General features: G+C 67.3%; 110 protein-coding genes, 2 tRNA genes and 4 pseudogenes (2 of these 116 running past the window's edge). 43 read left to right on the top strand and 73 right to left on the bottom strand.

Annotated features, from left to right (window positions below):
- Window positions 1–457: the end of an ABC-F family ATP-binding cassette domain-containing protein gene (locus Q9R02_RS06550; RefSeq protein WP_305995861.1), read on the top strand. 1,226 nt of this gene lie to the left of the window's left edge; the window shows 457 of its 1,683 coding nt (coding positions 1,227–1,683); its start codon lies beyond the left edge, outside the window; its stop codon occupies window positions 455–457.
- A gap of 92 nt (window positions 458–549) precedes the next feature.
- Here Q9R02_RS06550 and Q9R02_RS06555 read toward each other — a convergent pair whose 3' ends face one another.
- From Q9R02_RS06555 to Q9R02_RS06575, 5 genes are all read right to left on the bottom strand, one after another.
- Window positions 550–1,608, bottom strand: a complete 1,059-nt coding sequence (locus Q9R02_RS06555; protein WP_305995862.1) for a Gfo/Idh/MocA family oxidoreductase — start codon at window positions 1,606–1,608, stop codon at window positions 550–552.
- 166 nt (window positions 1,609–1,774) lie between these two features.
- Window positions 1,775–3,496 (bottom strand): ABC transporter family substrate-binding protein, encoded by a 1,722-nt coding sequence (locus tag Q9R02_RS06560; protein WP_305995863.1) that lies wholly within the window; start codon window positions 3,494–3,496, stop codon window positions 1,775–1,777.
- A gap of 53 nt (window positions 3,497–3,549) precedes the next feature.
- Entirely contained in the window at window positions 3,550–5,706 is a 2,157-nt protein-coding gene (locus Q9R02_RS06565; protein ID WP_305995864.1) for a dipeptide ABC transporter ATP-binding protein, read from the bottom strand.
- The gene (locus Q9R02_RS06570) at window positions 5,703–6,677 is read right to left on the bottom strand and encodes an ABC transporter permease (protein ID WP_305995865.1); all 975 of its coding nucleotides are present in this window, start codon (window positions 6,675–6,677) and stop codon (window positions 5,703–5,705) included. The genes Q9R02_RS06565 and Q9R02_RS06570 overlap by 4 nt, the downstream gene beginning before the upstream one ends.
- On the bottom strand, window positions 6,677–7,660 hold the full coding sequence (locus Q9R02_RS06575) for an ABC transporter permease (RefSeq protein ID WP_305996086.1): 984 nt from the start codon (window positions 7,658–7,660) through the stop codon (window positions 6,677–6,679). Before Q9R02_RS06575 ends, Q9R02_RS06570 begins: the two co-directional genes overlap by 1 nt.
- Before the next feature lie 387 nt (window positions 7,661–8,047).
- On the opposite strand from Q9R02_RS06575, the gene Q9R02_RS06580 reads away from it, so the two are divergent.
- Window positions 8,048–8,467 carry a universal stress protein gene (locus Q9R02_RS06580; protein WP_305995866.1) on the top strand — a complete coding sequence of 140 codons (420 nt, stop codon included), beginning with the start codon at window positions 8,048–8,050 and terminating at the stop codon, window positions 8,465–8,467.
- 242 nt (window positions 8,468–8,709) lie between these two features.
- Here the strand turns inward: Q9R02_RS06580 and Q9R02_RS06585 are convergent, their stop codons facing one another.
- The 4 genes from Q9R02_RS06585 to Q9R02_RS06600 form a co-directional block, all read right to left on the bottom strand.
- Window positions 8,710–10,224: a dihydrolipoamide acetyltransferase family protein gene (locus Q9R02_RS06585; protein WP_305995867.1), complete on the bottom strand. Its 1,515-nt coding sequence runs from the start codon at window positions 10,222–10,224 to the stop codon at window positions 8,710–8,712.
- A gap of 18 nt (window positions 10,225–10,242) precedes the next feature.
- Window positions 10,243–11,223, bottom strand: a complete 981-nt coding sequence (locus Q9R02_RS06590; protein ID WP_305995868.1) for an alpha-ketoacid dehydrogenase subunit beta — start codon at window positions 11,221–11,223, stop codon at window positions 10,243–10,245.
- A 2-nt stretch (window positions 11,224–11,225) separates the two neighbouring features.
- On the bottom strand, window positions 11,226–12,437 hold the full coding sequence (gene pdhA, locus Q9R02_RS06595; RefSeq protein ID WP_305995869.1) for a pyruvate dehydrogenase (acetyl-transferring) E1 component subunit alpha: 1,212 nt from the start codon (window positions 12,435–12,437) through the stop codon (window positions 11,226–11,228).
- A gap of 164 nt (window positions 12,438–12,601) precedes the next feature.
- Complete coding sequence (locus Q9R02_RS06600) at window positions 12,602–13,732, bottom strand: histidinol-phosphate transaminase (protein WP_305995870.1); 1,131 nt, start codon at window positions 13,730–13,732, stop codon at window positions 12,602–12,604.
- 91 nt (window positions 13,733–13,823) lie between these two features.
- On the opposite strand from Q9R02_RS06600, the gene Q9R02_RS06605 reads away from it, so the two are divergent.
- The gene (locus Q9R02_RS06605; protein WP_305995871.1) at window positions 13,824–14,258 is read left to right on the top strand and encodes a phage holin family protein; all 435 of its coding nucleotides are present in this window, start codon (window positions 13,824–13,826) and stop codon (window positions 14,256–14,258) included.
- Between the two features lies 1 nt (window position 14,259).
- Here the strand turns inward: Q9R02_RS06605 and Q9R02_RS06610 are convergent, their stop codons facing one another.
- Window positions 14,260–15,723 (bottom strand): lipase family protein, encoded by a 1,464-nt coding sequence (locus tag Q9R02_RS06610; protein ID WP_305995872.1) that lies wholly within the window; start codon window positions 15,721–15,723, stop codon window positions 14,260–14,262.
- A complete protein-coding gene (locus Q9R02_RS06615) occupies window positions 15,723–16,106 on the bottom strand; it encodes a hypothetical protein (RefSeq protein ID WP_305995873.1) in 384 nt (127 codons plus the stop codon). Before Q9R02_RS06615 ends, Q9R02_RS06610 begins: the two co-directional genes overlap by 1 nt.
- A 162-nt stretch (window positions 16,107–16,268) precedes the next feature.
- Here Q9R02_RS06615 and purB point away from each other — a divergent pair, with 162 nt between their 5' ends.
- Window positions 16,269–17,699, top strand: coding sequence for an adenylosuccinate lyase (purB, locus tag Q9R02_RS06620; RefSeq protein WP_305995874.1), 1,431 nt, complete (start codon window positions 16,269–16,271; stop codon window positions 17,697–17,699).
- A 166-nt stretch (window positions 17,700–17,865) separates the two neighbouring features.
- Window positions 17,866–18,084 carry a hypothetical protein gene (locus tag Q9R02_RS06625; protein ID WP_305995875.1) on the top strand — a complete coding sequence of 73 codons (219 nt, stop codon included), beginning with the start codon at window positions 17,866–17,868 and terminating at the stop codon, window positions 18,082–18,084.
- A gap of 10 nt (window positions 18,085–18,094) precedes the next feature.
- On the opposite strand, the gene Q9R02_RS06630 is transcribed toward Q9R02_RS06625, so the two are convergent.
- Together Q9R02_RS06630 and Q9R02_RS06635 are read right to left on the bottom strand one after the other, a co-directional pair.
- Window positions 18,095–18,388, bottom strand: a complete 294-nt coding sequence (locus Q9R02_RS06630; RefSeq protein ID WP_305995876.1) for a MoaD/ThiS family protein — start codon at window positions 18,386–18,388, stop codon at window positions 18,095–18,097.
- Window positions 18,389–19,498, bottom strand: coding sequence for a WD40/YVTN/BNR-like repeat-containing protein (locus tag Q9R02_RS06635; protein ID WP_305995877.1), 1,110 nt, complete (start codon window positions 19,496–19,498; stop codon window positions 18,389–18,391). It lies immediately after the preceding gene.
- Window positions 19,499–19,785: 287 nt separating this feature from the next.
- Between Q9R02_RS06635 and Q9R02_RS06640 the strand changes: the two genes are divergently transcribed.
- Window positions 19,786–20,109 carry a metal-sensitive transcriptional regulator gene (locus Q9R02_RS06640; protein ID WP_305995878.1) on the top strand — a complete coding sequence of 108 codons (324 nt, stop codon included), beginning with the start codon at window positions 19,786–19,788 and terminating at the stop codon, window positions 20,107–20,109.
- A 31-nt stretch (window positions 20,110–20,140) separates the two neighbouring features.
- A complete protein-coding gene (locus Q9R02_RS06645; RefSeq protein WP_305995879.1) occupies window positions 20,141–20,383 on the top strand; it encodes a heavy-metal-associated domain-containing protein in 243 nt (80 codons plus the stop codon).
- A gap of 72 nt (window positions 20,384–20,455) precedes the next feature.
- On the opposite strand, the gene Q9R02_RS06650 is transcribed toward Q9R02_RS06645, so the two are convergent.
- Window positions 20,456–21,481, bottom strand: coding sequence for an EamA family transporter (locus tag Q9R02_RS06650; RefSeq protein WP_305995880.1), 1,026 nt, complete (start codon window positions 21,479–21,481; stop codon window positions 20,456–20,458).
- A gap of 69 nt (window positions 21,482–21,550) precedes the next feature.
- Here Q9R02_RS06650 and Q9R02_RS06655 point away from each other — a divergent pair, with 69 nt between their 5' ends.
- On the top strand, window positions 21,551–22,090 hold the full coding sequence (locus Q9R02_RS06655; RefSeq protein WP_305995881.1) for a CGNR zinc finger domain-containing protein: 540 nt from the start codon (window positions 21,551–21,553) through the stop codon (window positions 22,088–22,090).
- 76 nt (window positions 22,091–22,166) lie between these two features.
- Here Q9R02_RS06655 and Q9R02_RS06660 read toward each other — a convergent pair whose 3' ends face one another.
- The 6 genes from Q9R02_RS06660 to Q9R02_RS06685 all read right to left on the bottom strand — a co-directional run bounded on the left by Q9R02_RS06660 (window position 22,167) and on the right by Q9R02_RS06685 (window position 27,835).
- Complete coding sequence (locus Q9R02_RS06660; protein WP_305995882.1) at window positions 22,167–23,141, bottom strand: cytochrome b/b6 domain-containing protein; 975 nt, start codon at window positions 23,139–23,141, stop codon at window positions 22,167–22,169.
- Window positions 23,142–23,248: 107 nt separating this feature from the next.
- Window positions 23,249–23,572, bottom strand: a complete 324-nt coding sequence (locus Q9R02_RS06665) for a hypothetical protein (protein ID WP_305995883.1) — start codon at window positions 23,570–23,572, stop codon at window positions 23,249–23,251.
- Window positions 23,573–23,675: 103 nt separating this feature from the next.
- A complete protein-coding gene (locus Q9R02_RS06670; RefSeq protein ID WP_305995884.1) occupies window positions 23,676–24,290 on the bottom strand; it encodes a hypothetical protein in 615 nt (204 codons plus the stop codon).
- Between the two features lie 71 nt (window positions 24,291–24,361).
- On the bottom strand, window positions 24,362–25,717 hold the full coding sequence (locus Q9R02_RS06675) for an MATE family efflux transporter (protein WP_305995885.1): 1,356 nt from the start codon (window positions 25,715–25,717) through the stop codon (window positions 24,362–24,364).
- Window positions 25,717–27,066 (bottom strand): replicative DNA helicase, encoded by a 1,350-nt coding sequence (gene dnaB, locus Q9R02_RS06680; protein WP_425279238.1) that lies wholly within the window; start codon window positions 27,064–27,066, stop codon window positions 25,717–25,719. Before dnaB ends, Q9R02_RS06675 begins: the two co-directional genes overlap by 1 nt.
- A gap of 529 nt (window positions 27,067–27,595) precedes the next feature.
- Complete coding sequence (locus tag Q9R02_RS06685) at window positions 27,596–27,835, bottom strand: hypothetical protein (protein ID WP_305995887.1); 240 nt, start codon at window positions 27,833–27,835, stop codon at window positions 27,596–27,598.
- A 192-nt stretch (window positions 27,836–28,027) separates the two neighbouring features.
- Between Q9R02_RS06685 and Q9R02_RS06690 the strand changes: the two genes are divergently transcribed.
- Entirely contained in the window at window positions 28,028–28,582 is a 555-nt protein-coding gene (locus Q9R02_RS06690; RefSeq protein WP_305995888.1) for a hypothetical protein, read from the top strand.
- Window positions 28,583–28,618: 36 nt separating this feature from the next.
- On the opposite strand, the gene Q9R02_RS06695 is transcribed toward Q9R02_RS06690, so the two are convergent.
- Window positions 28,619–29,248 (bottom strand): FMN reductase, encoded by a 630-nt coding sequence (locus tag Q9R02_RS06695; protein WP_305995889.1) that lies wholly within the window; start codon window positions 29,246–29,248, stop codon window positions 28,619–28,621.
- A gap of 111 nt (window positions 29,249–29,359) precedes the next feature.
- On the opposite strand from Q9R02_RS06695, the gene Q9R02_RS06700 reads away from it, so the two are divergent.
- Window positions 29,360–29,785, top strand: coding sequence for a DUF1801 domain-containing protein (locus tag Q9R02_RS06700; RefSeq protein WP_305995890.1), 426 nt, complete (start codon window positions 29,360–29,362; stop codon window positions 29,783–29,785).
- Here the strand turns inward: Q9R02_RS06700 and Q9R02_RS06705 are convergent.
- From Q9R02_RS06705 to Q9R02_RS06730, 6 genes are all read right to left on the bottom strand, one after another.
- A complete protein-coding gene (locus Q9R02_RS06705) occupies window positions 29,782–30,438 on the bottom strand; it encodes an HAD family hydrolase (protein ID WP_305995891.1) in 657 nt (218 codons plus the stop codon). The genes Q9R02_RS06700 and Q9R02_RS06705 overlap by 4 nt on opposite strands.
- A gap of 96 nt (window positions 30,439–30,534) precedes the next feature.
- A complete protein-coding gene (gene rplI, locus Q9R02_RS06710) occupies window positions 30,535–30,987 on the bottom strand; it encodes a 50S ribosomal protein L9 (RefSeq protein WP_305995892.1) in 453 nt (150 codons plus the stop codon).
- A 17-nt stretch (window positions 30,988–31,004) separates the two neighbouring features.
- The gene (gene rpsR, locus Q9R02_RS06715) at window positions 31,005–31,244 is read right to left on the bottom strand and encodes a 30S ribosomal protein S18 (RefSeq protein ID WP_026820365.1); all 240 of its coding nucleotides are present in this window, start codon (window positions 31,242–31,244) and stop codon (window positions 31,005–31,007) included.
- Window positions 31,245–31,304: 60 nt separating this feature from the next.
- Entirely contained in the window at window positions 31,305–31,907 is a 603-nt protein-coding gene (locus Q9R02_RS06720) for a single-stranded DNA-binding protein (protein ID WP_305995893.1), read from the bottom strand.
- 57 nt (window positions 31,908–31,964) lie between these two features.
- Window positions 31,965–32,270, bottom strand: a complete 306-nt coding sequence (gene rpsF / locus Q9R02_RS06725) for a 30S ribosomal protein S6 (RefSeq protein ID WP_305995894.1) — start codon at window positions 32,268–32,270, stop codon at window positions 31,965–31,967.
- A 233-nt stretch (window positions 32,271–32,503) separates the two neighbouring features.
- Window positions 32,504–35,887 (bottom strand): Ig-like domain-containing protein, encoded by a 3,384-nt coding sequence (locus Q9R02_RS06730; protein ID WP_305995895.1) that lies wholly within the window; start codon window positions 35,885–35,887, stop codon window positions 32,504–32,506.
- Between the two features lie 191 nt (window positions 35,888–36,078).
- Between Q9R02_RS06730 and Q9R02_RS06735 the strand changes: the two genes are divergently transcribed.
- Complete coding sequence (locus tag Q9R02_RS06735; RefSeq protein ID WP_305995896.1) at window positions 36,079–36,732, top strand: DUF1345 domain-containing protein; 654 nt, start codon at window positions 36,079–36,081, stop codon at window positions 36,730–36,732.
- 65 nt (window positions 36,733–36,797) lie between these two features.
- On the opposite strand, the gene Q9R02_RS06740 is transcribed toward Q9R02_RS06735, so the two are convergent.
- The 3 genes from Q9R02_RS06740 to Q9R02_RS06750 form a co-directional block, all read right to left on the bottom strand.
- Window positions 36,798–37,835, bottom strand: coding sequence for a CU044_5270 family protein (locus tag Q9R02_RS06740; RefSeq protein ID WP_305995897.1), 1,038 nt, complete (start codon window positions 37,833–37,835; stop codon window positions 36,798–36,800).
- Entirely contained in the window at window positions 37,810–38,400 is a 591-nt protein-coding gene (locus Q9R02_RS06745) for an RNA polymerase sigma factor (protein ID WP_305995898.1), read from the bottom strand. The genes Q9R02_RS06740 and Q9R02_RS06745 overlap by 26 nt, the downstream gene beginning before the upstream one ends.
- Before the next feature lie 110 nt (window positions 38,401–38,510).
- A complete protein-coding gene (locus Q9R02_RS06750; protein WP_305995899.1) occupies window positions 38,511–39,815 on the bottom strand; it encodes a M18 family aminopeptidase in 1,305 nt (434 codons plus the stop codon).
- Window positions 39,816–39,893: 78 nt separating this feature from the next.
- Between Q9R02_RS06750 and Q9R02_RS06755 the strand changes: the two genes are divergently transcribed.
- Window positions 39,894–40,460 (top strand): GNAT family N-acetyltransferase, encoded by a 567-nt coding sequence (locus Q9R02_RS06755; protein ID WP_305995900.1) that lies wholly within the window; start codon window positions 39,894–39,896, stop codon window positions 40,458–40,460.
- A gap of 10 nt (window positions 40,461–40,470) precedes the next feature.
- Here the strand turns inward: Q9R02_RS06755 and Q9R02_RS06760 are convergent, their stop codons facing one another.
- From Q9R02_RS06760 to Q9R02_RS06800, 9 genes and pseudogenes are all read right to left on the bottom strand, one after another.
- Entirely contained in the window at window positions 40,471–41,199 is a 729-nt protein-coding gene (locus Q9R02_RS06760; protein WP_305995901.1) for a response regulator, read from the bottom strand.
- Window positions 41,192–42,508, bottom strand: a complete 1,317-nt coding sequence (locus Q9R02_RS06765; RefSeq protein ID WP_305995902.1) for a sensor histidine kinase — start codon at window positions 42,506–42,508, stop codon at window positions 41,192–41,194. Before Q9R02_RS06765 ends, Q9R02_RS06760 begins: the two co-directional genes overlap by 8 nt.
- A gap of 4 nt (window positions 42,509–42,512) precedes the next feature.
- The gene (locus Q9R02_RS06770; protein ID WP_305995903.1) at window positions 42,513–43,418 is read right to left on the bottom strand and encodes an ABC transporter permease; all 906 of its coding nucleotides are present in this window, start codon (window positions 43,416–43,418) and stop codon (window positions 42,513–42,515) included.
- 13 nt (window positions 43,419–43,431) lie between these two features.
- A complete protein-coding gene (locus tag Q9R02_RS06775) occupies window positions 43,432–44,403 on the bottom strand; it encodes an ABC transporter ATP-binding protein (protein ID WP_305995904.1) in 972 nt (323 codons plus the stop codon).
- Window positions 44,404–44,546: 143 nt separating this feature from the next.
- Window positions 44,547–46,082 (bottom strand): MFS transporter, encoded by a 1,536-nt coding sequence (locus Q9R02_RS06780; RefSeq protein ID WP_367575470.1) that lies wholly within the window; start codon window positions 46,080–46,082, stop codon window positions 44,547–44,549.
- A gap of 89 nt (window positions 46,083–46,171) precedes the next feature.
- Window positions 46,172–47,224 (bottom strand): annotated as a pseudogene (locus tag Q9R02_RS06785) (glycosyltransferase 87 family protein); the annotation flags it as partial.
- A gap of 172 nt (window positions 47,225–47,396) precedes the next feature.
- Complete coding sequence (locus Q9R02_RS06790) at window positions 47,397–47,534, bottom strand: hypothetical protein (RefSeq protein ID WP_305995907.1); 138 nt, start codon at window positions 47,532–47,534, stop codon at window positions 47,397–47,399.
- Window positions 47,535–48,219: 685 nt separating this feature from the next.
- On the bottom strand, window positions 48,220–48,804 hold the full coding sequence (locus Q9R02_RS06795) for a histidine phosphatase family protein (protein WP_305995908.1): 585 nt from the start codon (window positions 48,802–48,804) through the stop codon (window positions 48,220–48,222).
- Between the two features lie 16 nt (window positions 48,805–48,820).
- Window positions 48,821–50,344 (bottom strand): CCA tRNA nucleotidyltransferase, encoded by a 1,524-nt coding sequence (locus Q9R02_RS06800; protein ID WP_305995909.1) that lies wholly within the window; start codon window positions 50,342–50,344, stop codon window positions 48,821–48,823.
- Window positions 50,345–50,473: 129 nt separating this feature from the next.
- Between Q9R02_RS06800 and Q9R02_RS06805 the strand changes: the two genes are divergently transcribed.
- The 10 genes and pseudogenes from Q9R02_RS06805 to Q9R02_RS16490 all read left to right on the top strand — a co-directional run bounded on the left by Q9R02_RS06805 (window position 50,474) and on the right by Q9R02_RS16490 (window position 59,173).
- The gene (locus Q9R02_RS06805) at window positions 50,474–51,028 is read left to right on the top strand and encodes an NUDIX hydrolase (RefSeq protein ID WP_425279230.1); all 555 of its coding nucleotides are present in this window, start codon (window positions 50,474–50,476) and stop codon (window positions 51,026–51,028) included.
- Between the two features lie 119 nt (window positions 51,029–51,147).
- Window positions 51,148–53,370, top strand: coding sequence for a murein biosynthesis integral membrane protein MurJ (gene murJ / locus Q9R02_RS06810; RefSeq protein WP_425279229.1), 2,223 nt, complete (start codon window positions 51,148–51,150; stop codon window positions 53,368–53,370).
- A 78-nt stretch (window positions 53,371–53,448) separates the two neighbouring features.
- Window positions 53,449–54,849, top strand: coding sequence for a discoidin domain-containing protein (locus Q9R02_RS06815; RefSeq protein WP_305995910.1), 1,401 nt, complete (start codon window positions 53,449–53,451; stop codon window positions 54,847–54,849).
- A gap of 149 nt (window positions 54,850–54,998) precedes the next feature.
- Window positions 54,999–55,949, top strand: coding sequence for a thioredoxin-disulfide reductase (gene trxB / locus Q9R02_RS06820; protein WP_305995911.1), 951 nt, complete (start codon window positions 54,999–55,001; stop codon window positions 55,947–55,949).
- A gap of 25 nt (window positions 55,950–55,974) precedes the next feature.
- On the top strand, window positions 55,975–56,301 hold the full coding sequence (gene trxA / locus Q9R02_RS06825) for a thioredoxin (protein ID WP_305995912.1): 327 nt from the start codon (window positions 55,975–55,977) through the stop codon (window positions 56,299–56,301).
- A 1,067-nt stretch (window positions 56,302–57,368) separates the two neighbouring features.
- Complete coding sequence (locus Q9R02_RS06830; protein WP_305995913.1) at window positions 57,369–57,668, top strand: hypothetical protein; 300 nt, start codon at window positions 57,369–57,371, stop codon at window positions 57,666–57,668.
- A gap of 343 nt (window positions 57,669–58,011) precedes the next feature.
- Window positions 58,012–58,134, top strand: a complete 123-nt coding sequence (locus tag Q9R02_RS06835; protein ID WP_305995914.1) for a hypothetical protein — start codon at window positions 58,012–58,014, stop codon at window positions 58,132–58,134.
- A 78-nt stretch (window positions 58,135–58,212) separates the two neighbouring features.
- On the top strand, window positions 58,213–58,449 hold the full coding sequence (locus tag Q9R02_RS06840) for a transposase (protein WP_425279228.1): 237 nt from the start codon (window positions 58,213–58,215) through the stop codon (window positions 58,447–58,449).
- A pseudogene (locus tag Q9R02_RS16550) lies at window positions 58,446–58,865 on the top strand (transposase). Before Q9R02_RS06840 ends, Q9R02_RS16550 begins: the two are co-directional and overlap by 4 nt.
- A gap of 164 nt (window positions 58,866–59,029) precedes the next feature.
- Window positions 59,030–59,173, top strand: coding sequence for a transposase (locus Q9R02_RS16490; RefSeq protein WP_367575468.1), 144 nt, complete (start codon window positions 59,030–59,032; stop codon window positions 59,171–59,173).
- Here the strand turns inward: Q9R02_RS16490 and Q9R02_RS06845 are convergent.
- The 9 genes and pseudogenes from Q9R02_RS06845 to rpmH all read right to left on the bottom strand — a co-directional run.
- Window positions 59,142–59,607 (bottom strand): annotated as a pseudogene (locus Q9R02_RS06845) (transposase); the annotation flags it as partial. The gene Q9R02_RS16490 and the pseudogene Q9R02_RS06845 overlap by 32 nt on opposite strands.
- A gap of 4,655 nt (window positions 59,608–64,262) precedes the next feature.
- The gene (locus tag Q9R02_RS06850) at window positions 64,263–65,462 is read right to left on the bottom strand and encodes a ParB/RepB/Spo0J family partition protein (protein WP_305995916.1); all 1,200 of its coding nucleotides are present in this window, start codon (window positions 65,460–65,462) and stop codon (window positions 64,263–64,265) included.
- A gap of 76 nt (window positions 65,463–65,538) precedes the next feature.
- Window positions 65,539–66,426 (bottom strand): ParA family protein, encoded by an 888-nt coding sequence (locus tag Q9R02_RS06855; RefSeq protein ID WP_425279237.1) that lies wholly within the window; start codon window positions 66,424–66,426, stop codon window positions 65,539–65,541.
- Window positions 66,427–66,690: 264 nt separating this feature from the next.
- Window positions 66,691–67,344, bottom strand: coding sequence for a 16S rRNA (guanine(527)-N(7))-methyltransferase RsmG (gene rsmG, locus Q9R02_RS06860; RefSeq protein WP_425279236.1), 654 nt, complete (start codon window positions 67,342–67,344; stop codon window positions 66,691–66,693).
- Between the two features lie 144 nt (window positions 67,345–67,488).
- Window positions 67,489–68,013: a Jag family protein gene (locus tag Q9R02_RS06865; protein WP_305995918.1), complete on the bottom strand. Its 525-nt coding sequence runs from the start codon at window positions 68,011–68,013 to the stop codon at window positions 67,489–67,491.
- A complete protein-coding gene (yidC, locus tag Q9R02_RS06870) occupies window positions 68,010–68,990 on the bottom strand; it encodes a membrane protein insertase YidC (RefSeq protein ID WP_305995919.1) in 981 nt (326 codons plus the stop codon). The genes Q9R02_RS06865 and yidC overlap by 4 nt, the downstream gene beginning before the upstream one ends.
- A gap of 13 nt (window positions 68,991–69,003) precedes the next feature.
- Window positions 69,004–69,387 carry a membrane protein insertion efficiency factor YidD gene (gene yidD, locus Q9R02_RS06875; RefSeq protein WP_305995920.1) on the bottom strand — a complete coding sequence of 128 codons (384 nt, stop codon included), beginning with the start codon at window positions 69,385–69,387 and terminating at the stop codon, window positions 69,004–69,006.
- A complete protein-coding gene (gene rnpA, locus Q9R02_RS06880; RefSeq protein ID WP_305995921.1) occupies window positions 69,384–69,791 on the bottom strand; it encodes a ribonuclease P protein component in 408 nt (135 codons plus the stop codon). The genes yidD and rnpA overlap by 4 nt, the downstream gene beginning before the upstream one ends.
- A 38-nt stretch (window positions 69,792–69,829) precedes the next feature.
- Entirely contained in the window at window positions 69,830–69,967 is a 138-nt protein-coding gene (gene rpmH, locus Q9R02_RS06885) for a 50S ribosomal protein L34 (protein WP_003800212.1), read from the bottom strand.
- A 469-nt stretch (window positions 69,968–70,436) separates the two neighbouring features.
- Here rpmH and dnaA point away from each other — a divergent pair, with 469 nt between their 5' ends.
- The 13 genes and pseudogenes from dnaA (at window position 70,437) to Q9R02_RS06950 (ending at window position 84,190) form a co-directional block, all read left to right on the top strand.
- Entirely contained in the window at window positions 70,437–71,861 is a 1,425-nt protein-coding gene (gene dnaA / locus Q9R02_RS06890) for a chromosomal replication initiator protein DnaA (RefSeq protein ID WP_425279226.1), read from the top strand.
- 463 nt (window positions 71,862–72,324) lie between these two features.
- Window positions 72,325–73,449: a DNA polymerase III subunit beta gene (gene dnaN, locus Q9R02_RS06895; RefSeq protein WP_305995923.1), complete on the top strand. Its 1,125-nt coding sequence runs from the start codon at window positions 72,325–72,327 to the stop codon at window positions 73,447–73,449.
- 32 nt (window positions 73,450–73,481) lie between these two features.
- A pseudogene (gnd, locus tag Q9R02_RS06900) lies at window positions 73,482–74,396 on the top strand (phosphogluconate dehydrogenase (NAD(+)-dependent, decarboxylating)); the annotation flags it as partial.
- 9 nt (window positions 74,397–74,405) lie between these two features.
- Entirely contained in the window at window positions 74,406–75,644 is a 1,239-nt protein-coding gene (gene recF / locus Q9R02_RS06905; RefSeq protein ID WP_305995924.1) for a DNA replication/repair protein RecF, read from the top strand.
- Window positions 75,634–76,188, top strand: coding sequence for a DciA family protein (locus Q9R02_RS06910; protein ID WP_305995925.1), 555 nt, complete (start codon window positions 75,634–75,636; stop codon window positions 76,186–76,188). Before recF ends, Q9R02_RS06910 begins: the two co-directional genes overlap by 11 nt.
- A 340-nt stretch (window positions 76,189–76,528) precedes the next feature.
- The gene (gene gyrB / locus Q9R02_RS06915) at window positions 76,529–78,556 is read left to right on the top strand and encodes a DNA topoisomerase (ATP-hydrolyzing) subunit B (RefSeq protein ID WP_482763966.1); all 2,028 of its coding nucleotides are present in this window, start codon (window positions 76,529–76,531) and stop codon (window positions 78,554–78,556) included.
- A gap of 78 nt (window positions 78,557–78,634) precedes the next feature.
- On the top strand, window positions 78,635–81,304 hold the full coding sequence (gene gyrA, locus Q9R02_RS06920) for a DNA gyrase subunit A (protein ID WP_305995926.1): 2,670 nt from the start codon (window positions 78,635–78,637) through the stop codon (window positions 81,302–81,304).
- A complete protein-coding gene (locus tag Q9R02_RS06925) occupies window positions 81,301–81,993 on the top strand; it encodes a DUF3566 domain-containing protein (protein ID WP_305995927.1) in 693 nt (230 codons plus the stop codon). The genes gyrA and Q9R02_RS06925 overlap by 4 nt, the downstream gene beginning before the upstream one ends.
- Before the next feature lie 128 nt (window positions 81,994–82,121).
- Window positions 82,122–82,195: transfer RNA gene (locus tag Q9R02_RS06930), tRNA-Ile, on the top strand.
- Window positions 82,196–82,228: 33 nt separating this feature from the next.
- Window positions 82,229–82,345: a DLW-39 family protein gene (locus Q9R02_RS06935; protein WP_305995928.1), complete on the top strand. Its 117-nt coding sequence runs from the start codon at window positions 82,229–82,231 to the stop codon at window positions 82,343–82,345.
- A gap of 82 nt (window positions 82,346–82,427) precedes the next feature.
- A tRNA-Ala gene (locus Q9R02_RS06940) sits at window positions 82,428–82,500 on the top strand.
- A 282-nt stretch (window positions 82,501–82,782) separates the two neighbouring features.
- Entirely contained in the window at window positions 82,783–83,502 is a 720-nt protein-coding gene (locus Q9R02_RS06945; protein ID WP_305995929.1) for a hypothetical protein, read from the top strand.
- A 250-nt stretch (window positions 83,503–83,752) separates the two neighbouring features.
- Window positions 83,753–84,190, top strand: a complete 438-nt coding sequence (locus tag Q9R02_RS06950; RefSeq protein WP_305995930.1) for a DUF1643 domain-containing protein — start codon at window positions 83,753–83,755, stop codon at window positions 84,188–84,190.
- Window positions 84,191–84,251: 61 nt separating this feature from the next.
- Here Q9R02_RS06950 and Q9R02_RS06955 read toward each other — a convergent pair whose 3' ends face one another.
- From Q9R02_RS06955 to Q9R02_RS06995, 9 genes are all read right to left on the bottom strand, one after another.
- Entirely contained in the window at window positions 84,252–85,715 is a 1,464-nt protein-coding gene (locus Q9R02_RS06955; protein WP_305995931.1) for a 5-methylcytosine restriction system specificity protein McrC, read from the bottom strand.
- Window positions 85,699–87,360: an McrB family protein gene (locus tag Q9R02_RS06960; RefSeq protein ID WP_305996091.1), complete on the bottom strand. Its 1,662-nt coding sequence runs from the start codon at window positions 87,358–87,360 to the stop codon at window positions 85,699–85,701. Before Q9R02_RS06960 ends, Q9R02_RS06955 begins: the two co-directional genes overlap by 17 nt.
- Before the next feature lie 27 nt (window positions 87,361–87,387).
- A complete protein-coding gene (locus Q9R02_RS06965) occupies window positions 87,388–89,310 on the bottom strand; it encodes an N-6 DNA methylase (RefSeq protein WP_305995932.1) in 1,923 nt (640 codons plus the stop codon).
- Window positions 89,307–91,088, bottom strand: coding sequence for a DNA methyltransferase (locus Q9R02_RS06970; RefSeq protein WP_305995933.1), 1,782 nt, complete (start codon window positions 91,086–91,088; stop codon window positions 89,307–89,309). Before Q9R02_RS06970 ends, Q9R02_RS06965 begins: the two co-directional genes overlap by 4 nt.
- A 301-nt stretch (window positions 91,089–91,389) precedes the next feature.
- On the bottom strand, window positions 91,390–92,298 hold the full coding sequence (locus Q9R02_RS06975; RefSeq protein ID WP_305995934.1) for an HIT family protein: 909 nt from the start codon (window positions 92,296–92,298) through the stop codon (window positions 91,390–91,392).
- Window positions 92,295–92,780 (bottom strand): TIR domain-containing protein, encoded by a 486-nt coding sequence (locus Q9R02_RS06980; protein ID WP_305995935.1) that lies wholly within the window; start codon window positions 92,778–92,780, stop codon window positions 92,295–92,297. Before Q9R02_RS06980 ends, Q9R02_RS06975 begins: the two co-directional genes overlap by 4 nt.
- Window positions 92,781–93,007: 227 nt before the next feature.
- Window positions 93,008–93,313 (bottom strand): helix-turn-helix domain-containing protein, encoded by a 306-nt coding sequence (locus tag Q9R02_RS06985; RefSeq protein ID WP_305995936.1) that lies wholly within the window; start codon window positions 93,311–93,313, stop codon window positions 93,008–93,010.
- Window positions 93,310–94,008, bottom strand: coding sequence for a hypothetical protein (locus Q9R02_RS06990; protein ID WP_305995937.1), 699 nt, complete (start codon window positions 94,006–94,008; stop codon window positions 93,310–93,312). Before Q9R02_RS06990 ends, Q9R02_RS06985 begins: the two co-directional genes overlap by 4 nt.
- Before the next feature lie 193 nt (window positions 94,009–94,201).
- Window positions 94,202–94,405, bottom strand: coding sequence for a hypothetical protein (locus tag Q9R02_RS06995; RefSeq protein ID WP_305995938.1), 204 nt, complete (start codon window positions 94,403–94,405; stop codon window positions 94,202–94,204).
- A 39-nt stretch (window positions 94,406–94,444) separates the two neighbouring features.
- On the opposite strand from Q9R02_RS06995, the gene Q9R02_RS07000 reads away from it, so the two are divergent.
- Window positions 94,445–94,648, top strand: a complete 204-nt coding sequence (locus Q9R02_RS07000; protein ID WP_305995939.1) for a hypothetical protein — start codon at window positions 94,445–94,447, stop codon at window positions 94,646–94,648.
- A 2-nt stretch (window positions 94,649–94,650) separates the two neighbouring features.
- Here Q9R02_RS07000 and Q9R02_RS07005 read toward each other — a convergent pair whose 3' ends face one another.
- From Q9R02_RS07005 to Q9R02_RS07015, 3 genes are all read right to left on the bottom strand, one after another.
- Complete coding sequence (locus Q9R02_RS07005) at window positions 94,651–95,223, bottom strand: recombinase family protein (protein WP_305995940.1); 573 nt, start codon at window positions 95,221–95,223, stop codon at window positions 94,651–94,653.
- Between the two features lie 107 nt (window positions 95,224–95,330).
- Window positions 95,331–95,630 (bottom strand): VRR-NUC domain-containing protein, encoded by a 300-nt coding sequence (locus Q9R02_RS07010; protein WP_305995941.1) that lies wholly within the window; start codon window positions 95,628–95,630, stop codon window positions 95,331–95,333.
- Between the two features lie 2 nt (window positions 95,631–95,632).
- Window positions 95,633–95,797, bottom strand: a complete 165-nt coding sequence (locus Q9R02_RS07015; RefSeq protein ID WP_305995942.1) for a hypothetical protein — start codon at window positions 95,795–95,797, stop codon at window positions 95,633–95,635.
- 261 nt (window positions 95,798–96,058) lie between these two features.
- Here Q9R02_RS07015 and Q9R02_RS07020 point away from each other — a divergent pair, with 261 nt between their 5' ends.
- Window positions 96,059–96,244 carry a hypothetical protein gene (locus Q9R02_RS07020; protein WP_305995943.1) on the top strand — a complete coding sequence of 62 codons (186 nt, stop codon included), beginning with the start codon at window positions 96,059–96,061 and terminating at the stop codon, window positions 96,242–96,244.
- A gap of 41 nt (window positions 96,245–96,285) precedes the next feature.
- Here Q9R02_RS07020 and Q9R02_RS07025 read toward each other — a convergent pair whose 3' ends face one another.
- The 4 genes from Q9R02_RS07025 to Q9R02_RS07040 form a co-directional block, all read right to left on the bottom strand.
- The gene (locus tag Q9R02_RS07025; RefSeq protein ID WP_305995944.1) at window positions 96,286–96,417 is read right to left on the bottom strand and encodes a hypothetical protein; all 132 of its coding nucleotides are present in this window, start codon (window positions 96,415–96,417) and stop codon (window positions 96,286–96,288) included.
- Between the two features lie 2 nt (window positions 96,418–96,419).
- Complete coding sequence (locus Q9R02_RS07030; RefSeq protein ID WP_305995945.1) at window positions 96,420–96,974, bottom strand: hypothetical protein; 555 nt, start codon at window positions 96,972–96,974, stop codon at window positions 96,420–96,422.
- Between the two features lie 115 nt (window positions 96,975–97,089).
- Window positions 97,090–97,983: a hypothetical protein gene (locus tag Q9R02_RS07035; RefSeq protein ID WP_305995946.1), complete on the bottom strand. Its 894-nt coding sequence runs from the start codon at window positions 97,981–97,983 to the stop codon at window positions 97,090–97,092.
- Complete coding sequence (locus tag Q9R02_RS07040) at window positions 97,947–98,153, bottom strand: hypothetical protein (protein WP_305995947.1); 207 nt, start codon at window positions 98,151–98,153, stop codon at window positions 97,947–97,949. Before Q9R02_RS07040 ends, Q9R02_RS07035 begins: the two co-directional genes overlap by 37 nt.
- Before the next feature lie 101 nt (window positions 98,154–98,254).
- On the opposite strand from Q9R02_RS07040, the gene Q9R02_RS07045 reads away from it, so the two are divergent.
- Window positions 98,255–98,512, top strand: a complete 258-nt coding sequence (locus Q9R02_RS07045; RefSeq protein WP_305995948.1) for a hypothetical protein — start codon at window positions 98,255–98,257, stop codon at window positions 98,510–98,512.
- Window positions 98,512–99,846, top strand: coding sequence for a type IV secretory system conjugative DNA transfer family protein (locus tag Q9R02_RS07050; RefSeq protein WP_305995949.1), 1,335 nt, complete (start codon window positions 98,512–98,514; stop codon window positions 99,844–99,846). The genes Q9R02_RS07045 and Q9R02_RS07050 overlap by 1 nt, the downstream gene beginning before the upstream one ends.
- Window positions 99,847–99,915: 69 nt before the next feature.
- On the opposite strand, the gene Q9R02_RS07055 is transcribed toward Q9R02_RS07050, so the two are convergent.
- The 8 genes from Q9R02_RS07055 to Q9R02_RS07090 all read right to left on the bottom strand — a co-directional run bounded on the left by Q9R02_RS07055 (window position 99,916) and on the right by Q9R02_RS07090 (window position 107,038).
- Window positions 99,916–100,521 (bottom strand): hypothetical protein, encoded by a 606-nt coding sequence (locus tag Q9R02_RS07055; protein WP_305995950.1) that lies wholly within the window; start codon window positions 100,519–100,521, stop codon window positions 99,916–99,918.
- 38 nt (window positions 100,522–100,559) lie between these two features.
- Window positions 100,560–100,772 (bottom strand): hypothetical protein, encoded by a 213-nt coding sequence (locus Q9R02_RS07060; RefSeq protein WP_305995951.1) that lies wholly within the window; start codon window positions 100,770–100,772, stop codon window positions 100,560–100,562.
- Between the two features lie 66 nt (window positions 100,773–100,838).
- Complete coding sequence (locus Q9R02_RS07065; protein WP_305995952.1) at window positions 100,839–102,884, bottom strand: hypothetical protein; 2,046 nt, start codon at window positions 102,882–102,884, stop codon at window positions 100,839–100,841.
- Window positions 102,869–103,348, bottom strand: coding sequence for a hypothetical protein (locus Q9R02_RS07070; protein ID WP_305995953.1), 480 nt, complete (start codon window positions 103,346–103,348; stop codon window positions 102,869–102,871). The genes Q9R02_RS07065 and Q9R02_RS07070 overlap by 16 nt, the downstream gene beginning before the upstream one ends.
- A gap of 808 nt (window positions 103,349–104,156) precedes the next feature.
- A complete protein-coding gene (locus tag Q9R02_RS07075; RefSeq protein ID WP_305995954.1) occupies window positions 104,157–104,525 on the bottom strand; it encodes a P-loop NTPase family protein in 369 nt (122 codons plus the stop codon).
- Complete coding sequence (locus Q9R02_RS07080; RefSeq protein ID WP_305995955.1) at window positions 104,522–104,794, bottom strand: hypothetical protein; 273 nt, start codon at window positions 104,792–104,794, stop codon at window positions 104,522–104,524. Before Q9R02_RS07080 ends, Q9R02_RS07075 begins: the two co-directional genes overlap by 4 nt.
- A 3-nt stretch (window positions 104,795–104,797) precedes the next feature.
- The gene (locus tag Q9R02_RS07085) at window positions 104,798–106,723 is read right to left on the bottom strand and encodes a phage/plasmid primase, P4 family (RefSeq protein WP_305995956.1); all 1,926 of its coding nucleotides are present in this window, start codon (window positions 106,721–106,723) and stop codon (window positions 104,798–104,800) included.
- A 114-nt stretch (window positions 106,724–106,837) separates the two neighbouring features.
- Window positions 106,838–107,038, bottom strand: a complete 201-nt coding sequence (locus tag Q9R02_RS07090; RefSeq protein ID WP_305995957.1) for a hypothetical protein — start codon at window positions 107,036–107,038, stop codon at window positions 106,838–106,840.
- Between the two features lie 133 nt (window positions 107,039–107,171).
- On the opposite strand from Q9R02_RS07090, the gene Q9R02_RS07095 reads away from it, so the two are divergent.
- Complete coding sequence (locus Q9R02_RS07095) at window positions 107,172–107,768, top strand: hypothetical protein (protein ID WP_305995958.1); 597 nt, start codon at window positions 107,172–107,174, stop codon at window positions 107,766–107,768.
- 728 nt (window positions 107,769–108,496) lie between these two features.
- Here the strand turns inward: Q9R02_RS07095 and Q9R02_RS07100 are convergent.
- A complete protein-coding gene (locus Q9R02_RS07100; protein ID WP_305995959.1) occupies window positions 108,497–108,760 on the bottom strand; it encodes a helix-turn-helix domain-containing protein in 264 nt (87 codons plus the stop codon).
- Between the two features lie 209 nt (window positions 108,761–108,969).
- On the opposite strand from Q9R02_RS07100, the gene Q9R02_RS07105 reads away from it, so the two are divergent.
- The 3 genes from Q9R02_RS07105 to Q9R02_RS07115 form a co-directional block, all read left to right on the top strand.
- Complete coding sequence (locus tag Q9R02_RS07105) at window positions 108,970–109,410, top strand: helix-turn-helix domain-containing protein (protein WP_305995960.1); 441 nt, start codon at window positions 108,970–108,972, stop codon at window positions 109,408–109,410.
- Window positions 109,407–110,522, top strand: coding sequence for a tyrosine-type recombinase/integrase (locus Q9R02_RS07110; protein ID WP_305995961.1), 1,116 nt, complete (start codon window positions 109,407–109,409; stop codon window positions 110,520–110,522). Before Q9R02_RS07105 ends, Q9R02_RS07110 begins: the two co-directional genes overlap by 4 nt.
- A gap of 62 nt (window positions 110,523–110,584) precedes the next feature.
- Window positions 110,585–111,776, top strand: partial view of a hypothetical protein gene (locus Q9R02_RS07115; protein WP_305995962.1) — the 5' portion only. The gene runs 83 nt beyond the window's last position; 1,192 of the gene's 1,275 nt are visible here — the first part of the coding sequence; the start codon lies at window positions 110,585–110,587; its stop codon lies beyond the right edge, outside the window.

Genomic DNA, 111,776 nt, shown 5'->3' on the forward strand with positions numbered 1-111,776 from the left:
CCGCATCCGGCCCGGCTACTTCGCCCAGACGCACTCCCGCCCAGACCTCTCCGGCCGCACGCTCCTGGACATCCTGCACCGCGGCGACGAGCACCGCTCGGGTCTGGGCCGCGAGGCCGCCTCCGGCGCGCTGGACGCCTACGGCCTGGTGGCGCAGGCGGAGAACAAGTACGACTCGCTCTCCGGTGGCCAGCAGGCGCGGTTCCAGATCCTGCTGCTGCAGCTCTCCGGCGCCACGCTCCTGCTCCTGGATGAGCCCACGGACAACCTGGACCTGCACTCCGGTGAGGCCCTGGAACGCGCCATCGACGCCTTCGAGGGCACCGTCCTGGCCGTCACGCACGACCGCTGGTTCGCCAAGTCCTTCGACCGCTTCCTGGTGTTCGGCTCGGACGGCAAGGTCTACGAGTCGGAGGAGCCGGTCTGGGACGAGAAGCGCGTGGACCGGGCCCGGTAGGTCCGGTCCCGCGCACTCCAACTGGTCGGGCCTAACTGTTGCTTTGAGGCTCTCATTCCGACAGTTAGGCCCGACCAGTTGGGTTCAGGGGCTCACCGGGCGATCCGGCGCGCCTCCTCGATAAGCCGCAGACCGGCCAATGGGCCCGTCTCCCCCGCCGGATCCACGGGGGCCGGGCCTTCGCCGCGCAGGTGCAGCTCCAGCAGGCGGTAGAACTCCTGGTACCGGCCCGGCTCACTGCGCACCACGTGATTCGAGGTGCCGTCGCTCAGGATCCCGGACGCCTCGTCCGCCTCCACACCGTAGCCGGGATCCGCCGGCGTCAGGCCCGCGGACAGCTGCGCCTCCTGCGGATCGAAGCCAAACTTCACATAACTCCCACCACTGCCCCGCACATCGAACACCGGCCCGGGCTGCGCCGCCGTCAGCGTCATCGACAGGTGGCTGAGCACCGGCCGCCCCGCGCCGTCGCGCGCGTGCTCCAGGACCAGGAACGCGTCGTCGTCGGCCGGCTCACCCGGGCGCCGCGCCGCGATCTCCGCGTGCAACACGCGCGCCGGCCCGAAGAGCTGCAGCGCGCAGTCCACCAGGTGCGTGCCGAGGTCGAACACCAGCCCGCCGCCCCTCTCCACACCGGAGGACGCCTTCCACTGCTTGGAGAAGCCCGGGGACCAGCGCTCCATGTTCGCGTTGAAGCGGTGCACCTCCCCCAGCGTCCCGTCCTCCAGCAGCCGCCGCACCGTCAGAAGCGCGTTGTCCCAGCGCCGGTTCTGGTACACGGTCAGCCGGCGGCCCAGCCGCGCCGCGAGCGCCACGAGCTCCTCGCCCTGCGTGCTGGTGACGGTGAACGGCTTGTCCACGACGACGTCGAGCCCGGCTTCCAGCGCCGCCTTCGCCTGCGGGTGGTGCAGTTCCGGCGGGGTGGCGATGACCACCACGTCCAGTTCCGCCGCCCGTGACAGGACATCATCGAAGGCGGGGACGATCGTGGCGTCCGGGTACCGTGCGGTGGCGTTCGCGGCCCGTTCCGGGTTGCCTGTGACGATCAGGTCCAGGCTGAATCCCGGGCTGTGGTGGATGAGAGGCGTGTGGAAGGCGCGGCCGGCCAGGCCGTAGCCCACCACCGCGGTGCGCAGAGGTGAGGATTCCATGCCTCCATGGTCCAACTGGTCGGGTCTATTTGTCGTTATGAACCGCCCATTCCGACAGATCGTCCCGACCAGATGGGCAAGAACGAGGAGGGCCGGTGCGTCGTGCGACGCACCGGCCCTCACCGAGGATCACCGTTCAGGAACCGTGCCGTTCAGCGGCTCGGGATCACTTGTGGGTGGAACCCTTCTCCCAGCCGAGAGTGGTCCAGTCGCCAACCAGGGTGTCGGTGGGGTTCGCGAACAGGGTGGGCCCGTAGTTGGCCAGGCCCTTGTGCACAAAGGCGATTTCCGGACCGTTGAACAGAGTGCCGAGCGTGAAGTACTGGCTCAGGTAGGACTTCTCCACAGCGTTGGCAGCCTTGTTGCGAGCCGCATCGTCCGCCACGGACTGAAGATCCGCGATCTGCTTGTCCAGATCAGCGTTGCCCAGTCCATTCAGGTCAGACGCCGTGGAGTAGTACTGGCTGACGGCCTGCGTGGCGTCGGCGCTGACGGTGTAGCCCGAGAGCGAGATGTCGAACTGGCGCTTGCCCACCACCTTGCCGAACTCGGAGGCGCCGTGCTGGGCGATGGTGACATTCATGCCACCGGCCTGAAGCTGCTTCTGGAGCGTCTGGGCAACGGCCAGGTTGGTGGGATCATCGCCGAAGTTCGCGACGGTGAAGGCGACCTCCTTGCCGTCCTTGGCCATGTAGCCCTTATCGTCCACCTTGTAGCCTGCGTCCGTCAGAACCTTCTTGGCAGCGTCTCCGCCCTGTTCCGTGACCGGCCAGTTGTCCTGGTAGTACTTGGAGAACGGCAGGAGCATCATGGACCCGGTGTTGGGCTCCTCCCAGTTCAGGCCGTTGAATTTGACCTTGCGAACCGCCTCGCGGTCCACCGCCACGAAGGCGGCCTTGCGCACCGCCACGTCCGAGAGGGCCGGGCTCTTCGCGTTGATGTTCATCCCGCCGGCGAAGAGACGCTGACCGCGGCGGACGTCGGAGTCCTTGGTGCCGTCCACCTGCTTGTACAAGCTGATCGAGTTGGCCGTGATGGCGTCGATCTCACCGTTCTTGAAGGCGGCGACCTGAGCGCTCTTCTCCATCTGACGGAAGACGATCTTGTTCAGGACCGGCTTGGCGCCCCACCACTTGTCGTTGGGGATGGCCGTGACCGTCTGCGCGGCGGAATCGTACTTCTCCACCGTGAACGGCCCCGCCATCCACTCGGGGTGCATATTGCCGCTGAAGCCCTTGTTGAACACGTCCGGTGTGTTGACCTTCGGGTGGATCAGCTGGTCGAAGATCTGGAACAGAGGGAATGTGGGGCGCTTGAGCGTGACCACGACCTCTTTGTCGGAGGCGCCCGCCTTCACGGAATCGATGTACTGGTAAGCGCCCGCATCGACGATGTCGAAGTCCTTGTTGGAGCCGTTGAGCACCTTCCAGGTGTTCTCGAAGGTCTTCCAGTCGATCGGAGTACCGTCGTTCCAGGTGGCCTTGTCGTTGATCTTGATCGTGACGGTCTGCTTCCCGTCCTTCACCTCGGACTTGAAGTCCTCGCAGAAGTTCTTGTCCAGGACATAGTCGCCCTGAGTGGTCGGCGTCCAGCAGCCGTTCGTGTAGGCCTCATTGATCGGGCCCAGGAGGGCCCGGTTATCGGAGGAGTTGCCGGAGTTGGAGGCGTTGTTGAAGTCCGGGCCGATGTTGCCCAGCGGCAGGGTGACAGTGCCTCCCTGATCCAGATCCTTCACGTCCTTGGGATCCGTCTGGACGAGCTTCGAGGTGTCGCCGCCGGCTCCCTCGGCCTTTGCGGCCTCCGGCCCCTTGCTGCCGCCACCGCACGCGGTCAACGCCAGCGTCACGGCCGCCAGGGTGGCGATGCCGAGAGTCACTTTCTTCTTCATGGTGTTCCCTTCAAAGGAGCGAGGTGGTTGAGTTCCACGGTGGACCCGGGGCCTCAGAGGCCGCCGGCGTCGGCGGTTTCGTGCTGCACCAGCATGTCCGCGTCCAGTTCCCTGTCGGGGAAGAAGCACGCGAACCGATGGTCGGTTCCGCCGCTCTCCAGAGGAGGTTCGAGGTCCAGGCACGTGGACCTCTTCTCCTCGGGAAGCGCGGCGAAGATCGGGCACCGGGAGGCGAAGTTGCATCCCTGGGGGGCATCCAGCGGTGTGGGCAGGTCCCCCGAGAGGATGATGCGTTCGCGGGTGCGCTCGGCTTCCGGATCCGGGACGGGGATCGCGGAAAGCAGGGCGCGGGTGTAGGGATGCCGCGGGGAATCGAAGACGCTGTCCACGTCCCCGATCTCCACGATCTTCCCCAGATACATCACAGCCACCCGGTTCGAGATGTGACGTACGACTGAGAGGTCATGGGCCACCATGAGGTAGCTCAGACCGAGTTCCGCCCGGAGCTTGTCCAGGAGGTTGATGACCCCGGCCTGGACGGAAACGTCCAGTGCGGAGACGGGCTCGTCCAGCACCACCAGTTTGGGGTTCACGGCGAGCGCGCGGGCGATGCCGATGCGCTGGCGCTGACCGCCGGAGAACTGGTTGGGGAAACGGTTCACGTGGTCCGGCTGCAGGCCCACCAGGCGCATGAGCTCCATGATCCGCTTGCGGATCTGCTCCTTGGGCATGCCCTGGTTCTGCAGGGGCTCCGCCAGGACTTCATAGACGGTGAAGCGCGGGTCCAGGGCTCCCGTGGGGTCCTGGAACACCATCTGGAGTTCCTTGCGCATGGCCTGCTTCTGGGAGCCGGACACGGCGGACTTGCTGTTCAGCCCGCCGATCTCCACCTCTCCGGGCTGGTCCTTGTTGAACTCCATGATCTCCAGGAGCGTGGTGGTCTTGCCACAGCCGGACTCACCCACGATCGAGAAGCACTCGCCCTCGCGGACGTCGAAGCTGATCCCGTCCACGGCCTTGACCGTGCCGATGCGCTTCTTGAACAGGGAGCCCTTCATGAGCGGGAAGTGCTTCTTGACGTCGTTGAGCCGCAGGACGGTGCCGCGCTCCTCGCGCGGCACCCCGGCGAAGCGGGACACCGGAACCGGGGGCGCCTTGAACACCTCGTGGACGTCGACGTCGGCGAGCTGCGCCAGCTTGACGCAGGCGGCGCGGTGGCCTGCGCCGCCGTCGTCGGCCACCGTCAGCAGCGCCGGTTCGCCATCCAGGCACTCCGGGCCCGCCAGCGGGCAGCGTGGGGCGAAGGAGCAGCCGGTGGGGGCCGTGAGAAGGTTCGGCGGCATGCCCTCGATGGGCACCAGCGAGGTCTGCGCGGACTTGTCCACCCGCGGCACGGCGCCGAGCAGGCCCATGGTGTACGGCATGCGAGGGCTGTAGTAGAGCTGGTCCACGGTGCCGGTCTCCACCGGCTTGCCCGCGTACATCACCATGATGTCGTCCGCCATACCGGCCACCACGCCCAGGTCGTGAGTGATCATGATGAGCGCGGCGCCGGTCTCCTCCTGCGCCTTGTGCATGACCTCCAGCACCTGCGCCTGGATGGTGACGTCCAAGGCCGTGGTGGGCTCGTCGGCGATCAGCACGCGCGGGTCGTTGGCGATCGCGATGGCGATCATGACGCGCTGGCGCATACCGCCGGAGAACTCGTGTGGGAAGGACTTCAGCCGTGCCTCCGGGCTGGGGATGCCCACCAGGCGGAGGAGTTCGACGGCGCGGGCCGCCTTGGCCTTGGAGCTCATCTTCGGATTGTGGACGGTGAGTGCCTCCACGATCTGGTCCCCGATAGTGAACACCGGGGTCAGGGAGGAGAGCGGGTCCTGGAAGATCATGGCCAGCTCACTGCCGCGGTACTTGCACATCTGGGAGTCGGAGAGGCCCAGCAGTTCCTGGCCCTTGAGCATCACGGAACCGTCGATCTCCGCCGCATCCGGGAGCAGGCCCATGATGGCCATCGAGGTCACGGATTTGCCGGAGCCGGATTCGCCCACGATGCCGAGGGTCTTGCCGGGCATCAAGTCGAAGTCAACACCCCGGACGGCGTGCACCACGCCGTTCTCCGAGTTGAAGCGGACGTTGAGGTCCCGCACGGAGAGGACGGCATCCCCGGGAGCCCGGGTGCCGGGCACGTGGAGGCGTTCTACGGTGGTCATGCGGTCTTCTCCTGTGCGGTGCGGGCCTTGCGCTTGCGAGTCCGGCCCACGGAGGCGGAGCTCGGGTCGAAGGCGTCACGCAGGCCGTCGTTCATCATGGCCATGGACCCGGTGAGGGCGAACATGGCAAGCAGCGGGAACCAGAACATCCAAGGGAAGCTGCTGACCTGCTGGCTGGCCTGGCCGATCAGGATGCCCAGGCTCATGTCCGGCGGTTTGATGCCGACGCCGATGAAGGAATAGGACACCTCCAGCAGGATGGCGAGGGTCACGCCGCGGGTGATCTCCAGGACCAGGAGGGAGCCGATATTGGGGATCAGGTGCTTACGGACGATGTCCCGGGTGGGGACTCCCATGTAGCGGGCGGCCTTCACAAAGTCCCGTTCAATGAGGGACATGGAAATGGAGCGGATGAGACGGGCCGGGCCCATCCAGTTGAACACCAGCAGCACGATGGTGAGCGTAAGCCAGCTCGGGAGACTGGCCTTGCCCACCGAGCCACCGCTGGTCACCACCGCCACCACCAGCAGGGACGGCATCATGATCAGCGCTTCGAGGATGAAGAGCATCACCTTGTCCACCTTGCCGCCGTACAGGGCCATGACACAGCCGTAGACGGCCGCGAAGAGCATGGAACCCAGGCCCACCACCAGTCCGATGACGATGGAGGTGCGCAGACCTTCCACCATCAGGATGTAGAGGTCCACACCGGCCTGCGTGGTACCGAAGAAGTGTTCGGCGGACGGCGCGTCGCCGATGTAGGCGGGGTCGATGTCGTTCTTGGTCCAGGGAGTGAGGAACTGGCCCAGCACGGAGAAGACCACCAGGAACAGGAACAGGGTCAGGCCTGCCACCGCGGTCTTGTTGCGCAGGAAGCGGCGGAAGATGATCCGCCCTTTGGAGATGACCACACCGTCATGCTCCAGGCGTTCAGCCTGCATCTCGGCAGTGACTTCGTTGACGACGGACATCAGGAGACCTTCACTCTCGGGTCGACGAGTGCAGTGGCGAGGTCGGCCAGGACGGCACCGACAGCGAAGATGACGGAACCATACGCCAGGGTGGCGGTGGCCGCATTGACGTCCTGCTTGCCGATGGCGTCAATGCTCCAGAATCCGATGCCCGGCCACGCGAAGATCGATTCGGCGAAGAAGCCGCCCACGAAGATGGCCGGCACTGCGAATGCGATCGTCTGCGCCACCGGGATGAAGGAGACGCGCAGGGCGTGCTTGCGGATCGCCTGGTTCCGGGTGAGGCCCTTGGCCCGGGCGGTGCGGACGAAGTCGGCATTGACGTTGTCCAGCAGGTACTGACGCTGCGCGATCTGATAGGCACCCCAGCCCACCAGGGTGATGGCGAAGGTGGGGACCACGTAGTGGGCCACCAAGTCCACGAAGGTGGGCCAGCCTGGATCCATCCCGGGAGTCGAGATGCCCGTGACGTAGAAGATCGTCTGGCCGCTGGCGTCATTGATGTTGATGGCCGCCAGCTGCACCAGGAAGTAGGCGATGGGTGCGGGGACGATATAGGTCAGGTAGGAGTAACTGGTGATCACCCGGTCCGAGGCCTTGTACTGGCGGGCCGCGGTGAAGACACCGAGTGCAACTCCGATCACGAGGGTCAGGATGATCGCGGCCAGGAACAAGCGGGTGGAGACCCACACACGGTCACCGAACGCGGAGTTCACGGACCCGCCGTCAGGGCCGAGCCCCCAGTCCCAGCGGGTGACCACACCGGTGAGCCACTGCACGTAGCGGTCCCAGGGGTTCATCGCCGGATCCAGGTTCTTCGAGGCCAGAGAGCGGGCGACCTGTTCCGGCGTAGGCCGCGGAATCTTCTCCTGCTCGATGAGGGACGGGCTCATGGTGGAAACGGCCAGGAAGTACCCGGCCGAGGTGGTCAGGAAGATCATGACCACGTACGTCGCGGCTCGCTTGAGCAGATACTTGATCACTGGCGTCCGCCCGTCCTGCACGCCGACGGCGCGCGGGAAGGCGTCCGGCATCCGCGGGTGGCGGTGGCCGTGGGGGGTTGAAGCACGGGGTTTCCTTCCAGACTGCCGACCAGGCTCGTGACCAGATGTGCGGCGCGTCACATTTCAACGGAAAACTACCATGGATCACAGGGTGTGAAAGAGCTCTTTCACTCCTTGGCAATCAGATTGTTATCTGAGCTACCCATCGGTAACACGGGGAGTGGACTCCCCGCGAACCGGACGGTAAAGTGACCGTTTTCTCTCAGTCCGCCATGATGGGCATCGGGCAGGGATCCGCGCTTCTCTCCGCTCCGCCCACATATTACGCTTAGGTAACACAGCTATAGCATCCACAAAGGAGCGGATATGTCCGGAATTGTCATTGTCGGCGTCGACGGCAGCGAGACTGCAGCCCGCGCGGCGAAGGCCGCCTACACCCTGGCGCAGGGTCTGGAGGCCCGCCTTCACGTGATCACCGCGTTCGACAAGGACAACGTCGAGGTCTTCGGCAGCGGCAGCGACACCTTCATCATGTCCGACGCCGATGACGCCCAGCGCGTCGCCAAGCAGGTCGCGGAAAGCCTCGGCACCGACGTCGAATACCTCTCCTCCCGCGGCCGCCCGGCGGACGCCCTCCTGTCTGAGGCCGAGCGCCTGAACGCCGACGTCATCGTGGTCGGAAACCGCCGCATGAGCGGCATCGGCCGCGTCCTCGGCTCCGTGGCCAACACCGTGGCGCACAACGCCCCGTGCGACGTCTACATCGTCAACACCACCGAAGGCTGAGGACCCACCCCTCCCACGGGAAATCCTTAAACAACGGCGGCCCGCTCATGTCGATGAGCGGGCCGCCGTCGTCGTAGGCGAGGCACAATCAAGCTGGTGAAGCAGGACATGCGGCAGCGTGCGTAAAGGGGCCCCGCGTCGTACGTCAGCCGCAGACAGCCATAGCCGGACGCGGGGATAGCACGCAGAGCATGTGGTGCTTCACCAGCGAACCCAGCCCGAACGCCACGACCCCGCCCCGCTCAGTCGAGCAGGAGCGCCGGCTCCTCCATGATCGCGGCGACGTCGGCCATGAAGCGGGCCGACAGGTCGCCATCGACCACGCGGTGGTCGAAGGAACCGCCCAGGGTGGTGATCCAGCGGGGGATGACCTCGCCGGAAACCACCCACGGCTTCTGCTTGATGGTGCCGAAGGCGACGATCGCCACCTCTCCCGGGTTGATGATCGGGGTACCGGTGTCGATGCCGAGGGCGCCGACGTTGGTAACGGTCAGCGTGCCGCCCTGCATGTCGGCGGGCTTCGTCTTGCCGGAGCGCGCCGTGGTGGCGAGCTCGTTCAGGGCGATGGCCAGCTCCTTGAGGGAGAGGTCCTGGGCGTCCTTGATGTTCGGCACCAGGAGGCCACGCGGGGTGGCGGCGGCGATGCCGAGGTTCATGTAGTGCTTGACGTGGATCTCATCGCCCTCGGGCGTGGAGACCCATTCGGAGTTCACGCTGGGGTTGCGCGCGGCCGCCCAGATGACGGCCTTGGCCAGGATGAGCAGCGGGGAGACCTTGATGCCTTCGAAGTCGCGGGACTTCTTCAGGCGCTGCACGAACTCCATGGTCCGGCTGGCGTCGATGTCCACGAAGATCGAGACGTGCGGGGCCTGGAACGCGGAATCGACCATGGCCTTGGCCGTGGCCTTGCGGACGCCCTTGACGGGGATCCGTTCGATCCGGCGTTCCTGGCTCTTGGCCGATGCGCCCCAGAAGGACCCGGACTGGGCCACCTCGGCCTCACGCTGCGCCTGGTAGCTGACCAGGTCCTCGCGGGTCACCTCGCCACGCGCGCCCGTGGGGGTCACGAGCGCCAGGTCGATGCCGAGGTCGCGGGCGATCTTGCGGACCGGCGGCTTGGCCAGCACCCGGTTGACCAGGCCGCTGAGAGCACCGCCGAGGCCGTGGCGCTCGTCGTCGGAGGACGCGGCGGACGGCACGACGACGGCGGCCGGGGCCTGAGACGGCGCGGCCTGCGAGCGGGCGGCCGGGGCGGGCGTGCTCGCCGCGGGAACGGCGGGCGCCACTCCCGCGGGGGCCTTGCGCGCGCGGCGCTTCACGGCGTCGGCCTTGGGCCCGGAGCCGACCAGTGGCCCGGCGCCCTGCTCGGTGTCGGCCAGTGGCCCGGCGCCCTGCTCGGTGTCGGCCACCAGCGTGCCGTGCACCGGCTTGAAGTCATCCTGCGCCGCGGCAGCGGGCTGAGCCGCCTCCTGCGGCGCTGCGGCGGGGGCGGCAGGCGCGAGCGCGGCGTCGTCGGCTCCCGAACCGACCGAGATGATCGGGGTGCCGACCTCCACCGTCTGGCCTTCGGGCACCAGCAGCGCGGTCACGGTGCCCGCGTACGGCGACGGAAGCTCCACGAGGGACTTGGCGGTCTCGATCTCGCAGAGGACGTCGTTGATGGCGACCGTGTCCCCCACCTTGACCTTCCAGGAGACGATCTCGGCCTCGGTCAGGCCTTCACCGACGTCGGGCAGGGTGAATGTCTGCGTGCTCATGCGTGTGGCCTTCCTGGCCTAGTAGGAGAAGGTCTTGTCGAGGGCGTCGAGGATGCGGTCGATGTCCGGGAGGTAGTGCTCCTCCACCTTGGCCACGGGGTACGGCATGTGGAAGCCGCCCACGCGGATGACCGGGGCCTCGAGGCTGAGGAACGCGCGCTCGGAGATGCGGCTGGCGATCTCGCCGCCGATGCCGCCGAACGTCGGCGCCTCATGTGCGACGACGAGGCGGCCGGTCTTGCGGACGGAGGCCTCGATCGCGTCGAAGTCGATGGGGGAGATGCTGCGCAGGTCCAGCACCTCCACGCTGCGCCCCTCCTCGGCGGCGGCGTTCGCCGCGGCCAGGGCCACCGGCACGAGCGGGCCGTAGGCCACGATGGTGGCGTCGGTGCCCTCACGGACCACATGAGCGCTGAACGGGTCGGCGCTGGCGCCGGGATCCTGCGTGTCCACCTCACCCTTGAGCCAGTAGCGCTTCTTCGGTTCGAAGACGATCACCGGGTCCGGGCACTCGATGGCCTGGCGGGTCATCCAGTAGGCGTCGTGGGCGTTGGACGGGGTGATGATCCGCAGGCCCGCGGTGTGGGCGAAGAGCGCCTCCGGGGACTCGGAGTGGTGCTCCACGGAGCCGATGCCGCCGCCGTACGGGATGCGGATGGTCACTGGCAGCGTGACGTTGCCGGAGGTGCGGGCGTGGTACTTGGCCAGCTGGGTGGTGATCTGGTTGAAGCCGGGGAAGACGAAGCCGTCGAACTGGATCTCGCAGACCGGGCGGTAGCCGCGCATGGCCAGGCCGATGGAGGTGCCGATGATGCCGGATTCCGCCAGCGGGGAGTCCACCACGCGGTCCTCGCCGAACTCCTGCTGGAGCCCGTCGGTGACGCGGTAGACGCCGCCCAGGGCGCCGATGTCCTCGCCCATGAGCAGGGTGGTCTCGTCCGCACCGAGGCTGGCCCGCAGGCCTTCATTGATCGCCTTGGCGATGGTCATGGTGGTCATGCTCAGCCCTCTGCGCTCTGCTGCTCGGTCACGAATCCCGCCTCATACTCCTGGTACCAGCGCAGTTCCTCCTGCACCAGCGGGTGGGCCTGGGCGTACACATGCTGGAAGGCCTCCTCCAGCGTGGGGGCCTGCAGCGCCAGAACGGTCTCGCGGACATGGTCCGCCAGTTCCTGACCCTGGCGGGCGACGTCGTCGAAGAACGCCTCGTCCGCCAGGCCCTCGGCCTTCAAATAGGCCTCCAGGCGGGTCAGCGGGTCTTTGGCACGCCACTGCTCCTCTTCAGAGCCCGGGCGGTACTTGGTGGGGTCGTCCGCGGTGGTGTGGGCGCCCAGGCGGTAGGTGAACGCCTCGATCAGCACGGGGCCCTCACCGCGGCGCGCACGGTCCAGGGCCCACTGGGTCACGGCGTGGACCGCCAGGACGTCGTTGCCGTCCACGCGGATGCCGGGGAAGCCGTAGCCCTGGGCGCGGTGCGCCAACGGGACCTTCGTCTGGGTGACCGTGGGGACGGAGATGGCCCAGTGGTTGTTCTGGCAGAAGAACACCACGGGGGCCTGGTAGCTGGCAGCGAAGACCATGGACTCATGCACATCGCCCTCGCTGCTGGCACCGTCGCCGTAGTAGGCGACGACGGCGGCGTCCTCGGGCTGCTCGCCCCTCGCCAGGGCGGCCTTACGGTCGCGCTGGATGCCCATCGCGTAGCCGACGGCGTGCAGCACCTGGGCGGCGAGCACCAGCGTGTAGACGTTGAAGTTCTTCTCCCGGGGGTCCCAGCCACCGTGCGAGACGCCGCGGAACAGGCTCAGGAGCTGTGCCAGGTCCATGCCGCGGGTGAGGGCCACGCCGTGTTCGCGGTAGGTGGGGAAGATGAAGTCCTCGGGGAGGGTGGCGTGACCGGAACCGATCTGGGCCGCCTCCTGACCGGTCAACGGGACCCAGAGGGCCAGCTGGCCCTGACGCTGCAGCGCGGTGGCCTCCTGATCGAAGCGGCGCACTACGGCCATGTCACGGTAGAAGCCCCGGAGCTTCTCCGCGTCCAGCGCCTCGGCATAGGCACCGAAGACGGGGTGGTCATGCCGGCGCCCCTCGGCGTCCAGGAGCTGGATCATGTCCTCGCCGCCGGGCCGGGGCACGGGGCCCAGGTGGCTTTCGGGATACTCGTCCAGTTCCTCGTCGTTGAACTCGGTGGTCGGCAGCTGACCAACGCCCATGCCGTCTCCTTGCCTCGGTCCGTGGATATGGGAATGAACCGATATATTCCAGTGGTGGTATGTATTCCGTTCTCGGAATATACGGTGTCCGGGGACAACTGTAGCCGGACAACCCGGCGTTCGTCAGATTTAAGACGTGCACGCCGGGGCATACTCTGCCCTGCTCAGGAGGCGATGAAGCTCTCGCAGAGGCCGATGAAACGGGTGTTCGCCTCCGGTTCACCGATGCTCACACGGACGCCCTCCGGATGGAAGGCGCGCACGGAGAGGCCGTGGGTCCCGGCGAGCTCGGCGAATTCCGCGGAGCGGTCCCCCAGGGGCAGCCAGACGAAGTTGCCCTGGGCCTGCGGCAGCTCCCAGCCTTGCGTCGCAAGCGCGGAGACCACCCGCTCGCGCTCCTGGACCACCGACTCGACGCGTTCCATCACCTGGGGAAGGTGGTCAAGAGAGGCGATGGCGGCGTGCTCGGCCACCTGGGACACGGCGAACGGGGTGGCGGAGAGGCGCAGGTACTGGGTGATCTCCGGGTGGGAGACCGAGTAGCCCACGCGCAGGCCGGCCAGGCCGTGCGCCTTGGAGAAGGTCCGCAGAACCACCACGTTGGGGTAGCGCTCCAGGAACTCGAGGCCCTTCACCGCATCCGGGTCGCGGACGAACTCGACGTAGGCCTCGTCGATGACCACCAGGACGTTCTCCGGGATGCGGGCCAGGAAGTCGTGCGTCTCCTGGGTGCGGAGCACCGGGCCCGTGGGGTTGTTCGGGGTGCACAGGAGGATGATGCGGGTGTTCTCCGTGACCGCGGCGGCCATGGCGGCCAGGTCGTGGCGGCCGTCCGCCAGCAGGGGGATCTGGACACTCCGCGCACCGGCCAGGCCCACACAGATGGGGTAGGCCTCGAAGGACCGCCAGGCGTAGAGGACCTCGTCCTGGCTGCCGTCCTCGTTTTGGCCCGCGAAGGCGGAGATGATCTGGATCAGCGCGCCAAGGCTGCCCGCGCCGGTGACGACGTCGTCGGCCGGGACGCCGAACTCCTGGGAGATGCGGGCCCTGAGCCCGCTCACCAGGGGATCCGGGTAGCGGTTGAACGCGTCGAAGCCGGCCACGGCCTCGCGGACCTCGGGAAGGGGCGCCAGCGCCACTTCGTTGGAGGAGAGCTTGTAGCTGGTCAGCCCGTCCAGAACGCGGGGAGGCTTGCCGGCGGAGTATTTGGGGAGCCGTCCGACGGCGGGACGGGGGAAGACTTCCTGGGCGGGGTGCGCGGACGCACCCGTGACGGGCGACTCATGCGGGCTCATGGCTTAAAGCGTAGTGCCCTCGGCCTGGGTGGGCCCTGAAGTCCGGCCTCGTTCGGGAACGCTTCTCAGGGCGGTGTGTCAGCATGGAGCCATGGGAAGGTTCCTGATCCGCGTCGTCGTCAACGGCTTCGCCCTCTGGGTGGGCACCTGGCTCCTGCCCGGGCTCACCCTGTCCACGGGCGCCACGAAAGGCCTCATTCCCGGGGCGGTGCCGCCCGCACCGGCGGATGCGCTGGGCACCGTGCTGGCGTACTTGTTCATCGGCCTGATCTTCGCGGCGGTGAACGCGTGGGTGCGCCCGGTGGTGAAGGTCCTGTCCATTCCGGTCACCATCCTGACGCTCGGTCTCTTCACCCTGGTGATCAATGGCGGAATGCTCTACCTGACCTCCTGGATTTCCGGATTCACGCCCGTGCACCTGGGCATCGACAGCTTCTTCTGGACGGCGATCCTGGCCGCCCTCATCGTCAGCATCGTGTCCATGCTGGCCGAGCCTCTGGTGCGGCAGGACCGCGACGAGCGCTGAGTCACCTCACCGGGGCGACTCTGGGCTTCCCCCGAGAGAAGGACTCGGCACTGTTCTGGATCACGTCCGGTGAGGCCACCGGTGGAGCGACCTTGCAGGGGTCCTCCATCACCGTGCCGGTGTAGACCGCACGGGAGGTGATGATCCTGCCCTCAGGATCCCGCGCCAGCTGGTCTTCTCCGAAGACGTCCTCCAAGGTGCTGAGGTGCCGTTCGATGGCCGGATCGCCGCTCGCGTCCAGCGCCTCCCCGGTCGGAATGTAGCTCGCGATCTGGTGCGGACCCAGCGGTCCGCCCGAGGACGCGACCTCCATCGTCGCCGTCGTCACGTGGTCTCTGCCAGGATTCACGGCGTGATCAAGAGCCGGCACCGGATCTTGATCGTTCTCCATGGCGAGAACACTCGTATCCGCGGGGATCCGGCCCACCGAATTCCCAACGGGGCTGCCCGCGGTCGTCACGGCGCGGACCGTGTATTTCTCCCTGAAGTCCTTGTCCGTGGCAAGGGCGACAGCGTTCATGCCGCCCAGGCTGTGGCCGGTGATGACCATCTGGTCCTTCTTGCCGATCTTCTCCGCCTCCAACGCCTTCATGACCGTCACCTGAGACTGTGTCAGGTACTTTCCCGGGTTGTTCTCCTGATTGGCGGTCATGACAGCCGCGTACAGATCGTTGGTGGTCCGGGCTGACTTCTGGCCCGTGTTCTGCACCCCCGGGACACTGACCAATACGGCCCAGCTCCCATCCTTGCGGAGCGCCTTGTCCACGATCACGGACGATTCCGGAATCTGATTCTGTTTCCCCTGGAACGGTGTTCCGTCTCTGAGCGGCTCCGCAGTCCCATAGGAGGTCTGGACGGTGCGGAGGGTGCCACCGAGGAGGTCACCCTTGCCGGGTACGCCCGGCGCGACCGTGGAGTGCCGGGCCACCACGGACATCCTTCCCTCCAGCTCCCTGGCGACCTTTTCTCCCCCGAACTGCTCCGCGAGCACCTGGGTCAGCGCCTTGACCGGGTCCTTCTGCCCTGTCAGTTTCATCCGCATCTCGAGCCCGGCCTGCAGCGCTGGACCGCCTATCAGGAGAAAGCTCAGAGGGCTCGAGAGGGCTGGCAGGACGGTGTTCAGACCTGCTCCCAGACCATCGAAGGCCCCTTGGGCCTTTCCTTCACGATCAGCGTAGGAGGCCACCGTCGTCGCAACGTGTTCGGAAAGGGCCTGCAAGCCGCTCACCGCCTGCAGGAGGGCATCGCACCCGGCGTACAGCTGGTGAAGGCGTGTGCCGCCGGCCCCCCAGTCCATCGGGGCGGAATCCCGCGCCGATGCCGCGTGATTGATGATCCCCATGCGGATCCCACTCAGCCGGTCCGCGATCGACCCGAGCCTCAGTCCGGCACTCCTCAGCTCGTCCAGGTCGACATTGATGAGAGTGTAGGAATCGTTGATCCACGCGCCCTCGTGGTCCGCCATCACAGACCCGCGTACTGGGACAGATCGGCCCGCTCCATGTCGGCGGGGTGTTCCATCCGCCACTTCTGCCAGGCGACCTCTTGGGCTGCCTTGCGTTGGGCGTCCTCGTCGAACTTCCGCGCGTAGAGGCTTGCCGCAACCACGGCCTCATCCATCAGATCGAAAGCCCTCAGGATCTCCTGCCGCCGCTCACCCACCACACGGCGGAACTCGGTTCCCGCCTGTGATCGCCACGAGGGAGCCTCAGAGACGCGCAGTACTGCCAGGACGTCAGCAAGCTCCTGCCGTTGAGCCACGAGGTACCCCGCCAGGACCCGGTATCCGTCGCCGGCGGGCGCCGCGTCGTCCAGGGGCAACGGTGCGAATGGGCCGGTGATCGCCATGGTGGGCTCCTTGTTCTCGAGCGGGTGTTCAGGCTTCCAGGCTAAGAACCGGCACCACCGGGGCGAGGCCCCGGATCGCCCATGTGGACGGGCGCTGTCACGCTCCGTCCACATGGCTTCGCCGGGATGAGAGCGTCACCGCGCCCGTGAAAGAATGGGGCCATGGCTGAAACCACTGCGCGCATCCCGTCCGGACGTCTCTCCCTGGCTGCAGGCGAGGGCCAGATCGCCCTAGGTCCCCTGGACGGCCGATACCGCGCCGCTGTGGCGTCCCTGGTGGATTACCTCTCCGAGGCCGCGCTCAACCGTGACCGCGTCGCCGTCGAGGTGGAGTGGCTCATCCACCTCACCTCCAACTCCGTCCTCCCCGGCTCCGCCCCGCTGAGCACGGAACAGCAGGAGCAGCTGCGCGCCGTCGTCACCGAGTTCAACGCCGCCTCCGTCGCCGAGCTGGCCGAGATCGAGGCCGTGACGGTCCACGATGTGAAGGCCGTGGAGTACTACATCGGCCGCCGCCTGCCGGCCATCGGCATCGAGGCGTTGACCCCCATGGTGCACTTCGCCTGCACTTCCGAGGACATCAACAACCTCTCCTATGCCCTGGGCATCAAGGGCGCCGTGGAGGACGTCTGGCTTCCGGCCGCACGTGCACTGGTGGAGAAGATCTCCGCCATGGCCACGGAGAACCGCGACGTCCCCATGCTCTCCCGCACCCACGGCCAGCCGGCCACGCCCACCACGCTCGGCAAGGAGCTCGCCGTCGTGGCCCACCGCCTGACCCGCCAGCTGGACCGCGTGGCCCGCACCGAGTACCTCGGCAAGATCAACGGCGCCACCGGCACCTTCGCCGCTCACGTCTCCGCCGTCCCCGCCGCCGACTGGACCGAGGTCTCCAAGTCCTTCGTCGAAGGACTCGGCCTGAGCTGGAACCCGCTCACCACCCAGATCGAGAGCCACGACTGGCAGGCCGAGCTGTACGCCGACGTCGCCCGCTTCAACCGCATCCTGCACAACTTCTGCACCGACGTGTGGAGCTACATCTCCATCGGCTACTTCGCCCAGATCCCCGTGGCCGGTGCCACCGGTTCCTCCACCATGCCGCACAAGGTCAACCCGATCCGCTTCGAGAACGCCGAGGCCAACCTGGAGATCTCCTCCGGCCTGCTGGACGTCCTGGGCTCCACCCTGGTCACCTCCCGCTGGCAGCGCGACCTCACGGACTCCTCCTCGCAGCGCAACATCGGCATCGCCTTCGGCCACTCCCTGCTGGCCATCTCCAATGTGGTCAAGGGGCTGGGCCAGCTGAAGGTCTCCGAGAACGTCCTCGCCGCAGACCTCGACCAGAACTGGGAGGTCCTGGGTGAGGCCATCCAGACCGTCATGCGCGCCGAGGCCATCGCCGGCGTCCCGGGCATGGAGAACCCCTACGAGCGTCTGAAGGACCTCACTCGCGGCCACCGCGTGGACGCCGAGCGCATGAAGGAATTCGTCTCCGGCCTCGGCCTCTCCGCCGACGCACAGGCCCGACTGCTGGCGCTGACCCCGGGCAGCTACACGGGCGTGGCCGCCTCGCTGGTCGACTACCTGAAGTAAACGGCCGCCCGACGCAGCCTGACCCGACGCCCCGGGAACGCCGTGAGACGGCCGTTCCCGGGGCGTCGTCGTCTTCTCATCCAGGTCTTACACCGCGGAAACGCCCCGGCAACACCTCAGCGCTTGACTGGAATCACCGAGAATCGATTCCCTGGAGGCGAGAGACATGACCACACGAACCCTGATCAGTTCACTCCACCAGCTGCGCCGGGGCGATGAGGTGGAAGCTGAACGCTTCCACCTCCAGCCCCGCACCACCTTCGTCCGCCGCGGACGAGTGCAGGACATCGCGCCGGGACTGGGCGTCGTGTGGATCCGGGACGCTGAGACAGGCCAGCGTCGCGTTCTGGACTCCCAGGACTACCAGCTGTGGCGTCTCGCCTGAACGGGACGGCTCAGCCGCCCGCCACCGACTGGATGATGAGCAGTTCGGCGCCGTCCGGGACAGGCGTGTCCAGCCCCTGAAGACGCCGGACCTCATCGGGGCCCAGGTAGACGTTCACGTGCCGGCGGAGCGCACCGGTCTCGTCCCGCAGACGCCGCCCCAGCAGGGGATGGCTGCCCGCGAGCGAACCCAGCACCTGCCCCACGGTGACCGTCCCCTGCCCCGGCAGCTCCACCCGCACGGAGCCGGCGTCCTGGACCAGAGGTCTCAGCACGCTCGGGACGACGACGGAGACGACGGGCATTCAGCCCTCCGTGCCGGCGGTCGGCTGGATCGCGGCCGCGCGGACACACAGCACGTCCGGCAGGTGTGAGGCGATCTCCTGGAACGTCGCACCCTCGTCCGCACTGGCGTACACACTTCCTCCGCGGGTCCCGAAGTAGACCCCCACCGGCTCGGCGGTGTCCAGGCCGGCCGCGTCGCGCAGGATCGAGTTGTAGTCGTGCTCCGGGAGGCCCGAATCGAACATCTCCCAGTGGTCCCCGCCGTCCCGTGTCCGCCCGACGGCCAGATGACCGTCCACCGGGATGCGCTCCACATCGGCCCGCAAGGGGATCACCCATGCCGTTCCGGAGGTCCGCGGGTGGCTGAGCATCACGAAGCCGAAGTTGGCCGGCAGGCCGTTCTCGATGGCCCGCCAGCTGTCGCCGTTGTCGTCCGTGCGGAACACTCCGCCGTGGTTCTGAGCGTAGAGCCGGCCCGGCACGTCGGCGTCGCCGGCGATCTTGTGCACGCACTGCCCGAACTCCGGGAGCGGATCCGGCATGAAGGACGCCGTGATGCCCTTGCTGCGGGCCTCCCAGCTCGCCCCGCCGTCGAGGGTCCGGTACACGCCGCCGGTGCTCATGGCCACGTGCACGGTTCCGTCCTCGCGCCCGGGGACGATCGAGTGAACGGCGCCGCCGCCGGCCCCTTCGCCCCACTCCGGCTTGTGCGGGTGCTCCCAGAGCGCGCGGTTGAGCGTGAAGTGCTCCCCGCCGTCGTCGGAGCGCCAGAGGGAGATGGGTTCCACGCCCGCCCAGACGACGCCGGGCCGGCCGGCGCGGTCGGGCTGGAGCTGCCAGATGCGCTCCACGGCGGCGCCGTCGTCCTCGCCGAAGGCGATGCCGCCGCCTTCCGGTTCGGTCCAGCTCGCACCCAGGTCGTCCGAGTGGGCCACCGTGGGCCCCCAGTGCTCCGAGCGGATGCCCACCATGATGCGGGTGCCGTTCCTGGAGTCGATCCCGATACTGGGGATCTCCGTCATCAGGAAGTGCGGCCCGTCGAGAGTCCATTCACGTCTGTCCTGGCTTCTGGCCAGCCACAGACCCTTCTTCGTACCGATCGCCACCAGGTACTGCGTCTCCATTGACATGGTTCCATGCAAGCACCGGGTCACCAGCCTCGCAATGGTGCGGAAAAATCGAGCAAAATTCACCGCATCTGCGCACTTCGCGGTCACGATTTCGGTGTCACGAAAATCATCACCATTTATTTTTTCCATAACTGGCAAAAACAGGTCGCGAGCTTATAAACTCGATCAAGCGACGAAGAAGTCGCCCCCATAGCTGCCCCGGAGCGCGTATCCCCCAATGACGCGCTCCGGGGCTTTCCAATTCCCGACCCCTTGCCACATACCCCTAGGGGGTATAGTCTCAAGGCATGAGCGAGACCCCGGTCCACGACCACGCCCAGCATGGCTACTCGGCCAACAAGGAGGCGTACCAGCGCCGCCTGAAGCGCATCGAGGGCCAGGTCCGCGGCATCGCCCGCATGGTCGACGAGGACAAGTACTGCATCGACATCCTCACCCAGATCGCCGCCGTCAACAAAGCCTTGCACGCCGTCAGCCTCGGCCTGGTGGAGGAGCATCTGGGGCACTGCGTGGTCGGCGCCGCGGAAGAGGTGGACGGCGAGGGCCGTCGGGACCACATCGACGCCAAGGTCAAGGAAGCCACGGACGCCATCGGCCGCCTGCTGCGCTGAGCCGGACACCACCCCAACCGAAGGAGCAGCCATGAACACCCCCACACCCCTGATCACCACCCAGGTCCCCGTCTCCGGCATGACGTGCGGCCACTGCATCTCCTCCGTCACCGAGGAACTGGAGTCCGTGGCCGGCGTCGAGAAGGTGGAGGTGGACCTCAACGCCGGAGGGATCTCCACCGTCACCATCTCCTCCCGCCATGAGTTGTCGCCGGAGGACATCGGCGAGGCCATCGCCGAGGCGGGCTACGTGGTGGTCGCCGAGCGCGCCTGAGCCGCCTTTTCTGAACGACGACGGCGGTCGGCCTCCCCGCAGGGAAGCCGGCCGCCGTCGTCGTCCAGTCCGTCAGACGCCCGCGCGCTGATCCGCCGCCGCACACGCGGAGGAATGCTCCACCGGCACGGCCTCGGCCACCATGGCGGATTCGTCCGCGAAGTCCGGATCCTTCAGCTCGTCCACGCGGACCAGCAGGACGCCCACCACGATGAGTGCGCCGCCGGCGATCTGAATCGGCGCGGGCAGCTCTCCGAGCATCAGCCAGGCCCACAGCACGGCGAACAGCACCTCGGTCAGGGAGACGAAGGACGCCACCTTGGAACCGAGCGCGCGGGCCGCGTAGATGCCGGTGACGTAGGAGATGACGGTGGACAGAACCACCAGGCCGGCCAGGGAGACCCACCACGGCACCGCCACGCCGCCCAGGTGCGCCTCGGTGAAAACGAATCGCGGAGGCATGACGCCACTGAAGACCACGGCCCAGAGGGCGGCCGTGCCCACGAGCATGCCGCCGGAGGCGAGGACCAGGGGCGGCAGCTGGTCGTTCTGCCGTGCCGTGATGAAGAAGTACGCCACCAGGCACACCGCCGCGGCGACACCCCAGAGGACGCCCACGGGATCGACGCGCGCCCCGCCCAGATCCAGCACCAGAAGAAGTCCTGCGACGGCCACACCGGTGCCGGTGATGGTCAGCCGGCGCGGGGCGTGGCGCTTGACCAGCCAGAGCCAGAGCACGATCATCACGGGCGCCAGGTACTCGAGCAGGAGCGCCACGCCGACGGAGAGGGTCTGGACGGCGTTGAAGTAGAAGAGCTGGCACGCGGCCACCCCGAAGAGGCCGAACAGCACGATGGTCAGCCAGTTGTCCCGGACCTGGTGCCACTTGCCGCGCAGCGTCACGAGGGCGGGCACCAGGAGGATCAGGGCCGCACCGCTCAGGCGCATGGCCACCACTGAGCCGGGGGACCAGCCGATCTCCAGGAGCGACTTGCCGAAGGCCCCCGACGTCCCGAACACGGCCGAAGAGAGCAGTGCCACAGGGACCCCGACGAATGCCGAAGGCGCCTTCCGGGGCACAGAGGTGGTGCGGGACATCAGAGTTCCTGTCAGGAGTGAAACGTGCTTTACTCATGACAGTAGCGGGAGGCGATGTAAGGAGTCAACGTGATCTTCACCCCTGACACCGAGTCGGCGCTGCGCACGGCCGTCAATCTCATCAACTCGGGTGCGAACGGCGCGGAGCTGCTGGACGACGACGCGGAACTGACTCAGTTCCTGGCCCGGGAGGGGTTCTACGGTTCACGGACCCATGAGGGCGCCGAGCTGGAGTCGATCCACCGGCTGCGCGGCACCTTGCGCACGCTGTGGACATCCGAGGCGGACGAGGCCGCGGAGCTGGTGAACGGCATCCTCCGGGACGTCCATGCCCTGCCGCAGCTCATGAAGCATGACGGCCTGGACTGGCACCTGCACGGCACCACCCACGCGGCTCCCCTGGCCGACCGTATGGGCGCGGAGGCCGCCATGGCCATCCTCGACGTGATCCGCTCACAGGAGCTCTCGCGGTTGCTGGTCTGCGCCGCGGACGACTGCGACGCCGTCGTGCTGGATCTGAGCCGGAACCGCTCCAAGCGCTTCTGCGACACGGGCAATTGCGCCAACCGCACGCACGTGGCCGCCTACCGGGCGCGGCAACGGGGCTGAACGCGGACCAACTGGTCGGGACCATGTGTCGCTTCCAGGCACTCTGAACGACAGTTGCTCCCGACCAGTTGGGAAATCAGCGTCCGACCTTGCCCATCAGGGAGGCGATGGGGCGCAGGAAGACCGGGCGGGCGAGCAGCCAGGCACCCGCCATGACCACCAGCGAGACCACGAAGAGCCAGAAGCCCAGCCAGTCGCCGCCGTCGTGGTTGCCGTACATGTGGTTGAGGTTCCGCAACGCACCGGTGGCCAGCACCAGGAACACGTGCACCGCCACGAAGGCCACGAAGTAGATCATGACGGGGAAGTGGATCCTCCGGGCCAGCTCCAGCGGGTAGACCTTGTTGACGGCCGCCTTCTTGGGCCAGGCGCCGGACATCCGGAGGCCGGTCAGGAACGCCAGTGGGGCGGCGATGAAGACGGTCACGAAGTACGTCAGCATCTGCAGCGCGTTGTAGTTGGCCCAGCCGTTCTCCGTGGGCCAGTTCAGCGAGGCGTACTGGATGCCCGCGGACACGGCGTTGGGGATCGCGTCCCAGCTGGTCGGCACGATCCGGACCCAGTGCCCGGTGGCGAACAGCAGGACCGCGAACACCACGCCGTTGAGCACCCAGAGGGCGTCCAGGCACAGGTGGAACCAGAGGTCCAGGGAGATCTTGGTGGGCGGGTTCTTCGTCTTGATGAAGCCCTTGTTGTTGCGCGTGAAGTATGCGGCGGGCCGCTGTACGGTGCGCACCTGGATGCCGGAGCGCACGATCAGCAACAGGAAGAAGGCATTGAGGAAGTGCTGCCAGTTCAGCCAGAGAGGCAGGCCGTCAGCCGTGCCGGCGGGCAGTTCAGCGCGGCCGGGATAAGTGCGGATGAAGTCCTGGCCGGCGGTCGTGGACCGGAACCAGATGGCCAGCAGGACGAGTACGACGGCGCCGGCGATCACTGCGCCCGCGGTCACCAGGGTCTTCCGGGAGGGAAGGCCGAGGCCGCCTGATCGCTTACTCCCTCGCGAACCGCCGGGTGTGCGGGACGCCTTGGGGGCCTGGGGGGCTCGGGACATGGCCGGGACACCTCGTCTGTTCTCGGCGCCCGGATGTGGCACCGTCCAGGGCTGCGTACTTGCCAGCAGCGCGGTGCAGCCAGTGTAACGAGTCCAGGGTCTTCTCCCTAGTGAGAGGAGGGTTCCTCGTCTTCTGGCTTCTCAGAAGCGTCCGGCTTGCCGGCGGACCGGTTCACGCCGGAACCCTCGCCCAGATGAGGTGCGTTGTCCTTGTGGGTCAGGGACAGCATGGCAGCCATGACGAGCGTGACGATGAAGGCGATCCCCGCGCCGGTGAAGGCCAGGTCGAAACGCGGGGTCTTGGCGCTGCCACCGGAGGCGAAGATCAGGACGGCGAAGAACGCGAGCACGGTCCAGAACGCGGAGAACATCAGGGGACCCTTGATGGACGACCGCACCGATCGCTGTTCCTCCGGGTGTTTCTGGGCCACGCGTCCGCTCCTGAGCTCGTGTCGTGCTGATCCTGGCAGCCTCTGGGCTGCCCCGGCGCCGCACCGGCGGCGTGGTTCTACCGGTCGTAGAACCGTATTAAGTCTACGCTTCCGCCGCGGCGGCCTGTACCCGGACGTCGTGCCGCAGGGAGAGGGCCCCCAGAGCCCACAGCACGCCGGTCAGGACGGCGCCGCCGCCGGCCACACCGAGCAGCGCGTGAGCCCCCAGGGAGATGAAGAACGGCAGGAGCAGGGCCGTGCCCAGCGCGATCACGCCGGCGATCAGCCGGTCCCGGCCCAGGACTCGGGCCTCCTCGGAGCCGCGCCTCTTGAGCGAAAGGCCCACCTCCACGGCGCCGGCGAGGGCGAGCCCCGCGGACAGTGCCATGGTGACGCCGGAATCCGTCACCGGATTCACCAGCAGAACGACGACGGCGGCCAGCAGCTGCGCACCCGCCGCGACACGGAGGGGGAGCCGGGAGTCCGGCGTCGCCAGCTGCGCGGCCCAGGCGAAGACGGCCGCGAGCAGGACCAGGTAGGCGAGAACGGCGCCCTGGTACACGGCCAGGCTGGGCTGACCCCAGAAGATGGTGAGCGCACCGAAGCCGAGGCAGACGAGCGCCCGGACCATCAGCGGAAGCCAGAGGCGCCCGGTCTCAGCGGGGATCCGGGGGGCGGCGTCCTGCGCGGGCTGGGGGTTTTCCTGGTCCTTGGTCACGCTGCCCAGTTTAAAGCCGCGGACCCCACGGACCCAATCGGGCGCCTGTGCGCGGGGTCAGGCCGGCAGGGTCAGGTCCCGGCCACCATCCAACGGTCGCCTCGAGCCCGCACCCCGAGCGTCAATGCCCTTGCGGACATATACCCCAAACCGAATGCGGCCCAGAGCCAGAACAGCCCACCCGGCCCACCCGTATGAGTCAGGAACACCGCCAGCAGGAGGGGAGCGTAGATCGCCACGTTCACCACACCGGCCAAGGCCAGGTACCGGGCGTCGCCGGCGCCGATCAGCACGCCGTCCAGCACGAAGACGAAGCCTGCCACGGGCTGCCCGAGCGCCAGGACCCAGAGCGCGGCGGTGAGGGCCTGGTGGACCTGCGTGTCCGGCGTGAACAGCCAGCCCACCCAGGGGGCGGCAAGGGCGAGCAGCACACCGGTCACCACGCCGAAGCCGAGGCCCCAGCGCATCATGGTCCGGGTGAGTTCACGGACTCTTGTGAGGCGCTGCGCGCCGAGCTCCTTGCCGATGAGCGCCTGGGCGGCGATGGCCAGGGCGTCCAGGGCGAAGGCGAGGAAACTGAACATGGTCATGGTCAGCTGATGTGCGGCGAGATTGACGGGGCCCTGGGCGCTGGCCACGAACACCGTGGCCAGAATGGCGCCACGCATCGACGCGGTGCGGAGCATGAGCCAGGACCCCACCTGGGCCAGCGCCCGGACACCCGGAAGATGCGGGAGCATGGATACGCCCAGGCGGGAGGCCCTCCGGGCGACCATCACGATGTAGACCAGGGCCATGAGCCACTGGGCGATACTGGTGCCGAGAGCCGATCCGGCCACGGACATCCCCGCACCGTAGACCAGGACCCAGTTCAGGATGATGTTCAGCCCGAATCCGGCGCCCGCCACCACAAGAGGCGTGCGGGTGTCCTGGAAGCCCCGCAGCACACCGGTGCCGGCGAACACCAGCAGCATCGCCACCAGCCCCGGGAGAGACCAAAGCAGGTACTCGACCGCGAAGCCCAGCACGGCGTCGTCGCCCGCTCCCATGACGGTGAGCAGAGGACGGGCCGCCCAGGCGCCCGCCAGAGCCAGCACCACGCCCAAGGCTCCGGCCAGCCAGAGGCCGTCGCGGCCGGCCGCGAGGGCCCGCGCGGGGTCTCCCGCACCCACCAGACGCGCGACGGCGGGAGTGGTCGAGTAGGCCAGGAACACCATGAGGCCGACGGCCGTCTGCAGCACAGTCGTCGCAAGGCCCGCGCCGGCCAGTTCGGAGACCCCGAGGTGGCCCAGGATGGCCGAATCGGCAAGCAGGAAGAGCGGCTCGGCGATGAGGGCGCCGAACGCCGGGATGGCCAGGCGAAGGATCTCGCGGCCGATGTGCCGCTCAGCGGTGGCGGCCTGCCCTGTGCCGACGTCCCGGGACATCAGAAGCCCTCTTGCTCTGCGGCCATGTCCTTGAAGCGCGAGTACCGGCCCTGGAAGGCCACCACGAGGTCCTTGGTGGGACCGTTACGGTGCTTGGCGATGAGGATGTCCGCCTCGCCTGCGCGCGGGGTCTCCTTGTCATAGACCTCTTCACGGTGCAGCAGGATGACCATGTCCGCGTCCTGCTCGATCGAGCCGGATTCACGGAGGTCGGAGACCATGGGCCGCTTGTCCGTGCGCTGTTCCGAACCACGGTTCAGCTGGGACAGGGCGATCACGGGGACCTGGAGCTCCTTGGCGAGCAGCTTGAGGGCACGGGAGAACTCGGAGACCTCTTGCTGACGCGACTCGACCTTCTTGCCGCTGGTCATCAGCTGGAGGTAGTCGAGAATGACCATTTTCAGACCGTGCTGCTGCTTGAGGCGCCGGCATTTGGCGCGGATCTCCATGAGGGTCATGTTGGGGCTGTCGTCGATGAAGAGGGGGGCCTCGTTCATGCTGGCCATGCTGCTGGCGATCTTGTCCCACTGGTCCTGCTTCACGGTGCCTCGGCGGAGGTCCTGCAGATTGATCTCCGCCTCGGCGGAGATCAGACGCATGGCGATCTCATTCCGGCCCATTTCCAGGGAGAAGAAGACGGTGGGGAGGTGATTGGCGATCGCGGCGGACCGCGCGAAGTCCAGGGCGAAGGTCGACTTGCCGACGGCGGGACGGGCGGCGATGACGATCATCTGGCCGGGGTGCAGGCCGTGGGTGAGTTCGTCGAACTCGCGGAAGCCGCTGGGGATCCCGGAAATGCCACCGGTCTGGGTGCCGGCGGCCTCGATCTCATCCAGCGTGGGCTCCATGACGTCTTTCAGCGCCACGTAGTCCTCGGTGGTGGTCCGCTCGGCCACGGCGTACACCTCGGCCTGGGCCTGGTTGACCAGGTCCTCCACTTCGCCGTCCTGGCCGTAGCCGAGCTGGACGATCTTGGTGCCGGCCGTGATGAGGCGGCGCAGCACGGCACGTTCGGCCACGATGTCCGCGTAGTAGTTGGCGTTGGCCGCCGTGGGCACGGTCTGGAGCAGTTCGTGCAGGTAGGCGGGGCCGCCGATGCGGTTGATCTCGCCGCGCTTGGTGAGTTCGTCAGAGACGGTGACCGCGTCCACGGGTTCGCCGCGGGAGTCGAGGTCCAGGATCGCGTCGAAGACGGCCTCGTGCGCCGGGCGGTAGAAGTCCGCACCCCGCATGACCTCGCTGACGCTGGAGATCGCGTCCTTGGAGAGCATCATGGCGCCGAGCACCGACTGCTCCGCCGCGATGTCCTGCGGGGGAGTTCTTACGTCATCATGACGCGGGCCGTCCATGGCTTCGATGGGGGCTGCCGACACGATTGCCTTCTTTCACCGTACTGCTGTCCTGTCATGTGATTCTGCACCCCGACCCTGACAGGAATTCGCCGGCTCTCAGGCCCATGACGGCGTGGTGCGGCAGGCCCGGAGACGGGCCGCGGATCTGGGGGTACCCAGCTACGCTAGCCGGGTTTTCCACAGACTCCAAGCCCAGTTATCCCCAGCTCTGGGGATAACTTGTGGATGACCGGGGATTACTTGTGCGAATCGCCGATCCACTTGTGGGTAAGTTGAGGAGGGAGTCGCACCAATTGCACTCTGACCTGCGATAACTCTGTCTACATCGTGTGGAGGGGAAGTTTTTCTCAGATTTTTTCATCCACAGGCCATAGGACCTTCTGTGGATAACAGGCCGCGAGGCGCGTGGCCACTGGAAACGCAGCACACAGCAGAACGCAGGGCGGAGTCCGCCCTGCGTTCTGCGCGCGGCCCTGCCAACAACGCGGCAATGGCATCCGAGCGATCTCGGCAACCCAGATGCGGATCAGAGCAGATCTCGGTCAGGGTCGATATCCCCTAAACCGAGCGCTCGTCGGTCGAGGCCGAAGGCATCCGCCTGCTGTTGCATCAGTGACACAACTTCGTGATAAGCGAATAATCGTCCCAGTGAATACTGCTCATCGACCGGGTCAGCCGCGAGGCGCGCTTCCTTGGCCTCGACCGCCTGCCGGACGACGAGATCTCCGAGATCGCGCAAGTACAGGGCGAACATCTCAGCTGACATGACCATCGACTCCCAAGTGTCCGAGTGCCGGGCGAGAGCAAATCTCACCACAAACACGGTCAGCGTAACGCTGGGAAGCAGCCGACTCGAGACGCTCGTGCAGAAGGCCCAAAGTCTCGTCGCGCATTGCCGGTAGTCTTCCTGGCACCGCCGCGCCCTGCACCAATCCCCTCGCCGCTTAAGCTTGATCCTGTGGAACCGCTGCTGATCCCGTTGCTCATCCTGGCCGCCGTCGTCGTCATCGTCCTGTTCACGGCACGCCGCTTCCGCGGCGCGGAGAGGCAGGCGCCTGCCGCGCAGCAAGATCCCCGCGAACTCGCCCGGGAAGCCTCCCGCAAGCTGACCGCGGAGCAGCACCGGGCACTGTATTCGCTCATCGCGCAGGAACAGCTCATCGGGGCCATCAAGATCTACCGCGAAGCCACCGGCGTCGGCCTGCGGGCCGCCAAGGACACCGTGCTGGCCATGGTCAAATACCCCCAGCCCTATCAGGCGCCGCGTCCGGCCGCCCCCGTGCCGGAGCCCACCGATGACAAGCGGCCGGAGGTCTTCGGCTACCGCTACCGTGCGATCGCCAGCCGCGGCGAGACCACGCTGGAAGTCAGCAGCAATATGCTCAACGACCAGATCTACGGGCACATCCGGGACCTGGCCCAGGCCGGGGAGAAGGAGGAGGCCGCACGCCTGCTGGTGCGCCACTCCACGGTCTCTCTCGATGAAGCGCGCGACTTCATCGCACTGCTCTGAATCCGGCGCGGGACGCCGGATTCAGAGCCTGGAACCTCAGGCCGCGGTGATCCCGGCCAGGAGCTGCTCGAAGGGCAGCGACACCATGTCGTCGGCCTTCTCACGCGCCGGGGCTTCGGCGACGATGCCGGCCAGCTCCCGCCCGGCCCGCGTGACGCGGGAGGCGAGCATGCCGCCCTGGCGGCCGTCGTCGGTGGAGCCCCAGTCCTGCGGCCCGGCGAAGACGGCGGTGGGGACCACGCGCGCCCGGAGGTAACCGAACAGCGGGCGCATGGCGTAGTCGAGGACCATCTGGTGCCGGTCCGTGCCGGCCGTGGCGCCCAGCAGCACCGGGGTGCCCTCGAGGGCCTTCGGGTCGATGACGTCGAAGAAGGACTTGAACAGTCCGCTGAAGCTGGCGCTGAAAACGGGGCTCACGGCGATGATGGCGTCCGCCGTCTCGACGTCCTTGATGAGGTCGTCCAGGCGCGGAGCCGCGAAGCCGGTGACGAAGTTGTTGGCGATGTCCACCGCGTAGTCGCGCAGCTCGACGACGTGGATCTCAGCACCGACCCCCAGCTCGGTGAGCGAGGTCTGGGTGGCGACGGCCAGCTGGTCGGCCAGGAGGCGGCTGGAGGAGGGGACTCCCAGGCCGGCCGAGAGAACCATGATCTTACGGGGCTTCATGACTGACTCCATCTGTTCCACTCTCCCATAGTACATGCATTTGCATTTACTTTCCTTAACGCGGAGAGTGAAGATCTATTCCCGGACCGTCCTGGATGCTTGGATGGGACTATGGAACCCGTCTCCGGCCCGGATCCGGGCGCCCTCCTGGTGGAGGATCTGCTCGGCTCCCTGGAGAAAGCCGCCCAGCGCGACGACTCCCGCCTGCTGATGAAGCTGTTCGCCGGCATCGCCGGCCAGGAGCCCGTGCTGTGGACCGGCCGGATCATCGGCTTCGGCAGCTACCACTACCGCTACGACAGCGGCCGTCAGGGCGATGCCCCGGCGCTGGGCTTCTCGCCGCGCAAAGGGACCTTCGCCCTCTACGGCCTCCTGGTCACGGACGATGCCGGGGAGTTCCTGGCCGCTCTGGGCAAGCACCGCAGAGGCGTGGGGTGCCTGTACGTGAACAAGCTGTCCGAGGTGGACCTGGACGTCCTGGGCGAGCTCGCACGGCGCGGGTACGCGTACACCATGGCGGAGCTCCACCGCCCTTAGGGGAGGCGGCGAAGGTGCTGGAGGACGTCGCTGAGCCGGTGCACCATGGGACCCTGCGCATCATCCCTGGGCTGCTGATGCCCGCCGGCGAAGCGGAGGAAGCGGACGTTGAGATCCTGCGCGATCTCCTCGTCATGATTGGTGTCGCCGATCATCAGCACTCGGCCAGGGTCATGGCCGGATGCCTTCAGCCAGGCGTGGACCACGTCGGCTTTGGATGGCATGTAGGCGTCGGCGATGCCGAGGACCTGCGCGAAGTGGTCGGTCAGATCGTGCGGGGCCATCTGTTCGGCGAGCGTGCGTTCCAGCGTGGCCGAGATGAGCACCTGCTGGACGCCCAGGGCGGTGACGGCGGACAGGGTGCTCCGCGCCTCCGCATGCAGGGCGGCGACGCCGACCTGCGCGGCGAACAGCTCAAGGTACCGGGAGGCAGCCAGGCGGAAGTCATCTTCTCCGATGCCGAGCCGCGCGTAGAAGTCGCGGATCGGGAACCCGAAAGCCCTCCGGTAGGAGACCGGATCCTGAAGGACCGGCAGCCCTCGTTCGGACAGGACCGAGTTCATCGCGGCCCGGGCGATCTCCACGTCATCCAGCAGCGTCCCGTTCCAGTCCCAGCACACGACGTCGACGGCGGTCAGGTTCGGGAAGGTCACGGCGTCCAGTGTTCCACATCGCCCTGGGCCGGGCGGTGCGTTAACGGCGGAAGGCGCCCCACCCGAGGGTGGAGCGCCTTCCGAAGTCCGTTGCTACTACTTCGAAGCCACGATCTCCAGGTTCACCACAGCGGAGACGTCGTCGTGCAGACGGACGTTCGCGGTGTAAGAACCGGTGGACTTGATGTGGACCGGCAGCTGCACGGCGCGCTTGTCGACGGTGCCCAGGCCGGCGGCCTCGACAGCGGCGACGACGTCGCTCGGCTTGATGGTGCCGAAGAGACGACCGGCGACGCCGGCCTTCGCCTTCAGAACGACCTTCTTGGCGGACAGCTGGGCAGCCTGGGCCTGAGCGGCCTCGAGGCTGGCCTGCTGACGGGCAGCACGAGCAGCCTTGATGCTCTCGACCTGCTTCTCGCCACCGCGAGTCCAGGTCAGAGCGAAGCCGCGGGGCAGGAGGTAGTTACGGGCGTAGCCGTTCTTGACCTCGACCACGTCGCCAGCAGCGCCGAGACCGGACACTTCCTGGGTAAGGATGAGCTTTGCCATGGTTGTGATTCCCTTCCTTAGCCGCGGCCAGCGCCGGAGTAAGGGAGCAGAGCAACTTCGCGGGCGTTCTTGATAGCCTGAGCGATCTTGCGCTGTTCCTGAACGGAAACACCGGTGACACGGCGGGCACGGATCTTGCCACGGTCAGAGATGAACTTGCGCAGCAGTGCGACGTCCTTGTAGTCGATGACGGTGATGTCAGCGGCCTTCAAGGGGTTGGACTTTGGTTTGGGCTTACGGATTTCAGCCTTAGCCATCGTGGAGCTCCTTTTCCTGGGAGCCCGTGGAGTGATCCACGGGATGGTGAATGTTGGTGTTTAGAAAGGCGGTTCGGAGTCGGGACCGTTGCCCCAGCCCTCGGACACACCCGGGGTCGCCCACGGATCGTCCTGCTGCTGAGCCTGGCGCGGCTGCTGCTGGGGACGGCTGTTGCCGCCGTTGTTCCAGCCACCCTGGTTCCCACCGGAGTTGCCTCCGCCGTTACCCCAGGACTCGCCGCCACCGCCGTTGCCGGACTGACCGCCGCTCCAGCCGCCGCCACCCTGACCGCCGGAGCGCTGGGTGCGGTTGACCTTCGCGTTGGCGTACCGGAGGCTCGGGCCGATCTCATCGACCTCGAGCTCCACGACGGTGCGCTTCTCGCCTTCCTTGGTCTCATAGGACCGGCTCTTCAGACGGCCGCTGACGATCACGCGCATGCCCTTGGTCAGGGACTCCGCGACGTTCTCGGCGGCTTCACGCCAGATGGACGCACGGAGGAACAGGGTCTCCCCGTCCTTCCATTCGTTGCTCTGGCGGTCGAAGGTCCGCGGGGTGGAAGCGATGGTGAAGTTCGCCACCGCCGAACCGGACGGCGTGAACCGCAGCTCGGGATCGTTGGTGAGATTACCAATAACGGTGATTGGGGTTTCGCCTGCCATCTGCTTCCTCCTGAGTTGTCCTGTGAGAAATGTGGAGGACCGTGAAGTCCCGCAGAATTACTCTGCGGAGACCTTCTGGTCTTCCGGACGGATGATCTTGGTACGCAGCACGGTCTCGTTGATACCGAGCTGGCGATCCAGTTCCTGAGCGGTAGCCGGGGTCGACGTGAAGTTGACCACTGCGTAGATACCCTCAGCCTTCTTCTTGATTTCGTAGGCCAGGCGGCGACGGCCCCAGATGTCCACCTTGTCGACGGTTCCACCGTCAGTGGTGATGACATTGAGGAACTTCTGCAGCGACGGCTCAACGGCGCGGTCTTCGACCTCGGGGTCGAAGATCACCATCAATTCGTAAGGACGCATATGTGAACCCACCTCCTTTGGGCTGAACGGTTACGGTCTCTCCGTAACAGGAGGTTCATTGCGATGTGCCTGCCAAACAGTCCTTCCGGGAAGGACTGGCCGGCCCCCGTTGGGAGGGCTGGGCATAGCACAGACTTCACAATGTTAGTCCATCCGTGCCCTGAAGCCTATTCGGGGAGGTTCAAGCCCCGCCAGGGCACGCGCCCGCCTTGTGGACAACGCGGTCCCCGGCTTCAGCCGACAGCAACCCGCCCTGTAGTGGAATTCCAGGTCAGTGAGCCGTTCTGGAAATTCTCCCTGCGCCCTACCGGGACGGAGAATTCATCCGAGGCGGGGTACCCGAGCCGGCTGCGCTCCCACCCCATCGCGGCCCACGTGGCCCGGATCGCACCGAGCACCGAGTGCGCCCCGGTCCGCGGGGTCCAGTAGATCGACGCCGCCTTGGAGAAATGGTTGTAACGGCCGATACCGTCCGGGGTGCCCAGCTCATCCGTGGTCGGGTAGCCCAGCGGCCCGCTCTCCCACCCGGAGGCCGCCCATTCGGCTCTGATCCCGCCTCGTACAGAATGCGCACCCGTCGCCGGGGTCCAGTAGATCGACCCCGCCTTGGAGAAATGGTTGTACCGCCCAACCCCATCCGCCGTGCCCAGCTCGTCCGTGACGGGGTAACCCAAGGGTCCCTGTTCCCGGCCGCTTGCGCTCCAAGCGGCCCGGATGGCGCCCTGCACCGAGTGCGCGCCCGTCGTCCGGGTCCAGTAGATCGACGAGCCGCCGGTCCCGTTGAAGTGGTTGTAACGGCCGATGCCGTCCGGGGTGGCGAGCTCATCCGTGACCGGGAAACCGAGGAAGCCGCTGGGCCCGCCGGCGGCGGCGTAGCGGGTGTAGATGGCCCCGTTCACTTCGTGGGCCCCGGTGGTGGGAGACCAGCAGATGATGCCCCTGGTGTAGTCCTGGCAGGTGCCTGGTCCGACCACGTATTCGGCCGAAACGACCTGACCCAGCGGTGAAGACGCGGTTCCGGCACCGATCTTCTGAGCATAGGCGGCCACGGGATCGTTGACCCCGTACCCGGTGAGCATGACCTCCTGGGCACCGGAGCCGTCGTCGGCCGTGATCAGGTAGTAACTCGTCGCGGAGCCGGCCTGGCCCACCGCCGTCGGGGCGAATGTCACGCTCTGGAACACCGAGTCGCCGGGCGGGATGGTCAGGCCCTCCGAGACGGGTGTCGTCGTGGAGAACACGCCCAACGGGGCCTTCGCCTTCGTGATCGTCATCGGGATGTTGCCCGTGTTCTGGATCTGGAACGAGCTCGTCGACGACGCTCCGACCGGCACATTGCCGAAATCAAGGGACGCGGGCACCGTCAGGTGCGCCGCCCCGGAGATGGCCGTCGCGGTGATCGGCACGGTGACTCCCCCGAGGCTGCTGCCCACCGTGAGGGCATCGCTGAGCGACCCGGCCGCCGTCGGCGTGAACCTGATCGACACGGGAACCGAAGCGAGCGGCTGGATGGTCGCCCCCACCGAGGGGACTGTTGCCGGGTCCACCGCGAGTGCCGGATCCGACGGCAGCGTGACCCCGGTGATCGTCACGGCCGTCGTGCCCGTGTTGACGATGTTCACGGTCTTGCTGCTGGCCGAGCCGGTCGGAACAGCTGTGAACGTCACGGCGGACGGCGTCGCACCGAGGCCGTCCTTCGTGCCGGTCCCGTGTACGCCGAGCAGGTCCGTCTCGCCGTCCGCGGTCTTCACCGTCAAGGTGCCGTCCGATTCCCCGGTCGCGGTGGGGGAGAAGGTCACGGGGACGGCCAGGCTCGCGCCGGTGGCAAGCGTCTGGGGGAAGGTGGCTGAGGCGCCGATGCCGAACGGGGCGGCCGAGGTGATCGAGTTGACGGTCACTGCCCGGGTCGCGGTGACGGTCAGCGTCGTGGTCCCGCTCGCCCCGACCGCCACCTGGCCCAGATCGCCACTTGCCGTCCCGACCGCCGCCGTCGTCGGGGAGCCGAAGGCGAGGACGTGCCCGTCCCGGGTCCCCACATAGACCATGCCCGCATTCGTGGCGACCGAAACGAACTTCGCGGCAGTGCCGATCGGAGCACTGAACACCTGCTCCAGCGTGCCCGTGCCGTCCGGGATCGCCCGGTACGCCCGCAGCTGCCCGTTCGCACCGGTCACGTTGTCGGTGTAGACGACCCACACGAGCGCCGTGGACGGGTCCGTGCCGGAAGACGTCACGATCGGCGACCCGGAACTGAACCCGAACGTTCCTCCGGACGTTCCCACCGAGGACAGCTTCACCCCGCCCGTGCTCGTGGGTGTGAGCTCGAACGCCCGCAAGTATCCCGCGTTCTCCACCTGGTACACATACCCGCCCTGAGGCGTCCCCAGAAACGCGGGCCTTCCCCACACCCCGTTGAAGGGTCCGGCCGTGTCCAGGACGGCGTCCGTCCCGCCCGGCCCCTGCGCCATGCCGCCCAGGGCGTCCCGGTCGAGCAGATAGACGTGACCGTCCTTCCCACTCTGCACCAGCAGATGGGGGTGTGCAGTGGTGCCGTAACCGTCCGGCACGGCCATCGGGCCGCCCGCACCGAGATCCGCATCATTCTGGTTGAGTTTCACATTGGCCGCGGGGCTGAAGAAGTCCTGTGCCGTGAGATTGCCGTCCGCTCCCAGCTGCAGCCGCACCACGGACTCCGCCAGTGTGGACGGCGGAGAAGTCCCCGGCCCCGGCGGAGGGGCGATGCCGTTGCCGGTGGCGAACAGGATCCGTCCCGGGCCGTCGGACACCAGCCCGCCCCCGGACTGCCAGATGCCGCCCTCGGCGTTGCTCACGCCGGTCTCAGTGGCCCACATGGTCGTCTGCCGTCCGGCGGTCGAGACGCCGACCACGTATCCGACGAACGGCGCGGTATCGCAGTGGCTTGCGAATCCGGCGTACACCACCCCGCCCATCAGCAGCAGACCGGGCCGCTGCATGGCCGTCATCGCATTGAACGGATGCGTGGGGTCGTTCGACGGCGCGCCGCCGATCAGCACCGGGAACCCGGCGCGCTCGGCACCGGTGGTGACATCGAGCGAGTGCATGTACCAGTGCGGCAGCTGCGCGCTCGCGCCGTCGTTCGTCTTCGCCGTGAAGAACACACTGTTCGTGGCAGGGTCAAAGACCGGAGTGGCGGTGATGCCCACATTCGGCGCAAGATCGGCGCAGCTCACCGTGGCCGAAGGCCACGCCGGGCCCACGGTCCGCGTCCACTGCACCGCCCCCGTCCCGGCATCGAGCCCGTAGACGGCGTTGTTCTCCGTGGCCACGACCACCGTGTTCCCCACCACGAGCGGCTGGGCGTACACCTGACCGTCCACGGCGGCGGAGAACAGCGCGCCGAAGCCGGTTGAGGCGACCGCGGCCGGGGACAGCGCGCTCTCGGAGCTGTCCCACCCCGTCCGCATGGTGTCCGAGTCGACCGTGACGACGTCGGCCGAGACCGCCGGCCCGGCCATCAGCGCAACTCCGGCCAGGGCAACGGTCAGCAACGCGGCGACGGCACTGCGACGCGCGTACCCCCTCCTCAGCCGGGCGCCGGACGAGCCGCCGACCCGTGGAATTCCCTTGGTCTCCATGAGCAGATCCCCCTGCTCTCACCACCGACGGCCTGCTGCCTGCGGCGGTGATAGCTGGAGCGTACAAACCAAGACCCCTGTGACGCACGCGTAGTCCCTACCCGTTTTTTCCACACACTGCTTTTTCCACACACTGCACGGTCCCCGGGGAACACACCTCCGCGCCGGTGCTGCGCCGTTACGCTGAGTTCATGACCGCCACCAGGACCATCCACCGGGCCCGCCTCCGCATCGTCATCATGGCCGCATTCGGCCTCGCCGCAGGGCTCATCACCCTCGCCACCGGGCACCCGCTGGAGGCGCCGGCGGCCGGCTGGGCGGCCGCCGCGGCGTCGTACGTCGCTTGGGTGGTGAGCCGGACGGTGAAGCTCGACGGCGCGGGCACCCGCGAGCACGCCACGATCGAGGACCCGTCACGGCCGGTGGGTGAGGTATTGGTCCTGACCGCCAATGTGGCCTCCATGATCGCCGTCGCGGTCCTGATCATCTCCTCGCACCAGAACACCGACCAGGTTCAGCGGCTCGTGGACGCCGCGCTCGGATTCGTGACGGTGGCGCTGTCCTGGATGCTGATCCACACCCTCTTCACGCTCCGCTACGCCGAGCTGTACTACAACGGGGAGAAGGAGGGCGGGATCGGCTTCAACAACCCCGATGAACTGCCCTGCTACACGGATTTCGCCTATATGGCCACGAGCATCGGCATGACCTACCAGGTCTCGGACAACACCATCGAAACCAGCCTGATCCGCCGCCAGGCACTGCGTCATGCACTGCTGTCCTACCTGTTCGGGACGCTGGTCCTGGCCACCACGATCAACCTGGTGGTCAGCATGGCGCAGTGACGCCGCCTCAACGGACGGAGCCCCTCACCGCCACGGTGAGGGGCTCCGTCCGTTTTGAAGGACCGTCAGGGCGCGGAGTCGACGATCGTGGTCTTCAGTGAGATCGAACTGATGACGGTCCCCGCCGGAGCCTCCGGGTAGTCCTTGAGAAGGACCTCCCTTTCACCGAGCATCCGGCCAGTGGACGGATCCACGATGATGTCCTGCCGGTGGATTCCATCCGGAAGAGTCACTCCGATCGCCACCCCGGTCTGGCCATCCAGAGTGGCCTGCCGGTCGGAGATCTCCGCTCCCGGGATGAGTGCCACAGCCCGGTACAGCGCTGCCCTGAGATCCGCCGGGACCAGCCCCGTCCGCAGCGTGTCCACGACCGTCACCAGCGCCTCACGGTCCGGTGACTTACCGGCCCCCTTCGTGCGCTCTTCGATCAGTTTCAGGAGCGCCTTGGGATCACGCGGGATGGATGCCTGATCCTTCAGGGGGATTCCGTTGATCAGCGTCTGTCCGCCACCGTTGAAGAACTTGCCTCCAGCAGCCCGCTCGACGAAGTTGAACGTAGTGCTGCCCGGGTGCCTGCGTTCGGCTTCGTCATAGGCCTCCTTCGCTTCCTTACTGGGGAATGACGTCGGACCCGCGCCCTTCCGTTCCCACGTCCAGATCCCATCCTGGTTCTGGGGGATGTAGAACGTGTTGGTCGTCATGGTGGGCACGAGGACCTGGGATTCAGGAGTATTTCCGAGCCCCATCTGCGAACGGTCGATCTGCTCGATCTTCAAGTACTGCCCGGGGGTCAGCACCGGGTCCGAGGATCCGATCGAGGCGGCGGCCTCGTTCAACACGGCAGCGGCCTCCGCTGACGCCGTCAGCTGTGCCGGCCGGAAGGCCTCCACCGCGACGACGCCGGCCACGGCCACGCCCGCTGCCACAGCACCGAGGAGGAAACGACGGCGAATGGTCCGGTTCCGTTCGGTCCGCCACCGGACCTTCGTGGCGGTCTGGGCGCCAAGGGCCCGCACCAGCTTCTCGCGGCTTTCGGCCAGGGCCGCGGGGGAGACGGTTCCGGCCTCGCGCCGGAATTCACGGAGCAGTTGCAAATCGTCCACGGTCGTTCTCCGTTTCTTCCTCAAGGGTGGAAAGGCTGAGCTTGTTCTTCAGGATCTTCCGGGCGCGGTTCAGCCGGGAGCGCACGGTTCCGATGGGCACGTTCATCGCCTGGGCGATGTCCTCGTAACTGAGGTCAGCCCACGCGTAGAGCAGCAGGGTGTCCCGGTCCACGCTCGCCATGCCCCGCAAGGTTCGCGCGATCTTTCCCGTGGCCGCGAAGGCGTCCACCCGCGCGGTGACGAGATCGGCGTCGTCGTCCACCGTTTCCGGCGCCGCCGCGCGCGCCGCGGCCTTGAGGATCTTCGCCTCCGCCCGGTGGTGCTTCTTCAGCAGATTGGTGGCGATGCCCAGGAGCCACGGTCTGGCGTCCGGCCGTCTCACGTCGTAGGAGTCGAGCCGTTCGAAGGCCACCAGGAACGTCTCCGAGGTGACGTCCTCCGCGGCGGATTGCCCCGCTCGCCGGGCCACATAGCGGTGGACGACGGCGGCGTGGCGGTCGTAGAGTTCCGCGAACGCCGCGGGTCTGTCCCGGGCTCTGAGAATGATCTCGCTGTCTGTGCTCACACCTTGTATTGCTCTCTCCCCCCATGAGAGTTCACGGCATTCTTAAAACACCGTGGCCCTCACCGTACGCGGTGAGGGCCACAGGCCGTGAAATGACGGTTCAGGTCGTCTCAGACGGCTGTGCGGAAGAACAACTCGGCCACCACGGCCAGGCGGTACGGGTCCTCCACGCCGCACAGCTCGCGCGCCGAGTGCATCGACAGCAGCGGGACGCCGACGTCCACGGTCCGGATGCCCAGTCGCGTGGCGGTCAGGGGGCCGATGGTGGAGCCGCACGGGACGTCGTTGTTGGAGACGAATTCCTGGTAGGGGACACCCGCCTCGCCGCACAGCCGCGCCCAGAACGCCGCACCCTGCGCGTCCGTGGCGTAGCGCTGGTTGGCGTTGATCTTCAGCAGCGGGCCGCCGTTCAGCAGCGGCTTGTTCACCGGGTCGTGGCGTTCGGGGTAGTTGGGGTGGACCGCGTGGCCGGCATCGGCCGAGACGCAGAACGACGCCGCCATCGCCTGCCGCCGCTGGCTCGCCGAAGCCCCCAGGCCGTCGGAGATCCGGGCCAGGATGTCCTCCAGGAACGGCCCGCACGCCCCGGAACGGGACCCGGAACCGAGCTCCTCGTGGTCGAACGCCGCCAGCACGGCCACCGGCCCGCCGGCCGGAGCACCCGCCTCGGCATGCGCGATGAGCGCCACCAGGCCGGCATGCGTGGCCGACAGATTGTCCAGCCGCCCGGACGCGAAGAACTCACCCTTCGCCCCGAACACCGCAGGCGCCTGCGAATCCGCCACCACGACGTCGTACCCGCCGATCTGCTCCGGAGCCACCCCACCGCCCGGCACGGCCGCCGCGAGCACCGCCAGCAGGTCCTCCTGCTCCGGATCACCCAGGCCGAACACCGGGTTCATGTGGTGCTGCTTGTCCAGCTTCAGCCCGTCGTTCACACCGCGGTCCAGGTGGATGGCCAGCTGCGGGAAGCGCAGCACGGGACCGGTGGCGGTCAGGTGCTCGGAGCCGTCCCGCAGCACCAGCCGTCCAGCCAGGCGCAGCTCGCGGTCCAGCCAGGAGTTCAGCAGCGGCCCGCCGTACACCTCCACCCCGGCCTGCAGCCAGCCGAATCGCCCCGTGGTGGGGCGCGGCTTCAGCTTGAACGACGGCGAGTCCGTGTGCGCGCCGAGGACGTTGAACGGAGTGGTCGCCCCGGCTCCCTCCGGCGTCACCCAGGCGATCAGCGCGCCGTCGCGGATCACGAAGAAAGCGCCCGCGCCGCCCACCCACGGCTGCCGCTCATCGAGCGCGGTGAATCCTGCCGCCTCGAGGCGGCGGGCGCCTTCATGGACGGCGTGATAGCTCGACGGCGAGGCGCTCACGTAGGCGCCCAGGTCCTGGATGTGTTCGGAAGCGGTGGCTGTGGAAGACATGCTTCAAGGCTAGTACGCGGCGCGGAGGCTGTGGCCCGGCACACACGCCGGGGTCCGGACCCGCTTAGGCTGAACTCCATGACCTCCATAACCCTTGTCCCGCCGACCGCCGGCCTTCACGACTCCTGGCTCGCCAGCTGGGACGAATGGGGGACCCTGGACCAGGACGGCGCCAGCGCCTTCCTGGCGGAGAAGCTCGGCCTGGATCTCCGTAAGCCGGAGGACTTCGCCGAGTGGGTCCGCGTCCTGGTGGACATGGGCCGGCCCGGCGCCACCCCGCCGGAGGGCATGGCCCCGCAGAGCACCCTCTGGGTGGTGGAGGACGGGGAGTACCTGGGCGCCGTCGGCCTCCGGCATGTTCTCAGCAATGAATACCTCGCCGAGGCCGGTGGGCACATCGGCTACGGGATCAGGCCCAGCGCGCGCCGCCGGGGGCTGGCCACCCTCGCCCTGCAGGCCTCCCTCCAGCAGGCCCGTGACCTGGGACTGGACCGTGTCCTGGTGACCTGCCGGGACTCCAACACCGGCTCCGTGCGGACCATCGAAGGCGCCGGGGGCGTGCTGGAGGAGGTCCGGCCGGTGGAGCGGTACCCCGCGTCGTTCGGTCTGACCGAGCCGATGCGCCGCTACTGGATCGAGCTCTGAAGGCGGCGGCTCAGTAGTCCGGGTTGCTCGGGACCACCAGGCCCGTCTCGTAGGCGTACACCACGGCCTGGACCCGGTCCCGCAGATGGAGCTTGGCCAGGATGCGACGCACATGGGTCTTCACCGTGGCCTCGGACAGGAAGAACTTCAGCGCGATCTCGCCGTTCGTCAGTCCCTCCGCCATCGCCAGGAGCACCTCGGTCTCGCGCGGCGTGAGCTCCTCCAGCATGGGGTCCCGCGGCGCAGCCTGCCCGTCGCCCCGCCCCCGGTGCGTACCCCGGACGTAGGTCTCCAGCAGCCGCTGGGTCACGCGCGGAGCCACGACGGCGTCGCCGCTGGCCACCACGTGCACGGCGTGGATGAGCTCCTCTGGGGCCACGTCCTTGAGCAGGAACGCGGAGGCACCGGCCTGAAGCCCTGCGAAGGCGTACTCGTCCAGATCGAAGGTGGTCAGGATGATGACCTTCGTCTCCGGATGCGCCGCGGCGATCAGACGCGTGGCCTCGATACCGTCCATCCCGGGCATCCTGACGTCCATGAGGACCACGTGCGGCTTCAGCGCGGCCACCTGGCGTACCGCCTCGGCGCCGCCGGAGGCCTCGCCCACCACATGAAGGCTCTCATCCCCTTCCAGCACCAGACGGAACCCCACCCGCAGGAGCGGCTGGTCATCCACCAGGAGCAGCCTGACCGGGGTGGGGTGCTGCGGGTCCGTATCCCGTGCAGTGGTGTCAGGCATTCCTGTGTCCCGTCTGGTCGTAGTGCAGGTCCGCGGCCACGCGCCAGCCGCCACCAGCCAGCGGCGCGGCCGTCACAGTGCCACCGTACATGGCGGCCCGGGCGCGCATCCCGGGGATGCCCTGACCGCTGCCCTGCGGCCCCGCGCCGGGTGCACCGGCACCCGCCGCACCGGGCAGCGGAACGGAGCCGACGCCGTCGTTGATCACCTTAAGGCTCACCAGCCCCGGCGTGTGGTCCACGAACACCTCCACCCGGGAGAGCGAGCGGCCGTAGCGCAGGACGTTCGTGAGGGACTCCTGCAGGATCCGGTACATGGAGAGCCGGAGTGTGGTGTCCTCCGGCAGCATCGGGCCGGTGTAGGTGAAGCTGAGGGGCAACCCGGCGGTGCGGAACCCGGCCACCATCCGTTCGAGTTCCTCCTGGCTGTCCAGCGGGGCACGCGGCGCCGCGCCGCCCTCCTCCCGCAGAACGCCCAGCACGCGGCGTGTGTCTGCCAGTGCGGCCCGCCCGGTCCGGGAAAGCTCCTCGAGCACCCGGCCGGCCCGCTCCGGATCCTTGGTCAGGACCGTCCGCGCCCCGTCCGCCAGGGACACCATCACGGTCAGGGAATGCGCCACGACGTCGTGCATCTCCCGGGCGATCCGGCTCCGTTCCGCTGACCTTCCCCATTGGGTGGACTGTTCCGCCCACGCGGCCAGCGCCGCCTCGTAGCGGCGGCGCTGGCGCACCGAGATGCCGAAGCCGACCGCGATGACACAGCTGAGGTACGTGGTGAGGATGACGGAGAGCCGGAAGGACACCTCATTCGGCATGGCGCTGCTGCTGAAGACCTCCGCATACGCCTGCGCGGTCACGCCGAACACGTACCGGAACACCAGCGGGAGCGGGCCCAGCACCAGGGCGGCCACGGACACCCGTCGCCGCTGTGTGGAACCCACCGCGTACAGGGCGAACCACAGCCCGGCCACCAGGTTGTTCGCCCAGAGATAGGCGAAGGACAGGGCCAGTTCCAGCACCGCCACCGAGGCGAACACGAGCAGCGGCGCGCGGCGCCGGAACATCAGGGCCGCACAGATGCCGGCGACGGCGGCCAGGGCCGCCCAATTGCCGGCCCCGGCCTGGGAGATGACGGTGCCGAGGGAGAGCAGCAGGTAGCAAAGGACCACCACCACGTCCATGAGGCGGGGATGGGTCGCGAAGTAGCGGCGCACCCTGCCGCGGTGCCGGGCGTTGATTTCCGCCAGTGAAAGCGGCGCGGGCGCCGTCCCCTGAGGGGACGGCGCCGCCGTGGGATCCTTCGGGTTCACCGTCTCAGACGTCCCGCTTCTTCAGGACGATGAGGGCGGGGACGGCCAGGAGCAGCACCCAGCCGAGCAGCACCAGGCCACCGATCCACGGGTCCAGCATGCCGTCCACGTGGCCGATCGCCAGGAAGCGGCCGCCGGCCGAACCGGGGAAGTAGTCCGGGACGTACTTCCAGAAGTCACCGGGGATGAGCTTGATGAAGCCGCCGGCGAAGTCCAGCACGAACATCAGGGCGATCAGGACCGTGACGCCGCCGGCGGAGCTCTTCAGGAGTGCCGCCAGGGACAGGCCCATGATGGCCACTGCCGCCACGAAGAGGCCGCCGGTGAAGACACCCTGGAGGACACCGCCCGTATTCCAGCTGAGGTTGAACTCGGGCATGTCGGAGAAGATCGCCAAGGTGATCAGGAAGGTGATGGCGCCAGTGACCGTGGCCAGGACATAGCCGATCACGGCCAGGATGAGCGCCTTGGCCCCGAACACCGGCAGGCGGGTGGGGGTGGCGGACATGGTGGAACGGATCATTCCCGTGGCGTACTCGCTGGACAGGAAGAGCACGGCCAGGGAGCCGAGCACCAGCACGGCGATCTGGAGGCCTGCGTTCGGCATGTTGTACAGCTCGATCCCGGAACCGGGGGGCACGGTCGCTTCGAGCTGGGCTCCGGTGGGCGTGGCGCCGTGTTTGGTGGCCTGCTCCAGCACCTGCTGGAAGATGGTGTGCCGGACCCAGGCGGTCAGGGCGCCGACGCCCACGGCCGCGACGGCGGTGCACACCAGGAGCCAGAGGGTGGAGCGGAGGCTCCAGAATTTGATCCATTCGCTGCGCAGCAGGCCCACGAAGCTCCAGTGTCCGGTCTCCGCCGCCCGGCGGGATGCGGCGGCATGTGCCGGGTTCACAGTCTGAGTGCTCATGTGTCAGTCCCCCTTAGTTCTTGTAGTTCTGCGGCTGACCGGGCATCCCCGTGGCCTGGCTGTGGGTGGCGGTGGCCATGGAGAAGTCCGATTGGTACTCGGCGGCACCGCGCGTCAATTCGAAGTAGGCCTGCTCCAGGGAGGCCTCCTGAGGCGTCAGTTCGTACAGCAGGATCTGGCGTTCCAGGGCGATCTGAGCGATCGACCTGGTGTCCAGACCGGCCACCTCGAGCGTCTCGTGCGCGGATTGGGTGACGGAGACGCCGGGCGCCGCGAGGGCTGCCGCGAGCTCAGCCGATTGAGGCGTCCTGACCAGGGCCTTCTTCTGCTGGACGCTCGCAATGAGGTTCTGGACGGACATGTCCGCGATGAGCTGTCCCCGGCCGATCACCAGCAGGTGGTCCGCGGTCTGGGCCATCTCGCTCATGAGGTGGGAGGACAGGAACACGGTCTTGCCCTGGCCCGCAAGGTAGCGGACCAGATTGCGCACCCACAGCACACCTTCCGGGTCCAGGCCGTTGACCGGTTCGTCCAGGATGAGGGTCTGGGGGTCGCCCAGGAGCGCGTTGGCGATGCCGAGCCGCTGGCCCATGCCGAGGGAGAACCCGCCGGCCCTCTTCTTGGCCACCTCGGTCAGTCCGGTCATGGCCATGACTTCGTGGACGCGGGAGACCGGGATGTCATGGGTGGCGGCGATGGCGCGCAGGTGGTTGTAGGCGCTGCGCCCGGTGTGCACGGCCTTGGCGTCCAGGAGGGCGCCCACCTCCCGCAGCGGCGCCTTGTGCTGGGCGAACGGCTTGCCGTTGACGGTCACGTGGCCGGCACTGGGCCGGTCCAGACCCATGATCATGCGCATCGTGGTGGACTTGCCGGCGCCGTTGGGACCCAGGAAGCCGGTGACCCGGCCGGGCTGGACGGTGAAGCTGATGCCGTCGACTGCGGTCTTGGGTCCGTAGTGCTTGCGCAGGCCTTCTGCCTGGATCATGCCTGGTCCTCGCTTGTCGGTGAGTGCGGTCAGGGTCGGCCTCCGCGAGGGACGCCCGGCGTACGCCGTACTTCCAGGCTAGTCAGGGGGCCACGCGGACACCTCTGTCCGGCGGATGATTCACCGACGACGGCGGTACGCCCTCAGACGGACTCCTCACCTCTGGAGGGCGTACGTTCCACGGCGAGCGGGCGCGCGGCGCCTGCCAGGACGGCGGCCAGCACGATCGGGACGCCGATGAAGAGGAGCGCGTTGCGGACCCCGAGATGATCCGCCAGGAAGCCGAGGACCGGGGGACCGGCCAGGAAGGCGATGTACCCCACCGTGGACACCACGGACACGCGCGACGCGGCCCGCCGGGGGTCGTCCGCCGCGGCGGACATGCCCATGGGGAAGGTCAGGGCCACCCCCGCACCCCAGAGCACGGCGCCCAGCACGGCACTCCAGAGCTCCGGGCTCCAGCAGAAGAGCAGGAGTCCCACGGCGGCGGCCACCATGCTGGCACGGAGCGCCACCACCCGTCCGAAACGGTCGATGAGCCGCGCCCCGAGCACCCGGAAGGCGGTCATACCGCCCACGAACACGGCGAACACCAGGGCGCCGGTGGATTCCGTCTGGCGCAGCCCGTCCACCACCCCCTTGGCGATCCAGTCGTTGCCGGCGCCCTCGCTCAGGGTCGCCCCCATGACCACGACGCCGATCAGCAGCGTCCGCAGTTCCTTCCAGGCGAAGAGCCCGTCGCCTGCGGGCTTCCCGTGTTCCGGCTCCGGCTCATGCGGGAGGAAGTACCGCGGGGCGACGGCACTCATCACCAGGACCAGGACGGCGATCCCGGCCATGTGCGCAGGGAGCGGCACGCCGGCGGCGGACAGGCCGGCACCCAGCAGGGCGCCCAGGAAGGCCCCGCCGCTGAACGCCGCGTGGAACTGCGGCATGATCGTGCGCCCCAGCCGGTGTTCGACGTCGGCCCCTTCGATGTTCTGGGCGACGTCCCAGAGCCCGATCCCCATTCCGGTGAACACCAGGCTGACCCCGGTGACCGGCACGGAGTGGAAGGCCAGGCCCACGGCGATGCCGCTGACCGCCAGGGCGGCGATGAGGCCGGCCAGACGGATGGTTCCCGGGACGCCGATGCGGTTCACGCACCAGCCGGCGCTGGGGAGCGCGGTGAGCGAACCCACGGCCATGCAGAGCAGCAGTCCGCCGATCTCGCCGGGGGAGAGGCCGAGCGTGGCGGCGACGGCCGGGATGCGGGAGGCCCAGCTGGCGAAGACCAGGCCGTTGATGCCGAAGACCACGAACGTCGCGGTGGTGGCGGAGCGCAGGATCGTGTTCATGGCCGGGCCGCAGGGCCGTGGCGGTGGCCTGATCGCCTCGCCGTGCCGGCCGTCCGGGAGGAAGGCGCCCGGCGGGCGCGGAGCACAAAGGCACGGTCCGGACCGCCGTCGAAGACACCTCCCTGGGGGTCGTCGGCGCCGCCGGCGCGCACGATGTCGCCGTCGGGGCTCAGCATGTCCCCGACGACTCGCACCATGAGGTAGAGGCCGACGCCGAGGTGCAGGAGGATCGCGCAGGCGTAGTACGGGTCGTCGATGGTGTGCTGCGGACCGGCACCACCGGTCACCGCGGCCAGATGCATCGACTGTGCGGCCCAGCGCAGGATCTCCGCGGCTTGCCAGAGCAGGAAGTCACGCCAGACTGGACGGGCCAGAGCCACGAGCGGCACCAGCCAGAGCACGGCCTGGGGCGGATACCCCGGAGCGCAGAGGACGGCCGCCATCACCAGCAGGAACAGCACCTGGGCCAGACGCGGTCTCCGGGGAGCGGTCAGCGTGACGCCTGCGATCACCAGAAGCAGCGCCAGGAAGGCGGCCAGGGTCCCCACCGTCACCTGCGTGGTGCCCAGCACGGGATGGCCGAGGCGTGCGGCGATCAGATTCCAGGCCTCCCAGATGGATGAGGCCCCTGCCCCACCCGGGATGACGGAGCCGACGACGGCGCGGAACGCGCCGGGGTTGACCACGGCCACCGGGGCGTTGACTGCCAGCAGCGTCACAACGGTGGCCGTCAGGGTGAACAGGAGCTCACGGAACCGCCCGCTGCGCACCGCGAGCAGCAGGAGCGCCACCGGCAGGAGCAGGGGGTAGAGCGCGAAGCCGGCGCCGAGGCCGATCCAGATCCCCGCCCACGCCGGACGGTGGCGGGCGAAGCAGAGCATGGCCACCGTCACGGCGAAGACGGCCCACAGGTCCCAGCCGAGGAAGGCGGAGGTGATGATGCCCGGTGCCAGAGCGACCATGGCCGCGTCCCAGGCCCGCCGTCGCGCCAGGCGTGCCACCAGGATGACGGTCCCCATCCAGAGCGCCACGATCAGGACCGCATTCAGATCGAAATAGCTCAGGGCCCGCTGGGCCGGGACTGCACCAGGGACGGCCCACGACGTCAGGGCCGCCACCAGCGACAGGAGCACGGGATGACCGAACGGCGCCCCCGGGGTGAACAAAGGAAGGGAACCGTGGGCGAACGCCGCCCCGGACAAGGCGGTGGGGATGCCGGAGGAGCAGGTGGCGTAGTAGGCGGCCGCAGCGTCCCAGCCGTTCAGGCGGCAGTATGAGGTGGCAGCCATCGCGATGAGCGCGGCCACCACCGTGAGGAGAATCAGGACCCGGTCCACCGTGAAGAACCCCGGGGTCACCACCCCGGGTGCGGTCCGGAAGCCCAGGCGTCCGCCCACCAGTTCCGTCCACCGGGAGAGGAGAGCGTCGCTGCGGGTGGGAACCACCAGCCGGGCCCGGGTCTTGTGTCGGTGCTGCTCCTCCATGACATGAGCCTACCGGCCGGGTCCTCCGTCGCAGGGGCCTGTTTCCGGCAGGACCAGGCCCCGGGTGTCTGCATTCACCCGGGGCCCGGCACGGACTCCGGTGCTTCCCCCGGCCGGCCGGCCGTGTGCGTCAGGGAAGCCGCGCAGGCCGCCGGAAACCGGCGGCGTCGTTTCACCGGATGGCGTTCATCAGGTGAAGCTGGACGAACACGTCGTCGCGGGTCTTCTCCAGGCTCCGGCCGCCGGATTCCTGGTTCTTCCGGCGACTCTGCTGCTGGAAGACGAGGACCTCGTTCGGGAACTGTTTCATGAGGGAACACCCCCTTTCGTGTGGTGGATCGTGGATCTCCGTTCCGTGAGGTCGGGAGACGTGGACGGCGCCTCTCTGACACGCTGTGTGTGTTCCATTGAGGCAGGCTTGGGGTCGCCAAAAGTCAGGATGATCACGATTTCCTCTGTTTTCGGGCGCGATGAATTACAGGAGGGAGATAAAGGTGAGAATTCTTTCTCCGGGCAGGGAGAATTCCATTCAAGGAATTCAGAAAGAATTCACCGGAACTGGGCGCGGATTCACGGGTGAGGACAAGTCGAACCCGGATGCGATCAGTGGGTGAGCCGCCAGTGGTGCGGCAAGGCCATCCTGGCCGAGGGAGACGTGTCCCACGGAAAACGTGGGACGAGGCGCAGTACTACGCTGCGCTACGACGCCAAGGCCGGGAGGCTGCCGCTCCACCGAACGCGTACACATCCGTGTTTGCTGCAGTGTTCTTGGTGATATTCATGTCGCAACCTCCTTTTCTCTTGACGTCTACAGGGACCAGCCCCGCGAAGGACCGCGCACAGCAATGCTGCGGGTCTGCATACAGGGCCCCATTACTGGGTGGGCTCCCTCTTACGAGGGAACGTTTAACAACGTACAGGATGTTTTCAGCAATCACCACCCCAGAACGGGTGATTTTACGAATTTTCTTGAGAATTTGTTTTCCAGGGACCGTTCAGAGGCCCCAGGACATCACCGCGGGAGTCCTTTTATCCCAGCCGAGGGTGCACACGCGCGCCGTGCCCAGCAGGAAATGCCGGCCTTCTCCGGGATCCAGATCGAGCCACCGCGCGGTGAGGATGCGGCAGAAGTGGCCGTGTGCCACCACCAGCACGTTTCCGGCACCGCCGGCACGCACCCGCTCCACGATCCTGTCCGCCCGCGCGGCCACCTCGCGGATCGTCTCGCCGTTCGGGACGCCGTCGTCCCAGATCAGATACGACGGGTTCTTGGCGCGTACATCCGCGGAGTCCACGCCCTCATAGTCCCCATAGTCCCATTCCATGGCGTCCGGCTCCCGTTCGGCACCGGGGAAGCCGGCCAGCTCGGCCGTCCGCCGCGCCCGCTGAAGCGGCGAGGTCAGCACCTGCCGGAACTGCACACCGCGCAGCACCTCACCGGCGCGCAATGCCTGCCGCTCGCCCTCCTCCGTCAGCGGGAGATCGGTGCGGCCCGTGTACTGCCCGCTGCGGGACCATTCGGTCTCGCCGTGGCGCAGGAGCCAGAGGTGCGGCAGATCGGCGTTCAGGGAGGAGTCCATGGCGGTCCTTCAGCTCTCAGGAGTCTTCGCGGCTCGGGTCGGCATCGTCGGTGTCAGGGCGTGCGTCGGCACCGTCACCGTGTGGGCCGGCCTCTTCCGCCCGGGATTCAGGCTGGTCCGCCCACCATGCCAGAAGCTCCGCCTCGGCACGCTCAGGGTCCAGGGGGCCGTGCTCCATGCGCAGCTCCAGGAGGTGCTTGTAAGCGCGGCCCACCACGGGAGAAGGCTTCAGGCCCAGCAGCTCCATGATCCTCTGCCCATCCAGATCGGGACGGACGGAGTCGAGGACCTCACGCTCCTGCAGCTCGGTCACCCGGCTCTCCAGATCGTCGTAGGCGAACGCCAGGCGCTCGGCCTTCCGGCGGTTCCGGGTGGTCACGTCAGAGCGCGTGAGACGGTGCAGGCGTTCCAGGAGGGGACCGGCGTCCGTGACATAGCGGCGTACCGCGGAGTCGGTCCAGCCAGCGTCCCCATAGCCGTAGAAACGCATGTGCAGTTCCACCAGCCGGGCCACGGCCTTGATGGTGTCGTTGTCGAAGCGCAAGGTCTTCATCCGCTTCGCCGCGAGCTTGGCGCCCACCACGTCGTGGTGACGGAAGCTGACGGCGCCGCCGTTTTCGAAACGCCGCGTCGACGGCTTGCCGATGTCGTGGAGGAGCGCCGCGAACCGCAGCACGAAGTCGGGACCCGGCACCGCGCCGTCGTCGCCCGTCTCCAGGGCGGCCGCCTGCTCCAGCACCTGCAGCGAGTGCTGGTAGACGTCCTTGTGGCGGTGGTGCTCGTCGGCCTCGAGGCGGAGCGCCGAGACCTCCGGCAGCATCCGGTCCGCCAGCCCGGTCTCCACCAGGAGGTCCACACCCACGCGGGGGCGCGCGCCGTTGATGAGTTTCACCAGCTCGTCCCGCACGCGTTCGGCGGAGATGATGGTGATCCGCTCCGCCATGTCCGTCATGGCGGCCAGCACGTCGGCGCTCACCCGAACGTCCAGCTGGGACGCGAAGCGGGCCGCGCGCATCATGCGCAGAGGATCGTCGGAGAAGGAGTCCTCGGCGCGCCCGGGGGTGGCCAGGATCCCGGCACGGAGGTCCTTCAGACCTCCGAAGGGGTCGACGAGCTGCAGGCCGGGCAGGCGCAGGGCCATGGCGTTGATGGTGAAGTCGCGGCGGAAGAGGTCGTCCTTCAGGGAGGTGCCGAACGCGACGGCGGGCTTCCGCGACTCGGGGTCATAGGACTCGGCCCGGTAGGTGGTGATCTCGATCTGGAACCCGGCCTTGCGCAGGCCGATGGTCCCGAACGCCTTGCCGATCTCCCAGTAGGTGTCCGCCCACGGCTTGATCACGGCCACCGTGCGGTCCGGGGTGGCATCCGTGGTGAAGTCCAGGTCCAGGGATTCGCGTCCCAGGAACAGATCCCGGACCGGGCCGCCCACCAGCGAAAGCTCGTGCCCGGCATCCTGGAAGAGCTGTCCCAGCTCCAGGATCACGGGGTCCAGTTCGAAGCCCACGGAGTCGGCCGGGCCGCCCTGAAATTCATTCGCCATAGTGACTCAAGCTTGTCACGTTTTCCCCTTCATCCCCCACCTCGCCCGCCGTCCGCCGCGGCCATGCCGAGCCGCCGCGACCGTGGGACACGTCCTCGCCTCCCCGGAATACTCGATAGAGTTATGGGCATGGCCAATCCAGTACCGAGCGCTCCGAACAGGCGGCCCAACGCGCCCCTGCCTTCGGCGATCGGTGCCCACGTTGCGCCTGCCACACAGAATTACCCGTCTTCCCTGCCCACGGTGGAGGAGGTCTCCGCCGGCGGCGTCGTGGTGGACACCACGTCCCCCGAGCTGCCGGTGGCCATCATCGCCCGCATCAACCGCGGCGGCCGGCTCGAGTGGTGCCTGCCCAAGGGCCACCCCGAGGGCCGGGAGAGCAACGAGGCTGCGGCGGTCCGGGAGATCGCCGAGGAGACCGGTATCGAGGGGGACATCCTCACCCCGCTCGGCAGCATCGACTACTGGTTCACGGTCAGCAGCCACCGCGTCCACAAGACCGTGCACCACTATCTCCTCCGCGCCACGGGCGGCGAGCTGACCATTGAGAACGATCCGGACCATGAGGCCGTGGACGTCGCCTGGGTCCCTCTGGCGGAGCTGGCGCGCCGGCTCTCCTTCCCCAACGAGCGGCGCATCGCGGACCTGGCCCGCGAGCTGCTTCCCGGCCATCTGGACGGCTGAACCGTCCCGCCCGAGGTGGCGCCGTCGTCGTTCCCCGCCCACCCGGCGGCCCGCCGTGACCTGGCCCGACGGCACACGCCTCAGCCGATCGCCAGGTGCGGAGTGAGACGATACTAGGGATGTCTTCCGCCAAGAACGCCCCCGGCGCAGCCCAGAACCCCACCCAGGCCCCTCCGGCCCCGAACCGGCCGGAGCCTGCAGCCAGGCCCGCGCCGAGCCGGGCCGGGGACACCCGCGCCAGCGCCCTCATGGCGGCCGGAACGCTGATCTCCCGCGTCCTGGGATTCGTGAAGTCCTGGCTCCTCATCCTGGCCATCGGCCTGGGGTCCAGCGTCACGGACACCTTCATCAACGCCAACAACCTGCCGAACATGGTGTTCGTGCTGGTGGCGGGCGGTGTGTTCAACGCGGTCCTGGTGCCGCAGATCATCAAGGCCAGCCGCGCCCCGGACCGCGGCGCGGACTATCTGAGCAGACTTCTGACCCTGGGCGTCATCGTCATGTTCGTGCTCACGGCCGTGGTCACGGTGCTCGCTCGTCCTCTGATCCAGCTGACCACCTCGGACTACGGCCCGGCGCAGCTGAACCTGGCCGTCGTCTTCGCGGTGTTCTGCCTCCCGCAGATCTTCTTCTACGGCCTGTACGCGCTGCTCACCCAGGTGCTCAACGCCCACGGGGCGTTTGCGCCCGCCATGTGGGCGCCGATCGTGAACAATGTGGTGGCCATCGGCGGCCTGGGCATGTTCATCGTCGTCTTCGGGTCCAGCCGGGTGCATCCGCACACGGTGGAGAACTGGGGTTCGGGGCAGACGATCCTGGTGGCGGGCTTCTCCACCCTGGGCGTGGCCGTGCAGACCGCGCTCCTGTTCCTGCCGGTCATGAAGCTCAAACTCGGCCTGCGGCCGCGCTTCGGCTGGCGCGGAGTGGGCCTGGGCCACGCCGCCCGGCTGAGCAGCTGGGCGCTCCTGACCACCGTGGTGAGCCAGCTGGCGTTCCTGTACGTCATGAAGGTCGCCACGATCCCGGGCGCCATGCGCGCGGAGGCGCCGGCGGACGCCGCGCCGATCGCCGGTAACGCGGTGCTGGAGATCGCCAGCCAGCTCTACTTCCTGCCGCACTCCATCGTGGCCCTCTCACTGGCCACTGTGATGTTCAACCGCATGGCGCAGGCGTCGCTGGACAACAACCTCCCTGCCCTGCGCTCAGCCCTGTCCAACGGACTCCGCACAGTGGCCGTGGCCATCGTCTTCAGCGCCATCGCGCTCCTGGTGCTCGCAGGTCCCATCGGCATGTTCTTCTCCGCCGGCAAGCCGCAGGACGGCGCACTGCTGGCGATCACGCTCTCGATCCTGGCCCTGACCAGCCCGTGCCTGAGCATCAACTTCATGATGACCAGGGTGTTCTATTCGCGGGAGGACGCGAAGACGCCGTTCCTGATCCAGGCCGCGCTGGCGGTGGTGAACGTGGTGGGCGCCCTCATCATCCAGTTCCTGCCGCCCGAGCACATCATCTACTCCATCGCGGTGCTCTACTCGATCGGCAACATCCTCTCCGTCCTCATCAGCGCCTTCTTCCTGCGCCGTTTCCTGGGCCATCTGGACGGTCCCCGGATCGTGAACTCGTACATCCGCATGGGGTACGCGGGCATCGGCTCGGCCCTGGTGGGCGGCCTGGTCCTCTGGCTGTTCGGCGGCTACCGCTCGGACGGATTCCTCTGGCACAACCAGTTCTCCGCGCTGCTGGCGATCATCGTGGCCGCACCCCTCATGCTCGCCGCCTACGTGGCGCTGCTGCGGGTCTTCCGTGTGGAGGAGCTACGGGATCTGCTGCGGCCGCTGCTGGCGCGCTTCATCCGGCCGGCCGCGGCGCCCGCCACCCAAGCCGCAGAAGGCACGACGGCGGGCGGCGCGGCGTCGCCCGCCACCGCACCGTCGCCTGCGGTGGCGTCCGTCCACACGCCGTCGAGCACCCCGCCGTCGGGCACCGCGCCACGGCGCCTGCGTGCCGGGACCCGGGAGGAGCAGGCCGCCACGGGTGCCCTGCCCGCCGTGTCGATGGACACCGGCGTGCTTCCGAGGATCTCCGGCGGATTCGACGCCGAGTCGTTCCGGGCCGTTCCAAGCGCCGAAGACGTGGGGGAGAGCGTCCCCTCCACGACCGCCGGCCATCCTGCCGCGCCGTACTACGGGGTGGAGCCCACCGCCGCCGCGGCGCCCGCCACCGGACTGCTGGGACGCTTCCGTTCCTGGCTCTGGGCGCCGTCCGCACCGCCGCGCATCGGCAGGCACAGTTACCAGGGGAAATCGGGGGAGAACCCCCACTTCCCGTCCGGTCTGCAATGAGGCGCCAGGTGGAAGCCGCCTCCGATAGGATCGGAATTCGAAACAACCCCGCGTCGTCCGGGGCCTGAGGAGGTACTGATGTCCCAGCAGCTCGAGGTCGGGTCCGTTCTGGGTGGCCGCTACAAGGTCACCGGTTCGGTGCTGCTCTCCCACGATCAGGACCAGGTCCTGGATGGAGTGGATCAGGTTCTGAACCGCCCCGTCAGCATCCTGGTGGCCAGCACGCAGAACGCGGAACAGCTCTCGCTGAGCGCCCGTGAGGTGGCCACGGGGGAGCGTCCGGGGTCCATGCAGGTGCTGGATCTGGGCGTCACGGACGGCCTGACCTACCTCATCACGAGCCACTCGAGCGCCCCGGATCTGCTGGATCTGCTGGTCGCGACGGACGGCCCGTATGTGGAGCCGTTCTTCACGGAGACCCTGGGCAGTGAGATCTTCGGCGAGGCCCGCTCCACGGAGCCGGAGACCTACGGCGGACGGTACGACGACGCCGAGGGCGAGTTCATCGACTACGCCTCCCAGGAGGACGCACCGGCGTCTCCGGCCGGCCCGGTCACGCGGCCCACCCCGGCGGCCCGGCAGGAGCCGGCCACGCCGGCCACGGCGCCCGTGCAGCGCGCGGTGGAACCCTCCGCCCCAGTGGAGCCCGTGCGGGGCCCGGCGAATCCGCCCCAGGACCGTTCCTTCCCGGCACCTGCCACGGAGGCGTTCGCAGAACCCGCAGTCTCCGCGGCCGACGCTGATGAAGACCGCCGTCAGGCCAGCCATTTCCCGGCCGGCGCACGCAACCAGGTGCTGGGGTTCGACACCGAAGTGGATGACGAGGAGACCCCGGCCACGGAGAACCGCAGCACCCGGTGGATCGTCGGCGGAGTCCTGGTGGCCGTGTTGGTCGCCGCCCTCGTGTTCGCCGTGATCAATCTGAGTGGCATCTCCGCACCGAGCGGGCCGAAGGCCGGCAAGACCACCTCGGTCGCCTCGGGCAATCCGAGTGAGGGCACGCCTTCGCAGGAGCCGTCCGCACCTGTGGCCGCTCCCCCCGTGATCGATTCGCTGACCCGGCTGGGGACGTTCGACTTCGCCGCCGAGTTCGACAAGGACCTTCCGAAGGCGATCGACGGGAACAACGCCACGTACTGGTCCAATATGGAATTCGGTTCGGACAACTGGGGCGGTGCCACCAAGGACGTCGCCCTGGCCGTCAAGCTCAAGGAGCCGGCCGCCATCAAGTCGATCACCCTCAACCAGCTGGGTGGTTCCGGTGGCTCCCTGACGGTGTACACCAATGACAAGCCGAGCCTGGACGGTGCCAAGCAGGTCGCCAGCAACTCCTTCACGGGCCCCAGCCTGACCATGGCCGTCTCCGGTGACGTCACGGCGCAGTACGTCATCATCGACATCACGGCTCTGCCCCGCCTCGCGGCGCCCCGGACTCAGTACCCCTACGGGCTGCGGCTGTCGGAGATCAAGATTCAATAGATGACTGACCAAGTTCGGTGAATGAATGGCCCCAGGTACTCTGAGAAGAGACCTGGGGCCATTTCGTCGGCGGAATAGTTCACTCCGCCGTTCCGTTGTGTCCTCAGCTGCATTCGTACGGCTCGAACGAGGAAGAGGATCCCACCCACGTGAGCACGCAAGACACCACGGCCCCCGAGGTCCACGACGTCATCATCATCGGTTCCGGCCCCGCCGGTTACACGGCCGCCATCTACACGGCGCGTGCCAAGCTCAGCCCGGTGGTCTTCGCCGGCTCGGTCACCGCGGGTGGCGAGCTGATGAACACCACCGAGGTGGAGAACTTCCCGGGCTTCCCGGAGGGAATCCAGGGCCCGGAGCTCATGGACAACCTCGAGCAGCAAGCCAGCAAGTTCGGCGCACGCATCGAATACGAAGATGTCGTGGCTGTCGACCTCGACGGCGAGATCAAGACCGTGACGCTCGGCAACGGTGAGAAGCACCAGGCCCGCGCCGTCATCGTCTCCACCGGTTCCGCCTACCGCGAGCTCGGCCTGGAGAACGAGAAGCGGCTCTCCGGCCACGGCGTCAGCTGGTGTGCAACCTGTGACGGTTTCTTTTTCAAGGATCAGGAGATCGCAGTCATCGGTGGCGGTGACTCCGCGATGGAGGAGGCGCTGTTCCTCACCAAGTTCGCCTCCAAGGTCACCGTGGTGCACCGCCGCAAGGAACTGCGCGCGTCCAAGATCATGGCGGACCGCGCCCTGACCCACCCGAAGATCGAGTTCGTCTGGGACAGCGAGGTCGCGGACATCCTGGGCGGTGACAAGGTCAGCGGCCTCCGCGTCCGGAACCTCATCGACGGCATCGAGCAGGATCTGGCAGTGACCGGTCTGTTCGTCGCCATCGGCAATGATCCGCGGACCGAACTCTTCAAGGGCGTCCTTGACCTGACCGCAGAGGGCACCATCGCGGTCGATGGCCGCACCTCCCTGACGAGCCTGCCGGGCGTCTTCGCAGCCGGCGACGTGATCGATCCCAAGTACCGCCAGGCGGTCACCGCAGCCGCTTCCGGTTGTGTTGCGGCGATCGACGTCGAGCACTACCTCCAGAACCACTGAGATTTCCCAGGAAAGAAGGAACACCATGAGCAACGCCAAGGACGTTACCGACGCCAGCTTCGAGAGCGATGTTCTCCAGGCTGAGAAGCCCGTCATCGTTGATTTCTGGGCCGAGTGGTGCGGCCCGTGCCGCCGCCTGAGCCCGATCCTCGACCAGATCGCCGAAGAGAATGCGGACAAGGTCGAGGTCGTCAAGGTGAACGTGGACGACAACCCGGCCGTCGCTTCCAAGTACGGCATCACCTCCATCCCCGCCGTCTTCCTGTTCCAGAACGGCGAGGTCAAGCACACGGTGACCGGCGCTTACCCGAAGCAGTACTTCGAGAAGGAATTCGCCGACGTCATCGGCTGATTTCACCTCATTGCTCCTTGAGGAGCCATCCGGAGGCCCGGCGCATCTGCGCCGGGCCTCCGGTGTTTCACGTGAAACATGACAGTTCCCGAAGGCCCTAGCATGGTGGAGAATGTGGCCGGGGGAGGCCCGGCCCGTCGTACAGCGGTCGATCATGTCCGGCTCTCGCGCTGATCAGTACTGGAAAACTCCCTAGAAACAACCTCCACAGTACGTTCGTTCCAACTGCTCGGATGTTTCACGTGAAACCGGGATGACAGGGACTCTTCTGAAGCGCCCTGCGAGACCATGCCGAACGAAGCGTTCCTGAACCAGGATATTCGCGGGCAATCGGCTCACAGCGCACATCGGGGAGCTCATTCGTTCCAGTGGTCGTCGTCGGTTGATACAGCTCACGCGGCTGCCAGTCGCTCTTGGGTCCGCAAACAACATGGTGCGGCACCGTAGTGCCCAAGCTGCAGCGAGTGGGAACACTCTGGGAGCTGCGGTTGTCCACCAGAACCTCTCCACAGACGGCGCAGATTCAGCTCTCTGAAAGCGACCCGGAACAGTTCCCCACGAGCGTTGGTCGCAGTACCCCACCCTGAATGGTCCTGATCAATGGCGTATGCCACGCTCGCCGATTGAAGGGCGCAGCGGATGTGGAATCGGGGTAGGCACGGCCAGCAACCTCCTCGTCCGCCTCAACCAGGTACATGCTCACCGCGCCCACCGAGGGGGTGTGTTCGGTGTCCCGGACGAGGCGCTCCCGGGGAAACCGTGTAGAACTCGTCAGAGCAGATCCGCCGGAGCGCCGGCATCGGATGTGTCCGGCGAACGTGACGTTGATGGTCATGCGCCCATCATGTCGGGCGCCTGCGCCGCGACGCTGCGGAACGACCACGGTCTTCACCCTGCCAGCAGATTGGTGAACTGCGCCGAGCACGGTCCAGGCTTCACCCATGTCAGATCCTCATGTCAGATCCTGGTCACCGAGCTGGGCGACCTGGCGTAGGCTGTGGGCTCGAGTGGCTGTCTGCGATCCCCCTGTCCGTCGACCGCCCACCGCCGGACCGAAGGAGTGTCCCATGCCCAACCGACCTGAGATTGTCTGTATCTGCGGCTCCACCCGATTCGTGGAGGAGATCCGCAGCGCGAACCGTGAACTGAGTCATGCAGGGGTCATCGTCGTCGCGCCAAGCGAAGCAGGCAGGATGATCACCAACGACCAGAAGGCCGCACTGGACGTCCTGCACCGGCACAAGATCGATCTGGCGGACAGAATTCTGGTCGTCAACCCCGGCGGATACATCGGCGATGCCACCAGCAGGGAGATCGCGTACGCACAGACCACCGGAAAGCCCATCTCGTTCACTGATCCCGTCTGACGCGTACACGCCCGGCAGACGGGTCAACGAGCCTCGGGCGGTCTGCGGATGTGCTGCCGGACGCTCATGAGTCATGTGCCGGTGGACAGTGTGATCGTCCTGATGTCTCATGCCCACCGCCCAGTTCGGAGAGGCTCAGCCGCGTTGACTGCGACTTCCCGGGCGTAGCCTTCGGGCGTCCGTCAGCGGCCTGGGCATGGAAGACGCCCGGATACCCACCAGGCTGTTGGGATCGAGAGTCCAGTAATAGTCCACGGCCGCTCATCGATGATGAGCCGCTACTCCATGCTCCAAGAACCGCTCTGCACGTTGGACGGTGCGACTCCGATGATGGAGGAACCTGATGGGCAGGCAGCTTGAGCCGGTCGCGGTGGCCGTGGCGGAGGAGGCCGGAGGGGCGGTGGTGATGAAGGTGCAGGAGCCGCTGGCGGTTGATCGTGGGCTGGTCCGCTCGGCTCGTGAGTGAGGCCCAACGACAAGGCCTTCCCGTGGATGGGGAGGGTGGTTTACTGGCCGAGCTGACCGACCGGTGCTGGAGTCCGCGTTGGAGGGTGAGCTCACCGATCACCTCGGGTACGACAAGCGCCAGAAGGGTGCCTCGGCCGACGCGAATACGTGTAACGGGTCCCGGTCCACGACGGTGCTGATGGAGGCCGGCCCGGTGTCGATTGCGGTCCCGCGGGACCGGGCGGGGACGTTCGAGCCGCGGATCGTCGCGAAGCGGCTGCGCCGGCTGGGTTCGATCGTGGACATCGTCCTTTCACTCTCGGCCCGGGTATGACGTACCGGGACATCGGTGCGTATCTGACCGACTCGTACGGCTCCGAGGTGTCCAAGGCCACGATCTCCACGATTACGGGCAAGGTCCTGGACGGATGGCCGAGTGGCAGAACCGGCCCCTGGATCCGATGGTGTTCGTGGACTGCATTCATGTCAAGGTCCGTAGACGGGCAGGCCTCGAACCGGCCGATGGACGTGGCCCTGGCCGTCACGGACGAGGGGAGTCAGGATATCCTGGGCTTGTGAGCCGGCGACGGCGGGGACGGTGGGAAGTACTGGTTGGAGGTCTTGACCGAGATCAAGGACCGCGGCGTCGAGGACGTACTCATGCGCGTCCGCAATGGGCTCAAGGGACTGCCGGACTCCATTGCCACGGTAGGTCCGAAGCACTGGTCCAGACAAGCATCGTGCCCATGATGCGTAACAGCTCCAAGTACTCCGCCCAGGCAAGACTGGGACAAGGTCTCCCGGGCATTGAAGCCCGTCTGCCAAGCCGCCCCGGTCTCCGAAGGAAGAGCGGTTCAGCGGTTCCTGGAATTCCGTAAAGAATGGGGCCGGAAATACCCGGTGACCGTGCGGTCATGGGAAAACGCCTGGCCGAGTTCGTCCCACTCCTCGGCTTCGACCGAGAGATCCACCGTATCGTGTGCACCACGAACGCGTGTCAATCCGTCAACGCCCGGATCCGCCAAGCCGTCCGGGCCAGTGGGCGACCTCTTCGGTGAAGACGTCCATGACCCTTGAGATCGTCGCGGCGGAGACCCGTTCTCTGTAGATCTCCTCCATGTGAGCCGATGTCCCGGGTGCTCATTCCACGGGCGTAGGGGGAGAGGATCATGTCCGCAACCTGGCCCAGCCTACGGGACCGCTTGGGTACGATCACAGGCTCGAAGGAACTGTTCCGGTCCCGCGGAATGCCGATTTGCACCGGCCCTTGGAGAGTCTGCGCGCACTTGGTGGTCTTGCCGTTACGGGATTTCCCCGTGCCGCGCCCGGCCGGGTCGCGGGCCTCGTGGCCGAGGTGATCACTCAGCTCGGTCTCCAGGGACCGTTCCAGCACGGCCTTGGTCGTCCCGGACAGCAACTCCTCAAACCCATTACAGCCTTCTCCGAGGTCTTGCGCCGCGGGTGAGGAGGAAGCCGCCTGCTCGGCGATCACAACGCCCTTGAATGGGTTGATAGCCGTGTTCTTGTCGGCCAAAAGGCCCGTCCTTTCAAGGGTGAAACCGCCGGTCACACCCCAGCTGGAGACCGGCCCCTCACACACTCAATGAAACTCCCGCTCGTCGGGTCGACCGCCTCTCCACTGCTGCGGACCCGGGTGCGGCGTTGAAAAGAAGATCGTGCATCGTGCAAGGTCATCGGTTCGTCTCCCCAGGTTCATTCGGTTCAGGTCCCATCTGTGTGCGGCCCAGTTGATCCATCCGCTGAGCTGCTCCGACCGACAAGCTGGAGAAGAGACCCATGACGTACGAAGAACTCCGGAGGCGGATTCTGTCATCACCCCAGGGGTACGTCCTAGCGATTGCATTACACGCCCGCCTATCACGCCGGACGAAGGCCACTGCCGACGAACTGCTGCCTCATCGGACACGGGCAGGCGGAGTGGCACCGTCCTGCACTGCTGAGGCTTCCTCCATGGGCTGGGGACCTCGGCGGGGCCGCCTCCGTAGCAGACCGTGCTGAGCCGGCACAGCCGCCCAGTCAGCGCACCTGGCCCAGCCACCTGAGCGAGCTCCCGGGTACCAACACGTCATCGCTTTCGCGAGCGGACGCGGCGCCCTGAGCCTCGGGCCAGGCACCCATCAGACTGGCCGGACAGGGTGTTCTCAGACCGGCTAGGCAGAGCTGGGAGTTGGATGCCGGTGAGGCCTGCGGAAGCGGACAGGCGGCAGCTGACGCTCCTGGACGGCACGTCGATGAACAGGCTCTCGTTAGAAGTCCGGGGCTTGAAACAGGACCGCAGGATCAGAGCCCATGTCCACTACCAATGCCCGGTCCGCCACCAATGCCCTGTCCACCGTCAATAGTCCGTCCACTACCAAAGCTCCGGCCAGCCCCACGACGTGCCGGAACCCGGCTCAACGCACCCGTTGTACTCCAGCGGCAACAGCCACCATCGCTGAGACATCTCGGGCATGGGACAGCTGATGGATCAGGTCATCGGTGACCGCTGGAGGTGGTTCCGCCGGGATTGCCGTTGATCACCTGGTGGATGCCTTGACTGACCAAGGGTGCTCTGCGGGGACTTCGCACTGGCCGACGATGACGACCACCCCTGCGGGTCACAAGCAGCGTGGATGGCTTCCCCAGCTCATGACGTACCGGGCGGCCTCTGGTGCCCCAGCCGGCTCGGGCACTCACAGTACGGAGTGGATCAACGCAGCCGTCACTCACGGTCTTTCTCCGACCGGCGTCGCCTCTCAGGTTCTTGCCACGCACACCGCCAGGTAAGCTCCTGAACATCCTCCATGATCCGGGATGGGCCGTACGGAGTGTACCGGGGTGCTGATCCAGCGCCGTGGCCGGGCCCTCAGACCAGCTCAGCCGCGAATCAGGTAAACGTCCTCCAAGAGGTTCCAGACCCAGCGCAGAACGTCGTCACTGACCATCATGGAACATCTTGCGGCCAGCCGCCGGTTGCTCAACGGGCGCGTTGATCGACAGGCACATCTCACTGCGTCCACCCATCCCAACCTCAGAAGTGTCCCCAGCAAACACCCTGGAAGTGTCACCGATGTGCTGAGGCAGAACCGGCATTCCTGTCCTGCGACACGACAGCCGGCAACTGCTACTCTGCGAAGGAATGCTCACTCAGGGTCGGCTTCAGCGACCGGTCCAGGACACTCCGCCTCTTCCCTGTGTCACATTGCAGCCAGACCCCGGTGGGTTGCCGCAGGCAGCATTCGATCGTCAGCGTAACCTCCCAAGCTCGCTGCTACACGGTCCCTGACGAGTGTCAGGTGCCTCTGCCTCCAAGCCAGCCCGCGTACGTTCTCCCAAGCGTGCAGAGGCCGGCAGACACCAACTGTGTCGTCACGCAGCCTCCTGGTCCTCCCTCGGGTCTGGCACCACCCGCTCTCCCAACGGGCAAGGGGTCCGGAGGCTCGTTCCAGCGATGCTTGGCCCAGCTGCCTTGCACTCCTGGACTTTTGGCGAACGCACGGGCAGCCCGTGGACGTTCCATGTCGTACCCGGAGGTCCCGACAGGACCGGTGCCTCACTGAGGCACCTGTTCTTCCCGGCATCCGCCCATACTCTGCCGATAGCGGTCTTCGCCGTCCTCAAGAGTGGACGTTCATCCACATCCTTTATCCACAGATGTATCCACAGGGCGCCTCCCTGTTCTAAGGCGACACCCGCCAGGGTTGTCCACACCGCGGTCGTCAGAGTCTGCAATCCTGTTTCACGTGAGACGTCCGCTACGTTCGGGACTGGCGCTTCCTCGCGACCCCGCCGGTCGTCGCATGAGACGCCAGTCTCGGCAATTGGACGTCCATGCGATGAGCTACTTCACAGTGAACTGGACCGCATGATTCCGCGGAAAATCCACCTCGCGGCTCGGCATGAGAAGCGTGTCCAGGAGACCAGACATCGAAACGGCCCGGAGCCTACCGGCCCACCTCGACGGTTTTCCGGAGAGGGACGCCAGGCCGGTGGGCCTTACGTCGGGAATGCTTTTCCGCCGAAGACTTCAATGACCGGACCGCGACGGTGCCCGGCTTCTCCTCCGGCGAGCCACCGATATCCACAAAGATATCCACAGATCTTATGCACGGGCCCCGGCATGCTGGTAATAAATTCTCGTTGAGACCAAGGCGACCGAATGACACTGAAGATCGTCTGCTCAACGGAAGCCATCGCTACCTCCGTCGCGCCCCACATCGGTCCTGCTCGACAGACGGTGCCGGTACATCGGCTGCCGGGCGTAGTCTGCCGGGCTTCGTCCGAGAAGGGACCGCCGCGAAGCAGAGCCAGCTACCACACGATATTCGGCAGAGCCACTGTAGCGGCCCACGCTGCTCGTCATGTAGACGCCAGCCACCGCTGAGGTGCACTGGCGGAGCCCTCTCAGTTGGGGAAGCGGTCGCCACCTTCGGACTTGGACGTATCGGTACCACCCTCGCGTTCCACTGATCACCGCGATGTCGCCCGTACCCCGGCCACCCCGATTCGCAGTTTCACGTGAAACGTGTGTGGCTCGGCCACCCCGGTTCGCAGTTTCACGTGAAACGTGTGTGGCTCGGGGTACCGGATCCAAGCCCCGCCTCGAACTCCGGTGCACTGTCCCGGGGGACTTGGCAGAGTGCGTCAGCTATGCTCTGACTCGCTTTCCAGCGGCCCTCAGCGCTGAGATCCTGAAGGCCGAGCCGGCTCCAGGCCCGCTCCACGGCCAAGCCGCGGTGGAGACGCCCTGCCTGACGAGCATACGCCCAACGACCCTTGGCGCCCCGGTTGTGTAGCCCAGCTCCACGAGTTTGGTGAGCAGCCTGGACACTCTGCGCACTCTTCGTGATCGGCAGCGCCCACACCCGCCTACGGGCGGCGCATTGCAAGCTCACCACTCCCTCGCGGACACTGCCGGGGGAGTGAGGCCTAGAATCCACCTGTGCGCCCTCGCAGGCCATTCCTGGCGGTCTGCCCCGGCCCCCCGACCAGCTTCCGGCACTCTGGACTTCCCGGTGGCGGTCCATGGATCGCACATCAGGTCCAGTGCTCTGATGAACGGCGTGACCGCACGGCCCTGCTTGGAGTGTTTCACGTGAAACACAGCACCGTCTGATCTGCACCGACTTCGGCCGGCGCGGGTCGACCGACTCCGGCCGCTGCAACCTCATCTAGTCGTACCCTTTCGGGCGAATTCATGGACTCAGAACGAGAGAGGGTCCCCAATACCCACGTGAGCCATCCCGTCACCCCGCCCAACCCGCCCGGTTCGCGGCCCTGAGTTCGACCCGTTGGGCCGGGTAAATCAAATCCGAGGCTGGCGGCCGACCTGACTTCCGCCGCCGGAATGCAGAGCGGCCGAACTGCCATGGCGGCCGACGCCGGCGGAGTCTAGGAGGTCCGCCACCTGAGTCCTCCACCCACCCTCGCATCCACGGGCCGGGCCTCGCTCGCTTCCCCACGGAAGAGGACTTGGGTGACGGATTTCCCAAGCCTGAAGACCTTACATCAGCGCAGAACGGCAGCCCCTCGATGTTTCACGTGAAACACGGCCCAAGGGGAGCGGGAAACTGGCCACCCTACCGAGGCGTATCAGCCTTCGTGCCGAGAACACGTTGCTCCTCCCGCCTCTTGGAAGTGAAACGCTAGAGCTTCCGGTCCCAACCTCGACAGCAGGGGCACTGCATGGACTCAACCCTTTGAAGAATTTTTGTGGACGCTCGCCCGCAACCGGGACTCGGATCAGAGCTGCTATCGCCGAGGTCCACTTGGACCTATGACCGGCGCCCATTCGGTTCGCCCGCACCTTCTACCTTGTGTTTCACGTGAAACACGATTCGATAGAAGTGTGGGTGTCTGCATCGATCGACGACGTCATCCGTCTCTGATTGCGTACCGTTAGCTCCAGAAGGCTCACAGTGCTCGTCGAACCACAGGCGCGGTATGCGAAAACAGCGTCGCTGCGTCCCATTCGCAGACATCCAGCAGTCCTTGTCATGTTTCAGAGCCGTCCAGCCCCAGGCGGCCAAAGGCCTTCAGCCTGAGCTCTTCGTTCCCCATGTCGGAGTTTGTAGGAATCAAAAGAGCCCGCGTCCCACGTGATGTTTCACGTGAAACGCGGGCTCTCATTGAGCAGAAAATGAGCCGCTAAGACGGGTTGATCACGTCCATGATGCGGTTCAGATCGTCGACGCTCGCAAACTCGATGCTCACACGACCTTTACGGGCACCAAGCGTGATCTTCACGTTCGTATCCAGCCGATCCGACAGGGAGGACGCCAGGTAATCGAGACGCTCGTGCCGCGCAGTGTTCCGAGGAGTCGTGCTCTTCTTCGGCTCTTCCGGTGCCTGGAAGAGAACGACCGCCTCTTCAGTGGCACGGACGGAGAGACCCTCTGCAACGATCTTCTGAGCCACCCGTTCGATCGCTGCTGCGTCTGGGAGGCCCAGGAGTGCCCGCGCGTGTCCGGCTGACAGCACTCCGGCTGCGACTCGGCGCTGAACCAGCGGCGGGAGCTTCAGCAAGCGAATCGTATTGGACACCTGCGGACGCGAACGGCCGATCCTGTCCGCCAGCTCCTCATGCGTAGCCCCGAAGTCCTCCAGAAGCTGCTGATAGGCGGCTGCTTCTTCAATCGGATTCAGTTGGCTACGGTGCAGGTTCTCCAGAAGGGCATCCCGCAGCAGATCATCATCGGTGGTGACCCGGATGATTGCAGGAACTGCCGAGAGGCCCGCCTCCTGAGCGGCACGCCAGCGGCGTTCACCCATGACGAGCTCATAACCGGAACCCTGTGCCTTCTCCCGTACGACGATCGGCTGAAGAACGCCGATCTCACGCACGGAGTGGACCAGCTCCGCCATGTCCTGCTCATCGAACTCTTGTCGCGGCTGGCGCGGGTTCGGGGTGATCTCCGTGACAGGGACCTCGGCGAAGCGCGCACCTGGAACGGGAACCAGGCCGTCCGCTTCGATGGTCTCAGCGACGATCTCCGCGATCGGCAGCTCCGGATCACTCTTTGCCGAAGGACGCTGACGCGCCGCCGACGGCGCAACCTTCGGAGCGGACTTGCGAGCCCTAGGGCCTGCAGAAGCCGGTGCGTCGGCGTCTGCCGGATCCTTCACAGCCTTGGAGGACGCGGCCGGCTTGGATGCCTTCACGCTCTTGACCGGGGCCATCTGAAGGGACGTCGCAGCCCCGGATGAAGCCGTGCTGACAGCGGGCTTCTCGCGCGGTGGTGTGGGGAAGAACAGGTCCACAGGCCGTGTGGGTGCTTCGCCGGCGTCGGGGGAGTTGGGGATCAGTGCACCCAGGCCGCGGCCTAGACCACGTCGTTTCTCAGTCATGCAGGGTTCCTCCATCCGTCAGATGGCGCGAAAGCAATCGCTGCCGGGTTCAAAATGCCTACGATGCCCATGGACATCAACTGCGCTCCGCGATCTCCGCAGCCGCTTCCTGGTAGGACAGCGCACCACTTGAATTCGGATCGTACGTCAGCACGGTCTGCTGGTAGCTCGGCGCCTCAGAGATCCTCACCGATCGGGGGATGACCGCGGCCAGTACTTCCTGGGGGAAGTGCTCCCGGACTTCGGACGCCACCTGGGCCGCCAGATTGGTCCGGCCGTCGTACATCGTCAGCAGGATGGTGGACACACGCAGATCACTGTTCAGGTGTTTCTGGATCATCTCGATGTTCTTGAGCAGCTGGCTCAGGCCTTCCAGTGCGTAGTACTCGCACTGGATCGGGATGAGCACTTCCTGTGCTGCGCAGAAGGCGTTGACCGTCAGAAGGCCGAGGCTCGGCGGGCAGTCCACGAAGATGAAGTCCAGGCGTTCCATGCCCTGGGCCTCTCGGTGCTTGGCGTAGACATCGATGGCCCGCCGCAGGCGCTGCTCACGGGCCACCAGAGACACGAGTTCGATCTCCGCACCCGCCAGGTGGATGGTCGCCGGGGCGCACAGCAGCCGCTCGATATCGGGGCAGTCGGCCACCACCTCCGCCAAGGGAAGGTCGTTGATCAGAACGTCGTAGATCGAGTCGACCTCAGCGTGATGCTCAATGCCCAGCGCCGTGGAGGCATTGCCCTGGGGGTCGATGTCGATCACCAGGACATTGAGGCCGGCACTGGCCAGTGCTGCGGCGATGTTGACGGTGGTGGTGGTCTTTCCCACACCGCCCTTCTGATTGGACACCGTGAAGATGCGAGTCGACTCCGGCTTGGGCAGTGTCCTGCCGGCCAGCAGTTCGCGCCTGCGGTTTTCGCTCGCCAGCTGTCTGGCGATGGGGCTGGACTCGTCAATGGAATCGATCACTGTACTCGCCTCTCGGGCCGAGGTTTCATGTGAAACATCTGCATTAGATGCGCTATCAACCAAAATAGGTTTCGGAAAACCGATGAAGGGGCCACCCGCGCGGACATCGGTGGAGCGCGCAGAACCCAACTGGACGAAGGGCGGGATCCTGTGCACGGCGCTCTCACGTTCACTCACGGGGCAATCTCTTTCTCATGACAATCTCTGACCGACTTCTAGCCTAACGGGTACGTCCGGGCCCGGACGGGCCACAGCCCGGGTTCAACGCCCCACCGTCACCCGGACCACGGTGGTCGTCTCCTCCAGCAGATCCTCGCCACAGCTCTGGATCCCGGTGCTCACCGCACCGAGCTTGCGGAGAACCTTCGCGGCCTTGTCGATCTCCTCCTGCGCGCTCCGGCCCTTGATGGCCACGAGCTCACCGCGGCCGGACAGCAGAGGGAGCGTCAGCCGGGCCAGCTTGTCCAGCGCGCTCACGGCGCGGGCCGTCACCACGGAGAAGTCCGCGAGGCCCACGGCCGCCTCGGCCCGTCCGCGCCACACCACCGCGTTGTCCAGGCCGAGGTCGTCGATGACCTCCTGGAGCCAGATGCAGCGGCGTTCCAGCGGTTCGATCAAGGTCAGGGAGAGGTCGGGGCGCGCGATCGCCAGGCACAGACCCGGCAATCCGGCGCCGGATCCGACGTCGGCCACCACCGCATCCTGAGGGATGCACTCTTCGATCACGGCACAGTTGAGGACGTGGCGGCCCCACAGGCGCGGAACCTCGCGCGGGCCGAGCAGGCCACGTTCGATTCCGGACGTGGCCAGGTGTCCCACGTACTGCTCGGCGAGACCCAGCCGGTCGCCGAAGATCTTCGCGGCAGCAGCGTGTTCCGCTTCGCTCAACGCAGGGATCTCCGGCACGCCGTCCATTCCGGCCGACTGCTGCACCGCTTCCTCGTCGATGGGGGACATCCGTTCTTCTCCTGATGGCATGGGCGGCGCCCGGGAGCGCGCGTGATGAAAGCTGCAAAAAAGTGACCCGCCCGGCCTTCCGGGCCGGGCGGGTCGGGTGTGTCAGCCGGCGCTGACCACGATGTGCCGGCGGGCGCCTTCGCCCTCAGACTCACTCACGAGGCCGAGCGCCGCGACGGCGTCGTGCACGATCTTGCGCTCATAGGCGCTCATCGGCGTCAGGGCGACGGTGCCGCCGTCGTTCTTCACGCGCTCGACGGCGTCCTTCGCGATGCGTTCCAGCTCCACCGCGCGTCCGCGGCGGTATCCGTTGATGTCCAGCACCAGGCGGGACCGCGTCTCGGTGGCGGACAGCACGGCGAGCCGTGCCAGCTCCTGCAGCGCCTCGAGCACCTCACCGTCCTGGCCCACCAGGCTGTCCAGGCCGTGGTCCGAACCCTCCGCCTCGATGGAGATGTAGGTGCGGCCGTTGCGGACCTCGATGTCGATGTCGCCGTCGATGTCGGCGATGTCGAGGAGTTCCTCCAGGTAGTCCGCCGCGACGTCGCCCTCTTCTTCGAGGCGGCTCACGGGGGCGACGGTCTCGCTGCTCTCGACGGTCTCTTCGGCAGGCGTCTCGACACTCACTGGCTGTTCTTCTTCCGGTTGTTCTTGCGGCTCGGCTGGTAGCGCTGGCCCTTGGGCTTCTCCGGCTCGCTGGCCTTGATCTGCTCTTCGCTCATCTTCTTGCCGGTGGTCACGTCGATGGGGGCGAGGCCCTTGGCCTTGCGGCGCTCATTGAGCTCACGGGCGGCCTGGGAACCAGGGGTGGGCATGCGGCGGATGACGTAGAACTGCTGACCCATGGTCCACAGGTTGGAGGCCGTCCAGTAGATGAGCACACCGATGGGGAAGTTGATGCCACCCACGCCGAAGACCACGGGCAGGATGTACAGGAGCATCTTCTGCTGGCGCATGAACGGGCTCGCCAGGGCTTCCTCGGACATGTTCTTCGCCATGATCTGCTTCTGGGTGATGAACTGCGAGGCGGTCATCGCCAGAATCATGATGATGGAGAGGACCCACACGGTCACCTGGCTGTCACCGCCACCGCCGTGCAGCAGGGAAGCGGACAGCGGGGCACCGAAGATACTGGATTTCTCGAACTGAACCACCTGATCGTGGCTCATCGCAGCGATGCCTTCACCCTTCTGGCTCGCCGTGGAGATGCCGGACAGCACCTGGAACAGCGAGAAGAAGAACGGCATCTGGATCAGCATGGGCAGACAGGCCGAGAACGGGTTGGTCCCGTGCCGCTTGTAAAGCGCCATCTGCTCCTGAGCCATGGCCTGGCGGGAGAGCTGGTCCGTCTTGCCCTTGTACTTGGCCTGGAGCTTCTTCAGATCCGGTTGCAGGAGCTGCATGCCGCGCTGAGCACGGATCTGCTTGACGAACACGGGGATGAGCGCGGCACGGATGACCAGCACCAGGCCGATGATGGACAGCGTCCAGTTCCAGCCGGAGCTGCTGGGCAGGCCGATGAAGTTGAAAGCCTCATGGAAGCCCAGCATGACAATGCTGACCAGCCACTTGAAAGGCGCCAGTATCGCCCCATAGATGTCCATATCTGTCCCTCAATCAGGCCGCTGAGCGGCGCTCTTCTTCAGTGGTCTTGATGGCCGGCGCACTCTGCCCGTCCGGCGGCAGGAAATCGTGCGGGTGGTTGAGCTTCACGATCATCGGAGTCCGCTCGCGGGGCCAGCTGCGGCCGCCGTCCGGCACCGGATCCAGGCCGCCTTCGGCCCAGGGATGGCATCGCAGCACTCTCCTCGCGGACAGCCAGCTCCCCTTGACCGCACCGTGTACGGTGACGGCCTCCAGGGCGTAGGCGGAACAGCTGGGGAAGTACCGGCACACCTGCCCGTAGAGCGGCGAGACCACCAGACGGTACAGCTTCAGGACGCCGATCAGCAGGTTTCGCGGCAGATCGGTGACGGCGCGGACGACGACGGGCGCGCTCACGTGCGCTCTCCGCTCGCCGCCGGTCGCTCCGGACCAGGCTGCTGCTTACCGGCGGCGCGCGCCGCGAGACGGCGCAGCGCCTGCGCGAATGCCTGCTCGGTCTCCGTCACCAGTTCCTCCCACTCACTCTGTGCCGCGGCGGGCAAAGCCCGCACCACGACGTCGACTCCTGTCGGGTGATCCGTCAGGAGTCGCGCGCCGATCTCCCTCAACCTCCGCTTAACGAGGTTGCGGGTCACTGCGTTCCCCACGGCTTTGGAGACGATGAAGCCGATGCGGCTCCGCGTCCCGCCCGGGGAAAGGTGTGCAGATAGAACTAAGTTCCGGCGCCCTACCCGGACACCGGAACGAAGTGTGGTGGAAAAGTCGGCAGGGAGCCTCAGTCGGTTCGGTGCGGGAAGCACGGCGACGCCAGACCTGGCTCGGGGTCGACTAGTCGGCTTTAGGCCGAGAGCTCAGTGCGGCCCTTGCCACGGCGAGCGGCCAGGATGGCGCGGCCGGCACGGGTACGCATACGAAGACGGAAGCCGTGCTTCTTGGCACGACGGCGGTTGTTCGGCTGAAAAGTCCGCTTGCTCACGGTGGTTGCTCCAGTTGTTCGACGGGGCGCGTCTACCTGGATCGCGGGAAGCAGAGGCCGACGCTAAGTGTTCAATTGCCCACGGAACGAACGGAACGGCGTGTGTGCCATGTTCGCACCTGTTTGTAGGCAGGAGCCCCTGTGGGGACACAAGGGACTAGTCAACACTAGGGCGCGGAACTGCGAACAGTCAAATCTAGGGCATATCCACAGTCATCCACAAGGCCATGGACAAATCGCTGTGGAAACTGTGGATGAGCGCGGATCCCAGGCCTGGAGCGGAACGACACCGATGTAATTATCCACAGGCTCCTGGCTGGCTATCTTCTGGTTTTTCGATCGTCTACAGTGTCCCAGTAGCCGTTTTCCACCGACTGTGCATAACACTGTGGAAAAGTGTCGCCCATCACCTTCGTGGCGGCCTTCAGCGGGGATCCTCACGCGTCGTAACAGGGAAAGTCAGGTGGGCATGGACGAGAGCAGTCACGCGGATACGGTGGGCGGTCCCTGGCGGCAGGTGGTGCACCTGCTGGAGCGCGATCCCCAGGTCTCCCCGCGGCAGCGTGCTTTCGTCTCCCTGGCTCAGGCGCAAGCCCTGGTCGGATCCACCCTCCTGGTGGCCGTTCCGAACGAGATGACCCGTGACGTCCTGATCAACCAGGTCAAGGACTCCCTGGACGCCGCCCTGCGTGAGGTGTTCTCCGACGAGATCCGCTGCGCCATCGACGTGGACACCAATCTGGCCCCCGTAGCGCCGGCTCCCAGCGTGGCGGCCGCCCCGGTCCTGGACGAGGACATCGACGTCCCGGCGCACGGCGTCCGCCCTCAGCCGACTCCTCCGAGCACCTCCCAGGAGTTCGGCCGGCTCAACCCGAAGTACCTCTTCGACACCTTCGTGATCGGACAGTCGAACCGCTTCGCCCACGCGGCCGCCGTCGCCGTCGCCGAGGCCCCGGCCAAGGCATACAACCCACTGTTCATCTACGGAGACTCGGGTCTGGGCAAGACGCACCTCCTGCACGCCATCGGCCACTACGCCCGCCGCCTCTACAGCGGGATCCGGGTCCGGTACGTGAACTCCGAGGAGTTCACCAACGACTTCATCAACTCCATCCGCGACGACGAGGGCACCAGCTTCAAGCAGATGTACCGGAACGTGGATGTGCTGCTGATCGATGACATCCAGTTCCTGGCCGGCAAGGACGCGACGATGGAGGAGTTCTTCCACACGTTCAACGCCCTGCACCAGAACAACAAGCAGGTGGTCATCACCAGCGATCAGCCGCCCAAGGCCCTGGACGGCTTCGAGGACCGGCTGAAGTCCCGCTTCGAATGGGGTCTTCTGACGGACATCCAGCCGCCGGAGCTCGAGACCCGCATCGCCATTCTGCGCAAAAAAGCTCTCAGCGAAGGTCTCTCCGCCCCGGACGAGGCCCTCGAGTACATCGCTTCCCGCATCTCGAGCAATATCCGTGAGCTGGAAGGCGCCCTGATCCGCGTGACCGCGTTCGCCAGCCTCAACCGGCAGCCCGTGGATGTCGCCCTGGCGGAGATGGTGCTCAAGGACCTCATCACGGACGAGGGGGCCCAGGAGATCACCGCGTCCCAGATCCTGGATGCCACGGCCGACTACTTCAAGCTCTCCCTCGAAGAGCTCTGCAGCAAGTCCCGCACCCGGACGCTGGTGACGGCACGCCAGATCGCCATGTACCTGTGCCGGGAGCTCACGGACATGTCCCTGCCGAAGATCGGCCAGGAGATCGGCGGACGTGACCACACCACCGTCATGCACGCCGATCGGAAGATCCGTGAACTCATGAGCGAACGCCGCCAGATCTTCAATCAGGTCACCGAGCTGACCAACAAGATCAAGCAACAGCAGCGCGAGGCCTGAGACCCACTCCTTATTAACTTAACAACACCTGTGGATAAACCTGGGGACAGTTAAGTGGAGAAGCGCCGGGCATGCCCTTAAAACTCCGTAGTGGGCTGTGGATCCGCGCCAGGGCGCGGAATCTGTTCCCACAGGGGAACCCGGGTTGTCGGCATTAACGCCCACAGCACGTCAACAGCCCGGATCACCGGGATTCCGCGGCAGGATGCGGTTATCCACAGAATCCACAGCAGTTATTAACACTACGAATCCCAAAAAATTTGGAATCCGTCAGATAACAAGTTCCCTCCACCGACCCGGGCCGCCCGGCCAAGGACCGGACGGGTGGGCACCGGTGGTGCCCAGGCCCGCCCCACCACGGCCGATGGAACCCAGGCGTCTCCCGGGCCGGGTATTCTTGCAAGCTGAACCCGACTAAGCTGGGCGCATCGAACCCGGCGTTGATGAAAGGCGGCACCCTTCCGTGAAGTTCAGAGTCGAACGGGACGTCCTCGCCGAGGCAGTGAGCTGGGCGGCACGCTCGCTCTCTCCCCGGCCTCCGGTACCGGTCCTCTCTGGCCTCCTGCTGAAGGCCGAACACGGAACCGTCAGCCTTTCAAGCTTCGATTACGAGACCTCCGCACGCTTGGAGATCCCTGCTGAGATCACTCAGGAGGGGACCATCCTGGTCTCCGGCCGCCTTCTGGCGGACATCTGCCGCAGCCTTCCCTCCGCACCGGTGGACGTGGAGACCGACGGCACCAAGGTGACACTCACCTGCCGCCGCAGCTCGTTCCATCTGGCCACGATGCCGGAGAACGAGTACCCGGCCCTGCCGGCACTCCCTGCCGGCAACGGTGTGGTGGACGGAGCCGCGTTCTCCCAGGCCGTCAGCCAGGTGATCATCGCCGCGAGCAAGGACGACACCCTGCCGATCCTCACCGGCGTGCGCCTCGAGTTCGAGAATGACCTGATCACTTTCCTGGCCACCGACCGGTACCGGCTGGCCATGCGCGAACTCAGCTGGGCCCCCTCCACCCCGGGTCAGTCCATGTCCGCCCTGGTCAAAGCCAAGACCCTCAATGAGGTCGCCAAGACCCTCGGCGGCAGTGGCGAACTCAAGCTCGCCATCACCGAAGACGACTCCCGGCTCATCGCCTTCGAAAGTGCCGGCCGGGCCACCACCTCCCTCCTGGTCGACGGCGACTATCCCAAGATCCGCTCACTGTTCCCCGAAACGACCGCGATTCACGCCGTCGTGAGCACCTCCGAGCTGGTGGAGGCCGTCCGTCGTGTCTCCCTGGTGGCGGAACGCAACACTCCCGTGAGACTGGCCTTCACCGAAGGACAGGTCCACCTTGACGCTGGAACCGGCGAAGATGCCCAGGCTTCCGAAGAACTCGAAGCACGCCTTGAAGGCGAAGACATCACCGTCGCCTTCAACCCCGGGTACCTGATCGAGGGCCTGAGCGTGATCGAGACGAAATTCGTCCGGTTCTCCTTCACCGCTGCTCCCAAGCCGGCCATGCTGACGGCTCAGGCGGAGCTCGATGGCGAGGATTCGGATGATTACCGCTACCTGGTGATGCCCGTCCGGCTCCCCAACTAGAAGCCGCCGGGCGCACCGACAACCAGCCACGGGAGAAAGTGGATACCATGCACATCGGTCTGATCGGCCTCGGCAAAATGGGTTTCAACATGCGTCAGCGCCTGCGTGACGGCGGTCTGACCGTCACCGGTTTCGACCGCAATCCGGAGAAGACCGACGTCGCAAGTGTGGACGAACTGATCGCCGCGCTTCCGGCTCCCCGCCTGGTCTGGGTCATGGTCCCGGCAGGCGGTCCCACGGACGCGCTCATCAACGAACTCTCGGAGAAGCTCTCCGCCGGCGACATGGTGATCGACGGCGGCAACTCCCGCTTCACGGAGGACCAGAAGCACGGCGCCCTGCTCACGGAGAAGGGCATCCGCTTCGTGGACTGCGGCGTCTCCGGAGGTGTCTGGGGGCTGCAGAACGGCTACGGCCTCATGGTGGGCGGCACCGAGGAGGACGTCGCCACCGCGATGCCGCTCTTCGACGCCCTCCGTCCGGAAGGCCCCCGCGAGGACAGTTTCGTCCACGTGGGCGACGTCGGTTCGGGCCACTACGCCAAGATGGTCCACAACGGCATCGAGTACGGCCTGATGCAGGCCTACGCCGAAGGCTACGAACTGCTCGCCGCCAAGGACATCATCAAAGACGTCACCGGAACCTTCCGTGCCTGGCAGAAGGGCACCGTGGTGCGTTCCTGGCTCCTGGACCTGGCCGTCAACGCCCTCGAGGAGGATCCCGGCCTGGACCGGATCACCGGCTGGGCCGATGATTCCGGCGAAGGCCGCTGGACCGTCGAGGAGGCGATCGCCAACGCCGTCCCTGCCCCGGCGATCACGGCGGCACTCTTCGCCCGTTTCGTCTCACGCCAGGAGGACTCCCCGGCCATGAAGATGGTGGCCGCTCTCCGCAACCAGTTCGGCGGTCACGCCGTGAAGCAGGCCGGCGCAGAGCCGGCGCAGTGACGCTCCCGCGTGTATCTGGCGCATCTTTCGCTGACTGACTTCAGGAGTTACCCCGGACTCGAGCTTCCACTCGGGCCCGGGGTGACGGTCCTGGTCGGGTCCAATGGCGTCGGCAAGACCAACGTCATGGAGGCCATCGGCTATCTCTCCACGCTGGGTTCCCACCGGGTCTCCAGCGATCAGCCGCTGCTGAGGTTTGGCACGGAGCAGGCCTTCATCCGCGCCCGGCTGGTCCGCGGCGAGCAACAGGCGAGCGTGGAGCTGGAGATCAACGCCACCCGGGCCAACCGGGCCCGCATCAATCGCGGCAATCCGGTCCGGGCCCGCGAGATCCTGGGCCTGGTCCGGTCCGTCCTGTTCGCCCCGGAAGACCTGGCCCTGGTCAAGGGCGAGCCGGCCGTCCGCCGCCGGTTCCTCGACGAACTGCTCGTGACCCTGGAACCGCGGCATGCCGCGACCCGCGCCGACTACGACCGCGTGCTCAAGCAGCGCAACGCCCTGCTGAAATCGGCACGGGGCGGCCGGCTGAACGAGGCCCAGGAATCGACGCTCGATGTCTGGGACCACCACCTCGCCGGCACCGGGGCGGAGCTCTTGCGGGCCCGGCTGGACCTGGTCCAACGCCTGCAGCCGCACATCGACACCGCCTACGCCTCCCTGACCGACGGTTCCAAGATCGCCCGTGCGCACTACCGCTCCACCGCCGCCCGCCCCGCCGATGTGGTGAGCGACGACGACGGCGCGGTGGCGTCTGCGGAGGCTCCCGCCGCCGTCGTGGGTCAGGACTCAGGTGACGACGCCGCGCTGCTGGCTGATGCGACCGTGGAGGAGCTCAGCGCACTGTACGTCGAGGCGCTGCGCGCCGGCCGGCGGCAGGAGGCCGAACGCGGGCTGACGCTCGTCGGCCCGCACCGCGAAGAGCTCGAACTGCTGTTGGGACCGGCCCCGGCGAAGGGTTTCGCGTCCCACGGTGAGACCTGGTCCTTCGCACTGGCGCTGCGGCTCGCCGCCTACTACGTGCTCCTGGATGACGACTTGAGCGGGACGCAGGCCCCGGTCCTGATCCTGGATGACGTCTTCGCCGAACTCGATGCCCAGCGCCGGTCCCGGCTGGCCACCATCGTCGCCGGAGCCGAGCAGGTGCTGGTGACGGCCGCCGTCGAAGGGGACATCCCGCCCGAACTGCACGGCGCACGGGTGCGGGTGCTGCCGGGGACCGTGGAATTGGACGGCACTCATGGCGGATGACCCGCGCCAGGGTCAGGGAGACGGCGGTCCCGGGGACGGGCCGGATGCCGCGTCCGACGCACTCCGCCGGGCACGGCGCGCCGCGGAGCTGAGAGGCGAGGTCCGCAGCCGGAGCACCAGCGGCTCCCTCGAAGGGCCCCGCACCGGCAAGAAGCGGGAACGCCCGGGACGCCAGCAGTTCACCGGAGGCCGTGACCCGCAAGGCGTCGGCGCGATCATGGGCCGCCTGATCGAGGACCGCGGCTGGTCCTCCCCGGTGGCGGTCGGATCGGTGGTGAGTCAATGGGCGTCCTTCGTCGGCCCGGAGGTCGCCGCCCACTGCGAAGCCACCGGATTCGCCGGCACCACGCTGACGGTCCGCTGCGACTCGACCGCCTGGGCGGCCAATATGAGGCTGCTCCGTCCCAGCCTGCTGGAGAAGTTCCGGACCGAGGTCGGCCCCGGCATCGTCACCGTCATCGAGATTCACGGCCCCAGCGCCCCCTCCTGGAAACGGGGGATTCGGAGCGTGCCCGGGCGCGGCCCGCGCGACACCTACGGGTGAGTCGCTCACGGCCTCCAGGAGCCCTGAGAGGGCCGAGAAGTGAATACGGGGTTGTGAACCGGTCTCCGGAGCCCGGCAAGAGGCCATTACTCGCCGGTCACGGGCACTTTTTCTCTCACAGCGTCGTTCTGAAACAGGAATCGAAGTGCTCCACCGGGTAGAATGAACGCGGAGCAGAGCGCCGTTTCGAGACGGATCGGGCGCTCATTCCATGTCATGACCCCTGTGCGGGAGACTTTCACGGGCGGGGGCGAGCACCACACACGTCAGCGCCTCGCGGCCGTTGCCCCGGCAACGGTTCCGAGGGCGGTACCGAGAGCACCGAAGGAAAGACACGCCTGTGGCCATTGAGAACGCCGAACATGAAGCTGCTGCACCCCGTGAATACGGGGCGAGTGACATCACCGTCCTCGAAGGCCTCGAAGCGGTCCGCAAACGCCCTGGCATGTACATCGGCTCCACCGGGCCCCGTGGTCTGCACCACCTGGTCTGGGAAGTGGTGGACAACTCCGTCGATGAGGCTCTGGCAGGCTACTGCTCGCATATCGAGGTGACGCTGCAAGCGGACGGCGGCGTGAAGGTCGTCGATGACGGCCGCGGCATCCCCGTGGACATCCACCCCACCGAAGGCAAGCCCACCGTGGAGGTGGTCATGACCATCCTGCACGCCGGCGGCAAGTTCGGCGGCGGCGGGTACGCCGTCTCCGGTGGTCTGCACGGTGTGGGCATCTCCGTGGTGAACGCGCTCTCGCGGCGGGTCAACACCGAGATCCGCCGCCAGGGCCATGTCTGGCGCATGTCCTTTGAGAACGGCGGCAAGCCGGTCGGCGGATTGGTGCAGGGTGAGGAGACCGAGGCCACCGGCACCACCCAGACGTTCTACCCCGACCCGGAGATCTTCGAGACCACGGTCTTCGACTTCGAGACCCTCCGGGCCCGCATCCAGCAGATGGCCTTCCTCAACAAGGGCCTGCGGATCACGCTCACGGACGAGCGTGCGTCCGTGCAGGAGAACGAGGATCTCGATCTGGACAACCTCCACGCCGAAGAGGCCGAGGGCGGCCCGCGCACCGTGGTGTACCAGTACGACAACGGCCTCCTGGACTACGTGGTCCACCTCAACAAGAGCAAGAAGATCGAGCTGGTCCACCCGGATGTGATCTCCTTCGAAACGGAGGACACAGAGAAGAACATCACGCTGGAAATGGCGATGCAGTGGACCACCGCGTACTCGGAGAGCGTCCACACCTACGCCAACACCATCAACACGCATGAGGGCGGCACCCACGAAGAGGGCTTCCGTGCGGCGTTGACCACCCTGATGAACCGCTACGCGCGGGAGAAGAACATCATCAAGGAGAAGGACGACAACCTCACGGGTGACGACATCCGCGAAGGCCTCACCGCCGTCCTCTCCGTCAAGCTGTCCGAACCGCAGTTCGAAGGCCAGACCAAGACCAAGCTGGGCAACTCCGAGGCCAAGGGCTTCGTGCAGCGTGCGGTGACGGATCAGCTCGGCGACTGGCTGGAGCGCAACCCCGGCCCCGCCCGGGACATCATCCGCAAGGCCATCAACGCCGCTCAGGCCCGCATGGCAGCGCGCAAGGCCCGCGACAACGCGCGCCGCAAGAGCCCGCTGGAGTCCTTCGGCATGCCGGGCAAGCTCTCCGACTGCTCCTCCAAGGACCCATCGCGCTGCGAGGTCTACATCGTGGAGGGTGACTCGGCCGGCGGTTCCGCCAAGCGCGGCCGCAACCCGGAGACGCAGGCCATCCTGCCCCTGCGCGGCAAGATCCTGAACGTGGAGCGCGCCCGCCTGGACCGTGCCCTGGGCAATGCCGAGGTCCAGTCCATGATCACGGCCTTCGGCACGGGCATCGGCGAGGACTTCGACATGTCCAAGCTGCGCTACCACAAGATCGTGCTCATGGCCGATGCCGACGTGGACGGCCAGCACATCACCACCCTGCTCATGACGCTGCTGTTCCGTTTCATGCGGCCACTCATCGAGCACGGTTACGTGTACCTGGCGCAGCCGCCGCTGTACCGCATCAAGTGGTCCAACGCCGCTCACGACTACGTGTACAGCGACGCCGAACGCGATGCCGCCCTGGCCAGGGGACAGGCGGAGAACAAGCGTCTGCCCAAGGACAACGGCATCCAGCGCTACAAGGGTCTGGGCGAGATGGACTACAGCGAGCTGTGGGACACCACCATGGACCCGGATCACCGCACCCTGCTGCAGGTCACCATGGACGACGCCCTCGCCGCCGATCAGGTCTTCTCCGTCCTGATGGGCGAGGATGTGGAATCCCGCCGCAACTTCATCCAGCAGAACGCCAAGGACGTCAGGTTCCTGGACATCTAGGCCGTTGACGACGGCGGCTGCCAGCCGCCGTCGTACGCCTGATCCGGAACCGATCAACGTGAAACGAAAGACGGAACGATGAGTGACGAAACCCCCGAAGTCCCTGGCGTGAACAGCACCGAGAGTGCCCTGGAAGGCACCGTGGTGGACCGCGTCGAGCAGGTGGACCTGCAGACCGAGATGCAGCGCTCGTATCTCGACTACGCCATGGCCGTGATCGTCGGCCGCGCCCTTCCCGATGTGCGCGACGGCCTGAAGCCCGTGCACCGCCGCGTGATCTACGCGATGTACGACGGCGGCTACCGCCCGGAGAAGTCGTTCAGCAAGTGCGCGCGCGTGGTCGGCGAGGTCATGGGCCAGTACCACCCGCACGGCGACTCGGCGATCTACGACGCCTTGGTGCGCCTCATCCAGGACTGGACCATGCGGTACCCGCTGGCCCTCGGCCAGGGCAACTTCGGCTCTCCGGGCAATGACGGCGCGGCCGCCCCGCGATACACCGAGACCAAGATGGCCCAGCTGGCCATGGAGATGGTCCGGGACATCGACGAGGAGACCGTCGACTTCCAGGACAACTACGACGGCAAGAGCCAGGAACCCACCATCCTGCCGGCGCGTTTCCCGAACCTTCTGGTCAACGGCTCCTCCGGCATCGCCGTGGGCATGGCCACCAACATCCCCCCGCACAACCTCCGCGAAGTGGCGGACGGCGTGCAGTGGTACCTGAAGAACCCCGAGGCCACCCGCGAGGAGCTGCTCGAGGAGTTGCTCCTGCGGATCAAGGGCCCGGATTTCCCCACCGGTGCCACGATCCTGGGCCACAAGGGCATCGAGGACGCCTACCGCACCGGCCGCGGCTCCATCACGATGCGCGCGGTGGTCAACGTGGAGGAGATCCAGGGCCGCACCTGCCTGGTGGTCACCGAGCTGCCGTACCAGGCGAACCCGGACAACCTGGCCGTGAAGATCGCCGAACTGGTCAAGGACGGCAAGATCCAGGGCATCGCGGACCTCCGCGATGAGACGTCCGGCCGCACGGGCCAGCGCCTGGTGGTCGTCCTCAAGCGCGACGCCGTGGCCAAGGTGGTGCTGAACAACCTCTACAAGCACACCCAGCTGCAGGAGAACTTCTCCGCGAACATGCTGGCCATCGTGGACGGCGTGCCGCGCACCCTCAGCCTGGACGCGTTCATCCGTCACTGGGTCACGCACCAGATGGACGTCATCGCCCGCCGGACCCGGTACCGTCTGCGCCGCGCCGAGGAGGAGGCCCACATCCTGCGGGCCCTGCTCAAGGCCCTGGACATGCTGGACGAGGTCATCGCCCTGATCCGTGCCTCCAACACCACCGAGGCCGCCCGTGACGGCCTGATGCAGCTGCTGGACATCGACGAACTGCAGGCCCGGGCCATCCTGGACATGCAGCTGCGCCGCCTGGCCGCCCTGGAACGCCAGAAGATCCAGGAACGCCATGCCGAGCTCGAGGCTCTGATCGCCGAATACCAGGCGATCATCGCCTCCGAGGACCGCCAGCGCGAGATCATCGGCGAGGAACTCGGCGCGATCGTGGACAAGTACGGCGATGACCGCCGTACCCAGATCCTGCGCGGCTTCGACGGGGACATGTCCATCGAGGACCTCATCCCTGAAGAGGAAGTGGTGGTCACCATCACCCGCGGCGGTTACGTCAAGCGCACCCGCAGCGACAACTACCGCTCCCAGCAGCGCGGCGGCAAGGGCGTCAAGGGCGCTCAGCTGCGCGGCGACGACGTCGTGGAGCACTTCTTCGTCACCACCACGCACCACTGGCTGCTGTTCTTCACCAACCTGGGCCGCGTCTACCGCGCCAAGGCGTACGAACTGGCCGAGGCCGGCCGCGACGCCAAGGGCCAGCACGTGGCGAACCTCCTGGCCTTCCAGCCGGACGAGCACATCGCGCAGGTCCTTGACCTGCGTGATTACACCCAGGCCCCGTACCTGGTGCTCGCCACCAAGGGCGGTCTGGTGAAGAAGACCCGCCTGGAGGACTACGACACCAACCGCAGTGCCGGCGTGATCGCCATCAACCTGCGCGACGACGACGAAGTGGTCTCCGCCCAGCTGGTCAGCGAGACGGACGACCTGATCCTGGTCTCCCGCAAGGGGCAGTCGATCCGCTTCACCGCCGACGACGAGGCGTTGCGTCCCATGGGCCGCGCCACCTCCGGTGTGACCGGCATGAAGTTCCGTGACGAGGACGAACTGCTCGCCGCCGACGTCGTCACCGAGGACTCCTTCGTGTTCGTGGTGACCGAGGGCGGTTACGCCAAGCGCACCGCAGCAGACGAGTACCGCCTGCAGAACCGTGGCGGCCTGGGCATCAAGGTGGCCAAGCTCGCCGAGGAGCGCGGCGACCTGGTGGGCGCGCTGATCGTGAGCGAAGGCGACGAGGTCCTGGTGGTCATGGAAGGCGGCAAGGTGGTCCGTTCCGCCGTGGAAGGCGTCCCCGCCAAGGGCCGTGACACCATGGGCGTCATCTTCGCCAAGCCGGACAAGAACGACCGCATCATCGGGGTGGCCCGCAACAGCGAACGCGGACTGGAAGGCGAGGATTCCGGGGATTCCCCGGAAGACTCCCAGGGCGATGACGTAACGTTGAGTGAGAACACGGACGGGTCGAACGACTCCGTCCCCGACCAGGACACCGCATCCGGTGATGCCGGAGCGGCCGAGCCGCAGAGCAATGAGACCAGTGGAGGTAACGCGTGAGCTCCTCGAACCCGAGCCCTTTTGAGAGCCGCCCCCAGCAGCCCCACGGAGACGGCTCCAGGAACCCGTCGGGTGGCTCTGCGGCCAAGGGAGCACCCGCGCCGCGTCCGGTGGCGTCTCCGTTCCCCGCACCACAGCAGCAGCCGCGGCCCCAGGCCGCACCTGCTCAGTCGGGTACCGCCCAGCCGGCGGCCACCCGTCCCGTGCAGGCACAGCAGCGTCCCGCCGCGGCGCCGTCGAGCGCCCGGCCCCGCGTGGCCCAGGCGCCGGCCGGTCAGAGCGGGGACGCAGTGCCGGGCCTGGTGAAGCCCGCACCCAAGGCGAAGGTCCGCCGCGCCCGTCTCATGGTGAGCAAGATCGACCCGTGGTCCGTGTTGAAGATGTCTTTCCTGCTGTCCGTGGCCCTGGGCATCGTGACCGTGGTGGCGGCACTGGTCCTGTGGACGGTGCTGGACCTGACCGGCATCTTCAACCAGGTCAACAAGCTGGTGGGTGATGTGGCCGGCAGTGAGAGCGGCGGCTTCGATCTGCGCAAGGTGGCCTCGCTGGGCCAGGTGGTGTCCTTCTCCACGATCATCGCCGTGGTCAACGTGGTGCTCCTGACCGCCATCTCCACCCTGTCCGCAGTGCTGTACAACCTCGCCGCGACCCTGGTGGGCGGCGTCGGTGTGACCCTCACGGACGACTGATCCCCAGCGCTTCGTGGTAAGACCCCTCAGGGATGAATCCTTGGGGGGTCTTCTCGATTTGGAACAGGGCGGGAAGTGCTGATAGAGTCTTATCTCGGCCGTTCGGGGTGAACCTGTAACGGACGTGGGGGCGTATAGCTCAGGCGGTTAGAGCGCTTCGCTGATAACGAAGAGGTCCCAGGTTCAAGTCCTGGTACGCCCACGGAACCATCGAGTTCGATTCACCGAGGTAACGATGAAGAAGCTGCTCGTCATCGCATTGGCGATCGCTTCCATCGTGATCGTGAAGAAGACCCGTGAGTCCGAAGCCCGGAAGGGCTCCTGGAAACAGGGCACCGATTCGGTGGCCTGATCAGGAACTCCGGGGGCATGGCGCAATTGGTAGCGCACCTGCTTTGCAAGCAGGAGTCCACAACTTCATATTGACCCTTCAAGGGGCCTTAGCTCAGCTGGTAGAGCGCCGCCTTTGCAAGGCGGATGTCAGGAGTTCGAATCTCCTAGGCTCCACAGAATCCCTGGTCAGAAGCCGTTTCCGCGTGTAGGAAGCGGCTTCTTCCGTTTGAGCACCGAGCCCCTGACCACCAGATCTGCTGGTAGCAGTATGGCGAAACTAGGTAGTAATTTGTGTTTGGTCGGGTGCGCCCCGTGCGTCTCGTCGTCCTGCGGAAACAGGCGGGGCCACGCGCACGGATTCGTCCGCGTGCGCCCGGTGCGCCCTCGATATCCGGTCCGCCCAGGGGGTCGATTCGCCTCTGCCGGACTGTCGTACGAGTGGGTTAGCGTCGATGAATGGTGGAGATCGCGGACTACGAGCGGCGCGGGGACCTGGACGCCCCGTTCGAGCTGACCAAGAAGGCGGAGAAGGCGCAGAGGCAGAGCGAGGAGATCCGCGCGGCGGTGAGGTGCGAGATCCCGTCCCTGACGTGGGAGCAGTTCGCGGCCGGGGAGCCCTGCCCTGGCTGTGGGCGGTCGTACCGCGACGAGGAGCGCTGGGAGTCCAAGGGGACGATGCACTTCACCGACGAGGAGCGCGCCCGCTACGAGGCCGAGGGGGAGCTCTTCAAGGAGCGCCACGGCGACTGCCATGCGATGCGCCACAAGGTGTCCGGCTCGCTGACGACCCACTGCGGCAGGTGCTGCCCACCGCCCCCGATGTCTCCGGAGCAGAGGGAGTTGATCCTGCGCCTCTTCTCTTGCCCGACGCCTCCGCAGCAGCTGATGCGATGGCGGCTGCGCCTCTACTGCGGACACGTCGTCGAGAAGACGGCCCACTACACCCACAAGACGCTCCACGCGGCGTTCTCCGGGGCGACGTCCTGCCCTGAGTGCGGCCTCGACCCGGCGACGATCGTCGATGGAGCGGCCGTCGGGCTGAAGGCCGAACCGCCGGGCGCTCCACGAACCGGTGCTCCAAGGGCGGCCAGGCGGTCGAGGAAGCCAACGAAGGCGGAGCTCCAGGCCAAGGTCTCCGAACTTGAGGCAGAGGTGGAGCGCCTGCAGAGGAAGTGAGCGCTGTATGGGTATTCACGCGGACCGATCCGCCTCGGCGCGCCGCGCCGCGTTCTCGCGCAGGGCACGCCCTGCTCTGATGCCAGACTTTAGATAGAGGTCCGAACCGAGGGCCTCCCCAGCAGCTGAGGGCCGCTGGCCGGCCGAGGCGACAGAGAACGAGGGGCGCAGCATGGGTGGTCGGCTGGTCGCAGTGCTTCACAGCCGTCCGACTGGTCCAGGAACGATCACGCGCGGCCGTGTCGGAGGCGTGTGCGCCGTGCTGGGCTGCGACTCATTCGAGATCGTGAACCTGTACGCGGCGGAGCTGCCGACCTCCGGCTCTCTGGATCTGGCCACGCCCTCCCCGGCATGGGAGGAGGGACGCCGTGAGATCGAAAGGGCGGTCCGTGGCTCCGACACGAAGGCGGTGCTGCTGGGGTACGGAGTGCGATCCCCGGCGGGCCCGCAGCGCACGCAGTACCAGGAGCAGCTCCACTGGCTCGCTGATCTGCTGACCTCGAGCGGGCATGCGCCGTGGACCTACGGGGACCGTCCGTCCCATCCGTCGCGATGGCAGCGGATCGCGCACCGCCACAGCCCGGGTAGCTCCGTCTACGATCTGGCTCCGGAGCTCCTCCAGCAGCACGAGGGCGGGAGCCTCCGCATGGGAGCCGGCAACGTCGCGATTCAGCCGACGGGGGCGTGAGTCGGTCGCGCGCAGCGGCCCAGGCCCGTTCGCGCTGCCGCCGAGACGCGTCGCAGCGCTGTCATCCCTGGGTCCATTCCCCGGCGAAGCCTCGGAGATGTCCGGCCAAGCTGGCGATGTAGACGCTCCAGTTCTGCTGTCCTCGCAGATCGGCCGCGCGCGGGAACGGCAGGTGCGTGAGCCAGAGCGGGTAGCGGCCATCCCGTAGCCGTCGGAGCTCGGCCTGCCGAGCTCGGCCGCCGTCGCGAGTCGGATACAACAGGACCGCGAGATCCGAGGGACGCCCGTCGAGCGTGGCGAGGTGGCTGTATGCGAACAGCTGGTAGCCGTCGGACGACCCCGGGACCCGACCGGTGCCGAGCTTGTACTTCGCGTCGGCTACGACCACCCGTCGACCGGTTCGCAGCATGAAGTCCGGGAACGACCCGGTGTCGGGCTCGCCCGGCCGGTCCCCTTCGGCGGCCGGCGGAGCCCAGGGTGCGGGGACGCTCACGCCCTCCCCGGGCTGCGCGTCCCGGCTGACCGCCAGCGCGCTGAAGGCGCTCTCGAGGGCCATCTCCAAGCATTGCTCCCAGAACTTCTCCGTCGAGACGTGGATCAACAGGGCATCCGTGGAGCTGGTCCCAGCCTCGGGCTGGACGGCCCAGTCACGCAGTACCGGCAGCGCTGCGTCGACGGCAGGCTTCCAGATCTGGTCGAGCGGGCCGAGCCAGAGGCTCTCTGCGAGCAGGATGGCGCGCTCGCGCTCGATCTGCGTGACGCCCGAGAGGTGGCGCAGCAGGTGGACGGCTCGGGTCTGCAGACCCGGACGGAGCACCGCCACTTTCGGCGGCAGGTGATCGCTGCCGATGACCCGCAGGGCCGCCGCCACGACCTGCAGCAGCGGGGTGTCCGTCGTCAGCTCGTCGAACGTCGACTCCACCCGCGGCGTGCCCGTGGCGAGTGAGTACAAGAGACTCTTCGCCCCCAGCCGGCCACGGGGCATCTCCAGCGTCTCGGTGCGCTCGTCGTACCTCGGGCGGGCTCGGAAGATGAGTTCTTCGACCGTGGCCAGCAGACGTTCGTGCGTCAGCAGCCGCAGCAGCGACGGCGCGAACGCTCCCTCGAACGTCAGAGGGCTGTCCATCAGGCTGCCGCGCTCCGCGAGCAGCATCAGATCGATGAGCTGCCCGAACGGCTCCGCGTGCCCGATCGTCTCACGCACCGGCTCGTCCGAGGGGGAGCCGAGCGCGAGCAGGTCGGCCTGGGTCCTCGAGGCCTCAGCGAGGCTCACGGCCAGTGAGCCGATGCACTCGGCGGAGGTCCTGATCGCGGTCAGCCCCGTCTCGTGCACCACGACGTGCGTCGTCGTTCCCGGGGAGTGCGCGTGCTCTTGAACGAGCCGGGGCTGCGACGCCCACGGCTTGGGCAGCACCGTCACGGTCACGCGCCCGCCGGCACCGTCCGGGAGGACGGCGAAGCCCGAGCGGGTGCCGCGCGGGCTCGCCTTAATCCAGAGCCGAGGGGCGCTACTGATCACCGTCATCGTCGTCCTCGGCATCGTCGGGCTCTTCCGGAGACGTGTACTCCGAAATCGCTCCAGCCGGGATGTCTATGACGCTGAGACCCCGGGTGAGCCCATGGCCCTCTTCGACGATCGCGATCGAGAGACTAGCGAGGAAGTCGTCGAAGGCTGCCCAGCGATCGCCGGTGTCGGAGGCCTTGGCGGATTCGAGCCACGCCTGTCGCGTCTCCTTGGTGAGCAGGTTCGACGCTCCCACCTGCATGGCGGTGTCGATCAGCTGCGGGAGGATCGCGTAGCGCCAGACCATCCATTCGGCGTCTTCGTCGACGTCGCGTCGCGCCTCACCGGTCTCCTTGAGCTTCGCGAGGTCGATCACGCCGTACGGACGTGCGGGGCCATGCTGTGAGGCTCGAGTCTCCTCGTGCCAGCCGTCCGGGCCGATACTGATGGCTTTCAGGGCCTTGACCGCCTGGCCGACGTTGTCGATCAGAATGAGTTCGAAGGTGTGATCGCTGTGGCGGAGCCACACGTGGACCTTGTTGTCGAGCCTGAACCCGCTGATCGCCGCGCTGAAGGGCTCTCCGGAGGCCGACTGCCCCTGGTAATAAAGCTTGTGGTTGTTCCCACTCGGGTTGGGGCGTATGAGGTTGTCCAGGTACTTCTCGCCCTCGAACGTGATCTCGAGGTTGTCGTGCGTGTCCGGTGTCGAGCGCGACATCTTCGGGACGCCGTTCGAGGCCATCGGGTAGAAGGAGTCGATGATCCCGCGCTTGCCGCCCGGCGTGGAGTCGGGGAGCCCGAGCTGGGTGTGGCTGCCGCCGTCGAGCTTGCGGGCTTCGAGCCAGAACGCGCCTGTCACGGTTGGCTTTGAAGCGGCTTGCCGCAGTTCCGCCAGTGGGTCGTTCAGGTCAGCGACGGAGCCCTCGGTGGCCGCGACGCCGAACAGGTAACTGTGACCGAGCATCGCGTTCGGCCCCAGGCAGCGCCGTAGCGCCTCGTTGAGGTTGGTCAGCTGCTCGATTGAGCGCTCGACCCGGTCAGCGGCTTCTCGACCGTCCGTCTTCACGATCTGCGCGCGGAGTGCGTCGCCGATCAGGGGCTCGACACGGACGAAGCCGAACCGCCGGCGGAGCGCGGAGTCCAGCGGTGCGATCGAGCGGTCCGACGTGTTCATGGTGCCGAGCAGGTAGAGGTTGCTCGGCATGGAGAACAGCTGCCCGGAGTAGGGAAGCGTGACCTGCATGCCGCCGACGACTTCTGTCCCGTTGGGAGTGCCGCGCTTGCTGGATTCCATCGTCAGCAGCAGGTCGCCGAACACCTTGGGGACGTTCGCCCGGTTGAGCTCGTCGATCAAGACCAGAAAGTCCGACTCCGGAGCCGCGATCGCTCTGCTGATCACGTCGCGCAGGAAGCCGTCCTTGCGAACGAAGGAGGCCTTCTCGTCGTCGTACCGCAGCCCCTCGACGAACTCCTCGTACGTGGTGTTGGGGTGGAGAGTGATCGCGTAACGGCCGCGCCCGTCGCCGGCGAGAGGTCTCCCTGTCTCTGCCTCCCACGCGTCGGCGACTGCCGCCACCACATGTGACTTCCCTGTTCCGGGCGGACCTTCCAGGACTGCGTTCTTGAATCTCCGCAGCACACGAATCGTCTCAAGCGCCAGTTCCATCGGATCCACCTCTCCTTCGCGTCAACACTATGGGTGACCACCGACGGACGAGCCGTCCCGTGATCGATGCTGCATGGCGCGCTCCGCGAGAACGCGGAGCGCCGGGGCTAGGTCGGACGTGACGTCGGCCGGCACCACCGAGTCCGCGACGACCTGGTCGATCGCTTCCCTGACCGCGTCCGAGGGGCTCTCCACGAGCGAGCGCCCGAGCTGGGCCAGCCGATCGACTGCCTCTGCGGACAGGTCCGGGAGGGCCAGACGGCGCAGGTCCGTCGCCTCGACCTTCAGCGCGCCGCCGCCGAGAACGGTGCAGGTCGATTCGAGATTGGCCCACGTCCAGCTCGAGTTCAGCAGCGCGAGCAGCGCGTCCGCCGGCAACGCTCCCGGCTCGACGGGCCACAGCGTCGAGAAGTTGGCGTCGACGACGACCCCGGAGCCGTTCCGGAACGCTTTCGGCCGGCCGCCGCACACACGACCGAGGAAGAGGGCCGGGCGGTGACGTGGGGCGAGGGCCGGTAGCTGGTACCAGAACTTCACCGGGCGACCGGTCCGGTCCGTCTTGTTGTTCGTCGCCACGGCCACGAGCTCGGGGAACAGCTTCGTTGGGTCTTTGGATGAAAGCGGGGTCGACGCGACCTGGGTTATCCACTTATCCACAGGCGATGGCAGGACCTCCGCGTCGCCGGGCCCCATGCGCTTCAGATCGGACGCGGTCACCCAGCCCTGGAGGTAGACCAGCCGGGAGGGCAGCAGTGACTCGTCGACCGCGAACCCTTCACCGAGCTCGTTCTGCCGCCGGACCGCCGGCAGCAGGCACTCGGGCGGGAGCGGGAGCGAGTCGATTCCCCAACGACGTGCAGGGCGCACGTCGGGATCGACGACGCTGACGTAGAAGAAGTCATTGGCACCGCTGCGCAGTCCCTGGCCGGTGCGCCAGCCGTAGGACTCGAGCGTCCGGACGAGGGCGCGGTCCGCCTCGGGGCCGAGGGTGGCGGCGACCCGTGGCGGCACCTGAGCGCCCTGGCCAGAAGCGGACACGGAAAGGCCGTGCTCGAGGTGCGCGTCGAGGCCGACCGTGACGACGACCGGAGTGCTGGAGGTGACCGAGCGCAGGGCCTCCGCGACCTCCGCTTCCGATCCGAGGGTTCCGCGCAGATCGCCGCCCGCCGCCAGGCGGCGTGTGGCACGCGCCATCACGGTCGCGCCGCCTGCTCCCTGCGCTGTCAGAGCGCGGCGTCTCGCCACGACCAGCTGCGTGCGGACCTGCGCGTCGTCGAACCAGGACGCGTCTCCGTCCTCGACGATGACCTCGATGTCGAAGGCGGCGTCCAGAAGCGTGCGCACCGCGTGGGCGTAGTTGCGGCTCAGCCACGCCTGTGGAGCGACGACGGCGAGCACGCCGCCAGGGCGCACGAGGGCGGCGCTGAGGAGCCAGGCCGGCACGGCGATGTCCGAGGTGCCGGGGTACTCCTTGGCCGCACGGAGCCACAGCCCCTTGTCGTCCTCTGATAGATCCCGCCGACCCGAGATCGCGCGGATCAGTCCGGCACGCACGCCGGCGCTCGTCGGCACGTCGATGCCATCCACCTGCGACCGGGACTGATAGCGGATGTACGGCGGGTTGGTGATCACCAGGTCGAACTGCGTCGAGGGAAGGGGAGCCGAGAAGGCGTCGCCGAGCGTGAGCTCCGTGCCTTCCACGCCGTCGAGCGCGGTACGGGCGCGGTCGAGGGCCACCGGGTCGAGCTCGATCCCGACCAGCCTCTCGGGGCGGGCTCCGACCGAGAGGCACGCCTGGAGCAGGTCGGCGGACCCGACCATCGGGTCGATGATGGACGCCGCGGAGCCCGCGTCCGCCAGCGCCGCGAGCAGTCTGCCGACGCGCTGGTCCGTGAAGTACTGGCCAAGCTGCTTCTTACGGGCCGCGTCTAGGAGGGCCTCGACCGTCAACCGGCACCCCTCATCCGGTAGACCGCCCGCGCGTCCATGGTGATCGGCACGCCGCCCACGAGGGCTGCGCCGACCAGCTCAGAGTAGCGGTGCTGCTCCTGGCGCGGGGTCATCGGGAGGCGGCCCGAGGGCCGCGGCTCGGCCAGCGCGAGGTCGCGCATGGTCGCGGCGACGGGCGGCGAGAGCTGGAGGGCACGCTTCTTCACGCGCAGCAGCGGGTCGCCGCTGACCGCGACGTGTCCGTTGACCTGCTTGAAGCTGGCCTGGGTCTTGTCGAGGATGCTCGCGGCGGTGACGACCAGCCCCGCGTCGGCGAGGCTCGATGCCAGCGCCTGCCACACCGAGGCTTGGGAGGAGTGGAACACGATCGTGGCCTCCGCGCTCGGCTTCATGACCCGGCCGACCTCGGAGAACACCGACGTCAGCAGGGCTTGGTACTCGCCGACTCCCTTGCCCTGCGCGGGCGAGATGATCGCCTCGTCCTCGATGCGCGTGGTCTTCCCGAGCCAGAGCTCGTTGAGCTGGTTGATCTCCGAGTAGGGGATGTAGCCCCCGAACGGCGGGTCGGTGAACACGTAGTCGATCGACTCGTCGCCCAGGTGGAGGTCGGCGCTGCTCCCCGTGACGATCGTCGCTTCGCCTGACAGACCGTGCAGTACCTCGAACGCTGCCGCGAAGGTCTTGATCTTGCGCTGGACGCCGGTGAACACGTTCTTCTCCACGGGCAGCCCACTGACGTACATGACCCCTGACTGCGCACCGGTGACGACGAAGTCCTTCGAGTTCTTCTTGAGCACGACTCGGGTCATCAGCGTGGAGTGGGCCGCGTTGTAGGAGAGGACCAGGAGGCGCAGGGCCTCGCGCAGCTCCTCGGACTCTTCCTCGATCAGCTGCCACAGCGTCGCGAGCGCCCGGAAGTTGCGGGCGGTGTACAGGTGATGCAGATGGGACATCCCCTGGTGGTATCCGCTGCGGTGGAGGTCTCCCCAGCGCAGCGGGACGATCGGTGCGCCGGCCGGCAGGTCGCGCGCGAGGGCGTCGGCCTCTGCCGCGGCGTCCTTTTCAGTGGCCGCACGGCTCCAGTTCCCTGTCGCGGACTTGCCGTACACCTTCCACGGCACCCGGCGGCGTCGGGTGTAGGCCTCCCCGGTCCACGGGTCCACGACGTCTTCGAGCACGCGCTTCCAGTCGTCGGGTGAGCCCGTGTGCCCGCACGAGCAGGTGAACTGGTCGTCGAAGCGCAGGGGTCCGTAGCGCACGCGCGTGTCGGCGTACGTCGTCTCGGTCCCGCAGCGCGGGCACGCCACGACGTCGCTCCAGATGATCTGTCGGACGGCACCGGCCTGTCCGTCCGGTCCCTCCGCGTCGTAGAGCGTCGGCTCCCGCTTCGTGGCAGCGTCCACGAGTCGTCGCGCCGCGGCCGCGAAGGCCTTCGGCTCCGGTGCATGCGTCATCACACGCGACAGCAGGGTCCCGATCTCCGAGAGTTCGTACACCGTGGCGTCCCTGGCTCCCCACTGGGGCTTCAGGCCCCGCTCGGCGGCGAGCTCGACCATCCGCCGGGTCGGCCGCTCGCACAGCAGCGCTGCGATCCCGGTGGTGCCGGACCCACCGAACACGTCCAGGACGTGGTCGCCGGGTTCCGTATGGCACGCGATGAACAGCGCGACGCTCTCCGCCGAGATCTTCGTGGGGTACGAGAACGCGTTGTAGAGAGCGCCGGTCCTGGCCGCGGGCAACGGCGACGAGTAGAGCTCTTCCAGGCCAGTGGCGCTCATGGTGCCTCCTTCTCGTCCTGGGCCGCCCGGGAGCGCCCCGTCGGTCGAATGCGTATCTCGTTGCGGGCCTCGTCGAGCGCGAACTGGAGTTCGCTCCCTGCATCGACGTCGAGGGCGCGCAAGAGCTCGACAGGGATACACACCTGCCGAACCTTCGTAAGGGCACGGGGTCCGTACCACACCACCTGGTCTGAGACCACGGGTTCAGCCTAGCAAACCTCTTAGTTCCAATAGAACTACAAGAACTAATAACTCTGCTCGCGCTCACCCGGCTTGTCGAGGGGGCAGCCCGACTGCCGTCTTAGTTCATGGCGGTGATCAGCACCCCGATGCCGACCAGCAGCAGCGCGGCGTAGAACGGCGCGATCGACCACGAAGCCCAGATCGAGGCTTCGGGCAGATAAGCGCGCCGGATCTTCCTCCAGGTCGACAGTCTGGGGGTGGGCGAGGCTAGTGGCTCGTCGGCGTCGACCGGGTCGAGCGTGTAGAGAGGCACCCTCCGGCTCGACCGCGCGACCGTGTTGTAGAGGCGGCGGAACTGCTTCTCGCTCTTGAGGTAGTTGGCGTCGAGGTAGGCGAAGAGGACGATGGCCGCCATGCCGAGCGCCGCGAGCTGCCAGGAGGACTGCGTCAACGCGAACCCGAACGTCGCCGTCACGATGGGCAGAAGCCAGCCCTTCGCCGCGGCGGAGGCCGCCGACTGCCTGGTCACGATCGCCTGGATGTAGTCGAGGTGCTTGCGCCGGTCCTCCGGCGCGATGGGCGGCTCTGACGTGGTCCGCTGCCGGCCCACGGCGGTGCGGACGTCGAGCATCGCACGCTCCTTGGCGGTCTCCGAGTAGTCCGTCTCCGCCGGCCAGATGGGACCCATGCGGTCGTCGGACCAGCGGGGGACGAGGTGCACGTGCAGGTGAGGGACGGTCTGGGTCGCGGCCGCTCCGTTGGACTGGATGACGTTGAGGCCTTCCGGGTGGATGGCGTCGCGGATGGCGTCGGCGAGCAGCAGCCCTGCCCGCGAGAGCTGCGCGGCTTCGTCGGGACCGAGCGACCAGATGTCCGGGACATGACGCCGCGGCACCAGGAGCACATGCCCGAGCACGGCCGGCTCCGTGGGGAAGAACGCCACGACGTTCTCGTCCCGGTACACCTCGCGGACGTCCGGGTCGTCTCGGTCGACGATCTCGCAGAACTCGCAGACGTCGCCCGTCACCAGCGCGCCTTCGCCTGGGCGACCCAGCCTTCGAGGTTGCGGGTCAGGTTCGCGTAGGTCTGCTTCGTGTCGATCCTTCCCTGCCAGTCGGTCACGGTCGGATCGAACACGGGGATGCCGCTCACTCCGGACGCCTTGTCAAAGGGGCTCGCCCCCTTGCGGTCGGCGGTGCCGAAGGACGACAGGCCGTGGATGTGGATCCCGACCAGGGGCTTCTTCTCGCTCCACGCCTTCTGGATCTCGTAGATCACCCAGGGGCGGCTGGCGGTCTCCTGGCCGATGAGCACCACGACGGCGCGCTTGTACTTCATCTGCTCGTCGATCCAGTCGACGATCCCCTGCTGGCCGCGTCGCCGCACGGCCTCCCAGTCCTGCGCGTTGAGCAGTGCCTGTCCTTCCAGGGCGTTGATGTTGCGGACGAGCTGGACGCGATTGACGTCGCGCTCGTAGTGGAACGAGTAGAACACTGTCTTGGTGGCCACCGCCGGCTCCTTGCTCTCCGAGGGCGAGCGGTTCTCGCCCCCTTCGATGACAGTAGGAACAGCCACTGACATTTAAGCGGCGGAAGACGCGTCGTTACCGGCACCGAGCCGGGAACGGCTGACGGCACGTTCGGCGTCCGGCTTCGTTGAGATGGAGGCGCAAGCGCGCCAGCTGCGCCAACAACCCGTCTGAACCTCGACGACCAGGCGGTCGTCAGTGCTCCGGATCAGCCGATACGCGTACGCGCGTCGCCGACGACCGAGCTGACGGACAGCTCCGCGCCCAGAGCTGCGGCATGAGCGCGGAGGATCCCGATCCTCACGCCGTCGAGGTCCCCGCGCTCGATCCGGGAGACCAGGCGCGCGCCGACGCTGATGCTCTTGGCCAGCTGCGCCTGCGTCAGGCCGAGTCCCTCGCGCCGTTCGCGGAGCCACTGCCCACGGATCTCGGCCAGCATCCTCCGCTTGTGCGCTTCGACTCGTCCACGGTCCACGGGGAGTTCGGCGAGGTGGTCTTTCCCCCTCTTGGTCATCCGTGCTCCTCGCGGTCGTCGGACGAGGAGAATTCGATCCACTCTTGGCGCTGCTCCTGTGTCGACACGGAGAGGACCCAGCGCTCGACCGGCCAGAAGCCCATTGCGACCAGCGACGCCGACCACGTGCTGAATGCCTGGGCCTGGTCGTCTGCGACGACGGAGCTCAGATCGGTCCTGCTGGTCGTTTTGAGATCGATGATTGCGCATCGATGTCGATCCAGACCGGCCACGAGGTCCGGCCGCGTGATCCGCGGGCGCTCCCGTCCTGGCATCGCGAACGAGGGCTGCGACCACAGCCAGGTCCATTGTTGCTCTACGGACTCTTCCTGGATGCACTCAGCGGCCAGATTGGCAGTGACCTCGAGACGGTCGATGACCCAACACTGCGTACGGTCGTCCAAGGCCAGGAAGTCGTAAAGGGTCTTCGACCACCACGGGCCGGCGGGGTCCACTGAGAGCTGAGCCTCTGACCAGTCCTCGACAGCTTTCGGGGACTGGAGGCTCGAAGCGAGGAACCTCGCCGCATCGCGCACGTCTTCGCGGATGGTGGCGATTCTCGACCATCGACGGTGCTCCCCGATCCAGTCGCACCGGTGCCCGTCCTGGAGCACCTGCGGTTTGGCGTATGGCATGCACACCGCGCGATCGACGAGAGTACCCAGAACTGAATACCGCGAAAGCTCCCCGCTCACGGCCAAGTCTCCAAGTCGTAACACCTGCTCATTGGCAAATTGTCGCAAGCAAGACCGACATCTGCGATGCAGGCGACGTGCGACCGGCAGGTACGAAGCTGCTGTAACGTCACGCTGAGGCTCGATGGTGTAATGCCTCGCGCCGCTTGGAGCCCTTCAGTTCGGGCCCGTGGAATCGTCTTTGCCCCGGGCTCTACCGCAGGTCCTCGAAGGGGTCGGCGATCGTCTGCAGGCCGTGCCGCGGGCAGATCCAGGCGATGCGCACACCGAAGCCGTCCGCGCACACCGCAGGGTCGGGCTCGCAGTCTCCGCCGCACTCAGCGCATGTCCTGTACGACTCATCGCTGGGCACGCGGATCTCGAGCCCGTCCGGGCCGTTGATCCGCTCGAAATCCATCGTCCAAGCGTATGTCTGGCGCTGCCGTAAAATCGAGGCATGGACCTGTCAATCCAGGAACTCTTCTCAGACCGAGTGTTCAACGCTGGCACGAGCTACGCGGGCAAGAGGTTCGCCGCCGGCCGCGCCGCCGAGCTGCTCGCCGAAGATCCGACCCGGAGCGCTCAGCAGCTGGTCGACCTGCTCCGTGCGGAGGCGGACGAGGCGGAGGCCGAGTTCCAGCGCCTCCGCGGCGAAGACTGAGCTCAGCCCGCAGCATCCGCGACGACGCGGTAGACCGTCTGCCTGCTCACGCCGAACATCGCGCCGATCTCGGCGGGCGAGTGCTCACCCTCGGCGTGAAGGCGGACCACCTGCCTTTTCTGCGCGGCGGAGAGCTTGGGCTGCCTGCCTGTCATCTTCGCCCGGCGCTCGGGGACCGCCAGCGCCTCCTTGGTCCGCGCGGAGATGAGGTCGCGCTCGAACTCGGCGAAGAGGCCGAGCATGCCGAAGAACAACTTGTCCATCGGGTCGGTCGGGTCGTAGGGCTTGCCGCCGAGCGAGAGGGTGATCCCTCGCGACTGGAGCTCCTGGGCGATGTCGCCGAGGTCACGGGCGGACCTGCCGAGCCGGTCAAGCTTGGTGACGACGAACATGTCGTGGGGACGCAGCGCCTTCAGCGCGCCTTCCAGTCCCGGCCGCTGCCGGCTCTTCCCGGACAGCCCCTCATCGAAGTACAGATACTCGGGCTCCACGCCGAGCCGGGCGAGCTGTTCGCGCTGGGCCTCGAGGTCCTGCTCGTCGGTGCTCACTCGTGCATAGCCGATCTTCGTGCTCATATCTCCGGCCTCCATTGAGATTTGAATTGGACAGGGTTTCTGGACACTCCGTCGTGCAGCACGGCCGGGGAACCCTCGGCTCCCCGGCGGTGTCCGCGAGACGGTCGTCAACTGGACACCGCAGTGGGCGTCCTCAACACCAGGCGCTCCACCAGCACGTCGACGCCGGCGACCGTGTCGACGACGTGGACCTCGGCACCGGCCCGGCGCATCTTCTCGATGGTCTGCTCCTGCAGCCGGCGGAGCTTCCCGCCGGGTCGCTTCGTCTCGACGAACACGGTGCCCGTGGGCGCGACGACGACCCGGTCGGGGACGCCGGCCCGGCCGGGGGACGTGAACTTCCAGCAGAGGAAGCCCACCTCGCGGCACCGGGCCAGGAGGTGGGCTTCGACCTTTTGCTCGCGCATCGTCACTTGAAGTACCCGGCGACATCTTCACCTGCGTCGACGCAGTACTGCTGGAACTTCGCCTTCTCACCATCGACGTCGGTGGTCGCGGTCTCCAGCAGACCGACCCGCATCGCCTTATCGGTCACCTCGGCCCGGGTCGTCTCGGTGGGGCGTTCCCCACCCATGGGTCGTCCTTCTCGCCGTCGCCGTTGTCGAGCCACCTCACGGTTCGGTCCTTGCCGGTGCCCTCGAACGTGGCCTTCGCCTCTCGAGCGGCGGTGCCGGTACAGAGGACCTCTCGGTACGTGACCTGGTCGCCGTCAACGTGCCACTGCAGCATCCACGGCCCGACGACCCTGCTCGGCGAGAGCAGCCCGCCGGGCTTCATCGCTTTGACGTAGCTGGTGCCGGTCTCGGGATCGAGGTCGACGAGCGGCAGCTTCAGCTTGGCGCTCTCGGTCGGCTCCGGCGGCGCGGTCGACTCGGCGCTGGCCGCGGGCGAGGGCTTCTCGGAGGGCACCGGGTCGGCCGGTGCGCTGCTCCTGGGCCTGCCGTCGGCCTCGCTCGGCGCGGGCTCGACGACGACGCAGCCGGTCAGGACCACCGCAGCCGGTCAGGACCACCGCAGCTAGTGCCAGGCCAGCGACGGTGCCGGTGATCTTGGTCGTGGTGCTCATCGCGCACCGTCCTTCCGGGCAGAGATGATCGAACGGGAGGCAAGGCTGCGCACGCTGCGCGAGATCGCCTCGGGGAGGAGCAGCGTCGTCATGACGCCGCCGACGAGGGCTCCGATGAGGAACTCCATGATCACTGCCCCGACTTCCGGATCATGTTGGCCCGGACCCACGCGAGGATCTGGTCCTGCGCGATGATCAGGCCGCCGACGATGAGTCCGACCGCCAGGGCGATCCACCAGGTGGTGAGGAGGCCGATGCCGAACGCCACCGCGGTCCTCAGGACCATGAATCCGACCGTGTAGGCCAGCGCGAACACCACGAGCTTGAACAGCGAGGACTTGACGATGGCCGCCTGGATCTCGTCGTAGATGCGCCGCAGCGTCGACTTCGTGAAGGCGAGGTCGTCGTCCCCGGGCTTCTCGGGCAGGCGGAGGATGCCGGCCTTGAACATGTAGCCGACGAGGGTTACGAGGAAGATCGTCACGCCCGAGGCGGCCATCTCGGCGAAGCCGGACAGCGAGAGCTGCCAGGCGAAGATCGTCAGACCCGCCGAGATGAACAGAGTGACGAGGATGTTCCAGCCCTTGTCCCCTCCGAAGTTGACCGTGGTGTTGTGCACGTGGACCTCGCCCTTCGGGTCGGGCTCGCTCGCCGGGACCTGCCCCGGCCTGTCGATGGTGCTCATCGCTGAATCTCCTTCTTGTCCATCCCTTCTTGCGGCTTCTCGCCCGGGTCGGTCCCGGTCCGCTCGCTCGGCTGATTCCGCGCGCCGCCTCCGCGTAGTGGTCGTGCTTGGCTGGTCAGTTGGAGCCTGTGCTCCCTGACTCGTCCGCCGCGACGAGCACCTCGTCGTCGAACACCGGCTCGTCGTCGAAGTCCTCGTCCGGGTCGATGACCGTCGGCTGATCGGGCTGCGCCGACCTGGTCGGTGCCTTCGGTCGCGCCGGTGCCAACGGTGCTCCGCCCAGCTCCGCGGGCGGCTCCGGCTCGTCGACGGCTGCACTGCGCTGAGGCACGGCAGAGGCGGCCGGAGCCGGGGTCCGGCCTCGGACCATCGGAGACTTCGGCTTGCCCTTGTGCACGACCCCCGGCCAGCCGTGGCGGCGGATCTGCCAGGCCGTCAGCAGCAGCCCCAGTACGAGCTGCGACCACCCGTAGACCAGGCCGACATTCGACCAGTGGACGGCGAAGGTGATGGCCGGGTAGAAGTGCGCGGTCGCGAGGACGAGCAGCGACCTGAAGATCAGCGCTGCGATCACGCCGAGCACGGCCGCCCCTGCCGCGGCGAAGAGCCAGGGCCTGCACCGCGGCACGTGGCCGCGCTTGAGAGCGGTCTCCGTCGTCGCGCGGTACGCGACGAGCGAGAAGCCGAGAGCCGGCCCCGTCGCGAGGACCACCGTCGGGACGATGATCAGCGCGAGGAAGCAGGCGCGGGCCATCGTTTCCTTGGAGTCCTCGCCCCCGGCGACGAACCGGGCGTGGAGCGGCTTGATCCTGCCCTCGTGAAAGGACGAGTCGGCCGCGCCTGCGTCCTTGTTGCTCTTCTGCGCCGCGCGTCGCTTGAGGTCGTTGGCCATGCGCCGGTCGCTCAGGTGCCAGTGCGCTTCGTGGGCCAGGAGCCAGTCGGCGCGCACGCGCTCGTGGCGGTTGACGGCGCTCACGGCTGAGCCTCGCCGTCGGTCGTAGTCAGGCACGGGCGCAGCTCCTCTGCCGTCTGCGCCGGCATGCACTGCTGCACCTGCTGGATCACGCCGTCCTGGACCATCCCGGTGGCGAACGACCCTCCTGCGATCACGCCCGCCAGGAAGATGCCGCCGACGATCACCAGGAAGGCGATCGCCTTGAAGACGAAGCCGAAGTTCATCTCGCCACTCCCTATCTCTCGTGCTGGATTGGTAGTGTTCCACTTGCTACCATAATACTATCCCAAGTCGGGCAACGCATTCAACAGGCAGGAGAGAACACATGAAGCAGCTGAGCGCAAAGCAGTACGCGCCACTGGCCGAGAACGAGCAGCAGGCGTTCCGGACCGAGGCCAGGAAGCGGGGCATCGGCAGCGGGCTGCTTGCCCGGGCCCTGCTCCTGGACGGGCTCGATCGGCTCGGAGAGCCAGCGGTCGAGCGCCGGATCGACGACGAGAAGGCGGCGACGAAGGACCGCATCCGTGAGGGTGCCCGCGCGGCGGCTCAGCAGCGCTGGGCCGGCGATGAAGGAGCGAAGTGATGTTCACGACGAAGGCCAAGAAGAGCGCGGCGGCCGCGACCTCGGGCGACCACTCGCAGCAGACCCCCTATGCCGGCTCCATCGACGGCGTCGCGGTCGAGACCGCCCCGCACGTCCTGGTGAGCGGGCCCACGGGGCGCGGAAAGACGACCAGGGTCCTGGCCATGGGGGCGATGCTCTGGTGCGGCCCGCGGGTGGTGGTTTCTTCGAAGACGGACTTTCTTAGGTGGCTGGTCATCAAGGGGATCCGCGGCTTCGGTCCGCTCTATGTCATGGATCTCGCCGGAGAGCTCGACGACTCGTTCGGCTGGCTGCGGGGCATCGACTACACCCGGGTGGTCTCGGACCCCACCGCGCTCATCGAGAACGACGACGATGCCCTGGCGATGGCCTCCCTGCTGATGAAGGTCGGCGCGCTGGGCGCGTCCGACGGCGCTGACGGGGGCGGTTCCAACGACGCCTTCTGGCAGACGCTGGCCGCGCAGCCACTTGCTGCCCTACTGCTGGCGGGCAAGGCGAGCGGCGAAGGCATCTCGTGGACGGTGCGAGCCGCGGGCAAGCCCGACAAGGAGGACGAGAACGACGTCTCCCCGTCGTGGGCGAACGCCTACGAGCTGATCGAGACGAGTTCCTTCCACGCGGCGGACCTGCAGGCCGTCGTGCAGATGGAAGCGAAGCTCAAGGACTCGATCACGGCCACGATGAAGTCCGGCCTGACTCCGTGGCTGCTGACCAACGTCCGCGGTGGACGGGGCGCGACGGCGTTCTCCCCGTCCATGCTCGAGGGCCCGGACGAGCCGACCCTGGCGATCATCGCGCCGGCGGACGGCGTCGCCGCCGGTGCCGCCGTGGGAGCGATCGAGACGGTGATCCGGCACTGGCGGCGCGGCATCGAGCGCGGACTGCCGCGTCTGCTGCTCAGCGTCGACGAGGCCGTGAACACGGCCCCGCTGCCGAAGCTGCCCACGTACATCACCGAGGCGCGCGGCCTCGGCGTGGCCTGCGTGATCGCGGTCCAGAGCACCAAGCAGATGGAGCTGCGTTGGGGCGAGACCGGTGCTGCTGTCCTGCGAGAGGTCTTCCCTGCGTTCCTCATCCTCGACGGCGCTCCTGAGTTCGCGGCGCTCGAGCTGGCGAGCAAGTGGAGCGGCGAGCACGACGTGCTGCGCGAGACGATCAACGCCGACCAGACGAGGACGACGGCGGCGGAGAAGGCACCGAGGCGTACCGTCTCCGACCTCCTCCCCGACGGCGTTGAGGAGGGCAGGCTGCTGCTCTACGGCAAGGAGGGCAAGAGGGTCCAGCTGCCGGGCATCTGGGACTACGCCGCCTGACCGGGCGCACAAGAGAGGCCGTGGACATCGTGTCCACGGCCTCTCTCGTGCCTGAGGGGAAGGCTGGGCTCACCGGCCGAGGCCGCGGTCCTGGGCGTCGCGCTCGCACGCGGCCCTCGCCTTCGCGCTGAACCTGTCGGAGGCGCTCTGCTCCTTCGCCTCGCGCCGCTCGGCCTTCTGCTCCACCTCCTTGTCCCTCTTCTCGGTCGCGTCATCGTGCCGCTCCCGCTCGGCCTCCCGGCGATCGCGGTCCTGGGTCTGTGCCCGCTCCTGGACCTCCCTCTGCTGCTCCACCTGGCGCTGCTGCTCGGCGGCGTGCCTGTCCTGCTCGAGCTGGGCCTGCCTCTCGGCCTCGGCCTGGTGCTGCGCCTCGAGCTCCGCCTGGCGCTGGGCCTCGGCCTGGACCTCCATCTGGGCATCGCGCTGCTGCTGAGCGGCCCGCTCGGCCACCTGCTCCTGCGCGACGTCCACGTCGCCGGCCATCGCCTCCTCGCGCCGCTGGCGCGCCTGGTCGCGGCTCTTCGCGAGGTCCTTCTCCGCCTTCCGGAACTCGGGGGAGTTCAGCTCCTGCTCGCCGAAGCGGTGGGCCACGGCCTCCTTGTTCTCGGTCGCGAGCAGGTGGCGGATCTGCGCCGCCTTCTCGCGATCGACGTCGTCCTGGGTCTGCTGTGCCATCGTTCTTTCCTCTCGCTGGTTTCTGTCGTCCGTTTCGGTCAGGCGCTCCGCCGGCGCAGCTCGTCGGCCTCGTCGCGCCAGTTGCGGGCCTGGGCGCGCATCTGCTCGACCTTGTCGAGCGAGTCGACGTAGGCGCTGGACCCGAAGCGGAAGTGGACCGCGGCCCGGGCCTCGCGCTCATCGGCGTGCTCCTCGTAGAGGGCGGCGCGCTTCTCGAGGCTCGCTACCTCGATCTGCGTGATCTTGTCCATCGCTTTCACCTCCTTCCTGTCCTCCGTCGGTTCCGTGCCTCGCCGGCCAGCGACGAGGAACTCCTGTCAGCCCAGCCCGCGGTCGCCGTCGCCACGGCTCTTCGATGTGCTCACCGCCTGCGCGAACTTGTCCGAGGCGCGTGGTGCCTCCGCCTCGCGGGCGAGGTCCTCGGAGGCGCGCTGCTTCTCGAGGACGTCGGGTCCGATGGGGCCGCGATGCGACGGGCCCAGCGACTTCGTGTTCGCCGTGTAGCCGCCGCGCGTCGCGGGCATCACGTTGCCCCGTACCGCGAGCACCTCCCTGCCCTCGACCTCGACGGCGTTGTCGCCGGCGGCCTGGCGGAGCTCGCGGTATTGCGACGGCGTGAGCTGCTGGACCGTCCTCGTGCCCTCGACCTCGCGGCCGTCGCGGAGGCGCTTCTGCCTCGAGGCGTGCAGGTGGAGGCCGCGCTGGCCCTGCGCCGCCGGGTCCGCCGCCGAGAGCTGGAAGTCGACGTAGGCCCCGCCGTCCTCGCGCTCGGCCCGGACGACGGCGAGGAGCTCGGCGTCCTTCATCTGCTCGCCGCGGAGCACGCCGACCTGGCGCTCGCGCCGCAGCGGGACCGGCTTCGTGGCGGTCGTGCCCGCCGAGGACGGCGGAGCCGCCTGCGCGGCGTCAGCGGTCGTCGTCTCGAAGCGGCGTCGCTCGAACGGCTTCTGCGCCTCGGGAGCCAGTGACTGCGTCGCTGCCTGCTCGGCGAGGGCGGCCGCGCTTGCCTCGCGCTCGGCCTGCGCGGTCTCCCAGTCCGCCTTCCAGCCGTGGGCGAGGTGCCGCTCCCGCTCGGTGCCGGTCATCCCGCGCGCCGCCCACAGCTCCTCGACCGTTGTGCCGTCCTCGGCGGCCCGGTCCGCGAGCCACGCGTCGAGCTCTGCTTCCTGCTGCTCGTCCAGCGCCATCAGCTCGGCCCGTTCCTGCAGCGACGCGATCGTCGCGTCCGGCAATTCGGGGACCTCCTTCGCGGGGCCGACAGAGCGCCGCTCGAGCGGCTTCCAGTCGCCCTGTGCGAGGAGTTCGAGCTGCTCGGCGATGCCGATGTTCGAGTACCGGTCTCCGAGCTTCGTGCTGCCGATCGCCTGCGCGCGGCCGGGCACCACGAACGACCGGATGCGGTCGCCCTTCTGCGTGGAGCGCAGCTTCAGCTCGACGTCACCGGAGGTGCTCGCGACCGCGGCGAGCCGTGCCACGCGATCCTCTGGGGCGAGCAGCGCGAACGAGTCTCGGTCCTCCCAGAGCTCGCCGAACGCCGCCTCGATGCCCCGGCGGGCCCTGTCGTGGTCGGAGATCTCGCCGCGCTCCCGGGACCAGAAGTCCTTGTCGGTGGTGCGCTTGGCACGGTACTCGGGGCTGCCGACCTCCGGCAGCACTGCGCGGTCCTGCGGGGCCAGGCCGAACTCGTGGCCGCGGGTTTCGAGGAACCTGTCCCACCGCGCGCGGTAGCTGTCGACGTGCGTAATCGCGCCTGCGACGCGCTGGCCCGCCTTGAACTCCCTGCCCTCGACGACCATGTCGGTGTGCACGACGGCGTTCATCGCCTCGTGGACATGGAACTTCCCGCCTTCGCCGCGCTCGATCGCGGCCTTCGAGCCCTTCGCGTCGCCGTGCGCGACGAACTTGCTCTGGGTGCCCGGCGTGTCCTGCTCGCGGAAGGCGACCACGGCCTCGAACGCCCGCAGGCACTGGTCCGGGTCGTCGGGGTTCACCGTCGCGAGATCGAAGGAGTAGATGAAGTGGTGTGCCTCGTCGCGCTTCTCGAACGGCACCTGCGGCTCGATCCTGAGGTGCGTCGCCGTCTCGTTCGGCTTCGCGGCGCGCCAGTTCTTCCCGACCTTGAGGTGGGTGGCGTCGGAGGGATCGTCCGGCTCGGCGTACCGGGCCGCGACTGTGCGCATCGCGCCCTGCTGGCCGTGCTCCTCGCGCAGCGCGCGGAACTCCGCCTTGGCCGTCTCGGGGCGGCAGTGCTGGCCCGCCTCGTAGAGCACACGCGGGAGGTCGTTGCCCTCCTTCTCCCGGCCGAGGTAGTCGTCGAGGTTGGGCGAGGACTTCGTCGGGATGTGCTTCACCGTGGCCGACATGCTCGGACCACCGCCTCCACGTGCGCGTCCTGCTCGGCCATCGTCGCCATCCGCTCGAGAGCCGGCTCCAGCCGGCGTTGCGCGAGCTCGATCGCGGCCGTCGGGATCATCCCCGCCCTGCCGTACTTCGCGATCTGGTGCCCGAGCTTCGTCAGGGTGTTGAGGAGGTGCCCGACGGCCCGGACCTGCTTCGACAGCTCCGAGTAGGCGCGGGTGCGCTCGTCGAGCGCGGCGAGCACCGCCGCGACGTCGTCGGGGCGGAGGGAGGGAAGGCCCTCCTTGCCTTCGGCGGCGTCGGAGGCTGCGAGATCGTCGTCGGTGAGCAGGTCGAGGAGACGACCCACGGCTGCGGAACGGCCGCGCAGAGGCGGCTCCATCGCCTGCACCTCGTCCAGACGCGTCGCCTGCTCGAGCGTGATGCGAGCCGCGATCGACACGACCTTCGGTGCGCTCTTCGTCGTCATCCGGCTCACCTTCCCGAGTCGTCGATATGGATGTGCGATCAATTTAGCTACTACCGAAATACTACCAGAGTTAGAGGGGTACGGCCAGGGAGCCAGCAAGCACCCCCGTAAACATCTCGCTCCGCTCGCCCGCGCTTCGCGCGATTCGGGGTGCTGCCGGCCAGGGGGCTCCGCCCCCGTGGACCCCCGGGCATGGACCCCTCGCGCAGGCGCTCGGGCCAGGTGCGCGGACGCCTCTCCACGACCGAGCACCACGACGCTGCGGACGATGCCTCGTTGCGCCACGAGGGACCAGGAGCCGTGAGGCTGACCGCCGCGGGGCCCGATCCGGTCTCGTCCCGGGCTCCGCGAGGTCCGGTGAGGGCCATGTCGACGCCAGGGGGAGACCTGAAAGCGACCAGCAGAGGTGCCAGGGGTGGAGCGGGTCTCTTGCGGGTCCCCCTGGGTCTCATCCCGGCTCTGCGTGGGTCTCGAGCGGGGCCGAAGGAGGTTCGGCCGATGGCTCGAGCGAGACCCGAGGAAGACCGGGTCTCCTTCGGGTCTCCGTCGGGTCCCGACGAGGAGTGATCGAGCCCTCGGCGAGCCCGAGCGAAGCCCAAGGCTGGACCCGAAGTAGCCCTGGGCGAATGTGGCCCGCGAGCGTGGCCTGATTCGGGTCTCGTCGGGGTCCGCGCAGGGTCGCCACAGAGCGTCGCCGCAAGCCCACGTGGGACCTGAACGAGGCCCGACCGGGATGGTGGGGATGCGGAGATCAGAACTCATGTCGTGCTCGCTCTGCTCGCTGGGCTTGGTTCCTGCCCGCTCTCGGTCAGCCTGGAATGGACGGCTGGTGGATCCCGCCGGCGTGCGCGAGTGAATCGAGAACACACCGCAGCGCCTCGGGATCGAGTCCCGTGATGGCGTCGCCGAGGTCGAGGGGGTGCGAAGGGCTGGCGAGCGAGGACGCGATATCCAGCACACGCCTCTCGCCGCCGCTGAGGTACCCGCCCGCCTCCGCGGCGACGTCCTCATCGAACCAGAACGAGCCGACCCCGCCGCCCTCGCGGACCCACGGGCCGTCGAGCAGGCGGCTGCGGCTGAACGCGATGAGCAGCTCCACCGCGGCTTCCTGGGCGAGGATCCCTGCGGCCCAGGAGCGCAGGCCCTCGGCGCGGCGCTCGTGGCCGGCGGCGCTCACAGCGGGTCGCCCCAGGTCTCGGCCTCGGACGTGGAGCCGTCCTCGCGCGTGACAACGCACCGCACGTTCGACGGCGCGCGCAGCTGCGTGCGCAGGATCGTCTCCCGGTAGTTGTCCTCCGTCCCAGGCCCGCGCCGCACGAACGCCAAGAAGACGGTGCCGCCGTCGGGGTAGAGCAGCGTGATCTTGCGCCAGCAGTCCGAGGGGACCGCGTCGAGCGGGTGGCCCGGGACGCGGTCGCCGTACAGGGTGGCCTCGGTGGTGAACATGGGTCAGTCCTCCTTGGTGGTGGTCGCGGCGGCGTTGGTGTGGTCGAGGGCGCAGGGCGGGGTGTCGCTCGGCTGGGCGGTCCCCGCCTCGTAGGACTCCCACGCGACGCGGCGGACGAAGCCGCGAGTCAGCCGCGGCGCGGCCTTGGGGAGCTCCCACCCGTCGTCGCCCTTGTACGGATACGCCTTGTGCGGCTGCCATTTCGTGACCGCGTCGATGTAGTGGAACTCGTCGAGCAGCGGCTCGGGCTCGGTGATCCAGGTACGGGTGACGAGCTGCTTGTCGGTCACGCGGCCGTTCTTGCCGGTCACCGCGGGGACGATCCACTCGTCGGGGTCGAGCAGCTGCTTGATGTCGAAGGTGAACTGTGGCTGATCCACCGGCTTCGACGCGGGATTCCGCTCCTTCGTCCAGGCGTAATAGTGCGCGTGCGCCTGCGCGAAGGCGACCATCCTGCCCACGAACTGATCGAGGCACTCGTCGGCCCACGCCGCAACCGACTGCGACTCCAGGCGGTACTCGTCCATGGCCTGCTTCATGAGGGGCGGCTCGTCGGCCGCGATGTCCCAGAACTTCGGCATGTCGACCAAGACCTTGTAAGCGATGTACTCGCGCACCTCGCGGCGGAGGATGTAGTCCTCCTTGATCGAGGCGTTGTCCGTCGTTCCGAGGAAGCGCTGAGTGAACGGGATCAGCGCGAAGCGACGGAGCAGCGAACCGGTCTTGTCGCTGGCGTCGATGTGCTCGTTGAGGTTGAACAGCGAGCCCATGTTCGGCTTGTAGCTGATGGCTTCCTTGTGCTTACGGTTGATCGTGATCCGGTCGTGGGTGACGGTGGCCTTGAAGTCGGACAGATCGCGGTAGTAGCCGCCGACGGCGAGCTCGTCGACGATGTTCGCCAGGGCTCCGACGAGCGGCTCGGTACCGAAGGGCTTGCCGAAGTCGGAGAGCGGCACGCTCACGCAGTTGTCGGAGCCGATGAGACCACGGATGAGCTCGTTCTCCGTGCCCTTGCCGGTGGAGCCCAGCGGGTCGTAGAAGAGGAACGCCTTCTTCCAGTTCACGCGGTTGCGGAGCATCGCGCACCGGACCTTCCAGATGTAGTCCGCCATTCCCTCGCTGGGGTGCATCTGCTCGGTCCACGACTCGATGTCCCAGAAGCCGCCTTCGCAGCGGTCGTCGTGGATCACGGGCAGATCCGGCCGCGCGGCGGGAAGGGCCGTGTGGAACTTCGCGAGGAAGACGTAGTCGGGGGAGTACTCGATCCGCTCGTCCGTGGCGTAGTTGTAGATCACGTCGTCCATCGGGATGAGGTCCTGGTCGACGGTCTCCGGCCGACGCTCCGCGTACAGTCGCACGAGGCGCTTGACCTCCTTGAAGCCCTTCTCGTCAATCGAGGGGTTGTACTCCTGGACGAGCCTCTCGATGCTGGAGGCTCCGCTGAACTCGGCCGGACGGTAGATGCCGCGATCGGGCCCCTCCGCCTGATAGATCGCCAGCACGCCGACGCCGGCGGTCTCGCTCATGCCGTGCGGGACGACCTCCTTGATCACGTGGCGGCGCAGCAGGATCTTGGCGATCTGCTGGCTCGCGAGGCACTTCAGCAGAGGCAGCTTCTCGGTCGCGATCTTGGTCTTGGAGTTCTCGGCCTTGCACACGCCGTTGACGATCGTCAGCAGCTGCTTCTCGACTGTGCTCGGACTCGGCAGCCGACCGTCGAACGCATCGAGGTACAGGTCGGTGGTGACGCGGACGACCTCGTTCGAAGTGGCGAGAGCGGTTCCTGCAGCGGCGAAGTGCCTCATGGCCGCGTCGAAGACGTCAGCCAGCGGGTTGCTGGGGCGCTCCTCGACCACATCGAGGTCGTCATCGAACACTGGCGCTGGGTCGTCCGGCTCGTTGATCGGAGTGTCGGGGTCAGATACCATGGAGGCATCCCTTCAGGGTCAGGCGCGAGGTGCGAACTCGCGATCCAGATGGTTGATTTGCTTGAGAAGCCCCGCCTCGGCGGGGCTTTTCTCATGTCGTCAGACGGAACGTCCTCACGCGCCGGAGGGCCTCTCGAGGGAGAGCAGCCACTCGACGACGGCGCTGCGGCGGTAGAGCGGCGTCTTGCCCTTCTTGATGTATGCCGGGCCGTTGCCGTCGTAGCGACGCTGACGGAAGGTCCGCTCGGTCTCGTGGGCGATCTCGGCCGCCTCGGCCTCGCCGATGAAGTCTCGTTCCAGCTCCTCGATCGTCATTAGTTCCTCCTGATGTCACATGTGGGAATATCTCCAATCTATGCGGATTTCCTAGTGGTGTCAACAGAAGGAAGGCTGTGTCAGAAGGTGGTATTTCTCGTCTATGTCACGGAAGGGAAGTAGACTCGTAGACGTGCCGATCACGCCTCTCACGGACCTCGACCAGCGCGGTTGGATGGTCCAGCCGCAGCTGACCTGGGACCAGAAGCTGCCTGACGGACCTGACGCCGTGCAGCTGATCCCGGGCGTCGTCGGCCCCGAGTGGATGAGGGCTGAAGGCCCTTTCCGAACGTTGCCGCAGAGCGCTGGTGAAGCAGGCGGGGCCGATCTCGACGTCCAGGTGGCGCTCGAGGCGCGCTTCGATCGGGACCGCGGCTGCTACCTGCTCCGGAGCCTGACCGTGGAGGCACCGGACGGCTCAGAGGTCACCGGCGTGCTGCTGCGCGAGATCGCTCCGCTGCGCATCATGCGGTGGGTCCTCCCGCGCACCTTCCAGGTCGAACAGGACAAGCTCAGCGTCTGGGTCAGCGCCTTCATCGCGCCCGAGGTCGCAGCCCAGGCGACCGACCCGCGTCCCGAGGCTGCACTGGAGGACGCTGCCACCGTCTACCGCTTGGCAGAGGTCGTTCGGGAGCCGCCGGCCAAGGCGGTGGCCGACGCGCTCGGGCTGCAGACCCGCACCGCGACGAATTGGATTGTGCGGGCGCGGAAGCAGGGCCTGCTGGAGTGACTCCCCGCTCGAGGGCTCTGCCTGCGATCCTCAAGGGGCGAGTCGGGCGTGGCGCGGCCCGCTCCCAGGCTTGGCCGCCGCCGGGCTTGGTCGGCCTGGAAGCGGACCGGGTGATGCGGGCAGTCACACCCGGAAGGGCAGTCACACACCATGTGTGACTGCGAACCTCCTGGCCGGAGGCCGCTAACCCCCTCAGTCACACAGTCACACACCATTTCCAATTTCGCCCCGTGTGCGTGCATGCGCCCGCGTATAGGTTTTCTGACCCCCAGGTGTGTGACTATTACCTGATTCCATCCTTTGAATCGCTTCTGACCAGGCAAAACAGTGGTCACACACCCGGTCACACACCTAGTCACACACCCGGCCACACAGCTTGATGTGTATGACCGGAGAACGAGGCGCGGTCCGCCCTCCCTTGAGCGTTGCGCGGCCGTCAGCCGCGCCCCTGCTTGCGACCGAACCAAGATCCGTCGCTTGTCCTCCGGCCCGCGCCCACCTGCCTGACCAGGGCCCGGGCGAGGACCTGGCTGGGCCGGCCGGAGGCCGCGCCTCGACGTGGATGCAGCTCGACGGTGCCTGAGGCCTGCCGACCGCAGATCAGTCCGACCAGCGCCGGCACTGAGGCCCGCCGGACACATAGAAGGAGCCCCAGCACGTGCTGAGGCCCCTTCTCTGATCGCCTGCTTCGCTACGCCTCCCGAAGGAGCCGAAGGTCGTCGGGGCTATCAGGCGCTCCGGCGGCCGTGGAACAGGTCCCGCGGCCGGTTCTCGCGAGTCCTCAGGAACGCAGCCAGGTCCTCGGGGTCGACGCGCCACCGCGCCGCCTTGTCGTGGCCGCCGACGTTGATGCCGCGCAGCTCTCCGTCGGCGATGAGCCGGCGGACCCACCACGGAGTCACGCCGATCGCCACCGCGGCGTCCTTGACGTCGAGCAGCGCGTGCTCGCGCGCCAGCTGGCTGAGGGCTCCGGTCAGGGTGGTGCTGGTCATTGCTGGGACCGCCTCTCGGTCTTCGTCTCGAAGACCCGATGCCCCGCGCGCGTCCGGCGCGCTCGGTCCCGTACGCCGTCCCCGGCGGTTTCACTCGCCTGCGCTCAGGCGCGGGCCGCTCGGCGGCGGCCCCTTGACGGTTCGGCTCCGAAGAGTCTGGCATGTGTCATGGTAGCAGATCGGTATAAGCGTGTAGTAGGCTGTGGTGTGTGAGTGAATCCGAAGCGCCCGAGATCGACGTCCCCGCCGAGTCCGTGATGCTCAAGGCCGCCTACAAGAAGTCCGGTCTCACGGTCGCCGACCTCGCGGCAGCGACTGGGCTCAGCGTCGGTACCATTCACATCGCGCTGAGCGGCATCCGCTACCGGGATGGCAAGGGCAAGGCCGCCGTACCGCCGGATCGTACGCTGGTCAAGCTCTCCTCCGTGCTCGGGATCCACCCGGACGTCCTGCGCGCCTACGACCGACAGAGAGCCGCCGAGCTGCTCGCCGAGGCCAGCGCCGACGAGGCTCCGACCGCCTTCCAGGCCGACCAGGAGGCGCAGGCGTCCGTCGCCGGCAGGGCGGCCCTAGCCCGCCAGGTCCTCGCCGCGTTCAGCACTGCTGAGCTCCAGGCGGAGATCGAGCGGAGGAGCAAGGAGGCGCGATGACCGTCCACGACCTGTGGGCCGGCCTGTCCAAGGCCGAGATCGCCGAGAAGCGCGCGAAGAACGCCCCGCGCTGGCAGCGCCGCTGGCGCGAGGGCACCGGCCGCGAGGCCCCGCAGCGCAAGCAGTCGTACAAGGAGCACCAGAAGGCTCAGGCGTACCAGGACGACGCTGCCCAGATGGGACGCCCCAAGGCCCGTTCGCTAGTCCGGGGCTCGGTCACGGTGGGAACCTTGCTCGACCGTCACCTCGCCGCGAAGGCCGATCGCGCGCCCGGCACGGTGGAGGTCGACCGCAACCACGCGGGCCACGTCCGCCGCGCCTTCGGCGACCGGGTCGTCTCGACGCTCGACACCACGGAGGTTGAGATCTGGTCAGCGCGTCCGGGCGTCGCCGCCGAGTCGCGGAAGAAGCAGGTCGAGATCCTCCGAGCCGCGATCAAGCGCGGCATCCGCGACAGGCTCGTCGACTCAGACCCCACTGAGGGCATTGTCGTCTCCCTCGGTCACCGGGAGCGTCCGGCCTACTCCTCCGCCCAGCTCATGGCCATCCTTGCCGCGGCCTCGACCGACTTCGACCGGGCACTGCTTGGCGTCCTCGGGCTCATGGGCCTGCGCTCCGGCGAGGCCCGCTCGCTGCTCATCGGAGACCTCCGCGGCGGCGTCCTGTCGGTGAAGAACGGCGGAGCCGGCACCGACACGACGAAGACCCGGGCCTCCCGGCGCATGCTCCCTGTCCCGGCGACGGTCCTGCCATGGCTCGAAACCCTGGTCGATGACCGGCCGAGCACCGCGTGGCTCTTCGCGAGCCCTCGCAAGAAGGACTCGTCCATCGCCGAGCAGTATGCGAACCAAGCGCTGGCTCGCGCCGTCGCTCGAGCCAACCAGGGCTGCGACGAGGCGATCCCGCGCTATACCGCTCACGCGCTGCGCCACACGTTCGCCGCAATCTCTCTGTCCGAGGCCGGGGCGGACCTCCTGGCCGTCTCCCGGGCCATGGGCCACGCCCGTCCGTCCATCACCCTCGACCGCTACGGCCACCTCGCACCCGCCGGCCTGGGTCCGCTCATGACGAAGATCGACGAGCTCGTCGCCCCGCTCGCGAAGGCCGCATGACACAGCCGAGCGAACCAGCGGAACGGGAAGGAGTCGTGTCCCGACCCGATAATCTTCAAGACATGGACGACGACGCCGAGGACGAGCTGGAGCCGACCGCCGAGGTCAAGATCGTCAGCAATGGCGAGAATTTCCTCGTCATCGGCAAGAACCGGCGTGGCGTCGAGTCTTTCCTCCGCGACAGGGGCCTGCTCGAGAAGGCGCGCGAGCTCGGCCGCCACCAGCTCGTCCCGGCGCTCCGGTCGTCAGCCGACGTGCTGAAGACCGTCTCCGACGCGGTCGCGGAGTCGAGCCTGTGGCTGAAGGTGACGCCCGAATCCGCGGAGGCCATCAAGGAGTTCGGCCTGACCGACAGCGCCGTCCCAGGCGTCGCTTACGCGATTGCCGGGACCCGCGGCGACATCAGGAAGTGGATCAAGGTCGACACGAGCGCGCGCGCCCAGGTCGCCAACCCCGGCTTCCTCTCCGGCGCTGCGGGCGCGCTCTCGCAGGCCGCCCGCCAGCACGAGGCTGCGCAGTTGCGCGAACTGATCGAGTCGCTCGACCAGAAGCTCGACCAGGTGATACGTGGCCAGAAGGACGAGATCCTCGGCGACCTCGCCGGCATCGAGCGCCAGATACGGGCGACCCGCAGGCGGCTCGAGGCCGAGGGCGAGATCGACGCCGTCACGTGGTCGACCCTCTTCGGCACCTCGCTCGGGCTGCGGCAGGTCCAGGAGAAGGCGCTGCTGAAGCTCCAGGGGATCGCGGACGACCTGGCGACCCAGAAGCGGTTCGGCGACCTCAGCCAGCGGCTGCACGAGGCCAGGGGCGAGGTCCAAGTGTGGCTCTCGGCCGTCGCGCGCTGCGTGACGGCGCTCGACGAGCTGGCGGTCCTGGAACTGGATTACCTGTCCGTGCTCGAACCGCACCGGCTCGATGCCCGCCGAGCGACGCTCGATGTCGAGCGGCAGGACGACCGGGTCCAGCTCGACGAGGGGATCACTGTTCTGCTGCAGCGCATGGACGAATCCGCGAGGACCGCGAATCAGAACAAGCTCTTCCACAGACGGGGCGTGCCCAAGGCCCTCGACTCGATCGAGATGGCGCGAGGCCTCATCAGGAGGGTATACGACGCGCTCGGGGTGGAGGTCGATTGGGAGTCGATCGACCCGGTCCAGTGGCGCGAGGCGCTCGTGCAGCTGCAGCAGTGGAGGAACGGCCTGCGAGAGGGCGGTTCGCTTGCCTGGGAGAAGGGCAAGCCCGTCGTCGGCA

This window comes from Arthrobacter horti (assembly GCF_030731045.1).
GTDB classification, from domain to species: Bacteria; Actinomycetota; Actinomycetes; order Actinomycetales; family Micrococcaceae; genus Arthrobacter_E; species Arthrobacter_E nanjingensis.

Bases quoted from the DNA above. Each gene is read 5' to 3' on its own strand.
- Q9R02_RS06555 (WP_305995862.1), bottom strand. From the start codon at position 1,608: ATGGAATCCTCACCTCTGCGCACCGCGGTGGTGGGCTACGGCCTGGCC.
- Q9R02_RS06560 (WP_305995863.1), bottom strand. From the start codon at position 3,496: ATGAAGAAGAAAGTGACTCTCGGCATCGCCACCCTGGCGGCCGTGACG.
- Q9R02_RS06565 (WP_305995864.1), bottom strand. From the start codon at position 5,706: ATGACCACCGTAGAACGCCTCCACGTGCCCGGCACCCGGGCTCCCGGG.
- Q9R02_RS06570 (WP_305995865.1), bottom strand. From the start codon at position 6,677: ATGTCCGTCGTCAACGAAGTCACTGCCGAGATGCAGGCTGAACGCCTG.
- Q9R02_RS06580 (WP_305995866.1), top strand. From the start codon at position 8,048: ATGTCCGGAATTGTCATTGTCGGCGTCGACGGCAGCGAGACTGCAGCC.
- Q9R02_RS06585 (WP_305995867.1), bottom strand. From the start codon at position 10,224: ATGAGCACGCAGACATTCACCCTGCCCGACGTCGGTGAAGGCCTGACC.
- Q9R02_RS06590 (WP_305995868.1), bottom strand. From the start codon at position 11,223: ATGACCACCATGACCATCGCCAAGGCGATCAATGAAGGCCTGCGGGCC.
- pdhA (WP_305995869.1), bottom strand. From the start codon at position 12,437: ATGGGCGTTGGTCAGCTGCCGACCACCGAGTTCAACGACGAGGAACTG.
- Q9R02_RS06600 (WP_305995870.1), bottom strand. From the start codon at position 13,732: ATGAGCCCGCATGAGTCGCCCGTCACGGGTGCGTCCGCGCACCCCGCC.
- Q9R02_RS06605 (WP_305995871.1), top strand. From the start codon at position 13,824: ATGGGAAGGTTCCTGATCCGCGTCGTCGTCAACGGCTTCGCCCTCTGG.
- Q9R02_RS06610 (WP_305995872.1), bottom strand. From the start codon at position 15,723: ATGGCGGACCACGAGGGCGCGTGGATCAACGATTCCTACACTCTCATC.
- Q9R02_RS06615 (WP_305995873.1), bottom strand. From the start codon at position 16,106: ATGGCGATCACCGGCCCATTCGCACCGTTGCCCCTGGACGACGCGGCG.
- purB (WP_305995874.1), top strand. From the start codon at position 16,269: ATGGCTGAAACCACTGCGCGCATCCCGTCCGGACGTCTCTCCCTGGCT.
- Q9R02_RS06625 (WP_305995875.1), top strand. From the start codon at position 17,866: ATGACCACACGAACCCTGATCAGTTCACTCCACCAGCTGCGCCGGGGC.
- Q9R02_RS06630 (WP_305995876.1), bottom strand. From the start codon at position 18,388: ATGCCCGTCGTCTCCGTCGTCGTCCCGAGCGTGCTGAGACCTCTGGTC.
- Q9R02_RS06635 (WP_305995877.1), bottom strand. From the start codon at position 19,498: ATGTCAATGGAGACGCAGTACCTGGTGGCGATCGGTACGAAGAAGGGT.
- Q9R02_RS06640 (WP_305995878.1), top strand. From the start codon at position 19,786: ATGAGCGAGACCCCGGTCCACGACCACGCCCAGCATGGCTACTCGGCC.
- Q9R02_RS06645 (WP_305995879.1), top strand. From the start codon at position 20,141: ATGAACACCCCCACACCCCTGATCACCACCCAGGTCCCCGTCTCCGGC.
- Q9R02_RS06650 (WP_305995880.1), bottom strand. From the start codon at position 21,481: ATGTCCCGCACCACCTCTGTGCCCCGGAAGGCGCCTTCGGCATTCGTC.
- Q9R02_RS06660 (WP_305995882.1), bottom strand. From the start codon at position 23,141: ATGTCCCGAGCCCCCCAGGCCCCCAAGGCGTCCCGCACACCCGGCGGT.
- Q9R02_RS06675 (WP_305995885.1), bottom strand. From the start codon at position 25,717: ATGTCCCGGGACGTCGGCACAGGGCAGGCCGCCACCGCTGAGCGGCAC.
- dnaB (WP_425279238.1), bottom strand. From the start codon at position 27,066: ATGGACGGCCCGCGTCATGATGACGTAAGAACTCCCCCGCAGGACATC.
- Q9R02_RS06685 (WP_305995887.1), bottom strand. From the start codon at position 27,835: ATGTCAGCTGAGATGTTCGCCCTGTACTTGCGCGATCTCGGAGATCTC.
- Q9R02_RS06695 (WP_305995889.1), bottom strand. From the start codon at position 29,248: ATGAAGCCCCGTAAGATCATGGTTCTCTCGGCCGGCCTGGGAGTCCCC.
- Q9R02_RS06700 (WP_305995890.1), top strand. From the start codon at position 29,360: ATGGAACCCGTCTCCGGCCCGGATCCGGGCGCCCTCCTGGTGGAGGAT.
- rplI (WP_305995892.1), bottom strand. From the start codon at position 30,987: ATGGCAAAGCTCATCCTTACCCAGGAAGTGTCCGGTCTCGGCGCTGCT.
- rpsR (WP_026820365.1), bottom strand. From the start codon at position 31,244: ATGGCTAAGGCTGAAATCCGTAAGCCCAAACCAAAGTCCAACCCCTTG.
- Q9R02_RS06720 (WP_305995893.1), bottom strand. From the start codon at position 31,907: ATGGCAGGCGAAACCCCAATCACCGTTATTGGTAATCTCACCAACGAT.
- rpsF (WP_305995894.1), bottom strand. From the start codon at position 32,270: ATGCGTCCTTACGAATTGATGGTGATCTTCGACCCCGAGGTCGAAGAC.
- Q9R02_RS06730 (WP_305995895.1), bottom strand. From the start codon at position 35,887: ATGGAGACCAAGGGAATTCCACGGGTCGGCGGCTCGTCCGGCGCCCGG.
- Q9R02_RS06735 (WP_305995896.1), top strand. From the start codon at position 36,079: ATGACCGCCACCAGGACCATCCACCGGGCCCGCCTCCGCATCGTCATC.
- Q9R02_RS06750 (WP_305995899.1), bottom strand. From the start codon at position 39,815: ATGTCTTCCACAGCCACCGCTTCCGAACACATCCAGGACCTGGGCGCC.
- Q9R02_RS06755 (WP_305995900.1), top strand. From the start codon at position 39,894: ATGACCTCCATAACCCTTGTCCCGCCGACCGCCGGCCTTCACGACTCC.
- Q9R02_RS06760 (WP_305995901.1), bottom strand. From the start codon at position 41,199: ATGCCTGACACCACTGCACGGGATACGGACCCGCAGCACCCCACCCCG.
- Q9R02_RS06770 (WP_305995903.1), bottom strand. From the start codon at position 43,418: ATGAGCACTCAGACTGTGAACCCGGCACATGCCGCCGCATCCCGCCGG.
- Q9R02_RS06775 (WP_305995904.1), bottom strand. From the start codon at position 44,403: ATGATCCAGGCAGAAGGCCTGCGCAAGCACTACGGACCCAAGACCGCA.
- Q9R02_RS06790 (WP_305995907.1), bottom strand. From the start codon at position 47,534: ATGAAACAGTTCCCGAACGAGGTCCTCGTCTTCCAGCAGCAGAGTCGC.
- Q9R02_RS06795 (WP_305995908.1), bottom strand. From the start codon at position 48,804: ATGGACTCCTCCCTGAACGCCGATCTGCCGCACCTCTGGCTCCTGCGC.
- Q9R02_RS06800 (WP_305995909.1), bottom strand. From the start codon at position 50,344: ATGGCGAATGAATTTCAGGGCGGCCCGGCCGACTCCGTGGGCTTCGAA.
- Q9R02_RS06805 (WP_425279230.1), top strand. From the start codon at position 50,474: ATGGCCAATCCAGTACCGAGCGCTCCGAACAGGCGGCCCAACGCGCCC.
- murJ (WP_425279229.1), top strand. From the start codon at position 51,148: ATGTCTTCCGCCAAGAACGCCCCCGGCGCAGCCCAGAACCCCACCCAG.
- Q9R02_RS06815 (WP_305995910.1), top strand. From the start codon at position 53,449: ATGTCCCAGCAGCTCGAGGTCGGGTCCGTTCTGGGTGGCCGCTACAAG.
- trxA (WP_305995912.1), top strand. From the start codon at position 55,975: ATGAGCAACGCCAAGGACGTTACCGACGCCAGCTTCGAGAGCGATGTT.
- Q9R02_RS06830 (WP_305995913.1), top strand. From the start codon at position 57,369: ATGCCCAACCGACCTGAGATTGTCTGTATCTGCGGCTCCACCCGATTC.
- Q9R02_RS06835 (WP_305995914.1), top strand. From the start codon at position 58,012: ATGGGCAGGCAGCTTGAGCCGGTCGCGGTGGCCGTGGCGGAGGAGGCC.
- Q9R02_RS16490 (WP_367575468.1), top strand. From the start codon at position 59,030: ATGGGAAAACGCCTGGCCGAGTTCGTCCCACTCCTCGGCTTCGACCGA.
- Q9R02_RS06850 (WP_305995916.1), bottom strand. From the start codon at position 65,462: ATGACTGAGAAACGACGTGGTCTAGGCCGCGGCCTGGGTGCACTGATC.
- rsmG (WP_425279236.1), bottom strand. From the start codon at position 67,344: ATGGACGGCGTGCCGGAGATCCCTGCGTTGAGCGAAGCGGAACACGCT.
- yidC (WP_305995919.1), bottom strand. From the start codon at position 68,990: ATGGACATCTATGGGGCGATACTGGCGCCTTTCAAGTGGCTGGTCAGC.
- dnaA (WP_425279226.1), top strand. From the start codon at position 70,437: ATGGACGAGAGCAGTCACGCGGATACGGTGGGCGGTCCCTGGCGGCAG.
- Q9R02_RS06910 (WP_305995925.1), top strand. From the start codon at position 75,634: ATGGCGGATGACCCGCGCCAGGGTCAGGGAGACGGCGGTCCCGGGGAC.
- gyrA (WP_305995926.1), top strand. From the start codon at position 78,635: ATGAGTGACGAAACCCCCGAAGTCCCTGGCGTGAACAGCACCGAGAGT.
- Q9R02_RS06935 (WP_305995928.1), top strand. From the start codon at position 82,229: ATGAAGAAGCTGCTCGTCATCGCATTGGCGATCGCTTCCATCGTGATC.
- Q9R02_RS06945 (WP_305995929.1), top strand. From the start codon at position 82,783: ATGGTGGAGATCGCGGACTACGAGCGGCGCGGGGACCTGGACGCCCCG.
- Q9R02_RS06955 (WP_305995931.1), bottom strand. From the start codon at position 85,715: ATGACGGTGATCAGTAGCGCCCCTCGGCTCTGGATTAAGGCGAGCCCG.
- Q9R02_RS06960 (WP_305996091.1), bottom strand. From the start codon at position 87,360: ATGGAACTGGCGCTTGAGACGATTCGTGTGCTGCGGAGATTCAAGAAC.
- Q9R02_RS06970 (WP_305995933.1), bottom strand. From the start codon at position 91,088: ATGAGCGCCACTGGCCTGGAAGAGCTCTACTCGTCGCCGTTGCCCGCG.
- Q9R02_RS06985 (WP_305995936.1), bottom strand. From the start codon at position 93,313: ATGACCAAGAGGGGGAAAGACCACCTCGCCGAACTCCCCGTGGACCGT.
- Q9R02_RS06995 (WP_305995938.1), bottom strand. From the start codon at position 94,405: ATGGATTTCGAGCGGATCAACGGCCCGGACGGGCTCGAGATCCGCGTG.
- Q9R02_RS07000 (WP_305995939.1), top strand. From the start codon at position 94,445: ATGGACCTGTCAATCCAGGAACTCTTCTCAGACCGAGTGTTCAACGCT.
- Q9R02_RS07005 (WP_305995940.1), bottom strand. From the start codon at position 95,223: ATGAGCACGAAGATCGGCTATGCACGAGTGAGCACCGACGAGCAGGAC.
- Q9R02_RS07010 (WP_305995941.1), bottom strand. From the start codon at position 95,630: ATGCGCGAGCAAAAGGTCGAAGCCCACCTCCTGGCCCGGTGCCGCGAG.
- Q9R02_RS07015 (WP_305995942.1), bottom strand. From the start codon at position 95,797: ATGGGTGGGGAACGCCCCACCGAGACGACCCGGGCCGAGGTGACCGAT.
- Q9R02_RS07025 (WP_305995944.1), bottom strand. From the start codon at position 96,417: ATGGAGTTCCTCATCGGAGCCCTCGTCGGCGGCGTCATGACGACGCTG.
- Q9R02_RS07030 (WP_305995945.1), bottom strand. From the start codon at position 96,974: ATGAGCACCATCGACAGGCCGGGGCAGGTCCCGGCGAGCGAGCCCGAC.
- Q9R02_RS07040 (WP_305995947.1), bottom strand. From the start codon at position 98,153: ATGAACTTCGGCTTCGTCTTCAAGGCGATCGCCTTCCTGGTGATCGTC.
- Q9R02_RS07045 (WP_305995948.1), top strand. From the start codon at position 98,255: ATGAAGCAGCTGAGCGCAAAGCAGTACGCGCCACTGGCCGAGAACGAG.
- Q9R02_RS07050 (WP_305995949.1), top strand. From the start codon at position 98,512: ATGTTCACGACGAAGGCCAAGAAGAGCGCGGCGGCCGCGACCTCGGGC.
- Q9R02_RS07055 (WP_305995950.1), bottom strand. From the start codon at position 100,521: ATGGCACAGCAGACCCAGGACGACGTCGATCGCGAGAAGGCGGCGCAG.
- Q9R02_RS07060 (WP_305995951.1), bottom strand. From the start codon at position 100,772: ATGGACAAGATCACGCAGATCGAGGTAGCGAGCCTCGAGAAGCGCGCC.
- Q9R02_RS07065 (WP_305995952.1), bottom strand. From the start codon at position 102,884: ATGTCGGCCACGGTGAAGCACATCCCGACGAAGTCCTCGCCCAACCTC.
- Q9R02_RS07070 (WP_305995953.1), bottom strand. From the start codon at position 103,348: ATGACGACGAAGAGCGCACCGAAGGTCGTGTCGATCGCGGCTCGCATC.
- Q9R02_RS07080 (WP_305995955.1), bottom strand. From the start codon at position 104,794: ATGTTCACCACCGAGGCCACCCTGTACGGCGACCGCGTCCCGGGCCAC.
- Q9R02_RS07085 (WP_305995956.1), bottom strand. From the start codon at position 106,723: ATGGTATCTGACCCCGACACTCCGATCAACGAGCCGGACGACCCAGCG.
- Q9R02_RS07090 (WP_305995957.1), bottom strand. From the start codon at position 107,038: ATGACGATCGAGGAGCTGGAACGAGACTTCATCGGCGAGGCCGAGGCG.
- Q9R02_RS07100 (WP_305995959.1), bottom strand. From the start codon at position 108,760: ATGACCAGCACCACCCTGACCGGAGCCCTCAGCCAGCTGGCGCGCGAG.
- Q9R02_RS07110 (WP_305995961.1), top strand. From the start codon at position 109,407: ATGACCGTCCACGACCTGTGGGCCGGCCTGTCCAAGGCCGAGATCGCC.